Annotated in this window: 114 protein-coding genes and 2 riboswitches (2 of these 116 running past the window's edge); of the genes, 64 read left to right on the top strand and 50 right to left on the bottom strand. The window is 73.0% G+C overall.

Features of this window, described 5'->3' with window-relative positions; translation table 11 throughout:
• Positions 1–212 carry the 5' portion of a FadR/GntR family transcriptional regulator gene (locus tag AB0F89_RS05010; protein ID WP_367133013.1) on the bottom strand. The gene continues 463 nt to the left of window position 1, outside the view, so only the first 212 of its 675 coding nucleotides appear in the window; it begins with the start codon at positions 210–212; its stop codon lies off the left edge, out of view.
• Between the two features lie 193 nt (positions 213–405).
• On the opposite strand from AB0F89_RS05010, the gene nagA reads away from it, so the two are divergent.
• On the top strand, positions 406–1641 hold the full coding sequence (gene nagA, locus AB0F89_RS05005) for an N-acetylglucosamine-6-phosphate deacetylase (RefSeq protein WP_367133011.1): 1236 nt from the start codon (positions 406–408) through the stop codon (positions 1639–1641).
• A gap of 145 nt (positions 1642–1786) precedes the next feature.
• On the opposite strand, the gene AB0F89_RS05000 is transcribed toward nagA, so the two are convergent.
• From AB0F89_RS05000 to AB0F89_RS04980, 5 genes are read right to left on the bottom strand one after another with little or no spacing between them, the layout of a single operon-like run.
• On the bottom strand, positions 1787–2830 hold the full coding sequence (locus tag AB0F89_RS05000) for an SIS domain-containing protein (RefSeq protein WP_367129505.1): 1044 nt from the start codon (positions 2828–2830) through the stop codon (positions 1787–1789).
• A 17-nt stretch (positions 2831–2847) separates the two neighbouring features.
• On the bottom strand, positions 2848–4272 hold the full coding sequence (locus AB0F89_RS04995) for a glycoside hydrolase family 3 protein (RefSeq protein ID WP_367133009.1): 1425 nt from the start codon (positions 4270–4272) through the stop codon (positions 2848–2850).
• A gap of 6 nt (positions 4273–4278) precedes the next feature.
• On the bottom strand, positions 4279–5100 hold the full coding sequence (locus AB0F89_RS04990) for a carbohydrate ABC transporter permease (protein ID WP_367133007.1): 822 nt from the start codon (positions 5098–5100) through the stop codon (positions 4279–4281).
• Complete coding sequence (locus tag AB0F89_RS04985) at positions 5097–6086, bottom strand: carbohydrate ABC transporter permease (RefSeq protein ID WP_367133005.1); 990 nt, start codon at positions 6084–6086, stop codon at positions 5097–5099. The genes AB0F89_RS04990 and AB0F89_RS04985 overlap by 4 nt, the downstream gene beginning before the upstream one ends.
• A gap of 7 nt (positions 6087–6093) precedes the next feature.
• On the bottom strand, positions 6094–7380 hold the full coding sequence (locus AB0F89_RS04980) for a sugar ABC transporter substrate-binding protein (protein ID WP_367133003.1): 1287 nt from the start codon (positions 7378–7380) through the stop codon (positions 6094–6096).
• Between the two features lie 240 nt (positions 7381–7620).
• Here AB0F89_RS04980 and AB0F89_RS04975 point away from each other — a divergent pair, with 240 nt between their 5' ends.
• Both AB0F89_RS04975 and AB0F89_RS04970 read left to right on the top strand, forming a co-directional pair.
• Positions 7621–8379 carry a GntR family transcriptional regulator gene (locus AB0F89_RS04975; protein WP_230569723.1) on the top strand — a complete coding sequence of 253 codons (759 nt, stop codon included), beginning with the start codon at positions 7621–7623 and terminating at the stop codon, positions 8377–8379.
• Positions 8380–8495: 116 nt separating this feature from the next.
• Entirely contained in the window at positions 8496–9953 is a 1458-nt protein-coding gene (locus AB0F89_RS04970; protein WP_367133001.1) for an MFS transporter, read from the top strand.
• Here AB0F89_RS04970 and AB0F89_RS04965 read toward each other — a convergent pair whose 3' ends face one another.
• Positions 9954–10874 carry a threonine/serine dehydratase gene (locus tag AB0F89_RS04965; protein WP_367132999.1) on the bottom strand — a complete coding sequence of 307 codons (921 nt, stop codon included), beginning with the start codon at positions 10872–10874 and terminating at the stop codon, positions 9954–9956. It lies immediately after the preceding gene.
• A 530-nt stretch (positions 10875–11404) separates the two neighbouring features.
• Here AB0F89_RS04965 and AB0F89_RS04960 point away from each other — a divergent pair.
• Positions 11405–12568 (top strand): S1 family peptidase, encoded by a 1164-nt coding sequence (locus AB0F89_RS04960; protein WP_367132997.1) that lies wholly within the window; start codon positions 11405–11407, stop codon positions 12566–12568.
• Positions 12569–12658: 90 nt separating this feature from the next.
• On the opposite strand, the gene AB0F89_RS04955 is transcribed toward AB0F89_RS04960, so the two are convergent.
• Positions 12659–13414, bottom strand: a complete 756-nt coding sequence (locus AB0F89_RS04955) for a dioxygenase (RefSeq protein ID WP_367138713.1) — start codon at positions 13412–13414, stop codon at positions 12659–12661.
• Positions 13414–14073, bottom strand: coding sequence for a thiamine phosphate synthase (gene thiE, locus AB0F89_RS04950; RefSeq protein WP_367132995.1), 660 nt, complete (start codon positions 14071–14073; stop codon positions 13414–13416). Before thiE ends, AB0F89_RS04955 begins: the two co-directional genes overlap by 1 nt.
• 44 nt (positions 14074–14117) lie before the next feature.
• Positions 14118–14229, top strand: a riboswitch (TPP riboswitch).
• Here thiE and thiO point away from each other — a divergent pair.
• The 4 genes from thiO to AB0F89_RS04930 are packed head-to-tail and all read left to right on the top strand — an operon-like array spanning position 14230 to position 16668.
• Positions 14230–15225 (top strand): glycine oxidase ThiO, encoded by a 996-nt coding sequence (gene thiO, locus AB0F89_RS04945; RefSeq protein ID WP_367138711.1) that lies wholly within the window; start codon positions 14230–14232, stop codon positions 15223–15225.
• Positions 15222–15422 carry a sulfur carrier protein ThiS gene (gene thiS, locus AB0F89_RS04940; RefSeq protein WP_367132993.1) on the top strand — a complete coding sequence of 67 codons (201 nt, stop codon included), beginning with the start codon at positions 15222–15224 and terminating at the stop codon, positions 15420–15422. The genes thiO and thiS overlap by 4 nt, the downstream gene beginning before the upstream one ends.
• A gap of 1 nt (position 15423) precedes the next feature.
• Complete coding sequence (locus tag AB0F89_RS04935; protein WP_367132991.1) at positions 15424–16179, top strand: thiazole synthase; 756 nt, start codon at positions 15424–15426, stop codon at positions 16177–16179.
• A gap of 57 nt (positions 16180–16236) precedes the next feature.
• Positions 16237–16668 carry a MarR family winged helix-turn-helix transcriptional regulator gene (locus AB0F89_RS04930; protein ID WP_367132988.1) on the top strand — a complete coding sequence of 144 codons (432 nt, stop codon included), beginning with the start codon at positions 16237–16239 and terminating at the stop codon, positions 16666–16668.
• A gap of 15 nt (positions 16669–16683) precedes the next feature.
• Here AB0F89_RS04930 and thiD read toward each other — a convergent pair whose 3' ends face one another.
• Both thiD and thiC read right to left on the bottom strand, forming a co-directional pair.
• Positions 16684–17487, bottom strand: a complete 804-nt coding sequence (thiD, locus tag AB0F89_RS04925) for a bifunctional hydroxymethylpyrimidine kinase/phosphomethylpyrimidine kinase (protein WP_367132986.1) — start codon at positions 17485–17487, stop codon at positions 16684–16686.
• Complete coding sequence (gene thiC / locus AB0F89_RS04920) at positions 17487–19136, bottom strand: phosphomethylpyrimidine synthase ThiC (RefSeq protein ID WP_367132984.1); 1650 nt, start codon at positions 19134–19136, stop codon at positions 17487–17489. The genes thiD and thiC overlap by 1 nt, the downstream gene beginning before the upstream one ends.
• Positions 19127–19255, bottom strand: a riboswitch (TPP riboswitch). (Overlaps the previous gene by 10 nt.)
• A gap of 102 nt (positions 19256–19357) precedes the next feature.
• Between thiC and AB0F89_RS04915 the strand changes: the two genes are divergently transcribed.
• Positions 19358–20107, top strand: coding sequence for a hypothetical protein (locus AB0F89_RS04915; protein WP_367132982.1), 750 nt, complete (start codon positions 19358–19360; stop codon positions 20105–20107).
• Positions 20108–20179: 72 nt separating this feature from the next.
• Here AB0F89_RS04915 and AB0F89_RS04910 read toward each other — a convergent pair whose 3' ends face one another.
• Positions 20180–20764, bottom strand: a complete 585-nt coding sequence (locus AB0F89_RS04910; RefSeq protein WP_367132980.1) for a peptide deformylase — start codon at positions 20762–20764, stop codon at positions 20180–20182.
• A 110-nt stretch (positions 20765–20874) separates the two neighbouring features.
• Between AB0F89_RS04910 and AB0F89_RS04905 the strand changes: the two genes are divergently transcribed.
• Entirely contained in the window at positions 20875–21171 is a 297-nt protein-coding gene (locus AB0F89_RS04905; protein WP_367132978.1) for a DUF3263 domain-containing protein, read from the top strand.
• Entirely contained in the window at positions 21168–21839 is a 672-nt protein-coding gene (locus tag AB0F89_RS04900; protein WP_367132976.1) for a LytR C-terminal domain-containing protein, read from the top strand. Before AB0F89_RS04905 ends, AB0F89_RS04900 begins: the two co-directional genes overlap by 4 nt.
• 132 nt (positions 21840–21971) lie before the next feature.
• On the opposite strand, the gene AB0F89_RS04895 is transcribed toward AB0F89_RS04900, so the two are convergent.
• The 4 genes from AB0F89_RS04895 to glp form a co-directional block, all read right to left on the bottom strand.
• Complete coding sequence (locus AB0F89_RS04895) at positions 21972–24269, bottom strand: AAA family ATPase (protein ID WP_367132974.1); 2298 nt, start codon at positions 24267–24269, stop codon at positions 21972–21974.
• A 306-nt stretch (positions 24270–24575) separates the two neighbouring features.
• On the bottom strand, positions 24576–25550 hold the full coding sequence (pssA, locus tag AB0F89_RS04890) for a CDP-diacylglycerol--serine O-phosphatidyltransferase (protein ID WP_367132972.1): 975 nt from the start codon (positions 25548–25550) through the stop codon (positions 24576–24578).
• 4 nt (positions 25551–25554) lie between these two features.
• Complete coding sequence (locus tag AB0F89_RS04885) at positions 25555–26268, bottom strand: phosphatidylserine decarboxylase (RefSeq protein ID WP_367132970.1); 714 nt, start codon at positions 26266–26268, stop codon at positions 25555–25557.
• Positions 26269–26455: 187 nt separating this feature from the next.
• Positions 26456–27670, bottom strand: coding sequence for a gephyrin-like molybdotransferase Glp (gene glp / locus AB0F89_RS04880; RefSeq protein ID WP_367132968.1), 1215 nt, complete (start codon positions 27668–27670; stop codon positions 26456–26458).
• 55 nt (positions 27671–27725) lie between these two features.
• Here glp and AB0F89_RS04875 point away from each other — a divergent pair, with 55 nt between their 5' ends.
• The 6 genes from AB0F89_RS04875 (at position 27726) to AB0F89_RS04850 (ending at position 33397) form a co-directional block, all read left to right on the top strand.
• Positions 27726–28370 carry an AIM24 family protein gene (locus AB0F89_RS04875; protein ID WP_367132966.1) on the top strand — a complete coding sequence of 215 codons (645 nt, stop codon included), beginning with the start codon at positions 27726–27728 and terminating at the stop codon, positions 28368–28370.
• Between the two features lie 80 nt (positions 28371–28450).
• The gene (locus tag AB0F89_RS04870) at positions 28451–28657 is read left to right on the top strand and encodes a cold-shock protein (protein ID WP_033432301.1); all 207 of its coding nucleotides are present in this window, start codon (positions 28451–28453) and stop codon (positions 28655–28657) included.
• Positions 28658–28760: 103 nt separating this feature from the next.
• The gene (locus AB0F89_RS04865) at positions 28761–29993 is read left to right on the top strand and encodes a serine/threonine-protein kinase (protein ID WP_367132964.1); all 1233 of its coding nucleotides are present in this window, start codon (positions 28761–28763) and stop codon (positions 29991–29993) included.
• Between the two features lie 216 nt (positions 29994–30209).
• Entirely contained in the window at positions 30210–31832 is a 1623-nt protein-coding gene (gene groL, locus AB0F89_RS04860) for a chaperonin GroEL (RefSeq protein WP_367132962.1), read from the top strand.
• Positions 31833–32135: 303 nt separating this feature from the next.
• Positions 32136–32915, top strand: coding sequence for a phosphodiesterase (locus tag AB0F89_RS04855; protein WP_367132960.1), 780 nt, complete (start codon positions 32136–32138; stop codon positions 32913–32915).
• A 44-nt stretch (positions 32916–32959) separates the two neighbouring features.
• Positions 32960–33397 carry an NUDIX domain-containing protein gene (locus AB0F89_RS04850; RefSeq protein ID WP_367132958.1) on the top strand — a complete coding sequence of 146 codons (438 nt, stop codon included), beginning with the start codon at positions 32960–32962 and terminating at the stop codon, positions 33395–33397.
• Positions 33398–33578: 181 nt separating this feature from the next.
• Here AB0F89_RS04850 and AB0F89_RS04845 read toward each other — a convergent pair whose 3' ends face one another.
• Together AB0F89_RS04845 and AB0F89_RS04840 are read right to left on the bottom strand one after the other, a co-directional pair.
• Positions 33579–34064 carry a carboxypeptidase regulatory-like domain-containing protein gene (locus AB0F89_RS04845; RefSeq protein ID WP_367132956.1) on the bottom strand — a complete coding sequence of 162 codons (486 nt, stop codon included), beginning with the start codon at positions 34062–34064 and terminating at the stop codon, positions 33579–33581.
• Positions 34061–34651 (bottom strand): RNA polymerase sigma factor, encoded by a 591-nt coding sequence (locus AB0F89_RS04840; protein WP_367138709.1) that lies wholly within the window; start codon positions 34649–34651, stop codon positions 34061–34063. Before AB0F89_RS04840 ends, AB0F89_RS04845 begins: the two co-directional genes overlap by 4 nt.
• Positions 34652–34955: 304 nt before the next feature.
• On the opposite strand from AB0F89_RS04840, the gene AB0F89_RS04835 reads away from it, so the two are divergent.
• The 5 genes from AB0F89_RS04835 to AB0F89_RS04815 all read left to right on the top strand — a co-directional run bounded on the left by AB0F89_RS04835 (position 34956) and on the right by AB0F89_RS04815 (position 40066).
• Positions 34956–35609, top strand: coding sequence for a copper homeostasis protein CutC (locus AB0F89_RS04835; protein WP_367132954.1), 654 nt, complete (start codon positions 34956–34958; stop codon positions 35607–35609).
• A 104-nt stretch (positions 35610–35713) separates the two neighbouring features.
• Entirely contained in the window at positions 35714–36988 is a 1275-nt protein-coding gene (locus AB0F89_RS04830) for an extracellular solute-binding protein (protein ID WP_367132952.1), read from the top strand.
• Positions 36985–37878, top strand: coding sequence for a carbohydrate ABC transporter permease (locus AB0F89_RS04825; RefSeq protein WP_367132950.1), 894 nt, complete (start codon positions 36985–36987; stop codon positions 37876–37878). Before AB0F89_RS04830 ends, AB0F89_RS04825 begins: the two co-directional genes overlap by 4 nt.
• Positions 37875–38720 (top strand): carbohydrate ABC transporter permease, encoded by an 846-nt coding sequence (locus tag AB0F89_RS04820; RefSeq protein ID WP_367132948.1) that lies wholly within the window; start codon positions 37875–37877, stop codon positions 38718–38720. Before AB0F89_RS04825 ends, AB0F89_RS04820 begins: the two co-directional genes overlap by 4 nt.
• Before the next feature lie 41 nt (positions 38721–38761).
• Positions 38762–40066: a beta-N-acetylhexosaminidase gene (locus tag AB0F89_RS04815; RefSeq protein ID WP_367138707.1), complete on the top strand. Its 1305-nt coding sequence runs from the start codon at positions 38762–38764 to the stop codon at positions 40064–40066.
• A gap of 25 nt (positions 40067–40091) precedes the next feature.
• On the opposite strand, the gene AB0F89_RS04810 is transcribed toward AB0F89_RS04815, so the two are convergent.
• The gene (locus tag AB0F89_RS04810) at positions 40092–40313 is read right to left on the bottom strand and encodes a PspC domain-containing protein (RefSeq protein WP_367132946.1); all 222 of its coding nucleotides are present in this window, start codon (positions 40311–40313) and stop codon (positions 40092–40094) included.
• Between the two features lie 137 nt (positions 40314–40450).
• Between AB0F89_RS04810 and AB0F89_RS04805 the strand changes: the two genes are divergently transcribed.
• Complete coding sequence (locus AB0F89_RS04805; protein WP_367132944.1) at positions 40451–41302, top strand: AAA family ATPase; 852 nt, start codon at positions 40451–40453, stop codon at positions 41300–41302.
• On the opposite strand, the gene AB0F89_RS04800 is transcribed toward AB0F89_RS04805, so the two are convergent.
• Genes AB0F89_RS04800 through AB0F89_RS04790 form a run of 3 tightly spaced genes read right to left on the bottom strand, consistent with a single transcriptional unit; the run spans position 41282 to position 43726 of the window.
• Entirely contained in the window at positions 41282–41719 is a 438-nt protein-coding gene (locus AB0F89_RS04800) for a very short patch repair endonuclease (protein ID WP_367132942.1), read from the bottom strand. The two genes, AB0F89_RS04805 and AB0F89_RS04800, sit on opposite strands and share 21 nt — an antisense overlap.
• A 20-nt stretch (positions 41720–41739) precedes the next feature.
• Positions 41740–42528 carry a GIY-YIG nuclease family protein gene (locus AB0F89_RS04795; protein WP_367132940.1) on the bottom strand — a complete coding sequence of 263 codons (789 nt, stop codon included), beginning with the start codon at positions 42526–42528 and terminating at the stop codon, positions 41740–41742.
• 4 nt (positions 42529–42532) lie between these two features.
• Entirely contained in the window at positions 42533–43726 is a 1194-nt protein-coding gene (locus tag AB0F89_RS04790) for a DNA cytosine methyltransferase (RefSeq protein ID WP_367132938.1), read from the bottom strand.
• 148 nt (positions 43727–43874) lie between these two features.
• On the opposite strand from AB0F89_RS04790, the gene AB0F89_RS04785 reads away from it, so the two are divergent.
• From AB0F89_RS04785 to AB0F89_RS04755, 7 genes are all read left to right on the top strand, one after another.
• A complete protein-coding gene (locus AB0F89_RS04785; RefSeq protein WP_367132936.1) occupies positions 43875–44960 on the top strand; it encodes a VWA domain-containing protein in 1086 nt (361 codons plus the stop codon).
• On the top strand, positions 44953–46059 hold the full coding sequence (locus tag AB0F89_RS04780; protein ID WP_367132934.1) for an XdhC family protein: 1107 nt from the start codon (positions 44953–44955) through the stop codon (positions 46057–46059). The genes AB0F89_RS04785 and AB0F89_RS04780 overlap by 8 nt, the downstream gene beginning before the upstream one ends.
• A gap of 70 nt (positions 46060–46129) precedes the next feature.
• Positions 46130–46606, top strand: coding sequence for a (2Fe-2S)-binding protein (locus AB0F89_RS04775; RefSeq protein WP_367132932.1), 477 nt, complete (start codon positions 46130–46132; stop codon positions 46604–46606).
• Positions 46603–49035: a xanthine dehydrogenase family protein molybdopterin-binding subunit gene (locus AB0F89_RS04770; RefSeq protein WP_367132930.1), complete on the top strand. Its 2433-nt coding sequence runs from the start codon at positions 46603–46605 to the stop codon at positions 49033–49035. Before AB0F89_RS04775 ends, AB0F89_RS04770 begins: the two co-directional genes overlap by 4 nt.
• Positions 49032–49886, top strand: coding sequence for a xanthine dehydrogenase family protein subunit M (locus tag AB0F89_RS04765; RefSeq protein WP_367132928.1), 855 nt, complete (start codon positions 49032–49034; stop codon positions 49884–49886). Before AB0F89_RS04770 ends, AB0F89_RS04765 begins: the two co-directional genes overlap by 4 nt.
• The gene (locus tag AB0F89_RS04760) at positions 49883–50509 is read left to right on the top strand and encodes an SRPBCC family protein (RefSeq protein WP_367132926.1); all 627 of its coding nucleotides are present in this window, start codon (positions 49883–49885) and stop codon (positions 50507–50509) included. Before AB0F89_RS04765 ends, AB0F89_RS04760 begins: the two co-directional genes overlap by 4 nt.
• Before the next feature lie 74 nt (positions 50510–50583).
• Complete coding sequence (locus AB0F89_RS04755) at positions 50584–51606, top strand: CapA family protein (RefSeq protein ID WP_367132924.1); 1023 nt, start codon at positions 50584–50586, stop codon at positions 51604–51606.
• 60 nt (positions 51607–51666) lie between these two features.
• Here AB0F89_RS04755 and AB0F89_RS04750 read toward each other — a convergent pair whose 3' ends face one another.
• Together AB0F89_RS04750 and AB0F89_RS04745 are read right to left on the bottom strand one after the other, a co-directional pair.
• Positions 51667–52617, bottom strand: a complete 951-nt coding sequence (locus AB0F89_RS04750; protein WP_367132922.1) for an o-succinylbenzoate synthase — start codon at positions 52615–52617, stop codon at positions 51667–51669.
• Positions 52618–52653: 36 nt separating this feature from the next.
• Positions 52654–54315: a DNA repair helicase XPB gene (locus AB0F89_RS04745; RefSeq protein ID WP_367132920.1), complete on the bottom strand. Its 1662-nt coding sequence runs from the start codon at positions 54313–54315 to the stop codon at positions 52654–52656.
• A gap of 211 nt (positions 54316–54526) precedes the next feature.
• On the opposite strand from AB0F89_RS04745, the gene AB0F89_RS04740 reads away from it, so the two are divergent.
• From AB0F89_RS04740 to AB0F89_RS04725, 4 genes are all read left to right on the top strand, one after another.
• A complete protein-coding gene (locus AB0F89_RS04740) occupies positions 54527–55147 on the top strand; it encodes a hypothetical protein (RefSeq protein WP_367132918.1) in 621 nt (206 codons plus the stop codon).
• A 67-nt stretch (positions 55148–55214) separates the two neighbouring features.
• Complete coding sequence (locus AB0F89_RS04735; RefSeq protein WP_367132916.1) at positions 55215–56393, top strand: hypothetical protein; 1179 nt, start codon at positions 55215–55217, stop codon at positions 56391–56393.
• A gap of 56 nt (positions 56394–56449) precedes the next feature.
• Complete coding sequence (locus tag AB0F89_RS04730; RefSeq protein WP_367132914.1) at positions 56450–56917, top strand: hypothetical protein; 468 nt, start codon at positions 56450–56452, stop codon at positions 56915–56917.
• 67 nt (positions 56918–56984) lie between these two features.
• Positions 56985–57818: a collagen-like protein gene (locus tag AB0F89_RS04725; RefSeq protein WP_367132912.1), complete on the top strand. Its 834-nt coding sequence runs from the start codon at positions 56985–56987 to the stop codon at positions 57816–57818.
• Between the two features lie 117 nt (positions 57819–57935).
• On the opposite strand, the gene AB0F89_RS04720 is transcribed toward AB0F89_RS04725, so the two are convergent.
• The gene (locus AB0F89_RS04720) at positions 57936–58802 is read right to left on the bottom strand and encodes an ABC transporter substrate-binding protein (RefSeq protein ID WP_367132910.1); all 867 of its coding nucleotides are present in this window, start codon (positions 58800–58802) and stop codon (positions 57936–57938) included.
• 556 nt (positions 58803–59358) lie between these two features.
• Between AB0F89_RS04720 and AB0F89_RS04715 the strand changes: the two genes are divergently transcribed.
• Genes AB0F89_RS04715 through AB0F89_RS04700 form a run of 4 tightly spaced genes read left to right on the top strand, consistent with a single transcriptional unit; the run spans position 59359 to position 64542 of the window.
• Positions 59359–62751 carry a nitrate- and nitrite sensing domain-containing protein gene (locus tag AB0F89_RS04715; RefSeq protein ID WP_367132908.1) on the top strand — a complete coding sequence of 1131 codons (3393 nt, stop codon included), beginning with the start codon at positions 59359–59361 and terminating at the stop codon, positions 62749–62751.
• Entirely contained in the window at positions 62748–63167 is a 420-nt protein-coding gene (locus AB0F89_RS04710; protein ID WP_033442969.1) for a roadblock/LC7 domain-containing protein, read from the top strand. The genes AB0F89_RS04715 and AB0F89_RS04710 overlap by 4 nt, the downstream gene beginning before the upstream one ends.
• Before the next feature lie 30 nt (positions 63168–63197).
• Positions 63198–63956 carry a DUF742 domain-containing protein gene (locus tag AB0F89_RS04705; protein WP_367132906.1) on the top strand — a complete coding sequence of 253 codons (759 nt, stop codon included), beginning with the start codon at positions 63198–63200 and terminating at the stop codon, positions 63954–63956.
• Positions 63937–64542 (top strand): ATP/GTP-binding protein, encoded by a 606-nt coding sequence (locus AB0F89_RS04700; RefSeq protein ID WP_073887831.1) that lies wholly within the window; start codon positions 63937–63939, stop codon positions 64540–64542. The genes AB0F89_RS04705 and AB0F89_RS04700 overlap by 20 nt, the downstream gene beginning before the upstream one ends.
• A 60-nt stretch (positions 64543–64602) precedes the next feature.
• Here the strand turns inward: AB0F89_RS04700 and AB0F89_RS04695 are convergent, their stop codons facing one another.
• Together AB0F89_RS04695 and AB0F89_RS04690 are read right to left on the bottom strand one after the other, a co-directional pair.
• On the bottom strand, positions 64603–66849 hold the full coding sequence (locus AB0F89_RS04695; protein ID WP_367132904.1) for a helicase-associated domain-containing protein: 2247 nt from the start codon (positions 66847–66849) through the stop codon (positions 64603–64605).
• Between the two features lie 73 nt (positions 66850–66922).
• Entirely contained in the window at positions 66923–67414 is a 492-nt protein-coding gene (locus tag AB0F89_RS04690; protein WP_367132902.1) for an RICIN domain-containing protein, read from the bottom strand.
• A 300-nt stretch (positions 67415–67714) separates the two neighbouring features.
• Between AB0F89_RS04690 and AB0F89_RS04685 the strand changes: the two genes are divergently transcribed.
• The 5 genes from AB0F89_RS04685 (at position 67715) to AB0F89_RS04665 (ending at position 70861) form a co-directional block, all read left to right on the top strand.
• Entirely contained in the window at positions 67715–67900 is a 186-nt protein-coding gene (locus AB0F89_RS04685; protein ID WP_367132900.1) for a hypothetical protein, read from the top strand.
• A 95-nt stretch (positions 67901–67995) separates the two neighbouring features.
• Positions 67996–69384 carry an NAD-dependent malic enzyme gene (locus tag AB0F89_RS04680; RefSeq protein ID WP_367132898.1) on the top strand — a complete coding sequence of 463 codons (1389 nt, stop codon included), beginning with the start codon at positions 67996–67998 and terminating at the stop codon, positions 69382–69384.
• A 24-nt stretch (positions 69385–69408) separates the two neighbouring features.
• On the top strand, positions 69409–69882 hold the full coding sequence (gene moaC, locus AB0F89_RS04675; protein ID WP_367132896.1) for a cyclic pyranopterin monophosphate synthase MoaC: 474 nt from the start codon (positions 69409–69411) through the stop codon (positions 69880–69882).
• Complete coding sequence (locus AB0F89_RS04670) at positions 69879–70439, top strand: molybdenum cofactor biosynthesis protein B (protein ID WP_367132894.1); 561 nt, start codon at positions 69879–69881, stop codon at positions 70437–70439. The genes moaC and AB0F89_RS04670 overlap by 4 nt, the downstream gene beginning before the upstream one ends.
• Positions 70436–70861 (top strand): molybdenum cofactor biosynthesis protein MoaE, encoded by a 426-nt coding sequence (locus AB0F89_RS04665; protein WP_367132892.1) that lies wholly within the window; start codon positions 70436–70438, stop codon positions 70859–70861. Before AB0F89_RS04670 ends, AB0F89_RS04665 begins: the two co-directional genes overlap by 4 nt.
• Positions 70862–70954: 93 nt before the next feature.
• Here AB0F89_RS04665 and AB0F89_RS04660 read toward each other — a convergent pair whose 3' ends face one another.
• From AB0F89_RS04660 to moaA, 3 genes are all read right to left on the bottom strand, one after another.
• A complete protein-coding gene (locus AB0F89_RS04660; protein WP_367132890.1) occupies positions 70955–71620 on the bottom strand; it encodes a transglycosylase family protein in 666 nt (221 codons plus the stop codon).
• Positions 71621–72001: 381 nt separating this feature from the next.
• Entirely contained in the window at positions 72002–72253 is a 252-nt protein-coding gene (locus AB0F89_RS04655; RefSeq protein ID WP_367132888.1) for a MoaD/ThiS family protein, read from the bottom strand.
• 1 nt (position 72254) lies between these two features.
• Entirely contained in the window at positions 72255–73313 is a 1059-nt protein-coding gene (gene moaA / locus AB0F89_RS04650; protein ID WP_367132886.1) for a GTP 3',8-cyclase MoaA, read from the bottom strand.
• 116 nt (positions 73314–73429) lie between these two features.
• Between moaA and AB0F89_RS04645 the strand changes: the two genes are divergently transcribed.
• From AB0F89_RS04645 to AB0F89_RS04630, 4 genes are all read left to right on the top strand, one after another.
• Positions 73430–73894, top strand: coding sequence for a MarR family winged helix-turn-helix transcriptional regulator (locus tag AB0F89_RS04645; RefSeq protein WP_367132884.1), 465 nt, complete (start codon positions 73430–73432; stop codon positions 73892–73894).
• Between the two features lie 18 nt (positions 73895–73912).
• Positions 73913–74719, top strand: coding sequence for an HAD-IIA family hydrolase (locus tag AB0F89_RS04640; RefSeq protein WP_367132882.1), 807 nt, complete (start codon positions 73913–73915; stop codon positions 74717–74719).
• 49 nt (positions 74720–74768) lie between these two features.
• Positions 74769–75521, top strand: a complete 753-nt coding sequence (locus tag AB0F89_RS04635) for a maleylpyruvate isomerase family mycothiol-dependent enzyme (protein WP_367132880.1) — start codon at positions 74769–74771, stop codon at positions 75519–75521.
• 503 nt (positions 75522–76024) lie between these two features.
• Positions 76025–76882 carry a metallophosphoesterase gene (locus tag AB0F89_RS04630; RefSeq protein WP_367132878.1) on the top strand — a complete coding sequence of 286 codons (858 nt, stop codon included), beginning with the start codon at positions 76025–76027 and terminating at the stop codon, positions 76880–76882.
• Position 76883: 1 nt separating this feature from the next.
• On the opposite strand, the gene AB0F89_RS04625 is transcribed toward AB0F89_RS04630, so the two are convergent.
• Positions 76884–77258: a YccF domain-containing protein gene (locus AB0F89_RS04625; RefSeq protein ID WP_367132876.1), complete on the bottom strand. Its 375-nt coding sequence runs from the start codon at positions 77256–77258 to the stop codon at positions 76884–76886.
• Between the two features lie 32 nt (positions 77259–77290).
• On the opposite strand from AB0F89_RS04625, the gene AB0F89_RS04620 reads away from it, so the two are divergent.
• Positions 77291–78262, top strand: coding sequence for a Gfo/Idh/MocA family protein (locus AB0F89_RS04620; protein ID WP_367132874.1), 972 nt, complete (start codon positions 77291–77293; stop codon positions 78260–78262).
• Positions 78263–78283: 21 nt separating this feature from the next.
• On the opposite strand, the gene AB0F89_RS04615 is transcribed toward AB0F89_RS04620, so the two are convergent.
• Positions 78284–78844 (bottom strand): TetR family transcriptional regulator, encoded by a 561-nt coding sequence (locus AB0F89_RS04615; protein WP_367132872.1) that lies wholly within the window; start codon positions 78842–78844, stop codon positions 78284–78286.
• 36 nt (positions 78845–78880) lie between these two features.
• Here AB0F89_RS04615 and AB0F89_RS04610 point away from each other — a divergent pair, with 36 nt between their 5' ends.
• Positions 78881–79525 (top strand): HAD family hydrolase, encoded by a 645-nt coding sequence (locus AB0F89_RS04610; RefSeq protein ID WP_367132869.1) that lies wholly within the window; start codon positions 78881–78883, stop codon positions 79523–79525.
• Here the strand turns inward: AB0F89_RS04610 and AB0F89_RS04605 are convergent.
• Complete coding sequence (locus AB0F89_RS04605; RefSeq protein ID WP_367132866.1) at positions 79491–79682, bottom strand: hypothetical protein; 192 nt, start codon at positions 79680–79682, stop codon at positions 79491–79493. The genes AB0F89_RS04610 and AB0F89_RS04605 overlap by 35 nt on opposite strands.
• A 125-nt stretch (positions 79683–79807) precedes the next feature.
• On the opposite strand from AB0F89_RS04605, the gene AB0F89_RS04600 reads away from it, so the two are divergent.
• A complete protein-coding gene (locus AB0F89_RS04600; RefSeq protein WP_184691535.1) occupies positions 79808–80194 on the top strand; it encodes a cold-shock protein in 387 nt (128 codons plus the stop codon).
• Between the two features lie 18 nt (positions 80195–80212).
• On the opposite strand, the gene AB0F89_RS04595 is transcribed toward AB0F89_RS04600, so the two are convergent.
• From AB0F89_RS04595 to AB0F89_RS04575, 5 genes are read right to left on the bottom strand one after another with little or no spacing between them, the layout of a single operon-like run.
• Positions 80213–82042 carry a TIR domain-containing protein gene (locus tag AB0F89_RS04595; protein ID WP_367132864.1) on the bottom strand — a complete coding sequence of 610 codons (1830 nt, stop codon included), beginning with the start codon at positions 82040–82042 and terminating at the stop codon, positions 80213–80215.
• A gap of 4 nt (positions 82043–82046) precedes the next feature.
• Positions 82047–82532 (bottom strand): DUF2771 family protein, encoded by a 486-nt coding sequence (locus AB0F89_RS04590; RefSeq protein WP_367132862.1) that lies wholly within the window; start codon positions 82530–82532, stop codon positions 82047–82049.
• A gap of 11 nt (positions 82533–82543) precedes the next feature.
• The gene (locus AB0F89_RS04585; RefSeq protein WP_367132860.1) at positions 82544–84280 is read right to left on the bottom strand and encodes an MFS transporter; all 1737 of its coding nucleotides are present in this window, start codon (positions 84278–84280) and stop codon (positions 82544–82546) included.
• Positions 84281–84314: 34 nt separating this feature from the next.
• Complete coding sequence (locus tag AB0F89_RS04580; RefSeq protein WP_367132858.1) at positions 84315–85220, bottom strand: threonine/serine dehydratase; 906 nt, start codon at positions 85218–85220, stop codon at positions 84315–84317.
• Positions 85221–85235: 15 nt separating this feature from the next.
• The gene (locus tag AB0F89_RS04575; protein WP_367132856.1) at positions 85236–86009 is read right to left on the bottom strand and encodes a glutaminyl-peptide cyclotransferase; all 774 of its coding nucleotides are present in this window, start codon (positions 86007–86009) and stop codon (positions 85236–85238) included.
• Between the two features lie 58 nt (positions 86010–86067).
• Between AB0F89_RS04575 and AB0F89_RS04570 the strand changes: the two genes are divergently transcribed.
• Positions 86068–86847 (top strand): DUF3027 domain-containing protein, encoded by a 780-nt coding sequence (locus tag AB0F89_RS04570; RefSeq protein WP_367132854.1) that lies wholly within the window; start codon positions 86068–86070, stop codon positions 86845–86847.
• Positions 86844–89681, top strand: coding sequence for a hypothetical protein (locus tag AB0F89_RS04565; protein WP_367132852.1), 2838 nt, complete (start codon positions 86844–86846; stop codon positions 89679–89681). The genes AB0F89_RS04570 and AB0F89_RS04565 overlap by 4 nt, the downstream gene beginning before the upstream one ends.
• 596 nt (positions 89682–90277) lie before the next feature.
• Here the strand turns inward: AB0F89_RS04565 and AB0F89_RS04560 are convergent.
• On the bottom strand, positions 90278–90541 hold the full coding sequence (locus AB0F89_RS04560) for a DUF2530 domain-containing protein (RefSeq protein WP_367132850.1): 264 nt from the start codon (positions 90539–90541) through the stop codon (positions 90278–90280).
• 80 nt (positions 90542–90621) lie between these two features.
• Here AB0F89_RS04560 and AB0F89_RS04555 point away from each other — a divergent pair, with 80 nt between their 5' ends.
• The 6 genes from AB0F89_RS04555 (at position 90622) to AB0F89_RS04530 (ending at position 97154) form a co-directional block, all read left to right on the top strand.
• The gene (locus tag AB0F89_RS04555) at positions 90622–92292 is read left to right on the top strand and encodes an NCS2 family permease (protein ID WP_367132848.1); all 1671 of its coding nucleotides are present in this window, start codon (positions 90622–90624) and stop codon (positions 92290–92292) included.
• Positions 92293–92361: 69 nt separating this feature from the next.
• Positions 92362–92790: a MarR family winged helix-turn-helix transcriptional regulator gene (locus AB0F89_RS04550; protein WP_367132846.1), complete on the top strand. Its 429-nt coding sequence runs from the start codon at positions 92362–92364 to the stop codon at positions 92788–92790.
• A 4-nt stretch (positions 92791–92794) separates the two neighbouring features.
• The gene (locus AB0F89_RS04545) at positions 92795–94117 is read left to right on the top strand and encodes an MFS transporter (protein WP_367132844.1); all 1323 of its coding nucleotides are present in this window, start codon (positions 92795–92797) and stop codon (positions 94115–94117) included.
• A gap of 80 nt (positions 94118–94197) precedes the next feature.
• Positions 94198–94962 (top strand): ABC transporter permease, encoded by a 765-nt coding sequence (locus tag AB0F89_RS04540; protein ID WP_367132842.1) that lies wholly within the window; start codon positions 94198–94200, stop codon positions 94960–94962.
• 166 nt (positions 94963–95128) lie between these two features.
• Positions 95129–96739, top strand: a complete 1611-nt coding sequence (locus AB0F89_RS04535) for an ABC-F family ATP-binding cassette domain-containing protein (RefSeq protein ID WP_367132840.1) — start codon at positions 95129–95131, stop codon at positions 96737–96739.
• A gap of 4 nt (positions 96740–96743) precedes the next feature.
• Complete coding sequence (locus AB0F89_RS04530; protein WP_367132838.1) at positions 96744–97154, top strand: hypothetical protein; 411 nt, start codon at positions 96744–96746, stop codon at positions 97152–97154.
• A 485-nt stretch (positions 97155–97639) separates the two neighbouring features.
• On the opposite strand, the gene AB0F89_RS04525 is transcribed toward AB0F89_RS04530, so the two are convergent.
• Positions 97640–99139: a glutamate-cysteine ligase family protein gene (locus tag AB0F89_RS04525; RefSeq protein ID WP_367132836.1), complete on the bottom strand. Its 1500-nt coding sequence runs from the start codon at positions 99137–99139 to the stop codon at positions 97640–97642.
• 206 nt (positions 99140–99345) lie between these two features.
• On the opposite strand from AB0F89_RS04525, the gene AB0F89_RS04520 reads away from it, so the two are divergent.
• On the top strand, positions 99346–100122 hold the full coding sequence (locus AB0F89_RS04520) for a TrmH family RNA methyltransferase (RefSeq protein WP_367132834.1): 777 nt from the start codon (positions 99346–99348) through the stop codon (positions 100120–100122).
• Positions 100123–100158: 36 nt separating this feature from the next.
• On the top strand, positions 100159–100788 hold the full coding sequence (locus tag AB0F89_RS04515; protein ID WP_367132832.1) for a DUF2537 domain-containing protein: 630 nt from the start codon (positions 100159–100161) through the stop codon (positions 100786–100788).
• 4 nt (positions 100789–100792) lie between these two features.
• On the opposite strand, the gene AB0F89_RS04510 is transcribed toward AB0F89_RS04515, so the two are convergent.
• Both AB0F89_RS04510 and AB0F89_RS04505 read right to left on the bottom strand, forming a co-directional pair.
• Positions 100793–102640 carry an ABC transporter ATP-binding protein gene (locus AB0F89_RS04510; protein ID WP_367132830.1) on the bottom strand — a complete coding sequence of 616 codons (1848 nt, stop codon included), beginning with the start codon at positions 102638–102640 and terminating at the stop codon, positions 100793–100795.
• Positions 102637–104313 carry an ABC transporter ATP-binding protein gene (locus AB0F89_RS04505; protein ID WP_367132828.1) on the bottom strand — a complete coding sequence of 559 codons (1677 nt, stop codon included), beginning with the start codon at positions 104311–104313 and terminating at the stop codon, positions 102637–102639. The genes AB0F89_RS04510 and AB0F89_RS04505 overlap by 4 nt, the downstream gene beginning before the upstream one ends.
• A gap of 178 nt (positions 104314–104491) precedes the next feature.
• Here AB0F89_RS04505 and AB0F89_RS04500 point away from each other — a divergent pair, with 178 nt between their 5' ends.
• Positions 104492–104758, top strand: coding sequence for a hypothetical protein (locus AB0F89_RS04500; protein WP_367132826.1), 267 nt, complete (start codon positions 104492–104494; stop codon positions 104756–104758).
• 46 nt (positions 104759–104804) lie between these two features.
• Here AB0F89_RS04500 and AB0F89_RS04495 read toward each other — a convergent pair whose 3' ends face one another.
• The 8 genes from AB0F89_RS04495 to AB0F89_RS04460 form a co-directional block, all read right to left on the bottom strand.
• Positions 104805–105281 (bottom strand): hypothetical protein, encoded by a 477-nt coding sequence (locus AB0F89_RS04495; RefSeq protein WP_367132824.1) that lies wholly within the window; start codon positions 105279–105281, stop codon positions 104805–104807.
• Positions 105274–105648: a hypothetical protein gene (locus AB0F89_RS04490; RefSeq protein WP_367132821.1), complete on the bottom strand. Its 375-nt coding sequence runs from the start codon at positions 105646–105648 to the stop codon at positions 105274–105276. Before AB0F89_RS04490 ends, AB0F89_RS04495 begins: the two co-directional genes overlap by 8 nt.
• Positions 105649–106082: 434 nt before the next feature.
• On the bottom strand, positions 106083–106973 hold the full coding sequence (gene sepH / locus AB0F89_RS04485; RefSeq protein WP_367132819.1) for a septation protein SepH: 891 nt from the start codon (positions 106971–106973) through the stop codon (positions 106083–106085).
• Between the two features lie 251 nt (positions 106974–107224).
• The gene (gene serC / locus AB0F89_RS04480) at positions 107225–108358 is read right to left on the bottom strand and encodes a phosphoserine transaminase (protein ID WP_367132817.1); all 1134 of its coding nucleotides are present in this window, start codon (positions 108356–108358) and stop codon (positions 107225–107227) included.
• A 135-nt stretch (positions 108359–108493) separates the two neighbouring features.
• Entirely contained in the window at positions 108494–109606 is a 1113-nt protein-coding gene (locus AB0F89_RS04475; RefSeq protein WP_367132815.1) for a citrate synthase 2, read from the bottom strand.
• Positions 109607–109742: 136 nt separating this feature from the next.
• The gene (locus tag AB0F89_RS04470; RefSeq protein WP_367132813.1) at positions 109743–110261 is read right to left on the bottom strand and encodes a hypothetical protein; all 519 of its coding nucleotides are present in this window, start codon (positions 110259–110261) and stop codon (positions 109743–109745) included.
• A 36-nt stretch (positions 110262–110297) separates the two neighbouring features.
• Positions 110298–110939 (bottom strand): hypothetical protein, encoded by a 642-nt coding sequence (locus tag AB0F89_RS04465; RefSeq protein WP_367132811.1) that lies wholly within the window; start codon positions 110937–110939, stop codon positions 110298–110300.
• A complete protein-coding gene (locus tag AB0F89_RS04460; protein ID WP_367132809.1) occupies positions 110936–111436 on the bottom strand; it encodes a SigE family RNA polymerase sigma factor in 501 nt (166 codons plus the stop codon). The genes AB0F89_RS04465 and AB0F89_RS04460 overlap by 4 nt, the downstream gene beginning before the upstream one ends.
• 169 nt (positions 111437–111605) lie before the next feature.
• Here AB0F89_RS04460 and AB0F89_RS04455 point away from each other — a divergent pair, with 169 nt between their 5' ends.
• The 3 genes in view from AB0F89_RS04455 to AB0F89_RS04445 are tightly spaced (at most 16 nt apart) and all read left to right on the top strand, a layout consistent with a single transcriptional unit that may run on beyond the window.
• Positions 111606–111908 carry an urease subunit gamma gene (locus AB0F89_RS04455; RefSeq protein WP_367132807.1) on the top strand — a complete coding sequence of 101 codons (303 nt, stop codon included), beginning with the start codon at positions 111606–111608 and terminating at the stop codon, positions 111906–111908.
• Between the two features lie 16 nt (positions 111909–111924).
• On the top strand, positions 111925–112236 hold the full coding sequence (locus tag AB0F89_RS04450; RefSeq protein WP_367132805.1) for an urease subunit beta: 312 nt from the start codon (positions 111925–111927) through the stop codon (positions 112234–112236).
• Positions 112233–113019: the 5' portion of an urease subunit alpha gene (locus AB0F89_RS04445; RefSeq protein WP_367132803.1), read on the top strand. Its footprint extends 911 nt past the window's final position; only the first 787 of its 1698 coding nucleotides appear in the window; its start codon is at positions 112233–112235; the stop codon falls past the right edge of the window. Before AB0F89_RS04450 ends, AB0F89_RS04445 begins: the two co-directional genes overlap by 4 nt.

Here is a 113019-nt window from a genome sequence, read left to right as displayed (position 1 = left end):
GCCCGCAGGCTGGACACGTACGTGCCGTCGCCCTGCCGCACGTCCAGCACCCGGACCAGCGACAACGCCTTGACCGCCTCGCGCAGCGAGTTCCGCGACAGGCCGAGCCGCCCGGCCAGGTCCGCCTCGCGGGGCAGCCGGTCGCCGGGCTTCAGCTCGCCCGAGACGATCATCTCCTTGACGCGCAGGATGGCGTCGTCGGTAACTGCCACGGCGGCCCTCGACTCGTCAGCTAGACCTCGGATGTCTGGCGCCAAGTATGGGCCACGCCGAAGCGCCGTGCGGCCGACCTCGCCGCACGGCGAAACATTCACCCATCATTACTCTATTCGGTTATCTTATAACCACACGTGACGGCGTCCGCCACTTCCGGCCATAATGGTCTGGACCATTTGAGGAGGGACCTTGGACACGGTTGTCGCAGCTCCGCGAGCACTGCTCGGTCGGACCATCACCGGTCCCGTCAGCCTGAGGTTGCGGGCGGGCCGGATCGTCGAGGTCGTCGTGGGCTCACCGCCCGACGACGCCGACGTGCTGACCGACGGCCTGCTCACCCCGGGCCTGGTGGACGTGCAGGTCAACGGGGCGGTCGGGGTCGACTTCGCCGAGGTGGACCCCGAAGGCATGGCCGCGGTGGCGAGAGCGCTCCCGCAGACCGGGGTGACCCGGTTCCTGCCGACCCTGATCACCGCGCCGGTGCCGGTGGCGGTGCGCCAGGCGCACGCCGTGGTGGCGGCGTCGGCGACCCTGCCGGTGCACGCGGGCGCCAAGCCGCTCGGCGTGCACCTGGAGGGGCCGTTCCTGTCGCCGAAGCGGGCGGGCGTGCACGACCCGGCGCTGATGGTGCCGCCGGGCGCGGCCGAGATCGACCTGCTCCTGGGCGACGAGGTGCTGCGCCGGGCGTTGCGGATGGTGACGCTGGCGCCCGAGCAGCCGGGCGGCATGGAGGCCGTGCGCAGGCTGGCGGCGGCGGGCGTGCTGGTCGCCGTCGGGCACAGCGACGCCACGGGCGAGCAGACCAGGGCCGCCGCCGAGGCGGGCGCGCGGATGGTGACGCACCTGTTCAACGCGCAGCGCCCGCTGGGCCACCGCGAGCCGGGCGTGCCGGGCGTGGCGCTGGTGGACGACCGGTTCACGCTGGGGCTGATCGCGGACCTGGCGCACGTCGGCCCGGACGTCTGCCGGCTGGTGTTCAACGCCGCCGGGCACCGGGTCGCGCTGGTCACGGACGCCGTGGCCGCCGCCGGCATGCCGCCCGGCCGCTACCAGCTCGGCGGCGCGGACGTGCTGCTGACCGAGGACGGCGTGCCGCGCTCGCCGGAGGGGACCATCGCGGGCAGCGCGCTGACGCTGGACCGCGCCGTGCGCAACATCGTGTCGGTGGGCGTCGACCCGGCGGCGGCGCTGGCGGCGGCGACCGTCGTCCCGGCCGACGCGATCGGCGAGCCCACGCTGGGCCGGTTGGAGGTCGGCGCGGTGGCCGACCTGGTCTGGTGGGACGACGACCTGCGGCCGCGCAAGGTGTGGGTGGACGGCGAGGTCGTGTTCGACAGCACGGCGGTGTACGAGCCGGCGCCGGTGTACGTGGAAGCGCCGGTGTACGAGAACGCGCCGGTCGGCTTGGCCGCGGCGGGCCAGTAGCCGGTCGCGGGACGAGGCCCGGGGGAGCGGTCCCCCCGGGCCTCGTCGTGTTCCGAGCGTTGAATTCAGGGGTCCTGGACGTAGGACACGGTGGTCGCGAACGTAGGACACGCGGGACGTGGAGGTACGACTCGCGCGGCGGGGGTCAGCGGGTGCGGGTGACTTTGTTGAGGCCGCGGGGGTTGTCGGGGTCGCCGCCGCGGGCGAGGGCGAGGCCGTGGGCCAGGCGTTGGATGGGCAGGATTTCGAGGATGGGGGCGATTTCCTCGGCGGTCTCGGCGACGGGGATGCGCAGGGCGGCGGGGGCTTTGTGGGCGGCGGAGCCGATGGCGAGGACGTCGGCGCCGCGTCCGTGGACGATGTCGAGGACGTCGTGCAGGGCGTCGCCGCCTTTGCCGGTGCTGGTGACGGCGAGGACGGCGGTGTCGCCGTCGACGGCGGCCACGGGGCCGTGCAGCAGGTCGGCGCCGCTGTAGGCGCGGGCGGCGAGGTAGGAGGTCTCGGCCAGTTTGAGGGCGGATTCCAGGGCGGTGGGCAGGGAGTAGCCGCGGCCGGTGGTCAGGACGCGGTCGACGAAGCGGTAGCGCTGGACGGCTTCGGCGACCGGGTCGGCGGAGGTGTCCAGGGTGGTCCGGGCGAGGTCGGCGAGGTTGGCGGCGGCGTGGCCGGCGCCGCCGCGGATGGCGTCGACGAGCAGGTAGAGGGCCAGCAGGGTGGCGGAGTAGGTCTTGGTGGCGGCGACGGCGTGCTCGACGCCGGCGCCGACGTCGACGGAGAGTTCGGCGGCGGCGTGCAGGGGGGAGGAGGCGGTGTTGGTGACGGCGACGGTGAGCGCGCCGCGGGCGCGGGCGGAGGCGGTGACCTCCAGCAGGTCGGGTGAGCCGCCGGATTGCGACACCGAGATCAGCAGCACGTCGCGCAGGTCGGGTTCGGCGCCGTAGAGGGTGGTGGTGGAGGGTGAGACCAGCCCGGCGGGCAGTTGGAGCAGGACCTCGGTGAGGTACTTGGCGTACAGGGCGGCGTGGTCGCTGGAGCCGCGTGCGGCCAGCAGCACGAACCGGGGTCGGCGGGCGGCGATCGCCGAGGCGACCCGGGCGATGGCGTCGCGTCGGGCGTGCAGGTCGGCGAAGATCGCGGGCTGCCGGTCGATCTCGGCCGCCATGTGCCTGCCGGGCTGGTCGTCGGTCATCCGGTTCCCCTGTCGGGTCAGGTGGCGGCGGCGATGCGCTCGGCCGCGGCCAGCAGGCACACCCGTGCGCCGCCGTGGGTGTCCACGCGGGCGGTGGCGCCCAGGTCGGGACCCGGAACGCCCGTCTCGACGTGGACAAGGTCTAGACCAATGGTAACGAGTGAGGTGACCAGGTCGCGAGCCCACGGGTACCGGTGCGCCTCCCGCGTCACCACCACGACCGGCCGCCCGGCCGCCGCCGCCGCGATCTCCCCGGCCGAGGTGGCCGACGTGGTCGGCAGCACCGACGTGCCCGGCACCAGCTCCGCCAGGTACGGCCCCAGGCCCCACGGCACGTCGCCGACCGCGATGGACGGCTCCACCGCCAGGTCGACCACCACGGGCGGCCCGGACAGTGCCAGCGACCCGCGCACCGACACCGCCCGCCGCGCCGCGGCCAGCCCCAGCTCCGGGTCGTGCGCGTCCACCGCGCCGGCGGGCGCGCCGAGCGCCGCCGTCCGCCGGGCCGCCTCCTCCAGCCGCTCCACCGGCAGCGCGCCCGACTCGACCGCCGCCACGATGCTGTCGACCAGCCACCGCAGCCCGTCGTCGTCCAGCGGCTCGCCGCCGAGGCACAACGCGTCCACCCCGGCCGCCAACGACCGCACGGAGCCCTCCGCCAGGTCGCCGCCGACGGCCTTCATGTCCAGCCCGTCGGTGATGACCGCGCCGGTGAACCCCAGCTCCTCCCGCAGCACGCGCACCGCGAGCGGGTTCAGCGTGGCGGGCGCGTCGCCCCACTCCGGCACCACCAGGTGCCCGGTCATGATCGACCGGACCCCGGCCGCGACGGCCGCCCGGAACGGCACGAACTCGACCGCCGCCAGCTCGGCCACCGTCCGCGGCAGCACGGGCAGCGCCGCGTGCGAGTCCACCGTGGACGCGCCGTGGCCGGGGAAGTGCTTGGCGCACGCCGCCACCCCGACCGCCTGCATGCCCTCCACGAACGCCGCCACGTGGCCGCCCGCCGCCACCGGGTCGGACCCGAAGGACCGCACCCCGATCACCGGGTCGTCCAGCGTCAGCACGAGGTCGGCCGACGGCGCCAGGTTCAGGCTCACCCCGCACGCCGCCAGCCGCGCCCCGATCGACGCCGCCACCGACCGGGTCAGCCCCGGGTCGTCCGCCGCGCCCAGCGCGTGGTTGCCCGGCACCTCCGACCCGCGGCCCGCGTCGAGCCGGGTGACGTCGCCACCCTCCTCGTCGATCCCGATGACCACGTCCGCCCGAGCGCCGCGCAACTGCGCGTTCAAGGCCGTGACCTGGGCGTCGTCCACGACGTTGCGCCCGAACAGCACGACGCCGCCGAGCCCGTCGGCCACCCGCTCCAACAGCCAGTCCGGCGCGGTGGTCCCGTGGAACCCCGGCAGCAGCACACCCGACGCGAGCCGGTGCAACGACATGCGGTCCTACCCCTTCACCGCACCGGCGGTGACACCGGTGACCATCTTGCGCTGCACGATCAGGAAGAACACCAGCACCGGCAGGGTGAACAGCGCCGAAGCGGCCATCGCGCCACCCCAGTCGGTGCCGAACTGCGTCTGGAACCCCGACAGCCACACCGGCAGGGTCTCCTTGCTCTGGTCGTTCACCAGCGACAGCGCGTACAGGAACTCGTTCCACGCGGTGACGAACGCGAACACCGACGTGGCGACCAGGCCCGGCCCGAGCAGCGGCAGCGTGACCCGGCGGAATGCGCCCCACCGGCTGCAGCCGTCCACCATCGCCGCCTCCTCCAGCTCCAGCGGGATGCCGTTGACGAACCCGCGCAGCGTCCACGCGCAGAACGGCAGCGTCACCGCGAAGTAGATCAGCGCCAGCGCGGGCAGCCGGTCCAGCAGGTCCAGGTCCCGCATCATCAGGAACATCGGGATCAGCAGCGCCTCGAACGGCGCCATCTGCGCCACCAGCAGCATCATCACGAAGCCCTTGCGGCCGCGGAACCGCATCCGGGACAGCGCCAGCGCCGCCAGCAGACCGATCACGACCGCCGCCAGCACCGCGCTCAACGTCACCAGCAGGCTGTTGCCCAGCGCGTCGAGGAAACCGGGCTTGTTCCACGCGGTGCCGAAGTTCGACCCCGTCACCGAGAACGGGATCAGGTCGTAACCGCTGGTCAGCAGGTCCTTGCGCGGCTTCAGCGCGGTCGCGACCATCCAGTAGGTCGGGAATGCGAACAGCAGGGCCACGACCAGCGCGACGACGTTCGCGGAAAGCCTCTTCGCGGTCACAGGTCGCCCTCCTGGGAACGGACCAGCCTGCGCAGGTACTGGAAGGTCAGCAGGGCCAGCAGCGCGACCATCACCACGGACACCGCCGCGGCCACGCCGAAGTGGCTCTTGGAGATGCCCTCCAGGTACTGGTACACGGGCAACGTGGTGCTGCCGCCGTCCGGGCCGCCCTTGCGCATCGCCCAGATCTGGGCGAACACCTTGAAGTCCCACAGCAGCGACAGGAACGTCACCATCAGCAGCAGCGGCCGCAGCTCCGGCCACGTCACCGTGCGGAACGTCTGCCACGCGGACGCCCCGTCGATGCCCGCCGCCTCGTACTGGTCCTTCGGGATCCCGATGACACCGGCGTACAGCGAGAACGCCAGGAACGGGATCGCCTGCCACACGATCAGCAGCCCGATCACGGCCAGCGTCGACGTGCCGGTGGAGAACCACGAGAACCCGGCGAACGAGTCGAACCCGAGCTGGACCAGGGTCTTGTTCAGGATCCCGTACTGCTGGTCGAAGATCCACTGGTAGACCGTGGTGGCCGCGAGCAGCGGCATCGCCCACGCCAGCAGCATCGCGACCTGCAGCGCGATCCGCACGACCGGGCTGGTCTGCCGCATCAGCAGCGCGATCAGCAGGCCGGCGGACACGGACGCGGCCACCACGACGGCGGTGAACACCACCGTGCGCAGCGCGATCGCCCAGAACCCCGGGTCGCCCAGGATCTCGGCGTAGTTGTCCAGGCCGGTCCACACGACCTCGCCGCGGGTCAGCTCGCGCAGGTTCAGCCGGCGGAAGCTGGTGATCACCACGGAGAGGACGGGCCAGCCGATCAACCAGAGGATGGCCACCAGGGCGGGGGCCAGCAGCAGGTAGGGCAGCGCCCGGTCGAAGGCGCTGCCCCGACGGCGCGGCGCGCCGTCCGGTGCGGCACGCCGCGGCGCCGACGAGTTGTCCGTCGGCACCGCGGCGTCGGTCGTGTGCACGGCCGTCATCCGACCGTCAGCCGCCCAGCGTCTTCGACAGCGCCGCGTTGGCGTCGCCCGTCGCCTGGTCCAGCGGCTTCGCGCCGGTCAGGTACGCGGTCAGCATGTCCTTGAGCGGGTTCTGGCCCGCCTCGACCGCGGCCCAGGCCGGCGTGGTCGGGGTGACCTTGCCGTTCGGGGCGGACTCGGCCAGCGCCTTGCCCAGCGGGTTGGTGGACAGCTTCGAGGTGTCGGTCGAGGTGCCGGGCACCGAGCCGCCCTCGGCCAGCATGTCCTGGTACTTCTTCGAGGACAGCAGCTTCAGGTACTCCTTGGCCAGGTCGCTGTTCTTGCTGCCGGCCGGGATGGCGAGGTTCGAGCCGCCGAGGAACACCGGGGCGGTCTTGCCCGCGGTCTTCGACGGGATCGGGAACGCCGCGGTCTTCTCCTTCAGGTCCGGGTTGGCCTTGACCGCGCCCGCCAGCTCCCACGGCAGACCGATCATCATGCCGACCTTGCCCGTGCCGAAGACCTCCATCTGCTGCGGAGTGGCCTCGTCGGCGTCCTTCGGGGCCTTGGTGCCCGAGGTGTCGACCAGCTTCTTGTAGAACTCCAGGCCGGCCTTCGCCTGCGGGGTGTCCAGCGCGCCCGCCCAGGCGGAGCCCTGCGGCTTGGCCACGTCGCCGCCCTCGTCCCAGATGAACGACAGCAGCACGTACCAGGACTGGCCGGGCAGGTAGAGGGGCTGGAAGTCCGGGTCGGCCGCGTTGGCCGTCTTCAGCTTCTCGATCGCGGCGACCCACTCGTCACGCGACGTCGGCGCGGCGGTGATGCCCGCGGCCTCGAACAGGTCGGTCCGGTAGATGACCGTGCGGTTCGCGGCGTAGAACGGCAGGCCGTACTGCTTGCCGTCCCAGGTCAGCGAGTCCTTGAGGCCGCCGAGCCACTGGTCGCCGTTGAGGTCGGCGGCGTCGGCGCTGAGGTCGAGCAGCGTCTCCTCGGCCGCGAACTTCGCCGTCTGGGTGTTGCCCAGCTCGATGACGTCCGGCGGGTTGTTGCTGGTCAGAGCGGTGGTCAGCTTCTCCTGGATGCCGCCCCACTTCTGGATCTCGTACTTGACGGTGACGCCGGGGTGCGAGTCCTGGAACTCCTTGTTCAGCGCGTCGGTGAGGGTGGTCGGCGCCGAGCCGTCCATCAACCACACCGTCAGCGTCTTGGGTTCTCCGGAGTTGCCGCTGCCGCCGCCGTCGGAGCTCGTGCCACATCCGGCCACGGCCACCGCGAGTGCGGCGGCACCTACGGCCAGTCCTCTCCAGCCCTTCACGTTGTGCGCCCTTTCCCCATGCCCCGATCCCACGACCGGAACGCCAAAGTGGTGTAGACCAATGCGGCCTAGAGTGTGCCTCACCACAGGGCATGTCAAGGCTGTTGCTGGACCGTTGCAAAGTCATCGGATCATTTTTCGGCCGTTGTCGGGGGTTCGGGCGCACGATCCGACGAGGACAGGGCATCCTGTGTCTGGGAGCGCTGGCAAGGTCGGCTGGCAAGGGGCGAGGAGGAAGGCATGCTCGAGACGAGCCCTGCGACTGGCGTGGACGCCAGGACTCGCGCGCAGCGCGAGCCGAAGTACTGGGGACTCAAGCGGCATCTGCTCGACCTCCTGCGCGCGTTGCCGCCCGGATCGCCGATCCCGACGGAACGCTCGCTGGCGGCGGAGTTCGACGTGTCGCGCACGACGGTGCGGCAAGCGCTTGCCGAACTGACCGTGGAGGGTCGGTTGCTGCGCGTGCAGGGGAAGGGGACGTTCGCCGCCGAACCCAAGGTGGCGCAACGGCTCCAGCTGTCGTCGTACACAGAGGACATGAAAGCGCAGGGCAGGCAGCCCTCGTCACGGCTGATCGAGGCGTCGGAGATGCCCGCCGAGGCCGAGCTGGCCAGGCTGCTGGGCGTCCGGGCGGGCGCGAAGGTGCTGCGCCTGCACCGGCTGAGGCTGGCCGACGGCGAGCCGATGGCGATCGAGACGACCCACCTGGCCCTGGGCCGGTTCCGCGGCCTGCGCCGCTACCTCGCGCCGGGCGCGTCGCTGTACCAGGTGCTGCGGGAGCGGTTCGGCGTCGAGATGGGACACGCCGAGGAGACCATCGAGACGGCGCTCGCGTCACCGGAGGAGGCCGAGCTGCTGGGCGCGGACATCGGCCTGCCGATGCTGCTGCTGTCGCGGCACTCGTTCGACACGGAGGGCAACCCGGTGGAGTGGGTGCGCTCGGTGTACCGGGGCGACCGGTACAAGTTCGTGGCCACCCTGAACCGCCCGGCGGGCTAGCTCCGCAGGAGTCCCCCGCCCGAGGGGGACCCCTGTTCTCGATTCTGCCGGCGGCCACCGACAGTTGCGGCTGTGGTGGCGCGGCCTGTGGACAAGTCCGGGGGCAGAATGGGTCGGTGACGGAGACCGTTGTCTGGGGCACCGGACGTGCCAAGGCCGTGCTGGCCACGACCATCCTCGGCTCGGGCATGGCGATGCTCGACAGCACGATCGTCAACGTCGCCCTGCCCCGCATCGGCGCCGAGCTGGCGGCCTCCGTCGCCGGCCTGCAGTGGATCCTCGACGGCTACCTCCTGGCCCTCGCCTCGCTGATCCTGGTCGCGGGCTCCCTGGGCGACCGCTACGGCCGCCGCCGGGTGTTCACGTTCGGCGTGCTCTGGTTCGGCGCGGCCTCGTTGTTGTGCGGGCTCGCGCCGACGACGGAGCTGCTGGTCCTCGCCCGCATCCTGCAGGGCGTCGGCGGGGCGCTGCTCACGCCCGGGTCGCTGGCCATCCTCCAGTCGGTGTTCGCCCGCGCCGACCGCGGCCGGGCCATCGGCGCCTGGTCCGGGCTCGCGGGCGTCGCCACGGCGATCGGCCCGCTGCTGGGCGGCCTGCTGGTGCAGGCGTGGTCGTGGCGGCTCGCGTTCCTGATCAACCTGCCGGTCGCGGCGGTCTGCGTGTGGCTGGCCCGCCGGTACGTGCCCGAGTCCCGCGACGAAGCCCTCACCGGCCACCCGAACATCGGCGAGTCGGTCGTCGGCGCGCTCGGCCTGGCGGGCGTCACCGGCGCGCTGGTCGAAGCGCCGGTGCGCGGCGCGGACGCCCTGGTCGTCACGTCGGCCGCGGTCGGTGTCGCGTGCCTGGTGGCGTTCGTCGTGCTGCAGCGCCGCGGCCGCGACCCGCTCGTGCCGCCCGCGCTGTTCGCCGATCGGACGTTCGTGCTGGCCAACGCCCTGACGTTCCTCGTCTACGCCGCCCTCGGCGGGGTCATGGTGCTGATGGTCCTGCAGCTGCAGGTGTCGCTGGGCTACTCGCCGACCGCGTCCGGCCTGGCGAGCGTCCCGATCACGATCATCATGCTGGTCCTGTCGGCGCGCTCCGGGAACCTCGCCCAGCGGATCGGGCCGCGCGCCCAACTCGTCGGAGGACCGGTCCTGATCGGCGTCGGCATGCTCCTGCTGCGCCGGGTCGAGCCGGGCGCCGGCTACTGGACCGGCGTGCTGCCCGGCCTGCTCGTCTTCGGCCTCGGCCTGGCGGCGGTGGTGGCGCCGGTGACGGCGACCGTGCTGGCCGCCGCGCCCGACCGGTACGCGGGGGTCGCCTCGGGCGTCAACAACGCCGTCGCCCGCACCGGCAGCCTGGTCGCGGTGGCCGTGCTGCCCGCCGTGGCGGGCCTGACCGGCGCCCAGTACGCCGACCCGACCGCGCTCACCGAGGGCTGGCGGACGGCCCTGCTGGTGTGCGCGGTGGCGTCGATCGCCGGCGGCCTGCTGGCCATCGGCACGGACAACGACGTGCTCAAGGCCGCGCCGGAGACCCCCGAGCGCCACAGCTGCGGCGTCGACGGCCCGCCGGCGCGGGTGCCCGACTGATCAGAGGTACCGGGCGAGCACCTCGGGGTCGACGTTCCCGCCGGACAGCACGGCGACGGTCCGCCCGGCGGGCCGGGCGAGGTGCGCGGCGAAGGCGACCGCGCCGCTGGGCTCCACCACCAGCCTGGCCCGGCGGGCGAGCAGCCCGACGGCCGCCCCGATCTGTTCCTCGGACACCGTCACGACGTCGTCCACGTGGGCGGTCATGTGCGCGAACGTCAGCTCGGACGGCTCGGCCCGCAGCCCGTCGGCGACGGTCCGGGCCCGGTCCTCGGCGGGCCACCGGACCAGGGCGCCCGCCCGCAGCGACGCGGCCGCGTCACCGGCCAGCTCCGGCTCCACCCCGACCACCCGCGTCGACGGGCTCAGCGCCTTCACCGCGGCCGCCACGCCGGAGATCAGCCCGCCGCCGCTGACCGGCGCCAGCACCGTCTCCACGTCCGGCAGGTCGGCGATCACCTCCAGCCCGATGGTGCCCTGACCGGCGATGACGTCGGGGTGGTCGAACGGCGGGATGAGCGTCGCGCCGCGCTCGGCCACCAGCTCGGCGGCCCGCGACTCCCGCTCGGCCGTCGGCACCTGGACCACCTCGGCGCCGTGCGAGCGGGTCGCCTCGACCTTCACCCGCGGCGTGTCCTCGGGCACCACGATCACCGCGGGCACGCCGAACAGCTTCGCCGAGTACGCGACGGCCTGCGCGTGGTTGCCGCTGGAGTACGCGACGACGCCGCGCGCCCGCACGGCCTCGGGCAGCCGCGCCAGGGCGTTGTGCGCGCCGCGGATCTTGAACGCGCCGACGGGTTGCAGGCTCTCCGGCTTGAGCCACAGCCGGTCGTCGAACCGCAGCAGCGGTGTGCGGGTCGCCGCGCCCGCGATGCGCTCGGCGGCGGCCCGGATGTCGGAGATCGTGACGAGGTCCATGTCCCGATCCTCACCCCAGCGGCGGCTTCGTGACTACACGCCCCGTCACCGGAACTCCTCCTGCGTCGCCCGCCCGGGGCAACAGCATTCACACGTACGAGCCCTTTGAGGCGGAATCACTTACTTCTGGCAAATCCGCCCGAATCGGTGATCGAATCACTACCTTGAGTGAGAGTTAACTGTCAAACGCTACACAGCGCAGTCAACTCGGCGTGTGCTGTGACACACTTCGCCCTCAGATGGCCTGAACCGTAATAGGTAACAGGGTCATAACGTCGCTCGAACGGGCGAGTACTGGTCGGTAGGTACCGGGAGGAGGGGCCGTGCGAGAGCTGCGAGCGCCGGCTTCGACCCGGGATCTGCGACGTGCGACCACGGTCCCGGAACCCCGAGCGACGACGTGGACGAGGAGTAAAGGGGTGGGGCGACCCCTGCCGCCGCCCCACCACCCGTCCCCCTAGAGCCCCCGAGAGCGGTCCCTGCAACCAGGCTCTCGGGTTCCCTGCACCCGAAGATGAGGGAGACGCCTAATGAACCGCACGAGTGCGGTCCGCCTTGCCACGGCCGTCCTGCTGGCCGCCGGCACGGCTACAGCTCTCAGCGTACCGGCCACCGCGGACACCGCCGCGCCCTATGGGTCAACCCCGGCCGACACGGAGAGCTACCCGGCCGAGTTGCTCCAAGCGGCGCAACGCGACCTGGGCCTGAACGCCGAACAGGTCACCGCCCGTTTGGCGAGCGACACCCGCGCGGGTGAGATCGAGGCCGCGGCGCGGTCCGCGGTCGGCGCCGCCTTCGCAGGTTCGTGGATCAACCCGTCGACCGGCAAGCTGGTCGTCGCGGTGGCCGACTCGGCGAAGGTGGCCGCGGCGCGGTCCGCGGGCGCCGACGCCAAGTACGTGGCCTTCTCGCACCGGCAGCTGTCCGGCGCGAAGTCGGCGATCGACGGCATGACGGCGCCGAAGTCGATCACCGGCTGGCGGGTCGACGAGCAGACCAACTCGGTCGTCGTCGAGGTCAACCGCCTCCAGCGCGACGCGGCGGCGGAGTCGTTCCTGGCCACGGCCAAGACGCTCAGCCCGTCGGTGCGGGTGGTCGAGGTCGACCAGAGCCCGACGACGCTGTACGACACCCGCGGCGGCGACGCCTACTACATCGGCAGCGGCCGGTGCTCGGTGGGCTTCGCGGTCTCCGGCGGCTTCGTGACCGCGGGCCACTGCGGCCGCGTGGGCAACGCGACGACCGGCTTCAACCGCGTCTCGCAGGGCTCCTTCGCGGGCTCGTCCTTCCCAGGCAACGACTACGCCTGGGTGCGGACGAACTCCAACTGGACCTCGCGCCCGTGGGTCAACCGCTACAACGGCTCCAACGTCACCGTGACCGGCTCCACGTCGGCGGCGGTCGGCGCGGCGATCTGCCGCTCCGGCTCCACCACCGGCTGGCGCTGCGGCACCGTCCAGGCGAAGAACTCGACGGTGAACTACCCGCAGGGCACGGTGTCCGGCCTGACCCGCACGAACGCCTGCGCCGAGCCCGGCGACTCCGGCGGCTCGTGGGTGGCGGGCTCGGGCTACAGCCAGGCCCAGGGCGTGACCTCCGGCGGTTCGGGCAACTGCTCCTCCGGCGGCACGACCTACTTCCAGCCGGTCGGCGAGATCCTGAGCGCCTACGGGTTGAGCCTGACCCGCGGCTGATCGGGCGCCACTCCGCGTTCGGCTTGCGGAGCACCCCTCGGGCACTGCCCGGGGGGTGCTCCGCTGTCGGCGGTCAGGACAGCCGCGCGGTCAGGACAGCTGCACGGAGCGCTTGGACAGCCCGTACCAGAAGCCGTCGACCGTCGTGGTGGCCTCCTGCGCCGTGCTCGCGCCCAGGGACACGAACAGCGGCGCGAAGTGCTCGGTGCGCGGGTGCGCGATGCCGGCGGCGGGCGCCTTGCGCTGGAAGTCCAGCAGCGCGTCCACGTCGCCGTCGGCCAGCGCCCGCCCCGCCCAGTCGTCGAACTCGGCGGACCACGACGGCGGCTGGTAGTCCGGGCCGACGGACAGGTCCACGCAGCTCAGGTTGTGCGTCATGAACCCGCTGCCGACGATCAGCACGCCCTGGTCGCGCAACGGCGCCAGCGCGCGCCCGACGTCGAACAGCTCGCGCGGGTCGAGGCTGGGCATGGACACCTGCAGCACCGGGACGTCCGCCTCGGGGAACATCTCCTTCAGCGGCACGTACGCGCCGTGGTCCAGCCCGCGCCGCTCGTCGCGCGCCACCGGTCGGTCGAGCAGCCCGGTGACCGCGCGGGCCAGCTCGGGCGCGCCCGGCGCCTCGTAGGTGACCTCGTAGTACCGCCGGGGGAAGCCCCAGAAGTCGTACGTGAGCGGCACGGAGGTGGTCGCGCCCAGCGTCAGCGGGTCGTTCTCCCAGTGCGCGGACACCACGAGGATCGACTCGGGTCGCGGCAGCGTCGCGGACCACGACCTCAGCTCGCCGGTCCACCGCTCGTCGTCGGCCAGCGGGGGCGCCCCGTGGCCCAGGTACAGCACAGGCATCACGGGGACGACTGTACGCCCTTTAGTTGAATTTTCAACCATGCCGCCGCGGCGCGGGGGTCCTCGGCCTCGGTGACGGCCCGCACGACCACCACGCGCTCCGCGCCCGCCGCCAGCACCTCCGGCAGCCGCTCCCGGTCGATGCCGCCGATGGCGAACCACGGCCGCGCGGTCGCGCCCGCGGTGGCGCGCACCAGGTCCAGGCCGGGCGCGGGACGTCCCGGCTTGGTCGGCGTCGGCCAGCACGGCCCGGTGCAGAAGTAGTCCACGCCGTCCTCGACGGCCGCCGCCCGCGCCTGGGCGACGTCGTGCGTCGACCGGCCGATCACCACCTCGTCGCCGACCACGCGACGCGCCGACGGCACCGGCAGGTCGTCCTGCCCCAGGTGCAGCACGTCGGCGTCCACGGCCAGCGCCACGTCCGCCCGGTCGTTCACCGCGAGCAGCGCGCCGTGCCGCGCGCACGCCTCGGCGAGCACTTCCAGCGCGGCGATCTCCTGCCTGGCTTCCAGGCCCTTGTCCCGCAGCTGCACGACGTCCACGCCGCCCGCGAGCGCGGCGTCCGCGAACTCGGCGAGGTCCGGGCGGGCCGGGGTGCAGAGGTAGAGCCGTGCGTCGGCGAGCCGCCGCCTGATCCGCGTTCCGTCGAGTCCTGGCACGGGCCGCACGGTAACCGCCGGGCCGCCGCGTGCGCTACGGTGGAGACGGTCCGCACGGGAGCCCGGAACAGACCGGGCTGAGAGGGAGCGTGGTTCGCTCCGACCGTCGAACCTGATCCGGGTCATGCCGGCGCAGGGAGCGTGAGTGCCTTGGCAGTGCGAGTGACCGTCCTCGGCGGTGGCGTCATCGGCCTGTCCGCCGCCTGGTACGCGGCCCGCGCCGGTTTCCCCGTCGTGGTGGTGGACCACGGCTCGCCGCACGGCGGCTCGTGGGTGGCGGGCGGGATGCTCGCGCCGATCACCGAGGCGTGGCCGGGCGACGAGGACGTGCTGGCGCTCGGCGTCGAGTCGTTGGCGCTGTGGCCGGAGTTCGCCCGCGAGCTGGGCGTGGAGCTGAGCCCGGCCGGGACGCTGGCGGTCGCGGTCGACCGGGCCGACGTCGAGGTGCTGGACCAGCTGCGCGACTACCTGGGGCGCAGGGGCCGGTCCGCGACGAGGTTGACCGGGCGTGAGCTGCGCGCCCTGGAACCCGGCCTCGGGTCCGTCCGAAGTGGACTGTCGGTGCCCGGTGACGTGGCCGTGGACAACCGGGCGCTGCTGCGCGCGTTGCGGGCCGCCTGCGAGGCCCGCGGCGTGGCGTTCACCGACTCGGCCCCTCCCGAGGCCCCCGGGGTCACGGTGATCGCGGCGGGCGCGTGGAGCCGCGACCTGCACCCGGCGCTGAAGGACGTGATCCGGCCGGTGAAGGGCGAGATCCTGCGGCTGTCGGCACGACCGGGCGCGCTGCCGCCACCCCGGCACACGATCCGCGCGCACGTCTCCGGCCGACCCGTGTACCTGGTGCCGCGCGCGGACGGGTTCGTCCTCGGCGCCACCCAGTACGAAGCCGGGTTCGACGGCGGCGTGACCGTCGGCGGCGTGCGGGACCTGCTGCGCGACGCCGAGGTCGTGTGGCCCGGCATCGCCGAGTACGCGCTGACCGAGGCCGCCGCCGGGTTCCGCGCGGGCAGCCCCGACAACGCGCCGGTCGTCGACTGGCTGGAACCCGGCGTGCTGGCCGCCACCGGCCACCACCGCAACGGTCTGCTGCTCGCGCCCGTCACGGCGCGGCGGGTGCTCACCCTGCTCCGCGAAGGAGGGAACAACCGGTGAAGGCGAAGGTCAACGGCGCCGAGCGGGACCTGGCCGACGGCGCCACGGTCGCCGCCGTGCTCGTGCTGCTCGACGCGCCGCCCAGCGGCGTCGCGGTCGCGGTGGACGGCGAGGTCGTGCCGCGCGCGGCGTGGGCCACGACCACCGTGCCCGACGGCGCCGTGGTCGAGGTGCTGACCGCCGTGCAGGGGGGCTGACGTGGACGACCCCCTGGTGATCGCCGGACGGGAGTTCGGCTCGCGCCTGGTCATGGGCACCGGCGGCGCGGCGAACCTGGCGGTGCTGGAACGCGCGCTGGTGGCGTCCGGCACCGAGCTGACCACCGTCGCCATGCGCCGCCTGGACGCCTCGGGCGGCGGCGTGCTCGACCTGCTCGGCCGGCTCGGCATCTCCGCGCTGCCCAACACCGCCGGCTGCCGCACCGCCGCCGAAGCCGTGCTCACCGCCCGGCTCGCCCGCGAAGCGCTGGGCACGGACTGGGTGAAGCTGGAGGTCGTCGCCGACGACCAGACCCTGCTGCCCGACCCGGTCGAACTCCTGGACGCGGCGGAACGGCTGGTCGACGACGGTTTCGTGGTGCTGCCCTACACGTCCGACGACCCGGTGCTGGCGCTGCGCCTGGAACAGGCGGGCTGCGCCGCCGTGATGCCGCTCGGCTCGCCCATCGGCACCGGGCTGGGCATCCGCAACCCGCACAACATCGAGCTGATCGTGGCGCGCGCCTCGGTGCCGGTGGTGCTGGACGCCGGTGTCGGCACGGCGTCCGACGCGGCGCTGGCGATGGAGCTGGGCTGCTCGGCGGTGCTGCTGGCGACGGCCGTCACCAGGGCGCAGGACCCGGAGCGGATGGCCGCGGCCATGCGGGCCGGCGTGGAAGCGGGCAGGTTGGCCCGGCTGGCGGGCCGCATCCCGAAGCGGTTCTGGGCGCACGCGTCGAGTCCGGCGATGGGGTGATTGCCAAGCACGGCATGATGGACGCTCGTTGTGCCCGTCTGCCCGAGGAGGACCGCCGTGACGGCCGACCAGGTCGAGGACGCCACCGCCCGGCTGTACCTCGCGATCGGCAGGCTCTCCCGGCTGCTGCGCCGCACCGGGTCGCCCGGCCTCGGACCGGGCGCGGTGTCGGCGCTGGCGACGCTGGCGCGCTGCGGCCCCATGCGGCTGGGCGACCTGGCCGCCAAGGAGGGCGTCGCGCCACCGACCCTGTCCCGCATCGTGGCCGCGCTGGTGGAAGCCCGGTACGTGCGCCGCGAACCGGACCCGCAGGACGGCCGCGCCTGGCTGGCCACCCCCACGCCGGAGGGCGTGACGATGGTGTCGGGGGTGCGGTCGGCCCGGGTGCGGGAGCTGCAGCGGCGGATCGAAGAGCTGAGCCCCGAGCACCGCGACGCCCTCGTCAACGCCCTGCCCGCGCTGGAGGTGCTGGTCGGCGAGACGGCCTGACCCCCGAACCGCCGGCTACCCCTCCAACCGCCACAGCGGCGACACCGGGCCGACCCCGGCGCCCAACGGGTACGCCGCCGCCACCGACCGGACGACGAAGTCCTTGCCGAACCGCACCGCCGCCGGCACGTCCGCGCCCCGCGCCAGCTGCGACGCGATCGCCGACGCCAGCGTGTCCCCGCTGCCGTGCGTGTGCTTGACGTCGTAACGCGGCCCCAGCAGCTCCACGAACCGCTCGCCGTCGTACAGCACGTCAAGGCACTCCGGGTCGTCCCACAGGTGCCCGCCCTTCACCAGCACCCACCGCGGCCCCATCGCGTGCAACGCCTCCGCCGCCCTGCGCTGGTCCGCCCGGCTGCGCACCTCGATCCCGGTCAGCAGCCGCACCTCGTCCAGGTTCGGCGTCACCAGCGTCGCCCGCGGGAACAGCAGCACCCGCAGCGCGTCCAGCGCGTCGTCGGCCAGCAGCTGGTGCCCGTGCATCGACGCCGCCACCGGGTCGACCACGAACGGCCCGACGTCGACCCGGTCCAGCGCGCCCGCGACCGCCTCGACGATCGCCGCCGACGCCAGCATCCCGGTCTTCGCCGCGTCCACCCCGATGTCCGTCGCCACCGCCTCCACCTGCGCCGCCACCACCTCCGGCGGCAGCTCGGCGTACCCGGACACGCCCAGCGAGTTCTGCACCGTCACCGCCGTCACCGCCGTCATCCCGTGCACGCCGCACGCGAACAACGTCCGCAGGTCGGCCTGCAGGCCCGCACCACCGCCGGAGTCCGACCCGGCGATGGTGAGGACCCGCGGTGGCGTGACCGCCATCAATCCACCACCGGCAGGTACACCTTGCTGCCGCGGTCGCCGAACTCGTGCGACTTCTCCGACATGCCCGCCTCGATCGCCTCCACAGTGGACAGCCCGCGCTCCTCCGCGTACCGCCGCACGTCCTGGGTGATCTTCATCGAGCAGAACTTCGGCCCGCACATCGAGCAGAAGTGCGCCGTCTTCGCGGGCGCCGCCGGCAACGTCTCGTCGTGGAACGACCGCGCCGTGTCCGGGTCCAGCGACAGGTTGAACTGGTCCTCCCAACGGAACTCGAACCGCGCCTTCGACAGCGCGTCGTCCCAGTCCTGCGCCCCCGGGTGCCCCTTCGCCAGGTCGGCGCTGTGCGCCGCGATCTTGTACGTGATCACGCCCGTCTTCACGTCGTCCCGGTTCGGCAGGCCCAGGTGCTCCTTCGGCGTCACGTAGCACAGCATCGCCGTGCCCAACCAGCCGATCTGCGCCGCCCCGATCGCCGACGTGATGTGGTCGTACGCGGGCGCGATGTCCGTGGCCAGCGGCCCGAGGGTGTAGAACGGCGCCTCACCGCACCACTCCTCCTCCAACCGCACGTTCTCCGCGATCTTGTGCATCGGCACGTGACCCGGACCCTCGATCATCACCTGCACGTCGTGCGACCGCGCCACGTGCGTCAACTCGCCCAACGTGCGCAGCTCCGCGAACTGCGCCTCGTCGTTGGCGTCCGCGATCGAACCCGGCCGCAACCCGTCACCCAGGCTGAACGTCACGTCGTACGCGCGCAGGATCTCGCACAGCTCCTCGAAGTGCGTGTACAGGAAGCTCTCCCGGTGGTGCGCCAGGCACCACGCCGCCATGATCGACCCGCCGCGCGACACGATGCCCGTCACCCGCCGCGCCGTCAGCGGCACGTACCGCAGCAGCACCCCCGCGTGCACCGTCATGTAGTCCACGCCCTGCTCGGCCTGCTCCACCACCGTGTCGCGGTACACCTCCCACGACAACTTCGCCGGATCGCCGTCCACCTTCTCCAGCGCCTGGTAGATCGGCACCGTCCCGATCGGCACCGGCGAGTTCCGCACGATCCACTCGCGCGTCTCGTGGATCCGCTTGCCCGTCGACAGGTCCATGATCGTGTCGGCGCCCCAGCGCGACGCCCACACCATCTTCTCCACCTCCTCCTCGATCGAGGAGGACACCGCCGAGTTCCCGATGTTCGCGTTGACCTTCACCAGGAACTTCTTGCCGATGACCATCGGCTCGGCCTCGGGGTGGTTGCGGTTCAGCGGGATCACCGCCCGGCCGATCGCCACCTCGTCCCGGACGAACTCCGGGCTCATGTTCTCCCTGGCCGCCACGAACCGCATCTCCGGCGTGACGATCCCCGCCTTGGCGTACGCCAACTGGGTCACCGCGCCGTTCACCGGCTCGCGACCCGCGACCCAGCCCTCGCGCAGCTTCGGCAGTCCACTGTGGACGTCGATGGTCGCGCTCTCGTCGGTATACGGACCGGAAGTGTCGTACAGGTCGACGTGCTCGCCGTTGGTCAGCTCCACCCTGCGAAAGGGCACCCGCACACCATCGCCCACCTCTCGGTGGACCTTCCGCGAGCCCGAAACGGGCCCGGTGGTGACACTGGGCTTGACCGAGCGGTCGTCAAGTGCCGTCACGACATTCCTCCCTACGCCGGCATTACCCGGTCAGGTTCAGGCGGTCGGCGGCACCGGGACCCCGCAGGTCCCAGCCACCCTCTCAGCCCGCTGTGGCGCGAGCTCCCGCGTGTGTTGAGTTGTCCAGCCCCTCGGGCTGTCGGCCTGACCATAGCCACGGCCCGCCACCGCTGCCAAGGTGCGGGTGCCAAGCCCCACCCTTTGCGCGTACCTTTCACCGCGTGGCTGATCACCAGCCGTTCCCGCCCGGCGCCCGGCGCGTGGCCCGCCCCGCCGCCGTCTCGCCGTGCCCGTCGTGCGGCGACCTCGCGGGCCGCGGCTACCCCGGGTGCCGGTTCTGCGCCGAACTCGTCGACCAGTACTGGCTGCTCGACTGGCAGGAGCTGCTGGCCGCCGAACAACTCGCCGAAGGCGGCGCCGGCGAACGCGAACTCGCCGAACTCGTCCTCGCCGACGAAGTCGGCCTGCACCCCTGGACCTGCACCGACTGGGCCATGACCCTGCTTGCCTGCTCCCAGTGCGGCGAAGAACTCGCCACCGGACCCGTCGACTGCGTCCGCTGCGCCATGGCCGACAACCTGCGCTGGTCCTGGGACCACACCGGCCACCCCGCGGCGATGACCGCGGGCGAACACGCCCTGCGCGTCGCGCGGGCCACCCTGCGCGCACCCCACCGCGGCCGTGCCGCCATCGTCGGCGCGTGGCGGCTGCTGCTGCCGTTCCTGCTGGTGGGAGAGCTGCCGACGGTCGGCCAGGTGCGGCGGATCAGGGCCGCCGTGCTCGCCGGCGCCTACCCCGAACTGGCCCGCTGCGCGGGCTACGTCGAACTGGCGTCACTGCCCGAACTGCCCTGGCGGCGCCCCGAGCGCCCCACCCGCGCCGACCACCAGCCGAAGGCCCAGCGCCACCACGACACCACCGCCGCCGCGGCGCGCGCCACCCCCGGCGAACCGGCCACCGACCCCGCCTGACCAGCGCCCGTCCCGCCCCTGTCCCGCTTGAGCCCGCCCTGGTTGAGCCCGCCCTGCTTGAGCCCGCCCCGGTCAGTCGTCCTCGTCGTCCGCGAACGGGTCCTCCGACGTCGCCGGGTCCCACGACAGGCCCGGCACACCCCACCCGTTGGCCTTCAACATCCTCTTCGACGCCCGCTTGTGCCGACCCACCAGCCGGTCCAGGTAGATGAGCCCGTCCAGGTGATCGGTCTCGTGCTGCAGGCACCGGGCGAAGAACCCCGTGCCCTCCACCTCCACCGGCTTCCCGTCGCCGTCGGACCCGGTCACCTTCGCCCGCGCCGCCCGACCCGTCGGGTACGACTCGCCCGGCGCCGACAGGCACCCCTCGAAGTCGTCGTCCGGGTCCGGCATCCCCAGCGGCACCTCCGACGTCTCCAACACCGGGTTCACCACCACACCCCGGTGCCGGACGCCCTGGTCGTCCGGGCAGTCGTAGACGAACAACCGCAGGTCGACCCCGATCTGGTTGGCCGCGAGACCGACACCGTTCGCCGCCGCCATCGTCTCGTACATGTCGTCGACCAGCGTGCGCAGCGCCTCGTCGAACACCTCGACCGGGCGGGTCGGGGTGTGGAGCACGGGATCTCCGGCGATCCGGATCGGGTGAACTGCCATGACGCGCAGCCTAACGGCGAGCCGATCGGACGCGCCGACCGATGAGCCGACCCGGACCAAGATCACGTGATGTAATGGCACCCACGCACGGGACACGGCTGAGGAGCCAGATGGACGCCGCAGAGGCACTGGCGCCGGCGGAGGGGCCGGACGACGGGTTGACCGACCGGGAGCGCGAGATCCTGGCCTTCGAGCGCCAGTGGTGGAAGTACGCCGGTGCGAAGGAACAGGCCGTCAAGGAGCTGTTCGACATGTCCTCGACGCGCTACTACCAGCTGCTGAACGCGTTGATCGAGAAGGAAGAGGCGTTGGCCGCCGATCCGATGTTGATCAAGAGACTGCGCAGGTCCCGCTCCGGCAGGCAACGCGCCCGCGCGGCCAAGAGGCTGGGCGTCGAGCGCCGATGACGAACCCGGAACAGCCCGCGGGCCCCGCCCACCCGGCCCGCGCCGCGGGCTACGCGCTGATCGGCGTGGCCGTCGTCGCCCTGGTGATCGGGCTGATCAGCCTGTTCACCGGCGGCCCCGGCGACGACCCGTCCACCGCCCAGTCGACCCCGCCGGCCGACACCTCCACCGCCTCCGCCGGCCCGACCACCGCGGTCCCGCCCGGCGAGACCACCACCCCGGCCCCGTCCTCGGACACGCCCCAGCCCACCACCGGCGCACCCACCACCACCGGCGAAACCCCCGGCGGCACCCCGACCGGCACCCCCGGCGCCACCCCGGGCGGCACCAACGCCGAAGTCCCCCCGCCGCCGGTCGACCCCGCCCCCAAGCCCTCGGTGCGCATCTACAACAACAGCACCACCCAGGGCCTGGCGGGCCGCGCGTCCGACGACGTCCTCCGCGCCGGCTGGCAGGTCGCCGAGAAGGGCAACTACTCGCAGGGCACCATCCCGACCACCACCGTCTACTTCCGGCCCGGCACCGACGAGGAAGCCTCCGCCACCGAACTGGCCAGGATCCTCAAGGCCCGCGTCGAACCCCGCTTCAACGGCATCGAGTCCGCCCAACCCGGCATCATCGTCATCGTCACCAACGACTACCAGGGCCCCTCCGGCAAAGCCTCCTGACCCCCGCGAGTCGAACCCCCACGTCCCGCGAGTCGAACACTCACGTCGGGCGAGTCGAACCTCCGCGTCCCGCGAGTCGAACGTTCAGGCCCCGCGAACTCACCGTTCGCGGGGCCTGAACGCTCGCGGGACTTACCGCTCGCGGGACTTGGCGTAAGCGGCCAGGGTCGCCAGCTGCGCCGGGTCCAACGACGGCCGGACCGCCGCCCGCGCCGCCGCGAGGTGAGCACCCGTCACCTCCGCCGCCGACAACGACTCCCGCATCGCCGTCAACGCCGCCTCCCGGATCAACGCCGCGCAGTCCGCCGCCGAGTACCCGTCCAACTCCTCGGCCAGCGAACCCAGGTCCACGTCCGACCCCAACGGCGTGTTCCGCGACGACGCGCGCAGGATCTCCGCCCGCGCCTCCGCGTCCGGCGGCGGCACGTACACCAACCGCTCCAACCGCCCCGGCCGCAACAACGCCGGGTCCACCAGCTCCGGCCGGTTCGTCGCACCCAGCACGATCACGTCCCGCAACGGCTCGACCCCGTCCAACTCGGTCAACAACGCCGCGACCACCCGGTCCGACACGCCCGAGTCCGACGACTGCCCGCGCCGCGGCGCCAACGCGTCCACCTCGTCCAGGAACACCAGCGCCGGCGCCGCCTCGGCCGCCCGCCGGAACAACTCGCGCACCGCGCGCTCCGACTCGCCGACGAACTTGTCCATCAACTCGGCGCCCTTGACCGACAGCACGTTCAACCGCCCGGTGCCCGCCAACGCCCGGACGAGGAACGTCTTCCCGCACCCCGGCGGACCGTAGAGCAACAACCCACGCGGTGGCGCGACACCCAACCGGGCGAACGAATCCGGGTACTGCAACGGCCACAGCGCGGCCTCCGTCAGGGCCTGCTTCACCTCGGTCATGTCGCCGACGTCGTCCAGCGTCAGCCCACCGGTCCGCAAGGTGTCCGAAGTGGACATCGAGATCGGGCGAACGCTCTCCAGCGCGCCCACCAGGTCCGCCTGCCCGACCCGCGGCTCGTCCACGTCACGCTGCCGCAACGCCGCCCGCAACGCCGCCTCCCGCCGCAACGCCACCAGGTCCGCCGCCACGAACCCGGGAGTCCGGTCCGCGACCGCGCCGAGGTCCACATCGGACTCGACCGGCACGTCGCGCAGCAGGACCCGCAGCAGCTCGGTCCGCACACCGCCGTCGGGCAGCGGCAGGACCAGCTCCCGGTCGACCAGCTCCGGCACCCGCAGCCGCGGGTCGACCGCCTCCGGGTGGGCGCTGGTGACCACCAACGCCACCCCGTCGGGACGACGGCGCAACGCGTCCAGCACCACCGTCGCCACCGGCGGCGGCGAGGCCGCGGGCAACAACGCCTCCACGTCGGTCAGCAACAGCACCGCCGGCGCCTGCTCCTGCGCCCGCGCCAACGCGTCCACCACCCGCTGCGCCGCCGCGTTCGCCTCAAGTACGGCGATGCTCGGCGCCGCCACCTCCACCACCGCCGCCCCGGCCCCTGCCGCCACGGCTCGCACGAACGTCGCCTTGCCGACCCCTTCGGGCCCGTTCACCAGCGCCGCCAACCGCGGCGTGGCCCCCAGGCGGGTCAGCAGCTCGGGGTGGCTGAACGTCAGGTTCAACCACTCCGCCAACCGCTTCGCTGCCTCCTGCTGCCCGACCAGATCCGCAACCGGCACCGCCGGCACCACCACCTCGACCGCCGCGCCCCCCACCCCCGACCCACCCCCGGGCCCGGCCACCACCCCCGCGCTGACCTGCCCACCACCCCACGCCCTCGCCGCCCCCACACCCGAACCCGCCGCTGCCCCTACCGCCGCCCCCGCCCCCGATGGGACCGCCGACGCGTCACCGGTCCGAGCCCCATCGCGCCAGCCGACCACCGTCGACGGCTGCACGGCCACCGGCCCACCGGCGGGGTCGGCAGACGTGATCGTCAGCAACTCGTTCGTCCACGTCATCCCGATGGCGTTGGACAGCTTGCTGCGCGTGGCGCTCACATCCGCACCGGGCGGTGGCGCCAGGTCCTGCGGCAGCAGCGAGACCGCGTCACCGACCGTCAGCACCTTGCCGGTCAGCGCCATGCGCAGCGTCTCGGGCGTGAGCGACGTGCTCGCCAACCGCGACCCGGCCACGATCACCGTGCGGGCGGCGGCGACGTCCACCGGCGCCACCACCACCTCCGCGCCTTCCACCACGCCGAGGTTCGACAGCGTCACGTCGTCCGCCAGCAGCACACCGGGCGGCCCGTCACCGTTGGTGGCGGCGGCCAGGGCGGCGCTCACCCGGGCTCCGGTCAGCCGCACGGCGTCCCACGCGCGCAGCCCGAGCGCGTCCAGCACCTCCGGGTGGAGGCGGACCACGCCGCGACGGGTGTCCAGGGCCGAGGGGGACAGGCGGACGGTCAGGGTGATCACGGGTCGAGCCTAGTTGGGCCTGGCGGCGCCGCGCGGTGTTGGGCGGTGCCGGGCGGCCGGTTCCGGTTGGTGGGTCGTGGTGGCAGGTCGGGTCGGACAGGTCGGGTCGGGCAGGTCGGGTCGGGCACGGGCAGGTCGGGCACGGGCAGGTCGAGCGGAGGTGGGCGGTTGGTCGGCGGCCTCGTTGTTTCAACCGACGTTCGGCGCCTTCAAAAACGGCGTTTCGCTACACTCCCGGTGTCGAGATCACCCGATCGTGTACCGCCGACCACCCGCATAACCCCAGCTCAGAAGCACCCTACCGACCTACGGCCGGTCGTGCCGGCGCAAGCCCATCTGCCGCCACCCCCGCCGCTTGCCCGACCGCCCGACCCGACCGCCGGCCTCCGCCGCCACCTGCGTCGGGTCCACCCCGCGCCGAGGCCGCCGCACGGCGCGCATGGCCGCACCAGCGACCCGACCGCCCAGCGGCTGCCGCAACCCCAACCGCCGCGCCGCCACGCCGTGCGCCCGCTTGATCGCCCGCCGGTCCGCCGCCGCCACCGACCACGCCTCCGGGTGCTTGGCCAGCCACCGGTACCGCCGCACCGAGTACGGCAGGTGCGCGAGGTACACCAGCATCGCCGCGCTCAGCGCCACCAGCGGGAACGTGATGACGGCGGCGGCCAGCAGGCCGACCAGCACCAGCAGCGGCGCGACGAAGCGCGGGGGGACCTTGATCGTCTTCACCGACAGCGTCGGGATGCGGCTGACCAGCAGCATCGCGACCGCCACCGTCCACACCGCGACGACCACCTGGCTGGACCACCACCCGGACCGGCCCAGCTGCTCGTCCAGGATCAGCGGCAGCAGCAGCAGCAACCCGCCGGCCGGCGCGGGCACGCCGACGAAGAACTCCTTCGCGTACGGTGGCTGCTCGACCTCCAGCAGGGTGTTGAACCGCGCCAGCCGCAGCACCATGCACACCGCGAACACGAGCGAGATCACCCAGCCCTGCCGGCTGTCCTCGAACTGCCACACGTAGATGACCAGCGCCGGCGCGACGCCGAACGAGATGGCGTCGGCCAGCGAGTCGAGTTCGGCGCCCATCTTGCTGGTGGCGTCGAGCAGCCGCGCCAGGCGGCCGTCGAGCCCGTCGAACAGCGCCGCCGCCGCGATGGAACCGATGGCGGCGCCCCACATGCCCTGGATGGCGAAGTGCACGGCCGACAGCCCGGCGCTCATCGCCAGCACCGTGATGGCGTTCGGCAGCAGCCTGATCCCCGGCCCGCTCGGAGCCATCGGCTCAGCCCTCCGCGGGGAGCTCGGCCAGCACGGTCTCGCCGCCGATGGTGCGCTGCCCGGCCTCGACCAGCACCCGGCTGCCGACGGGCACGTACAGGTCGACCCGCGAGCCGAACCGGATCAGCCCGTAGGTCTGCCCGGCCGTCACCTTGTCACCCTCGGCGACCTCGCACACGATCCGCCGCGCCACCAGGCCGGCGATCTGCACGACCACCACGTCGTGCCCGGTCGGCGTGGTCAGCCACACCGTGTTGCGCTCGTTGTCGTCGCTGGCCTTGTCCAGGTCCGCGGACAGGAACTTGCCGGGCCGGTACGACACCTGCCGCACCAGGCCGGGCACGGGCACGCGCTGCACGTGCACGTCGAACACGGACAGGAACACGCTGATCCGGGTCATCGGCTCGGCGCCGAGCCCCAGCTCGGCGGGCGGCGTGGCCTCGACCACGTGCGACACCGTGCCGTCCGCGGCCGCGACGGCGAGGTCGGGCCTGGTGGGCGTGGTGCGCTTGGGTTCGCGGAAGAACCACGCGACCCACGCGGTCAGCACCGCGCCGACGACACCCGCGCGCTTGGAGTACCGGCGCAGCAGCAGTGTCGCGACGGCGGCGCCGGCGACGAAGGGGCGGCCCGCGGGGTGCATCGGGGGGACGATCCCCCGGGCGAGCTCGAGGAAGTGGGAGACGGCACCACTGTGCTTGTCGCGATCGACGGTCATGGCTCTTCCGTGTCAGGGCGGTGCTTCCGGCCCGCCACACGCTACGCGGCTCCGCCGGGCTGCGTCCGGCCCGCCCGTGCGTCCCCCGACGAACGCACGGCCGGACCAGGACCGCGACCAGGACTTGGACCACCACCAGTGTAAGTCCGGTCACACCGTTGATCAACGCCGGAGCGTCAACCCAGCACTACTCTCCGTACAGGAGGCGCACCGCGACCTCGGCTCCCGCCGCCAGTTCCGTGACGTCCTCCGGCACCTCGATCAGGCAGTTGCTGATCGCCAACGCCGACAGCAGGTGCGAACCCGGCCCGCCCACCGGCGTCACCACCTGCCCGGACGCCGGGTCGTGCAGCCCGCGCCGGAACTGCGTCCGCCCGGCCGGCGACGTGATCGGGGCGCTCAGCCGCGCCACGGCCGTCGGCCGCTCCACCCCGGCGAACCCCATCGCCGCCCGCAGCGCGGGCCGCACGAACACCTCGAACGACACCTGCGCGCTCACCGGGTTCCCCGGCAGCGTCGCCACCGCCACGCCCCCGTACCGGCCCGCGCCCTGCGGCCCGCCCGGCTGCATCGCGACCTTCGTGAACTCCACCCCGCGCCCGGTGAACGCGTCCTTCACCACCTCGTACGCGCCCGCGCTCACCCCGCCGGACGTGAGCAGCAGGTCCACCGACGCCAACCGCGGCGCGATCGCCTCGTGGAACCGCGCCACGTCGTCCGGCACGAACCGCAGCAGCTCCGCCTCGCCGCCCGCCTCGCGCACCGCCGCGGCCAGCATCACGCCGTTCGACTCGTAGATCTGCCCCGGCTCCAGCGGCTCACCCGGCCCCACCAGCTCCGACCCGGTCGACAGCACCAGCACCCGCGGCCGGCGCCGCACCGGCAGCGCCCCGAAGCCCAGCGCCGCCGCCAACCCCAGCTGCGCCGGACCGAGCACGACCCCCGCGCGCAGCACCGTCGCGCCCGCCGCCACGTCGTCCGCCCTGCGCCGCACGTTCTGGCCCGCCACCACCGACCGGTCCACCCGCACCACCGACGTGCCGCCGTCGGTCCACTCCACCTGCACCACGGCGTCCGCGCCCGCCGGCACCGGCGCGCCCGTCATGATCCGGTGCGCCGTGCCCGCCGCCAGCGGGGCCGACGCCGCCCGCCCGGCCGGGATGTCCTCCACCACCGGCAGCTCCACCGGCGTCGACGCCACGTCCGCCGCGCGCACCGCGTAACCGTCCATCGCCGAGTTGTCGAACGGCGGCAGCGGCACCGCCGCCACCAGGTCGCCCGCCAGCACCAGGCCCAGGCAGTCGGCCACCGGCAGCTCCACCACCGGCATCGGCCCGACGAGCCCGGCGACGCGGGCCTTGTGATCAGCGACTCGGGTCAGCGTGTTCGACACGCGCACCATCCTGCCGCGCCCGTGGCAGACTGCTCCAACCGGCTGATCACGACGAGGGGGAACGTTGCAGGTCCGGACCCGCCACACCCCCACCTTCGGGGTGGCCCGACTCGTCCTGGCGCCCGGTGAGCCGGTGGTGGTCGAGCGCTCCTCGGTGCTCGCCACCAGCTTCGGCGTCGCCGTCGACGGCCGCACCAAGGCGCCCGGCGTCAGCGCCGCGCTGTGCACCGCGGGCCCCGAGGGCGGCTGGGTCGACGTCGCCCCGCCCCTGCCCGGCGACCTGCACGTGCTCGAACTCGACGGCACGACCGGCTGGTGCGTCGGCCGGGACAGCTGGCTCGCCTGCGCCGCCACCGCCCGCCTCGACCCGGCCGCGCCGCCCGTGCGCGCCCTGCACGGCGGCGACAACGGCTTCCTCGCCTACGCCTTCGGCGCCGGGCCCGTCGTGCTGAGCTGCTACGGCACGCTCGACGTGGTCACCCTCGAACCGGGCGAGCTGGTCACCGTCGCGAGCGGCCACGTCGTCGCGTTCGCGGACACCGTCCAGTGCCGGCTGCGCGCCGTTTCCCCGGACGCGCCCCAATCCGTGCGGAATGGCGAAGGACTGGTGCTCGACTTCGCCGGCCCCGGCCTCGTGCTGACCCGGACCCGCAGCCCGCGAGGACTCGTCAGTTGGTTGCGCGACAACGGATTCAGCATCCGCTCATGACTCCATAAGGAGGTATCGGCGAACCCCCTCGTGCCTCTAGCGTGGCGGTTTGCTCAGGGTATTTCTCGAAGGAGGACGTCTTGGCTGTCGGCACGGTCAAGTGGTTCAACTCGGAAAAGGGGTACGGCTTCATCGCGGCCGACGGCGGGCCGGATGTCTTCGTGCACTACTCGGCGATCCAGATGGAGGGCTTCCGGACGCTGGCCGAGGGGGACCGCGTGGAGTTCGAGATCCAGGCGGGGCGCGACGGCCGCAGCCAGGCGTCGGACGTGCGAAAGGCGTCGTGAACCTCCGCCCGGCCCGCTTCGCGGCGGGTCGGGCGCCACGGCCGGCCGGCGTTTGCCGGGAACCCCGCGCGACCCCCTGTACGGGGACGTTAGGCTCGCTCGCGTGTCGGAGGACCTGAGCGGGCGACGGTTGGGCCACTACCGGATCGACGGGGTGCTCGGCCGCGGTGGCATGAGCGTGACCTACAAGGCCACGGACGTCAGGCTCGGTCGCAAGGTCGCCCTGAAGGTCATCGGCGAACACCTCACGGCGGACGCCGAGTTCCGCGAGCGGTTCGTCGACGAGGCGCGCAACACCTCGGCGATCGACCACGCCAACATCGTGCCGCTCTACGACTTCGACGAGGTCGACGGGCTGCTCTACATCGCCATGCGGCTGGTCGACGGCCAGGACCTCGCCAGCCACATCAAGGACGGCCCCCTCTCGCCCGCGCGCACCCTCGCGCTGCTCGGCCAGGTCGCCGAAGCGCTCGACATGCTGCACGGCAAGGGCCTGGTCCACCTCGACGTGAAACCGGCGAACGTGCTGGTCACCGCCAAGGAAGCCGCGGGCGAGCACGTCTACCTCGCCGACTTCGGCCTGACCAGGCGCGGCGCCACCGGGCACCGCACCCGCACCGGCGACTTCCTCGGCTCACCCACCTACGCCGCGCCCGAGCACCTGCGCGGCGAACCCCTCGACGGCCGCACCGACCAGTACGCGCTCGCGTGCATGGTGTTCGCGTGCCTGTCCGGCCGGCCGCCGTTCCAGGGCGGCGTGCAGGACGTCATCCAGGGCCACCTCGGCTCCGAGATCCCGTCGCTGACCTCGGTGGTGTCGCTGCCGCACGCCATCGACGACGTGCTGCGCAAGGGCACCGCCAAAGACCCGTCCCAGCGCTACGGGTCGTGCGTCGAGCTGATCGCCGCGGCGCGCGCCGCGCTGTCCGGGGCGCTCCAGGGGGCCCCGCCGCCGCCCCGCCGCGCCGACTCCGGCCCGCTGGGACCCCAGACCGGCGGCGTGCCCGTCCAGCAGCAGCAGACCCCCTACCGGCCGCCCTACCCGCAGCAACAGCAGCCCGGCTTCCTGCAGGACCCGGTCCGGCTGCGCCCGCCGCCCCAGGTCGGCGCGAGCGCGTTCACCAGCACCGCCAAGTCCCGGCCCGCGTGGCTCGCGCCCGTGCTCGTCGGCGCGGTCGCGATCGTGCTCGTCGTCATCCTCGTGGTGATCCTCACGCCGAAGGATGAACCTCCGCGCGAGACCGGGACGACCGGCACCAGCCAGTCCATCGAGGTGGGGGGCACGACCAGCGGCAGACCGCTGCCCACCAGCGTGCCCGTCCGCACGTCCCGCTGACCAGCTCTTCTTGCACTCTCCTCCGTCGAGTGCTAAACACGGTATTGGCACTCGGAACACCTGAGTGCCAACACGCAGGCTGGGACGGTGAGGCCCGTCCCCTCCAGGGGGCTGGTCGTCCGTCGCGGGCACCGAGCCTGGCCGAAGCACCGTGTTCCGCTGTGGGCGTGCGCCCGCAGTGGCCCCATTCGTAATCAGGCGGAGGAACACACCGCAATGGCCAAGATGATCGCGTTCGACGAGGATGCCCGCCGCGGTCTCGAGCGTGGAATGAACATTCTCGCCGACGCCGTCAAGGTGACGCTCGGCCCCAAGGGTCGCAACGTCGTGCTCGAGAAGAAGTGGGGTGCGCCGACGATCACCAACGACGGCGTCTCCATCGCCAAGGAGATCGAGCTCGAGGACCCGTGGGAGAAGATCGGGGCCGAGCTCGTCAAGGAAGTGGCGAAGAAGACCGACGACGTCGCGGGTGACGGCACCACGACCGCCACCGTGCTCGCCCAGGCCCTGGTCCGCGAGGGCCTGCGCAACGTGGCCGCGGGCGCCAACCCGCTCGGCCTCAAGCGCGGCATCGAGAAGGCCGTCGAGGCCGTGACCGAGCAGCTGCTCAAGACCGCCAAGGAGGTCGAGACCAAGGAGCAGATCGCCGCCACGGCGTCCATCTCCGCGGGCGACTCGACCATCGGCGAGCTCATCGCCGAGGCCATGGACAAGGTCGGCAAGGAAGGCGTCATCACCGTCGAGGAGAGCAACGCTCTCGGGCTCGAGCTCGAGCTCACCGAGGGCATGCGCTTCGACAAGGGCTACATCTCCGGTTACTTCGTGACCGACCCCGAGCGCCAGGAAGCGGTCCTCGAGGACCCGTACATCCTGCTCTACGGCTCGAAGATCGCCTCGGTGAAGGACCTGCTCCCGCTGCTGGAGAAGGTCATGCAGGGCGGCAAGCCGCTGCTGATCATCTCCGAGGACGTCGAGGGCGAGGCCCTGGCCACGCTGGTCGTCAACAAGATCCGCGGCACGTTCAAGTCCGTCGCCGTCAAGGCGCCCGGCTTCGGCGACCGCCGCAAGGCGATCCTGCAGGACATCGCGATCCTCACCGGTGGCCAGGTCATCACCGAGGACGTCGGCCTCAAGCTGGAGAACGCCGACCTGTCGCTGCTGGGCAAGGCCCGCAAGGTCGTCGTGACCAAGGACGAGACCACGGTCGTCGAGGGCGCCGGTGACGCCGAGCAGATCCAGGGCCGCGTCAACCAGATCCGCGCCGAGATCGAGAAGTCGGACTCCGACTACGACCGCGAGAAGCTGCAGGAGCGGCTGGCGAAGCTCGCCGGCGGCGTCGCGGTGATCAAGGCCGGCGCCGCCACCGAGGTGGAGCTCAAGGAGCGCAAGCACCGCATCGAGGACGCGGTGCGCAACGCGAAGGCCGCCGTCGAGGAGGGCATCGTCGCCGGTGGTGGCGTCGCGCTGCTGCAGGCCGCCGAGATCGCGTTCGCGGGCCTGAACCTCGAAGGTGACGAGGCGACCGGCGCCAACATCGTCAAGGTCGCCGTCGAGGCGCCGTTGAAGCAGATCGCCGTCAACGCCGGCCTCGAAGGCGGTGTCGTGGTGGAGAAGGTCAAGGGCCTGCCCGTCGGCCACGGCCTCAACGCCGCGACCGGTGTGTACGAGGACCTGCTCGCGGCCGGCGTGCCGGACCCGACGAAGGTCACCCGCTCGGCGCTGCAGAACGCCGCGTCGATCGCCGCCCTGTTCCTCACCACGGAGGCCGTGGTGGCGGACAAGCCGGAGAAGGCGGGCGCTGCCCCGGCCGTCCCGGACGCCGGCGGCATGGACTTCTGATCCGCCCCCGGTCCTCGTGACCGCGGTCTGATCGGCTGGAGTTCACGAAGGGCCCGGTTCGCCACTGGCGAACCGGGCCCTTCGCCGTCACCGGGGTGGAATGGGGGAGTGGCCACACGATCGGGTGATCATGGCCCGGAAATGTACGGAAACGTCGTTACCGATCCTCGGTTAAAACGAGACCGAACCCCTTGACCACCCGCCTACCCCACCCACCCCGCCTACCCGCCCCGCCTACCCGCCCCGCCTACCCACCCACACCACCACCGCCGCCGCCTCCCGACAACGACCGGAGCTGACCACGTGCTCATCGCGCACCTGAGCGACCCCCACCTGCGCACCGACGCGCTGGCCGCCGAGCCGGCCGCCTCGCTGCGCCGGGCGCTCGGCCGGGTGCTGGCGATCGACCCCCGCCCGGACTGCGTGGTGATCACCGGCGACCTGGCCGAGCACGGGCGCGCCGACGCCTACGCCCAGCTGCGCGAGCTGATCGGCGCCTTCCCCCTGCCGCTGCACCTGACCACCGGCAACCACGACAACCCCACCGCGCTGCTCGACGCCTTCGGCGGCACGCCGTTCCTCGGCGGCGGGGAGTCGACGCGCTACGCCGTCGAGCACCCCGGCTTCACGGTGGTCGCGCTGGACTCGTGGCGGCCGGACAGCCCCGCCGGGCGCCTGGGCGACGAGCAGCTGGCGTGGCTGGACGACGTGCTCGGGCAGCGGCCCGGAACACCCGCCTTCGTCTGCCTGCACCACCCGCCGGTGGCCGTGGGCATCCCGTTCCTCGACGGCATGCGGCTGGACGACGGGCCCGCGCTGGGCGCCGTCCTCGCCCGGCACGGCAACGTCGCCCGCGTGCTGACCGGCCACGTGCACCGCGCGATCACGGCGCCGTTCGCGAACACCGTGGTGGCCGTCGCGCCCAGCACCTACCGCCAGACCTCCCTCACCCTGCGCGCGGACCGGCAGATCGGGCACCTCGCGGAGCCGACCGGGTTCCTGCTGCACGTCGCCACCGACTCCGGCTTCGCCACGCACACCGTGCCGGTCAGCGACGCCGGCGCGTTGATCGGGGCGTTCTGACCGCGCGGGACGCGCCCCGGCACGCACCCCGGCACCTGGTCGACGTGCACGTGCTGCTGGTGCGCGCCGACCGGCTCCTGCTGATCCGCCGCCGCGACCCCGACCCGCGGTTCGACGGCCGGTGGCACCTGCCGGCCGGGAAGGTCGAGGCGGGGGAGTCGGTGCTCGCGGCGGCGGTGCGGGAGGTCGCCGAGGAGGTCGGGGTGGTGGTCCCGGTGGGTGCGCTGCGGCACGTGCACACCACGCACGCCGTCGCGCCCGGCGTCGAGGCGCGGTTCGGGTTCTTCTTCGAGGCGCGTGAGTGGGTCGGCGAGCCGGTGGTCGCGGAACCCGACAAGTGCTCCGGCCTGGCCTGGTTCCGGCTCGACGGCCTGCCCGACGACCTGCTCGACTACGCGGCGCTCGGAATCCGGGCCGAGGGGGCTTTCAGCTCGTTCGGGTGGGACGCCGGTGAGCCGGGGCCGCCTCGTCCGGCGGGTTGAGACCCGCCGCGACCGACGAGGGGGAACGCCTCGCCCGACCGGGGTTGAGCGCAGCTCTTTGCCCGTTCGGGTGGAATCGTGGGCGCAAGCGTTTGGCCACGCGAAGGAACGACCCCGGAAGAGGGCCGTCCGACGGTGTGTTCGAACAGTGCGGGATGTTCGAACAGGGCGGGCGCCGCGGTCAGAGCATGATCGTCGGGGTCACGACCGTCCGGCCGGGTTCGCCGCGGGAGTCGACCAGGTGCACCACGATCTGGGTGGTGCCGGCGGGCACGTCGGACAGCACGAACCGGCCGCCGTCGTCGGCCTTGGTGGTGCTCGACTCGTGCTCGGCGACCCGCACCTCGACGGTGTGCTCGCCGGCGGGCACCAGCCAGCCGTCGATGCGGTGCCGGGCGCCGGTCGACGTGAAGTTCACCATCAAGGTCAGGTTGTCCACGGTGAACGTGATGGTGCCGGGGCTCCCGCCGCGCACGCCCGCGAACGAGCCCGCGCGCTCCCAGCGGGCCACCTCGACGTCCAGGTTCTCCAAAGCCACCGCGAACTGGATGCGTTCGACGAGCCCCCGAGGGGGCGCGTCCAACTCGTACACCAGGCGGTTCAGTTCCGTGAGGACAGCGGTGTCCTCTTGGCCTCTGCGGTCATCGCGCGGGTCGATGTCGTTCACCGCGATCCTCCTTCCGCGTCGAGATGTGTGCGCAGCAGCGTCAGGCACCGACCCCTGGTGGGGCCGATGCTGCCGCGCGGCATGGAAAGTGCTTCGGCGACCGCCCGGTACTCCGCCCGGCCGGCCAGCACGGTCAGTCGCAGCAGTTCCTGGCAGCGCTGCGACAACCGGCCGAACGCCCGCCACAGCCGGTGGTCCCGGTCGTCGACCAGGGCGGCGTCCTCGGGCAGGCCGTACTCGCTCTGCAGTTGTTCCGCCAGCTCGTCGCTCAGCGCCGCCTCCCGGCGAGCGGGCGTCCAGGTCCGCTGGGCCTCGCGGCGGGTCGCGACGACCAGCCACCCGGCCAGCGCGCGCGGTTCGATCAGGCGGTCGAGGTGGCGCAGCAGCGCGAGCCAGACCGTCTGCACCACGTCCTCCGCGGTGCTGCGGTCCAGCCCGTGGCCGCGCGCGATGTGCCACACCAGCGGTGTCAGGTCGGCGACCAGCGCGTCCAGCGCCCGGCGGTCGCCGTCCCTCGCGGCGGCGACGCAGGCGGCGTGCCGGTCGGTCCCATCCAGGCCCTCCCACGGTGGGCGCTCACCGGCCATGCGCAGTTCTCCCACGTCGTCACCTCCTCCTCTGATCCCCCAGCCGGAGCTGATCGTCACACACACCCGTCTCCACCTGCGCGGCGGCGGTCCGCGATGCCCCCCTCGCACCGCGGACCGCCTTCCCCCCTCGCAGGTTCGACGGCGTCCGGTCGACACCCCTCGAAGCCGACCGACCGCCGTCCTCCCGTCCCCCCCAAGCCGTGGCCTTCACTCATCGGATAAGGAGTGAGTAGTTCTACGCTGGATACATCGTCGCGTTTTAACAGTTCACTCCCGAGGCCGCGTGAGTATGGTCCAGACCATGCTTGAGGTCATCGCCCTGGACGCCACCGACGCCGAGGCCGCGCAGGCGGGCGGCGCGCACCGGCTGGAACTCACCGTCGACATGGCCGCGGACGGGCTCACCCCGCCGGTCGCCGTGCTGCGCGACGTGCTCTCCGCGACCGACCTGCCGGTCCGGGTCATGCTGCGCGACGCGCCGGGCTTCGCGCCCGGCGACCTGGACCGGCTGCGGCGCGACGCGGCGGCGCTGCGCGAGGCGGGCGCGTCGGAGTTCGTGCTCGGCTTCCTCGACGCCGACGGCCGGGTGGACGGGGCGGCGTGCGCCGCGCTGGCCGCCGAGCTGGACGGCTGCGCGTGGACGTTCCACCGCGCGCTGGACAACTCGGCCGACCCCGAGGCGGCGTGGGCCGAGGTCGGCGGGCTGGGGTGCGACACGGTGCTCGCGGCGGGCAGCCCGCGCGGCGTGGCGGACGGGTTCGGCGTGCTGGAGCGGTTGGCCGCCCGGCAGGGCGCGGTCCGGCTGCTGGTGGGCGGCGGGCTCAAGGCGGAGCAGGTCGCGCCGCTGAAAGCCGTTGGCGCCACGGCGTTCCACGTCGGCAGCGCCGTCCGCCCAGGCGGGTGGGACGCCCCGGTGTCCGCCGACGCGGTCCGGACCTGGGCGAATCTGGTCTAGACCGCTTGCCGATCCGGACATTAGCATCGCCGTTGCTTCCCTTGAAATAGTCGTTGCAAAATGTGCAACAAGCTGGGGTGCAACACACCTGAAGGGTGGGCGAGATGCGGTTCGCGGTAGCAGCGGTCGTGGGCGCCGTCGTGCTGGCCGGGTGCGCCCCGGTCCAGTCCGGCTCGGCGCCCACCGGCGGCGACGAGCAGTCGGGGCAGCTGCGGGTCTGGCTGTTCGACGAGGTCAACCGGGGCCCGAAGGAGGCGGTCGTCGAGGAGGCGGTCACCGAGTTCGAGCAGGCGCACGAAGGCGTCACGGTCGACGTCCAGTACATCCAGGTGCAGACCCGCGCCGAGCGGTTCAAGGCCGCGTTCAGCGACCCGCAGAGCGCGCCCGACGTGGCCGAGTTCGGCAACACCGACCTGGCGGGGTACGTCGCGGGCGGCGGGTTCGCCGAACTCGACCTCAGCGGGTGGTCCGACGCGAAGGACCTGCTGCCCGAGGTCCTGGACACCGGCGAGGTGGACGGCAAGGTCTACGGCGTGCCCTGGTACGTCGGCGTGCGCGCGCTCTACTACCGCACGGACGTCTTCCAGGAGCTGAACCTCCAGCCGCCGGCCACGTTGGCCGACATCGCGCCGCTCGCCCGGCGGATCCGGGCCGCCAAGCCCGACATGCTCGGCATCTCCGCCGGCGGCAAGTACACCTACGGCGCGATGCCGTTCGTGTGGGCCAACGGCGGCGACATCGCCCGCAAGGACGGCGACGAGTACGTCGCCACCATCGACAGCGCCGAGTCGAAGGCCGGGCTGCGCCAGTACACCGAGCTGATCGCGGACGACATCTGCCCGCCCGCCCAGTGCGCGGGCAACGGCGGCGACGCCAGCGTCGAGGCGTTCCGCGCGGGCAAGGCGGCGATGGTCGTCGGCGGCGACTTCAACCGCAAGTCGGTCGACGCCTCCGCCGCCGCGGGCAAGTACGCGGTCGTGCCGCTGCCCGGCAGGCAGGCGGGCGACATCGCGCCCGCGTTCGCCGGCGGCAACCTGCTCGGCGTGCTGAAGGGCAGCGGGCGCAAGACGCTGGCCAACCAGTTCGTGCAGCTCCTGGGCGGCAAGCAGTACCAGCGCAAGATGTTCGACGCGATGGGCAACCTGCCGACGTTCGGCGACGTGCAGGCGCAGGTCGCCGAGGCCAACCCGGTGCTGGAGCCGTTCATCAGGACCCTGGAGGCGGGCACGAGGTTCGTGCCGGTCACGCCGAACTGGGCCAAGGTCGACGCCCAGGCCGTGCTGCCGACGCTGTTGCAGCAGGTCGCCGCCGGCGGCGAGGACCTGGACAAGGCCGCGAAGGACGCCGCCGACCAGATGAACGCCGCCTTTACCTCATGACGATGCCGACCCGGAGGGGCGACGGGCGGATCGCGTTCGCCTACCTCGCCCCCGCGCTGCTGGTGCTGGTCGGGCTGATGGGCTACCCGATCTACCAGCTCGTGCTGATCTCCCTGTTCGACTACGGCCAGGAGCAGGTCAGCGGCGGCGCGCCGCTGACCTTCCTGGGCCTCGGCAACTACGCGACGCTGCTGGCCGACGAGCGGTTCTGGTCCGTGCTCGGGCAGACGGTCGCGTTCGCCGCGGTGTGCGTGGTGGGGACCCTGCTGGTCGGCGCCGCGCTGGCGGTGCTGGCCACCAGGGTTCGTACCTGGGCCCGGATGGCGTTGTTCCTGGCCGCGCTCGGCGCGTGGGCGACGCCGACGGTGGCCGGGTCGACCATCTGGCTGTTCCTGTTCGACGCCAACTTCGGGTTCGTCAACGAAGTCCTCGGCACCACCGGGTTCTCCTGGACCTACGACAAGTGGGTGGCGTTCGGGCTGGTCGCGGCGCAGGTGGTCTGGTGCTCGTTCCCGTTCGTCATGGTGACCCTGTACGCGGGCATCAAGGCGATCCCGGGCGAAGTGCTCGAAGCCGCCGCGCTGGACGGCGCGGGCACCGCGAGGACCGCGACCAGCGTGATCCTGCCGCTGCTGCGGCCGTTGCTGGTCGTGGTCACCATCCAGTCGATCATCTGGGACTTCAAGGTGTTCACCCAGATCTACATCATGACCAGCGGCGGCGGCATCGCCGGCCGGAACCTGGTGCTCAACGTCTACGCCTACCAGCAGGCGTTCGCCGCCTCCGAGTACGGGCTCGGCGCGAGCATCGGCGTGGTCACGACGGTGCTGCTGCTGATCGTCACCGCCGGCTACCTGCGGGCGTTGCGGCGCAGCGGGGAGGTGCTGTGAACCGGCGCGCGTCGCGGGGTGTCGCGGAGGGCGTGGCGGTCGCCGTCGCGGCCGTGGTGGCGTTCCCGCTGTACTGGATGGTGCTGACGGCGGTCAAGCCGGAGGCGGAGGTGATCTCGGCCGAGCCGCGGCCGTGGACGTTCGCGCCGACGGTCGACAGCTTCGTGCGGGCGCTGACCGTGCAGAACTTCGGCCGCTACCTGCTCAACAGCGTCGTGGTGGCGGTCGCCGTGGTGCTGCTCAGCCTGCTGATCTCGTTCCTCGCGGCCACCGCGCTGACCAGGTTCCGGTTCCGCAGCCGCACGACGTTGCTGGTCATGCTGCTGGTGGTGCAGATGGTGCCGGTCGAGGCGCTGACCATCCCGCTGTTCTTCCTGATGCAGTCGGTGCGCGACGTCGCGCCGGTGTTCGGGCTGAACCACCTGGGCTCGCTGGTGCTGGTGCACCTCGCGTTCAGCCTGCCGTTCGCGATCTGGATGCTGCGCGGGTTCGTCGCGGCGGTGCCGGTGGAGCTGGAGGAGGCGGCGACGCTGGACGGCGCGTCCCGGTTCCGGTTCCTGTGGCAGGTGCTGTTCCCGCTGGTGGCGCCGGGGTTGGTGGCGACCAGCGTGCTGTCGTTCATCCACGCGTGGAACGACTTCCTGTTCGCCAAGACGTTCATCATCTCGGCGGCGGAGAACCAGACCCTGCCGCTGGCGCTGCAGGTGTTCGTCAAACCGGACCAGAACGACTGGGGCGCGATCATGGCAGGATCGACGGTGATGACGATCCCGGTGCTGGTCTTCTTCATCCTGGTGCAGCGACGGCTGGTCGCGGGCCTCGCCGGGGCGGTGAAGTCGTGATCCTCCCCCGCCCGGTGTCCTTCGCCCGCGGCGCCGGCGAAGTGCCCTTCGACGGCGCGTTCGAGGTGGAGCGGGTGGCCGGGCCCGCCGAGGGCTACCGGCTGTCGGTGTCCGACCGGGGTGTCCGGGTGCGGGCGTCCGACGACGCCGGCGAGTTCTACGCGCGGCAGACGCTGCGGCAGCTGAGCGGGCCGGCGGCGTTCCGCGCGGTGCCGCCGGGTCCGGTGGCGCTGCCGGTGTGCGAGGTCGAGGACCACCCGCGGTTCGCGTGGCGCGGCGTGATGCTCGACGTGGCGCGGCACTTCCTGCCCAAGCACGACCTGCTGCGGTACGTCGACCTGCTGGCCGTGCACAAGCTGAACGTGCTGCACCTGCACCTCACCGACGACCAGGGCTGGCGGTTCGAGTCGCGGAAGTTCCCGCGGCTGCACGAGGTCGGCGGGTGGCGGCCCGACTCGCGGTTCGGCGACCGGCGGTCCGGTGGGATGGCGGGCCGGCCGCACGGCGGCTACTACACGCAGGACGACCTGCGGGAGGTCGTCGCGTACGCGGCGCGGCGGCACATCGCGGTGGTGCCGGAGATCGACGTGCCGGGGCACAGCCAGGCGGCCATCGCGGCGTACCCGGAGCTGGGCGCCTCCGGCGGCGGGGTGTGGACGGACTGGGGGGTCAACCCCAACGCGCTGCGGTCCGACGAGGCCGTGGTGGAGGTCTACCGGCAGGTGTTCGACGAGCTGCTGGACGTGTTCCCGGGCGAGGTGGTCGGGCTGGGCGGCGACGAGGCGGCGGGCGGCGACGGCCGGTTCGTCCGGCGCATCGCGCAGCACCTGCACCAGCGCGGGCGGCGGCCGTTCGGGTGGGACGAGGTGCTGGACGTCGGGCCGCTGCCGACGCGCACGATCGTCGCGTCGTGGCGGGGCGAGCGGGGCGGTCTGACCGCGCTGGACCGCGGGCACGACGTGGTGATGTGCCCCGAGGAGCACGTCTACCTGGACTACCGGCAGTCCGACCACCCCGACGAGCCGATCCCCGTCGGCACCGTCACCACGCTCCAGGACGTCTACCGGTACGAGCCCGCGGCGGCGGACCGGGTGCTCGGCGCGCAGGCCAACCTGTGGACCGAACACCTCGACTCGCCGCGCCGGCTGGACTACGCCGCGTTCCCCCGGCTGAGCGCGTTCGCCGAGGTCGTGTGGAGCCCCGCCGGGCGGGACGAGGCGGAGTTCCTGACCCGGCTGGCCGAGCACCACCTGCCGCGGCTCGACGCGCTCGGCGTGGAGTACCGCCCCCTCGACGGCCCCCGGCCGTGGCAGGCGCTGCCGGGCGTGCCCGGCTTCCCGCGCTGAGCCGGTCCTGCTCGGGCGGGCCGGGTCAGTCCTGCTCGGGCATGAGGATCCAGGCCGCGAGGTAGAGGACCGCGCCGGCGCCGACGCCGAACAGGGTGGCGGCGACCAGCAGGATGCGCAGCAGGGCGGCGTCGACGCCGAGCGCTTCGGCGACGCCGCCGCACACGCCCGCGAGCATCTTGTCGGACCGGCTGCGGCGAAACTTCTTGATCTTGGCGGTGGCTTCGCCCATCACGTTGTTCGTCATGGCTCAAGAGTGCTCCGCCGGGGGTTCGCGGACATCGGGGACGCACCCTGACATCCCCCGGAACCGCGTCCTCAGGGTTCGGGGCGCCCCGCTCCGGCACGGCGACGGCGCCCGCCCGGCCGCCTACCCTCGAACCCGTGACGCCAGACGATCTCGCCGAGCAGCTGGACCGCGTCGGCTACCTGCCCGACCGGGGCCTCGCCACGGCCGCCTACCTGGCGCTGCGGATGCACCGGCCGCTGTTCTGCGAGGGCGAGCCGGGCACCGGCAAGACCGCCCTCGCCAAGGCGCTGGCCCAGGCCCTCGACCTGCCGCTGATCCGGCTGCAGTGCCACGAGGGCATCGACGCGAGCCAGGCCCTCTACGACTGGGACTTCCCGCGCCAGCTGCTGCACCTGCGCGCCCTCGAAGCCGCCGGACCGGTCGACGCCGAGCAGGCCGAGGCGTCCCTCTACACCCGGCGCTTCCTGCTGGCCCGCCCGCTGCTGCGGGCCCTCGAAGACGCGCCGTGCGTGCTGCTGGTGGACGAGGTCGACCGGGCCGACGACGAGTTCGAGGCGTTCCTGCTCGAAGTGCTCGGCGAGAACTCGGTGACCATCCCCGAACTGGGCCGCGTCACCGCCCGGACCCCGCCCCTGGTCGTGCTGACCTCCAACCGCACCCGCGAGGTCCACGACGCCCTCAAGCGCCGCTGCCTCTACCACTGGCTGGACCACCCCGACCTGGCCCGCGAGACCGCCATCCTCCGCCGGCGGCTGCCCGACGTCACCGAGCGACTGGCGCACCAGGTCGCGTCGGCCGTGCGGCGGTTGCGGGAACTGGACCTGCTCAAGCCGCCGGGCGTCGCCGAATCGCTGGACTGGGCCGAGGCCCTGCTCACCCTGGGCCGCACCGAACTGGACGCGGAAACGGCGGCAGCCACCCTCGGCGCCGTCCTGAAGTACCGCGAGGACGCCCAACGGGCCCTTTCAGCCGGTGTGCTGAGCTGACCGGCGTTCCTGCACCTGTCGGGCGACGGTTTCGGCCGCGCGGTCCAGGTCCTCGTGCTCCCACACGACGGCGAGCAGCCAGCCCGCTGCCGCGAGCCGTTCGGCGGTGTCCGCGTCCCTGGCGATGTTCCGCTGGACCTTGGCGGACCAGTAGCTGCCGTTGGCGGCCGGGGCGCGGTAGTGGTCGGGACACCCGTGCCAGAAGCACCCGCGGACTTCGACCGCGACCTTGGCGCGGGGGAAGACGATGTCCGCTGTGCGCCGGACCTCGGGCAGTGGACGCGCGCACACCCGGTAGCGCAGGCCCATCGCGTGCAGAGCCCTGCGGAGCCGCAACTCCGGTTTGGTGTCGCGGCTCCGGTTCGCCCGCATCGACTTGCGAGTCGCCTCGCTGGTCGCCCAAGACGCTTCGGCCATGCCGAGCACCTTAGCCGGGATCAACCGAGGTCGAGTTCCGGTTCGCCGTCGCCTTCAGGGGTGTCCGTGTCGCCGGCGTCGAGGGGCTTGCGGACGCTCCCGACGAGCCCTTCCATGTAGATGACGTTGGCCTTGGGTTCGTCCCGACCCTCGGCTTCGGCCAGCCGGGTCGCCGACAGGTAGGCGAGCCTGACGGCCTGGATCACCAGCACACGCCGGAGCCCGGACGAAACCTCACCCCGTTCGTGAGCCACGGCCGCCAGGCGGGAAATGGTTTCCGCTCGACGGGCGATCCGCACATCGGGATGTCCGCGTTCTTCACGGGTTTCATCGCTGATCAGGTTGAACCGCTTGGAAGGCGGCAGTTCGCCGAGTTCGGAGACCGGCGGGATCTTCTCGTTCAGGATCGCCTTGAAGCGGCTGTCTTCGATGGCCTGGGTGTACGCGGTGTACTCGACGCGGTTGAGGTGCTGCTTCGCTTCCCTGTTCGCCGCGGAAATGCCCTCGTAGTCCCACAGGGGCCAGAGTTCCATCTCGGCGACTTCGAACACGTCCAGGATCCGCATCGCCACGGCATCGGTGCGCTGGTTGCTCAAGTGGCGGCGGATGCGCGTCCGGAGCCGTTCGTTGGTCTGGCCGACGTAGATCGGCTCACCGTCGTAGTCGTAGAAGGCGTAGCAGCCCCACTGGGCGTCCGCCCACTTGCGGCCTTGCTCGTCCTGGGTGTCCAGAGCGGTTTCGAGGAGGGCGCGGAATTCCTGGACCGACTTCGCCGGAAGGCTTTTCCTGGTTGGCGGCTTTCGCGACACCGGGTCAGGCTCCCACAGCGGTCAGCCTCGTGTCAGCGCTTTCGCGGTTCCCCAGCGAGAAGGGCATCAGGTAGTTCTTGCCCAGCCAGGCCACGGCCGGGACGCACACCGCGTCGCCGAATCCGAAGATCAGGTGGCCGTCCCGATGCCCGTCGATCATGTAGTCGCCCGCTCCCATCAGGCGCGCGTACTCGATCCCGGTCATCCAGCGGACCCGGAAACGGCCCTTGCCGCCCTCGACGACCGCCTGCTTGGACGATCCGCCGCGGGCCGTGCGCAGGCAGCCCGCGATGTCGTCCGAGCGGATTTCCCACTGGGGCTTGCCCTGCCTGGTCCTGCGATAAGCCGTTCGATGGGTGATTTCACGGCCCGTGCGGAGCTGGTCCAGCCGGTCGCGTTGGATCGGCGACAGCTGTTCTTCGAACGAGGCTTTGCGCATGTCGTCCCACCAGCGCGGATCGTCCGCGCTCAAGCGTTCGACCACCTGCGACAGCGAGATGTCCGGCGACGGGTCGATGTCCGGGAGCAGGTAGCGGTGGGTGCGCAGCGACTTGTCCCGGAAGGGGGCCTGGAGCCATTCCGGGCGCAGGACCGGGTTCGCGTCGGGCGTGTCCACCGGGGGGTTGAGCACCCCGACGACGAACAGGCGCGGGCGCGACTGCGGCACGAACCACCGCGCGTCCAGCGTGAGGACGTCGACGGAGTAGCCGATCCCGTTGAGCTCCCTGATCGCCGCGCGCAGGTCCGCGCCGCCGTGGCTGGTGGCGAGGCCGACCACGTTCTCCAAGGTGACGACCGGGGGGCGCTGGTCCGGCGGCAGTTCGCCGAGGATTCGGGTGAACTGGTAGAACGCGGCGGACCGGGCGCCGCTCAGCCCGAGCCGCGCGCCGGCGAGCGAGACGTCGACGCACGGGGACGACGCCCAGGCGAGCGCCAGCCGGTCGGGGGGCAGGCTGTCGGCGCCGACGTTGGCGACGTCGTCCAGGACGAACTTGTGCGTGTCCTCGGTGTCCTCGGTGAAGTGCCGCGCGTACATGTTGTGCTTCGCCGGCTCGATGTCGTTCGACCACGAGACGCGGAAGCCCGCCTGCTCCAGGCCGAGCCGGGCGAGGCCGATGCCCGCGAAGAACTCCGCGGCAGCCGGCTCGGGCCGTTCGAACGGCAGCATCGGCTCGCTGGCCAGGGCTAGCTTCGACACCGCGCGCACTGTAAGGAACCTACCCTCTCGGCTGTTGACCTTCACTGCAGGTCGCACTCGTGTTCGATCTTATGTCCATCACGCGGCCACGTGCGGTTGCGCCGACACGATCATGCGGAAGTGTCGTGACGAAGCGCACAATCGGGGGATGACGGGAGCCGGGGTGACGACCGGGCTCGTGGGGTTCGCCCGCGCGCTGCGGCACGGTGGGGTCGGGTGCGGGCCGGAGCGGGTGCGGGCGTTCGTGGTGGCGGTCGGGGAGCTCGACGTGGCGCGGCGGGAGGACGTGTACTGGGCGGGGCGGCTCACGTTGTGCGGTGAGCCGGACGACCTGGACCGGTACGACGCGGCGTTCGCGGCCTGGTTCGGGGGTGTGCCGCCGTCGGCGCCGGTGAGCGGGCGGGCGCGGCAGGTCAGCCGCCTGGCGGCGCTCGGGACCGGCACTGCGGGGGGTGGGCGGGCGCCGGGGTTGAACGTGGCGGCCAGTGACGTGGAAGTGCTGCGGCGCCGGGACATCGCCACGTTGGGCCCGGCGGAGAAGCGGCACCTCGACCGGTTGCTGGCCGAGCTGCGGCCGGCGCCGCCGCGACGCCGCGCGCCCCGCCGGACGCCCGCCCGCCGGGGGGAGGTCGACCTGCGCCGGACGCTGCGGGACGCGCTCGCCACCGGCGAGGTCACCCGGCTGCGCCACCGCCGCCGGTCCACCCGGCCGCGCAAGGTCGTGCTGCTGATCGACGTGTCCGGCTCGATGAAGCCCTACGCCGACGCCCTCCTCCGGTTCGCGCACGTCGTCGCCCGCCGGATGCCCGTCGAGGTCTGCACGCTCGGCACCCGGCTGACCCGGATCACCCGCCACCTGCGCCACCGCGACCCGGAACGGGCCCTGACCGCCGCCGCGCGCGCCGTGCCCGACCACGAGGGCGGCACCCGGCTCGGCGAGACGATCAAGGTCTTCCTGGACCGCTGGGGGCAGCGCGGCGCCGCGCGGCGGGCCGTCGTCGTCATCTGCTCGGACGGCTGGGAGCGCGGTGACGCCGCCCTGCTCGCCGAGCAGGCGCGACGGCTCAAGCGCCTCGCGCACAAGGTCGTCTGGGTCAACCCGCACGCCGGCCACGACGGCTACCGGCCCGTCCAGTCCGGCATCGCCGCCGTCCTACCGCACCTGGACCGGCTGCTGGCCGGTCACAGCCTGGAGACCCTGCACGCCCTGCTGGAGGAGGTTCGACTTGCGTGATGTCCTCGACGAACTGGCCCGTCGCGTCGGAGCCGGCGAGACGGTCGGCGTCGGCACGGTGGTCGCCACGTTCAGCTCCGCGCCCCGGCCGCCCGGCGCGGCGATGCTGGTCGGCGCGGACGGCGCGGTGGTCGGCAGCGTCTCCGGCGGCTGCGTCGAGGGCGCGGTCTACGAGCTGGCCCAGGAGGTGGTCGGCGCCGGCACGCCGGTGCTCCAGCGGTACGGGGTGAGCGACGACGACGCGTTCGCGGTCGGCCTGACCTGCGGCGGGATCATCGACGTCTACGTGGAGCCGGTCAGCCGCGACACGTTCCCCGAGCTGCCCGAGGTGCTGGAGACCGTCCGGGCCCAGGAGCCGGTGGCCGTCGCCACGGTCCTGGAGCACCCGGAGTGGGTGGGCAGGCGGGTGGTCGTCTGGCCGGACCGGGTCGCGGGCGACCTGCCGTCGGCCAGGGCCCGGGACGCGATCACCGACGACGCGCGCGGCCTGCTCGCCACCGGCCGCAGCGGCGCCCTGCACTACGGGCCGGACGGCCAGCGGCGCGGCGAGGGGCTGACCGTGTTCGTCAACTCGTTCGAGCCGCCGCCGCGGATGCTGGTGTTCGGCGCGATCGACTTCGCCGCCGCCGTGGCCCGGCTCGGCGCGTTCCTCGGCTACCGCGTCACGGTGTGCGACGCGCGCCCGGTGTTCGCCACCGCGAGTCGGTTTCCCGAAGCCGACGAGGTGGTCGTGGACTGGCCGCACCGCTACCTCGCGGGCCAGGCCGACGCGGGCCGGGTGGACGAGCGGACGGTGGTCGCCGTGCTCACCCACGACCCGAAGTTCGACGTGCCGCTGCTGGAGGTCGCGCTGCGGCTCAAGCTCGGCTACGTCGGCGCGATGGGCTCCCGCCGCACCCACGACGACCGGCTGCGCAGGCTGCGCGAGGCGGGCCTGACCGAGGGCGAGCTGGCCGGCCTGGCGTCCCCGATCGGCCTGGACCTCGGCGCCCGCACGCCCGAGGAGACGGCGGTGTCGATCGCCGCGGAGATCATCGCGCTGCGGTGGGGCGGCGGGGGCGAGCGGCTGACCCGCACGGACGGCTCCATCCACAAGTGAGGGTTGTTTGACGGGGCAACAACGAGCAGGCTCGGCTGTGACCCCCATCACCACCACACCTGGAGGGTTCATGCGGATCACGGTCACCGTCGACGGCGTGGCCTACAGCGACGAGGTGGAGCCGCGCACGCTGCTGGTCCACCACCTGCGCGAACGGCTCGGCAAGACCGGCACGGTCGTCGGCTGCGACACCAGCAACTGCGGCGCGTGCACGGTGCACCTCGACGGGCGGAGCGTGAAGTCGTGCGCCGTGCTCGCGGTGCAGGCCGACGGCCGCGAGGTCACCACCGTCGAGGGACTGGCCCGCGACGGGCAGCTCCACCCCGTGCAGCGGGCGTTCCACGAGAACCACGCCCTGCAGTGCGGTTTCTGCACCCCCGGCATGATCATGCAGGCCATCGACCTGCTGGCCGACGACCCCGACCCGGACGAGGACGCGGTGCGGCACGGCCTGGAGGGCAACCTCTGCCGCTGCACCGGCTACCAGAACATCGTCCGCGCCGTCCAGGACGCCGCCCGGGAGCAGCGGATCGGGGGCGCGGAGTGACCGCCACCGCCGAACCGGAGCTGGGCAAGGCCCGCCGGCGCAAGGAGGACGCCCGGCTGATCACCGGCGCGACCCGGTGGACCGACAACATGCAGCTGACCGGGCTGCTGCACATGGCGCTGCTGCGCAGCCCCGTGGCGCACGCCCGGATCACCTCGGTCGACGTCACCGAGGCCGCGAAGATGCCCGGCGTGCTGCTGGTGCTCACCGGCCGGGACGTCGCCGAGGAGCAGGGCAGCCTGCCGTGCGCGTGGCCGATCACCGAGGACATGCTGGCGCCGCCCGCGCCGTCGCTGGCCGTCGACCGGGTGAACTTCGCCGGCGAGGCGGTCGCCCTGGTGGTGGCCCGCAGCGCGGCCGAGGCGCACGACGCGCTGTCCGCGATCGACGTCGACTACGAGGACCTGCCGGTCGTGCTGGACCTGGAGCGCGCGGTCGAGCCGGACGCCGACCTCGTGCACCCCGACCTGGGCACGAACAAGAGCGCCACCTGGGTCTACGACTCGGCGGAGGCGGGCACGGGCTCGGACGTGGACCGGGTCATCGCCGAGGCGGAGGTGGTGGTCGAGCGCACGTTCCGCCAGCAGCGGCTGATCCCGGCGTTCATGGAGCCGCGCTCGGTCGTGGTCGACCCGTCGCCCGACTCGGTGACCATGTGGTCGTCCACCCAGGTGCCGCACCTGCTGCGCTGGATGCTGTCGGCCGTGCTCGGCATCCCCGAGCAGCGGATCCGGGTCGTCGCGCCGGACGTCGGCGGCGGCTTCGGCGGCAAGCTCCAGGTGACGCCCGAGGAGGTGCTGACCCTGCTGGCCGCGCGCCGGCTCGGCAAGCCGGTCAAGTGGACCGAGACGCGCACCGAGTCGATGCTGTCCGCCCACCACGGCCGCGACCAGCTCCAGCGGCTCACCATCGCGGCCCGCCGGGACGGCACCGTCACCGGCCTCAAGGTCGACCTGCTCGCCGACATGGGCGCCTACCTGCGCCTGGTCACGCCGGGCGTGCCGATCCTGGGCGCGTTCATGTTCAACGCCATCTACAAGTTCCAGGCGTACCGGTTCACCTGCACGAACGTGTTCACCACCAAGACGCCGACCGACGCCTACCGCGGCGCGGGGCGGCCGGAGGCCACGTTCGCCATCGAGCGGATCATGGACGAGCTGGCCGCCGAGCTGGGCGTGGACCCGCTGGAGCTGCGCGAGCGCAACTGGATCAAGCACGACGAGTTCCCGTTCACCACGGTCGCGGGCCTGACCTACGACTCCGGCGACTACGAGGCGGCCACCGCCCGCGCCACGGAGCTGTTCGGGTACGACGAGCTGCGGCGCGAGCAGGCCGAGCGCCGGGCGAGCGGCGACCCGGTGCAGCTCGGCATCGGCATCTCCACCTACACCGAGATGTGCGGGCTCGCGCCGTCCCGCGTGCTCGGCGCCCTGCGGTACGGGGCGGGCGGCTGGGAGCACGCGGCGATCCGGATGCTGCCCACCGGCAAGGTCGAGCTGATCACCGGCACCTCGCCGCACGGCCAGGGCCACGAGACGGCGTGGAGCCAGATCGTCGCCGACCGGCTCGGCGTGCCGTTCGAGGACGTCGAGGTGCTGCACGGCGACACCCGGATCTCGCACCGCGGCCTGGACAGCTACGGGTCGCGGTCGCTGGCGGTCGGCGGCGTGGCCGTGGTGCTGGCCGCGGACAAGGTGCTGGCCAAGGCGCGCACGGTCGCCGCGCACCTGATGGAGGTCGCCGAGGACGACGTCGAGTTCACGTCGGGCGCGTTCTCGGTGCGCGGCACGTCCACCACCATGGGGCTCGGTGACGTCGTGGTCGCCGCGCACGTCGCGCACGACCTGCCCGACGGGATGGAACCCGGGCTGGACGCCGAGGCCACGTTCGACCCGGAGAACTTCTCCTACCCGCACGGCACGCACCTGTGCGCGACCGAGGTCGACACGCAGACCGGCGCCGTCAGGATCCGCTCGTACGTGTGCGTGGACGACGTCGGCAAGGTGGTGAACCCGATGATCGTGGAGGGCCAGGTGCACGGCGGCCTGGCGCAGGGCATCGCGCAGGCCCTGTTCGAGGAGGCGGTGCACGACGAGAGCGGCACGCTCACCACGGCCACCCTCGCCGACTACCTGCTGCCGTCCGCGGTCGACCTGCCGCACTTCACCACCGACCGCACCGAGACGCCCGCGACCAGCAACCCGCTGGGCGTGAAGGGCGTCGGCGAGGCGGGCACGATCGCCTCCACGCCCGCCGTGGTCAACTCGATCGTGGACGCCGTGCGGCACCTGGGCGTCACGGAGGTGGAGATGCCGTGCACGCCGATGCGGGTGTGGAAGGCCATCCACCACCGCGCCGCCGACCTCCCGACGACACCCGGAGCGGGCGGCGGCCTGGGCTCCCTCGACCCCCGCGGAGGTGACCGGTGATCCCGGCCGCGTTCGACTACGTCGCGCCGACCTCGGTGGACGAGGCGGTGCGCGCCCTGGCCGCGGGCGGCGAGGACGCCAAGGTGATGGCGGGCGGCCAGAGCCTCATCCCGGTGCTGCGGATGCGGCTGGCCGTGCCGACCCTGGTGGTCGACCTGTCCCGGCTGACCGAGCTGACCGGCGTGCGCGACGACGGCGACTCGCTGCGCATCGGCGCCATGACCACGCACCACGAGGTGCGCCGCGACCCGCTGGTCCGCGAGCACGCTGGGCTGCTGCGCCTGGCCACCGACACCGTCGCCGACCCGCAGGTGCGGCACCGGGGCACGTTCGGCGGCTCGCTGGCCCACGCCGACCCGGCGGGCGACCTGCTCGCGCCCGCGCTGGCGCTGGACGCGGTGATGGTGTGCGTCGGGCCGGGCGGCACGCGCGAGGTGCCCGCGGCGGAGTTCTTCGTCGACTACTTCACCACCGCGCTGGCCCCCGACGAACTGCTCACCCACGTCAGGGTGCCCAAGCTGACCGGCTGGGGCGCGCGCTACGAGAAGTTCAACCGGGTCGCCCAGGCGTGGTCGATCGTGGCGGTGGCCGCCGCGCTGCGGGTCGCCGACGGCCGGATCGCCGACGCGCGGGTCGGCCTGACCAACATGGGTCCGACGCCGGTGCGCGCCCTCGGCGTGGAGGAGGCGCTGGTCGGGCAGCCCGCGACGGCCGAGGTGATCGCCGCCGCGGCCTCCCGGGCCACCGAGGGCGCCGACCCGCCCTCCGACGCCAACGCCGACCCCGAGTACCGGTCGCACCTGGCCCGCGTGCTCACCGAACGCGCGGTGACGGCCGCGGTGAGCGCATGAAGCTCGAACACCGGTTCACCGTCCCCGCGCCCGTGCCGGACGTGTGGGCGGCGCTGCTCGACCCGGAGAAGGTGGCGCCGTGCATGCCGGGCGCCACCCTCACCGGGGTCGACGGGCGGGCGTTCACCGGCACCGTCAAGGTCAAGCTCGGGCCCGTCACCCTGCTCTACAAGGGGACCGGCGAGTTCACGTCGGTCGACGAGCGGGTGCGCGCGGCCGTGCTCAAGGCGTCCGGCAAGGACACCAGGGGCAACGGCACGGCGTCCGCGACCGTGTCCGTGGCGCTGACGGCCGCGGCCGGCGGCACCGAGGTGTCCGTGGTCACGGACCTGAACGTCACCGGCCGACCGGCCCAGTTCGGCCGGGGGCTGATCAGCGAGGTCAGCGGCCGGCTCATCGGCGAGTTCGCCGAATGCCTGGCGACGCGGCTCGCGCCGGCGGAAGCTGAGGAGGTGACTGCTTCGCCAACCGACGGGCGGCCGCCGCTGCGCGCCGTGCCGGACGAGCCGATCGACCTGATCGGGACCGCGGGCGCGCCCGTGCTCAAGCGGGTGCTGCCGGTCGTGGCCGGGCTGCTGCTGGTCGTGCTGCTGGTGCGCGGGCTCCGCGGGCGGCGGCGCTGAACGGGCGCGGCGGGCGGCCGGTCCTCGGGCTGGTCGCCTGCCTCGGCCTGCTCGTCGGCTGCACCGGGTCGCCGGTGGTGCTCACCTCGGCCCGGCAGCCGACCGCCACCACCACGTCCGCGGCCCCCGAGCCGCCGTCGTTCACGCTGGCCGCGGGCGGCGACATCCTGGTCCACCCGGCGCTGACCGAGCAGGCCGACGCCGACGGCGCGCGCAACTTCGTGCCGCTGCTGGAGGGCCTGCGCGAGGCGATCGACGCCGACGTGTCGATCTGCCACCTGGAGACGCCGCTGTCCGCGCCCGGCGCGCCGACCTACGGCTACCCGGCGTTCAGCGCGCCGCCTGAGGTCGCGTCGGCGTTGAAGGAGATCGGCTACGACAGCTGCTCCACCTCGTCCAACCACACCCTCGACCGCGGTTCGCCCGCGATCAGGACCACCCTCGACGTGCTGGACGCCGCCGGGCTGAAGCACACCGGCTCGTTCCGCTCGCCCGAGGAGTCCGCGACACCGCTGCTGCTGGACGTCGGCGGGGTGAAGGTCGGGCACGTCGCGTTCACCTACGGGTTCAACGGCATCCCGCTGCCGCAGCCGTGGGTGGCCAACCAGCTGTCCACCGAGGGCGTGCTGGCGGCCGCCCGCGCGGCGAAGGCGGCCGGCGCCGAGGTCGTGGTGGCGAGCCTGCACTGGGGCGAGGAGTACCGGCACGAGGCCACGCCGCAGCAGCGCGAGATGGCCCAGGCCCTGCTGGCCGACCCGGCCGTCGACCTGATCATCGGCACGCACGTGCACGCCGTGCAGCCGATCGAGCGGATCGGCGACAAGTGGGTCGTCTACGGCATGGGCAACGAGGTGGCCCGCCACTCCGAGCCGCAGGGGATCACCGAGGAGGGCATCGTCACCCGGTTCAAGTTCGTGAAGGGACCGACCGGGTGGGCCGTGCGGGAGGCGTCCTACGTGCCGACGCTGATCGAGTTCGGCCCGCCGATCCGGGTCGTCGACCTGACCCGCGTCCCCGCCACCCCGCGCCGCACCGAGGCGCTGACCCGCACCGACGGCGTCGTCCGCAGCCTCGGCGCGGCCATCGCCCACCCCTGAGAAGGTCCGGGCGAGTCGAACACCCGCGTCCCGCGTGTCGAACCCCCAGGACCCCCGAGTTCAGCGTTCGAGTCCCGGAACGCGCCCCCGGACCCGGTCCAGCCGGGACAGCCAGCGGGCCGTCGTGGCGTCGTCGGCGGCGAAGTCGGGGAACCGGTCCGGCGTCGGGGGGTGCGCGGGGACCGGGAGCCGGCCGTCCACCGGAAGCAGCGAGTCGGTGGCCACGTCGCCGTCCAGGAGCGCGAGGGTGCCCAGGCCGCAGGCGAAGTCCAGTTCGGGCAGCGCGCCCGCCAGCGCCAGCCCGGCGGCCATCCCGACCGACGTCTCCACCGCCGACGACACCACGCACGGCAGCCCGCACGCCTCCGCCACCGCCAGCGCCCGCCGCACCCCGCCCAGCGGCGCGACCTTGATCACCGCCACGTCCGCCGCGCCGGCCACCGCGACCCGCAACGGGTCCTCGGCCCGCCGGATCGACTCGTCCGCCGCGATCCGCACGTCGACCCGCCGCCGCACGGCCGCCAGCTCCTCGACCGACGGGCACGGCTGCTCGACGTACTCCAGCCCGCCCGCCGCCCGCTCCAGCTCGCGGATCGCCCGGACCGCCGTGTCCACGTCCCACGCCGTGTTCGCGTCCACCCGGATCGCGCCCGACGGACCCAGGGCGTCACGCACCGCCTCGACCCGCGCCAGGTCGTCACCCAACGGCGTGCCGGGGTCGGCGACCTTCACCTTCGCCGTGGCGCAGCCGGACCGGGCGACGATCTCGTGCGCGCGTTCCGGCGACACGACGGGGACCGTGCAGTTGACCGGCACGCTGGAGCGCACCGGCGCGGGCCAGCCGTCGTTCGCGGCCTCCAGCGCGCACGCCAGCCACGGCGCGCACTCCTCGTCCGAGTAGTCGAGGAACGCGCAGAACTCGCCCCACCCGGCGGGCCCCTCCAGCAGCACGCCCTCGCGCACCGCGATGCCGCGGAACCGGTTGCGCATCGGGATCGAGTAGACCAGCACCGGGCCAGCCTAGAGCGCGCCCACCCGGCCGACCGCTCAGCCGACCTCGGGCAGCTCGGGCCCGAGCAGGTCGTCCGCGTCCACGATCCGGTACGCGTACCCCTGCTCCGCCAGGAACCGCTGCCGGTGCGCCGCGTAGTCGGTGTCCAACGTGTCCCGCGACACCACCGAGTAGAAGTGCGCCTGCCGCCCGTCGCCCTTGGGCCGCAACAACCTGCCCAGCCGCTGCGCCTCCTCCTGCCGCGACCCGAACGTGCCCGACACCTGCACCGCCACCGACGCCTCGGGCAGGTCGATCGAGAAGTTCGCCACCTTCGACACCACCAGCGTCCGCAGCTCGCCGCGCCGGAACCGGTCGAACAGGGCCTCGCGCTCCTTGTTCTTCGTCGACCCCTGGATCACCGGCGCGTCCAACGCCTCGCCCAGCGATTCCAGCTGGTCCAGGTACGCCCCGATCACCAGCGCCGGCTCACCGGGGTGCCGGTCCAGGACCGCCCGCACCACCGGCAGCTTCGTCCGCGCCGTCGAGCACAGCTTGTACCGCTCCTCCGGCTCGGCGGTCGCGTACTCCAGCCGCTCGGCGTCGGTCAGCGTCACCCGCACCTCGGTGCACTCGGCGGGCGCGATCCAGCCCTGCGCCTCGATGTCCCGCCACGGGACGTCGTACCGCTTCGGCCCGATCAGCGAGAACACGTCGCCCTCCTGGCCGTCCTCGCGCACCAGGGTCGCGGTGAGGCCGAGCCGGCGCCGCGACTGCAGGTCGGCGGTCATCCGGAACACCGGCGCGGGCAGCAGGTGCACCTCGTCGTAGACGATCAGGCCCCAGTCCCGCGAGTCGAACAGCTCCAGGTGCTTGTACTCGCCCTTCGACTTGCGGGTGATCACCTGGTAGGTGGCGATGGTGACCGGCCGGATCTCCTTGCGCTCACCCGAGTACTCGCCGATCTCGTCCTCGGTCAACGACGTCCGTGCGACCAGCTCGCGCTTCCACTGCCTGCCCGCGACGGTGTTCGTCACCAGGATCAGCGTGGTCGCGCCCGCCTCGGCCATCGCCGCCGCGCCGACCAGCGTCTTGCCCGCGCCGCACGGCAGCACCACCACGCCCGAGCCGCCCGCCCGGAACGCCCGCGCGGCCAGCCGCTGGTAGTCGCGCAGCTGCCAGCCGTCCTCGACCAGGTCGATCGGGTGCGCCTCGCCGTCCACGTACCCGGCCAGGTCCTCGGCGGGCCAGCCGATCTTGAGCAGCAGCTGCTTGAGCCGACCGCGCTCGCTGGGGTGCACGACGACCGTGTCGTCGTCCACCCGCGCGCCCAGCATCGGCTTGACCTTCTTGTGCCGCAGCACCTCCTCCAGCACCGCGCGGTCCAGCGAGTTCAGCACCAGGCCGTGCGCCGGGTGGTTGGCCAGCTGGAGCCGGCCGAACCGGCCCATCGTGTCGACCACGTCCACCAGCAGCGGCTGCGGCACCGGGTAGCGGGAGAACCGGACCAGCGCGTCGACCACCTGCTCGGCGTCGTGGCCCGCGGCCCGCGCGTTCCACAGCGCCAGCGGCGTGATCCGGTAGGTGTGCACGTGCTCGGGGGCGCGTTCCAGCTCGGCGAACGGCGCGATGGAGGTGCGCGCCTCGTCCGACAGCGGGTGCTCGACCTCCAGCAGCAGGGTCTTGTCCGACTGGACGATCAAAGGGCCGTCGGTCACTGGCGCGCACTCCTGTCGCTTGGTGTCCCTCAAGTGTGCATACCGCGTGCAAGTCGGTAGCGGACGGTGCGCGACCGCGCACCCAGCGCTTACGGACTCGGTTCGATAAAGCCGCGTACGCCCGGGTGGCGCAGTCGGTAGCTTCCGTCCGCCCCACCTCGCGACCCTACGCGCGGACGTACAGGGGCTTCCCGGATGAACGAAGGTCATCATGAGCACGGACATGCCCGCGTCCGCACCGCAGTACCAGAACGGCCCCCAGTACCAGGGCGCCCCGCAGTACCAGAACGCGCCGCAGCCCCAGCAGGTTCCCCAGCCGCCGAAGAAGAAGAGCGTCGTCGCGCGCATCCTCACGGCGGTGATCGGTCTCGTGGTGGCGGGCGTCGTGATCTACGGGATCAACTACTTCACCAGTGACGCGGCCCAGTCCAAGGCGGGCGAGTGCGCCAGCCTGACCGGCACCAGCAGCGAGCCCGAGTTCAAGACCGTCGACTGCGGCGCCCCCGAGGCGAACTACACCATCGGCAAGGTGCTCGGCTCGCTGTCCGAGTCGTGCGGCGACAACTACGACCAGTACACCGAGACCGCCCGCCGCGGCCCGGACTCGAAGCTGTGCCTGGTGCCGAACCTGGTCGAGGGCAACTGCTACGACGTGGACACCACCTCGACGCAGATGGGCTACCCGCCCGTCGACTGCGGCCAGTCCGGCGTGTTCAAGCTGGTCAAGCTGGTCAAGGGCAGCGCGGACGAGAGCGCCTGCGTCGACGCCGTGCCGCTGACCTACGCCGAGCCGAAGACGACCTTCTGCTTCGCGCCCGCCGAGGACGCCTGATCCACCTCGCGGGGCGCGTGACGCTACCTTCTGAGGACGTCACGCGCCCCGTCCAGCGAGGATGATCATGAGCAACGAGCCCAGCCGACCAGACGACGACGCGCCGACCGGCGCCGCCGGCGCCCGCCCCGACGTGCCGCCCGCCGACGCGAGGCGCATCGAGGCGTCCCGGGAAGCCGCCGCGTCCGCCGAGGAGCGCGAGCTCTCCAGCCCGACGTCGACCGGCCTCGGCTCCGACTCCGGTGTCGCCGAGCCCGGCGCCACCCCGGAACCGGGCGCCGGCGCGCGTGACCAGCCGGTGGCGGGCAACGAGCCCGTCACGCCCGCCGGTCCGACCGCCGTGCCGGGCGCCCGCCCGGCCCCGTCCGCGGACCCCGTGGCCTCCTCCGCCGCCGAACCGGCCTCCGACGCGCCCGCCGCGGCCGAGCCGACCACCGGCCCCGCGACCACCGGTGCTGCCGGTGCTGCCGCTGCCGGTCCTGCTTCCACCGGCCCCGCGACGACCGGCCCCGCGACGACCGGCCCCGCGACGACCGGCCCCGCGACGACCGGCCCCGCGACGACCGGCCCCGCGACGACCGGCGCCGGCGCTGGCGCCGCCTCCGCTGGCGCTGCCTCTGCCGGTGCTGCCGGTGCTGCGTCCACCGGTGCTCCTGGCGCCGGCGTGCCGGTCTCCGGGTTCGCCGCTCCCGGCGAGCAGTCCGGCGCCGTCCCGGCCGGGGGCGGGTCGAGCGGCAACGGGCGGAAGATCCTCATCGGCGTCCTGGTGGTGCTGCTGATCGCCGTCGTGGTCTACGGCGTGTACCGCCTCACCAGTGGTTCCGCCAAAGCCGAGGCGGGTGACTGCGTGAGCGTTTCCGCCGAGACCGACGACCGGGCCGACGTCGAAACCCTCGACTGCTCCGACGCCAAGGCCGTTTACCAGGTCGGCAAGGTCCTCGACGCGACCGACGCCACCTGCCCCGAAGAGGGCCTGTACACCGAGTTCCCCCCGGTCGGCAGCATCGATGACGGCGATGGCGACGGCTACAAGCTCTGCCTGCTGCCGAACTTGTCCGAGGGTGCCTGCTACAAGCCCGACGACGGCACCACCGAGTTCGTCAAGACCGACTGCGTCGGCCCCGAGACCTTCAAGGTCACCAAGGTCGTCCAGGGCTCGACCGACCTGGAGGCGTGCCCGGACGGCGCCGGCATGGCCTACCCGGAGCCGGCCGTCACGTTCTGCCTCGCGCCCGCCGAGATGTGAACCCTGCCGGGTGAACCGGCTCAACCACGCGCGCGGCCGTGCCGATGCCCTGTTCCATGCGGAAGATCAGGTGGGGTGTCGGCGCGGTCGCCGTGGTGGTCGCGGGCGCGTTCGCGGTCACGCTGGTCGGCGGCGGCCCCGACGGGCCCGAGCCCGGGGTCTGCGCGAGCATCGAGCGGGTGCCCGAGGGCGCCAGGTACCGGGCGCTCGACTGCGCGTCCGAGCAGGCCAACGTGCGGGTGGCCAAGGTCGTGGACGACGCCTCGCAGTGCCCCAGGGGCGGCGCGCCGTACACCGTCTTCACCCGGACGGCCACGCTGTGCCTGATCCCCAACTTCGTCCCGGGCGCGTGCTACCTGGGCGACCGGGGCGCCGGGATGAAGAAGGTCGACTGCGCCGCCGAGCAGGCGATCCGGGTGGTCAGCGCCGCGCCGGAGCCGGGGGAGTGCGAGAACGGCCAGAAGCTGACCTACCCCGAGCCCGTCGTCACGTTCTGCCTGGTCCGCGCCGCTGACGCGCGCTGAATCCGCTGCGCCCGAACGGCGCCCGGGGAGGTACGTTCCGCTCGCCCGATGTCGAGAGGAACGCCAGGTGACCACGCCTCCCGCCCCGCCACCCCACGGCTACCCGCCACCCGGTGACGGCGGCTACCAGCCGCTGCCCGGCTACCAGGGCCAACCGCCCCAGTACCCTCCACCCCAGCACGGGCAGCCCGGTCAGCACTGGCAGCCCGGCCAGCCGGGTCCGTACGGTCAGCCAGGCCAATCGGGCCAGTACGGCGAGCCGGGCCCGTACGGCCAGCCACCGCACTACGGTCAGCCCGGTCAGCCCGGTCAGTTCGGCCCTGGCCAACCCGGCCAGCCCGGCCACTACGGCCAGCCGGGTTACCCGCAGCAGCTCCCACCGCCGCCCAAGCGCACCTCCACCGGCGCGAAAGCCCTGGTCGCCGTCGTCGTGCTGGGCATCGTGGGCGTCGTGGTCGCGGGCGTCCTCGCCGGCATCAACGGCCCGGCGGGCGCCGAACCGGGCGAGTGCATCAAGATCGTTTCCGCCGGCGTGACCGACGCCGACGTCGAGAAGGTCGAGTGCTCCTCCCCGGAAGCCGCCTTCCGGGTGGCCGCCCACCTGGACAGCAGCGCCGACTCCTGCCCCGACGGGGACTACGCCGAGTACTCCGACAGTGGCGGTCGGCGAAGTGACGGCTTCAAGCTGTGCCTGATGCTGAACGCGGCCGAGGGTGACTGCTTCAAGCAGGAGGGCACGATTGTGGCCGCCAAAACGACCAAGGTGACCTGCGATTCGAGCGCCACCTACAAGGTGGGCAAGGTCATCGGGGGAGTGGCGGACGAGAACGAGTGCGAGAGTGGCAACACCGTGTCCGTTTACTCACAGCCTGCGACCACGATCTGCTTGATCGAGGCTTAACCAAGCCGAGATCGAAAAATAGGGGGCCTTCCCGCAATGGGTAAGGCCCCCTATCGCTGACGGTGAGTCAGTTAGTGGTTCCGCTCAGTTGGCGATCCGCTCAGTTGGTGGTTCGGCTCAGTTGGTGGTTCCGGGCGGCAACAACCCGCCGACGTCCAACCGCTCCGGCAGCACCTCTTCGGTGTCCATCATGTCCGCGACGCGCTGCAGCCGGACCGGGTTGAGCGACAGCGGGAACGTGCCGACCGACACCAGGGCGGCGGTCTGCTGGTCCACGTCCATGTACCCGGTCAGCGCGTTCTGCACGGACAGCTTGTCGTTCGACGCGGCCTCCTGCGCGTCCCGCAGGACCTGCCGGAACAGGGCCAGCGTGCGCGGGTTGGTGTCGGCGAACTTCTTGCTCGACGCGTACCCGGACATGGGGAAGTCCTTGGTCGGGCCGACGGCGGTGTCGGTCAGGATGCGCGCGCCGGTGCCGCTCTGCGCCTGGGTGATGTACGGCTCGGTCATCCACGCCGCGTCGACCTGACCGGCCCGCATGGCGTTGACCATCTGCTCGAACGGCATCTCGACCGGCCTGATCCGCTGCTTCTCCACGCCGGCCGTCTTGAGCACGGCCTTCGTGGTCAGCGCGCCGACGTCGCCGGTCGACGGCACGGCGATGCGCGGGTTGGGCAGCTTGCCGGGGCTGTCGTACGCCTCGTCCAGCGTGACGAGCGCCATGGTGTTCGCGCCCGCCTGGTACGCCTCGCCCTGGAGCTGCAGCTGGGTGCCCTCGGCGTAGCTGCGGAACAGCGTGACGTGCGTCGCCCAGGTCAGGTCGAGCGTGGTGTCGAGCTGCTTGATGCCCTCGACCTCGTCGTTCAGCGGCACCAGTTGGACCTGGAGACCCGCCTTGTCGAAGAGCTTGTTGTTGAACGCGAGGCGCAGCGGCGCCACGTCGACCACCGGCAGCACGCCGATGCGCAGTGTGCTGCGTTCCACGTCGGGGGTGCTGTTCCCGTCGGTGCCGGGGAGCAGCCCGCACGCCGTCAAGGTGGCGGCACACGCGAACAACGCTGCCGCACGTCGCAGAACACGCGCTGGGGTAGGCATGGCACCTCTCGCCGGGATGACCTCGAGAGCGGGGTCTATTTGATCAACGAATTTTTCGACGCAGTTGTCGATGCGGGGGATCGTAACCACCCAGAGGTATGAAACGACAGCCCTGCTCCGATACGGTGAGTGCTTCCGGAGTCTTCCCCGGGGCCGGGGTCGAGCACTACGCTCCCCGCCTGGTGGCACAGGTCGTCGCAGACCGTCGTGTCCCTGTGCGGGGGAGGGGTGCCTAGCCGGCACCACCGCTCCTGTGCTGCAATTCGGCCGATTTCGAGTCCATGCTTCGGTCCACGGGGGAGAGGCCGGGGAACACTGCTGCCGGAAGAGGAAGCCCAGGGTGGCCCGTCGAGAGAGAGGTCCCAGCCAGTCAGGCGTGGGGATTCCACCGCGCTCCGAAAGGCCCGGAATGGGTGACGGACTGGCTGCGCTGAGTGATGGAACTGTGACCGAGTCAACGGGCACCGGGCGTCGAACCGGGACGAACGCCGCCGAGCGGGACCAGCAGGCCCGCACGGCCGGGTGGCGGCTGCGCAACTGGCGGCTGCCCACCAAGCTGACCGCCGTCCTGCTCATCCCCACGATCGCCGCGGTCGCCCTCGGCGGCCTGCGGGTGAACTCCGACCTGGCCGACGCGAGCGAGCTGAACCGGCTGGCGAACCAGATCCAGCTGGAGTCCGCCGTCGCCGACCTGGTGCAGCAGCTCCAGCGCGAGCGCGACCTCAGCGCGAGCCACGTCGCCTCCGGCAAGCAGCTCGACCGCGTGGTGCTGGACCGCCAGCTGCGCCGCGTCGAGGACACCGTGCAGGCCCTCAACGGCAAGATCGCCGACCTCAGCGCCGACCTGGACGACGACGTGGTCACCCGGTTCCGCCGGGCGTCCAGCCAGCTCGACCGGCTCAACAGCCTGCGCAACGCGGTCCGCGACACGCAGTACCCCTCCGACGCCGTGATGCGCACCTACTCCGAGTCGGTGGAGAGCCTGCTCGACCTCGGCGAGCAGGCCATCGCGGGCATCAACGAGCCCGAGCTGGTGCGGCTGCACCTGGCCACCAACGCCATCGCCCGGATCAAGGAGCAGGAGTCGCGCAAGCGCGGCGTCATGCTCGACGTCTTCCAGAGCGGCGGCTTCGGCCCCGGCCAGGAGCGCCAGCTGCTGGCCGCGAACGCCGAGCTGGACGCCGCCCGCAACGACTTCCGCAAGTCCGCGACCGCCGACCAGGCCAAGATCTACGACGACACGGTCACCGGCCTGATCGTCGACACCGCGAACGACATGCAGGAGACGGCGCTGAACCTGGCCACGGCCGGGCTGCCGCTGACGTCGCTGCGCCCGGAGAAGTGGGACATCGCGTCCACGCTGACGGTGAACCTCACCCGCGACGTGGAGAACCTGCTGCTGGAGCAGCTGCAGAACCGCACCGACGAGCTGACCGGCGTGGCCCGCAACGCCGCGTTCCGCGACTCCGGCATCGTGCTGGGCGCGCTGCTGCTGGCCATGCTGATGGCGCTGTTCGTGGCCCGCTCGATCCTGAACCCGCTGCGCACCCTGCGCCGCACCGCGCTGGAGGTCGCCGACCACGGCCTGCCGGAGGCGGTCGGCCGGATCCTGGCCGACCCGAACCCGCAGGAGGCGGCGAAGACGGCCATCGCGCCGGTGCCGATCACCACCCGCGAAGAGGTCGGCCAGGTGGCCCGGGCGTTCGACGCGGTGCACGGCGAGGCGGTGCGGCTGGCCGCCGAGCAGGCCCTGCTGCGCGACAACGTCAACTCGATGTTCGTCAACCTGTCCCGCCGCTCGCAGGCCCTGGTCGAGCGCCAGCTGAACCTGATCGACCGGCTGGAGCAGGACGAGCAGGACCCCGACCAGCTGGCCAGCCTGTTCGAGCTGGACCACCTCGCCACCCGGATGCGGCGCAACAGCGAGAACCTGCTGGTCCTGTCCGGCACGGACCTGTCCCGCCGGCTGACCCGCCCGGTCCCGGCCGCCGAAGTGCTCGGCGCCGCGGTGTCCGAGGTCGAGCAGTACGCCAGGGTGCAGGTCGGCCAGACCCCGGAGCTGACCGTCCAGGGCCGCGCGGTCAACGACCTCGTGCACCTGATCGCGGAGCTGCTGGACAACGCCACCGCGTTCTCCGACCCGGTGACGAAGGTCACCGTGCGCACCGCCCGCACCCGCAAGGGCGAGCTGGCGATCGAGATCCAGGACCGCGGCGTCGGCATGGGCGAGCAGGAGATGTCCGACGCCAACACCCGGCTGGCCGACCCGCCGGACGTGGACGTCGCGGTGTCCCGCCGGATGGGCCTGTACGTGGTCGCGCGGTTGGCCAAGCGGCACGACATCAAGGTGCGGCTGCGGTCCAACGAGGACATCGAGGGCGGCACCACCGCGCTCGTGCTGGTGCCCGACACGCTGGTCGCGTCGCCCGGCGTGATGGGCTCCCCGCTGGGCGCCGAGCCCGCCTCCGCGTTCGGCGGCGACCCCGGCTTCGGCGACTCCCCGTTCGGCGGCGACTCCGGCTTCGGCGACGCGGCCTTCGGCGACCCCGCGTTCGGGTCGACGGCGCAGCGCGCGTCCGGCATCGCCGGGGCGTTCGGCACCGGCACCCTGGCCCGCCTGGACGACTCGTCCTACCCGGACGACCGGTCCCGGTCGGACGACAGCTTCCCGAGCATGCCCCGGATCGAGGACGAGCCGGCGTTCCCGGTGAGCTTCGTGCAGGGCGAGGGCGAGCACGACCCGGTCCGCGTGCCGTCGTTCGGCGACGCGCCCGCGTTCGCCGAGACGCCCGCGGAGACGTCGGGCGAGGTGCCGCGGTCCTGGATGGGCTCGGTCGAGGAGCGCGACGTCGAGCGCGAGCCCGAGGGCTCGTTCGGCGAGCCGACGCTGTTCACCGCCTACGAGGACCGCCCCGAGCACGACACCGCCTACGAGCACGGCTTCGAGACGACCCAGTTCGCCGCCGCGGTGGACCCGGGCTTCCTGGTCGACCCGGAGCCCGGGCCACCGCACCGCAACGGCACGTCGCCCGCGCCGCAGGTCGCGCCCGCGGCCAGGGAGGTCGAGCACGACTTGGACGCCCCGACCGAGCGGCTGCCGATCTACGAGGCGGTCCTCTCGCAGTGGTTCCAGTCCGTCGGCAGCGAGACGTCGGCCGCGACCGCTCAGGCGGTGCCGCCCGCGCCCGAGTCGGAGCGCTCCGGCAACGGCCGGGTCGAGCCGAGCCGCGCCGAGTCGCTGCTGCCGACCCGCAAGCCGCGCCCGGTCCCGCCCGTCGCGCCCACCACGTCCGAGGACCCGTTGCCGCAGCGAGGACTGCTCGACTCGGGCCCGAACGCGCTGCCCAGGCGCGAGACGGAGGGTGTCCTTTCCGGCCGCGGTGGGGGCGCGCCTAGTCTGACCGAGGGCGGGCTGCCCAAGCGGCAGCCCGGTTCGCCCACCAACCTGCCCAAGCGCGCCGCGGAGGTGCCCCGCGTGACCGAGCCGGAACCGGTCGCCGAACCCGAGCCGGCCGCGGCCGCCGAGTCGGTGTGGGAGTCCCCCGCCGACGAGGGTTGGCAGGCGGCACAGGCCTTGTTGAACAAGGCGCCAGAGACCACGACACAGGCGGGGTTGCCCAAGCGGGTGCCCAAGGCTCAGCTTGTGCCGGGATCCGCCGCACCGAAGCCGACGGCGACGGAGCGGCAACCGCAGCGGCCCCCGCTGCCACCACGATCGGCTGACGCGATCCGTGGACGCATGTCGAGTCTTCAGCAGGGCGTCCACCGAGGGCGGCACGCTTTGATCGACGCTTACGCTGGTGACATGTCGAGCCGGCAAGACGAGGAGCAGGAGTGACGACCGCAGCTCAGCCAGGCAGCTTTGGTTGGCTTATCACCGACTTCGTGCGCCGGGTTCCCGGTGTGGCACATTCCGTGGTCGTGTCGGCGGACGGGCTACTGCTCGCCGGCTCGCAGGGCCTGCCCCGCGACCGCGCCGAACAGCTGTCCGCCGTGGCATCCGGGCTCGTCAGCCTCACGGCTGGCGCGGCGAGGTGCTTCGAGGCGGGCACGGTGAACCAGACCGTGGTCGAGATGGAACGGGGCTACCTGTTCCTGATGTCGATCAGCGACGGGTCTTGCCTCGCCGTGCTCGCCGCCCCGAACTGTGACATCGGCCTCGTGGCCTACGAGATGACGCTGCTGGTCGAGCGCGTGGGCCAGCAGCTCACCCCGGAGCTGCGCGCGCAGCTCCAGGGCGTGGTTCGGCGGTAGATCCTCATGAGATCGTGGGGGTGAAGGTAAATGGCTGAACGATCTGGCGCCGGCGGCCGACGCTTCGGTAGGAACTTCGACTACCAGGAGTGGGCGGCCGGTGGCTTCCAATTCGCTGAGCCGGATGCCGACCCCGCACAGGACGAGGAAGCCGAGGACGTACCCAACTCGTGGTCGGGCCGCCGGGCGGAGCAGGCGCCGCGGCCACGGGTCGAAGGCACAGGGCAGGGGCAAGGCGATATGTCTCAACGTGAGGTTGACGACTCGTCGTACGACTACGACGGCGTTCCCAACCGGTTCGACATCGACGGGTACGGCAGCGGCCTGTTCGGAGGTCCGGGCGCCGATCTCTTCGGCGCCCACGGCCTGCCCGACAGCGTGCCGGAACAGGTGCCCTACGCGACCGGTCCGCAGCCGGTCGTCCGCCGCGAGGAGAACCCCGCGGCGGAGTCCGGGTCCCTGGTGCGCCCGTACACCCGGACCGGTGGCCGCACCCGGCCCGACTACGACCTCGCGATCGAGGCGCTGATCTCCACCAGCGAGAAGGGCCTCGACCGCGACGCGGCGGTGCTCCCCGAGCACCGGTCGATCTGCGGGTTGTGCACCGACACCAGGTCGGTGGCCGAGGTCGCCGCTCACCTCCGGCTCCCGCTCGGCGTGGCCCGGGTGCTGATCGGCGACATGGCGAGCATGGGTTTGGTCTTGATTCACCAGGGTGGCTTGGTCGTGGGGGACCGGCCATCCATTGATTTCCTTGAGAGGGTGCTCAGTGGGCTTCGCAGGCTCTAGCCCCAACGCGGCCGAAGGCGCCAAGAAGCCGACGACCTCCGCGAAGATCGTGGTGGCCGGTGGCTTCGGCGTTGGCAAGACGACGTTCGTCGGGTCGGTGTCGGAGATCGTTCCGCTGACCACCGAAGCGGTGATGACCGAGGCGAGCGCCGGGGTCGACGACCTCTCGGCGACGCCGAACAAGGTCACCACGACGGTGGCCATGGACTTCGGCCGGGTGTCGCTGGACCAGGACCTGATCCTGTACCTGTTCGGCACACCGGGCCAGCACCGGTTCTGGTTCATGTGGGACGACCTGGTGCGCGGCGCGATCGGCGCGATCGTGCTGGTGGACACCCGCCGGTTGGCGGACGCGTTCGCCTCGATCGACTTCTTCGACGACCGGCAGCTGCCGTACGTCGTGGGGGTCAACTGCTTCGACGGCCTGCTGCACCACCGCATCGAGGACGTCCGCGACGCGCTCACGATCGACCAGTCCGTGCCGATAGTGACTTGCGACGCGCGCAACCGGCAGTCGACCAAGCAGACGTTGATCACGCTGGTCGAGCACGCCATGCGCCAGTGGATGTCGGTCCGCGCGGGCTGACGGGGTTGTCGTGCCGGAGGGCGGTCCCCGTGCCGGGGGCCGCCCTCCGGTGTGCCCGGACTACGCGCCGTCGTCCTCGACCAGGGCGGCGGACGTGATGCGGTGCAGGGGGAACCGGCGCACCTCGCCGTAGCTGACGTCGACGCCCTCCAGCACGCCGCCGCCCACCAGGTGCGGCGTGATGACGCGGCGGGCGGCGGTGCCGTGGCCGTCCACGAAGTCGACCAGGACGCTGCGGCCCTCCTTCGCGGCCCGCTGCAGCAGGGCCAGCGTGGCCGACGGGCCGGCGCCCAGGTGGCCGGGCACCGACACCCGCGCCCCGCCGGTGGTGGTGGCCGCGCGGTCGCCCGCCCGGACCAGGCGCACCAGCTCGCCCAGCTGCTCCTCCGACGGCGTGGTCGGCTGCACCGGCTTGCGGCGGCCCTTGCCGGCGATCCGCCGACCGCCCGCCCGCAGGTCGAGCACGTGCCCGTCCGGGCCCTCGGCGGCCGGCGCGAACCCGGCCGCGCGCAACCCGTCCAGCACCTCGGCCAGCGGCAGCGGGCTGACCAGCACGGTCGGCGCGATCTTGCGCAGCTCCAGCCGCGCCGCCGCCGCGTGCGCCAGCACCTCGGCGATCAGCACCGGGTCGTCGCAGCGCAGGAACGACCCGGCCGCCCCGCCGCGCAACCGGCCGTGCCGGCGGGCCGCGTCGTCGATCAGGTACGTCAACGACTGCGGCACCGGCGTGCGGGACCGGCTGCGGAACAGCTCGTGCAGGTCGGCGGCGCTGCGCCCGGCGTCGAACGCCCGCCGCACGGACTCCTCGCGCACCCGGTAGACGGTGGCGCTGCCCGCCGACTCGACGTCGGCCACCAGGGCGATCTCGTCGGCCAGCTCCGGGTCCAGCCTGCCGGGCGCGACGACGGTCAGGTCGGCCTGCACCAGCACGTGGTCGACCGGCGCGGGCAGCGCGTCGGCGAGCCGCTTCGCGGCCGGGCCGGGGCCCTCGGTGAGCAGGGTGCGGCCCTGCGCGGTGATGGCGTTGTGCGCCAGCACGCCGATCCGCGTGCCCTCCTCGACGGTCCACCGCACCAGCTCGTCGCGCAGCCGCCCGCCGCGCCGGGGCGCCCGCCAGGCCAGCACGGCGGCCAGCTCGTCCGGGTCGGTGACGGCGGTGCCCGGCGGCAGCGCGGCCAGGGCTTCGAGGACGCGCCTGCGGTCGCGGGGCGCGCCGGGCCGGTTCAGCTCCGGGGCGAGCGGGTTGAGCAGCCGGTCCCGCTCATCGCGCCGCCCGATCAGGCCGGGCAGCCGGGGCAGGTCGAGCCACGCCTGGGCGAGCGTCGCCCACCGGTGCTCGGGCGCGGCGACCAGCCAGGCGTCGGTCTGCGTGGTCGGCACCCACTCCGGTTCCAGGCCCTCGGTGTCGGCGACCAGGCCCGCGTTGACGACCAGCTCGACCAGCAGCGCGGCCCGCCGCTCGTCCACGTCCAGGTCCTTGGCGAGCTTGCGCAGCTCCCGCACGCCGACGCCGCCCGACCGCAGCACCGGCGGCGGGTCCTGCGACCAGCTCCGCAGCAGCGCCTCCACGTGCCGGGACAGCTCCAGCGCCTCGCCGCCGCCGGTGTGGTCGACGTCGGAGGTGTCGCGGCGGAACGTGGTCAGCGGCGGCTCGGCGGTCCGGACCGCGCCCAGCGGCCGGTCGCCCCGCACCACCAGGCCGACCTCGCGCGGCAGCTCGACGGTCTGCGAGTCGCGCCGCACCAGCAGGCCCCTGGCCAGCAGCTTCTGGATCGGCGTCCGGGCGTTGGCCGGCGCGACGACGTGCGCGGCGTCCTTGGTCTGGCCGACCGGCGGCCCGGCGGCCAGCGTGCGCAGCACCCGGTGCTCGTCCGGGTCGAGGTCGGTCAGGTCGACGTCGGCCAGGCGCGGCACCGAGCGGCCGAGGCCGCAGGGGAACGGGTTGACCGCGTCCCTGGTCGCGGGCGGGGTGGACAGCGCGTGGTCGCCGCCCCACAGCAGGGCGCGGGCGCGCAGCGCGTCCAGGGCGGGCCCGACGTCGGTCTTGCCGAACAGCCGCTGCACGGCGCCCCGGCCGACCGGCGCCAGGTCGGCGTCCAGCACGAGCAGCGCTTCGAGCACCGTCGACGTCAGCGTGTCGAGGTCTTCGCAGGCCCGCGCCACGGACGCCCGCGACCCGATGCGGGTGGCGAGCACGGTCGTGTCCGCCGGTGGGGGCGTGGCCAGGTCCGGCCGGGCGCGCAGCAGAGCCACGAGCGCGGTGTCGTCCTGCGCCCGCAGCCACTCGGCGAGGGTGGTGCCGGACATCCTCACCACGGTATATGCCGACCGCCGGGCGTCGTCGGACGGCCCGCCGCCCGACGACGCCCCGGGCCGCGCCCTACAGCTGCCACCACTTCCACAGCTCGGCGGCGCTGCCGTTGCAGTAGTAGATCTCGGTGGGGGTGGCCGGCTTGATGTCGAAGTTGTAGACGTTCAGGCACAGGCCGGACTGCTTGTGCACCAGGTTGGCGCCGTTGAAGGACCACTGCGCGACCTTCGCGTTGCAGGCCCAGATTTCCGTTCGGGTGCTCGCCTTGATGTCGTAGTTCACCGTGTTGAGGCACAAACCGGAATTGGCGTTGTACAGCTGCCCCGCGTTGTTCAACTCCCAGCGCTCCACCGGGTTGTCGAGGCAGTTGTAGATCTCGGTTCTGGCGCCGGGGTCGATGCTGCCGTTGACGACGTTGAGGCACAGCCCCGAGTTGGGGTTGAACAGGTGGGCCTTGCCCGCGGGGGCGGCCTCGGCCGAAGCCGTGCCCCCGACCGCGAGGACGCACCAGAGAGCGGCCAGGACAGCGGTGACGCGAATGGTGGAGGAGCGGAGGTTCATGGCGTTGACCTTCCGTTCGCCGATCCGGCACGACGTGTTCCGGGGAACGCGCGTTCTTATTCGGCGGCGGTTCGGCGAACACTACCGGATCGGAAAGGAAATATCCGCCCGCGCAATGGTCGAACCACCGGACGGGCGAAAGGCTCAGCCCGGCGGCGCGTCCGGTCCTGTGGCCGTGCTCACGCCGGGGCGGTGCGGTCGCGTGATGTGCCTCTCGATTTCCGCCGGACGACGCCCGCCGCCGCCACCAGCGCGGATGAGGCACACTTGTCCCGACGCAGGCACCACCGAGGAGGAACCGTGGCCAAGGCCCGCCCCGAGCGCATCGACCCGCACTGGCCGGAGCCGCCGGCCGACGGCAAGTACGCGGTGTCCGAGCTGGCCAGCGACGTGCAGGGCGCGCTCTCCCCGTTCGGCAAGGTGGAGTTCCCGCTGCCCGCCGAGGAGCTGGGCTACCGCCACCCGGTGACGGAGATCAACCGCTAGTCCGGTCGCGCGCGGCAGTCGAGCCGCGCGCGTTCCGCAAACCCGCGCCGTCTACCCTCGACCCTCTCTTGAGCTGTGCCGTTCTGGGAGGTTCGATGCCGGTCCCCGGCCCTGGTTACTCGATCACCGTCCGGCTGGAGGCCCCGCCGTCGGCGTCGGCCGCCGGCGACCTGACCTCGGCCGTGGGCCGGGCGGGTGGCGTGATCACCGCGTTCGACGTGGTCGAGTCGCACACCGACCGGGTGATCATCGACCTCACCTGCAACGCGCTGTCGGCCAACCACGCCAAGGACATCACCGACACCCTGGAGCTGCTGCCCGGGATCGTGGTCCGCAAGGTGTCCGACCGGACGTTCCTGGTCCACCTCGGCGGCAAGATCGAGATCTCGTCCAAGGTGCCGCTGCGCAACCGCGACGACCTCTCCCGCGCCTACACCCCCGGCGTCGCCCGGGTCTGCATGGCCATCGCGGAGAACCCGGACGACGCCCGCCGGCTCACCATCAAGCGCAACACGGTCGCCGTGGTCACCGACGGCTCGGCCGTGCTCGGCCTGGGCAACATCGGCCCCGCCGCCGCGCTGCCGGTGATGGAGGGCAAGGCCGCGCTGTTCAAGAAGTTCGCGGGCGTCGACGCCTGGCCGGTCTGCCTGGACACCCAGGACACCGAGGAGATCATCCGCGCGGTGGAGCTGATCGCCCCCGTCTACGGCGGCATCAACCTGGAGGACATCGCCGCGCCGCGCTGCTTCGAGATCGAGGCGCGGCTGCGGGAGAAGCTGGACATCCCGGTGTTCCACGACGACCAGCACGGCACCGCGATCGTCGTGGTCGGCGCGCTGCGCAACGCCCTGCGCGTGGTCGGCAAGAAGATCTCCGACTGCAAGCTCGTGGTGTGCGGCGTCGGCGCGGCGGGCAGCGCGATCATCCGGCTGCTGCTCAAGCAGGAGCCCGGTGACGTGGTCGCGGTCGACGTGGACGGCATCGTGCACCGCGACCGGCCCGGCCTGGACGACAACCTGAAGTCGATCGCGGCGGCGACGAACAAGGACAACGTCAGCGGCCGGCTGCACGACGCGCTGGTCGGCGCGGACGTGTTCATCGGCGTCTCGGCGCCGAACCTGTTCGGCGCCGAGCAGGTCGCCACGATGAACTCCGACGCGATCGTGTTCGCCCTGGCCAACCCGGACCCGGAGATCGACCCGATGGAGGCGCAGAAGCACGCCGCCGTGGTCGCCACCGGGCGCAGCGACTTCCCCAACCAGATCAACAACGTGCTGGCGTTCCCCGGCGTGTTCCGGGGCCTGCTGGACGCGCACGCCCGCACCATCACCGACTCGATGCTGATCGCCGCCGCGAACGCGATCGCCGACGTGGTGGACGGCGACCGGCTCAACGCGTCGTTCATCGTGCCGAGCGTGTTCGACACCTCCGTCGCGCCCGCGGTGGCGGAGGCGGTCCGGAAGGCCGCCACCGGGTCGGCGTAGGCCGGGTCCGCCTAGCATCGGGTCATGACCAACCAGTTCACCCACCTGGACGCCGCCGGCGCGGCTCGCATGGTCGACGTGTCCGAGAAGGAGCCGACCGCGCGCACGGCGGTGGCGTCCGGCGTGCTGCGCACCACCGACGAGGTGGTGGCGCTGCTGGGCAGCGACGGGCTGCCCAAGGGCGACGCGCTGGCCACCGCCCGGATCGCCGGGATCATGGCCGCCAAGCGGACCTGGGAACTGGTGCCGCTGTGCCACCCGATCGCGCTGTCGGGGGTGAGGGTGGACCTGGAGCTGGGCGGGGCTGAGGTGAGGATCACCGCGACGGTCCGCACGACGGACCGCACGGGGGTGGAGATGGAGGCGCTGACGGCCGTGTCGGTGGCCGGGCTGACGCTGCACGACATGGTGAAGGCGGTCGACCCGGCGGCGTCGCTGGACGCGGTGCGGGTGGAGCGCAAGGAGGGCGGCAAGACCGGCCTGTGGGAGCGCCCGTGACCACCGACACCCCCCAGCCCGCCGCCGCCGAGCCTGCCGAGCCCGCTGCCGCCCGGTCCGCCCCCGCCACCTCGCCACCCGCACCCAGGACGGCCCGCGTGATCACCGCGTCGAACCGGGCGGCGGCGGGCGTGTACGCCGATCGCGGCGGCCCGATCGTGGTCGCCTGGCTCCGCGAGCGCTCCTACGACGTGCCCGACCCGGTCGTGGCGCCGGACGGCGAGCCGGTGGCCGAGGCGCTGCGGGCGGCCGTGGCGGACGGCGTCTCGGTCGTCATCACGACCGGCGGCACCGGGATCAGCCCCACGGACCGCACCCCGGAGGCCACCAGGTCGGTGCTCGACTTCGAGGTGCCCGGCCTGGCCGACGCCATCCGCCTGTCGGGCTGGCCGCGCGTGCCCGGCTCCGTGCTGTCGCGCGGTGTCGCGGGGGTCGCGGGCCGCACGCTCGTGGTGAACCTGCCCGGCTCGACCGGCGGGGTGCGCGACGGGCTGGACGTGCTCGCGACGGTGCTGGAGCACGCCGTCGACCAGGTGTCCGGAGGTGACCACGCATGACCGAGGTCCTGCGCGCGACCGTCAGCGATCAGCCGCTGTCGGTGGACGAGCACGCGAAGCTGGTGGAGCACGCGGCGGCGGGGGCGGTGGTGACGTTCGCCGGGGTGGTGCGCGACCACGACCACGGCCGCTCGGTGCGCGAGCTGGAGTACGTCGGCCACCCGACGGCGGCCCAGGTGGTGGCCGAGGTGGTGGCCGAGGTGGTCGGCCGGTTCGACGGCGTGCGCGCCGTGGCCGTGTCGCACCGGGTCGGCCCGCTGGCGATCGGCGACGTGGCGCTGGCCTGCGCGGTGTCCGCCGAGCACCGGGGCGAGGCGTTCGCGGTGTGCTCGGAGCTCGTGGACGAGGTGAAGCGGCGGCTCCCGGTGTGGAAGCGGCAGGTGTTCACCGACGGCGCCGACGAGTGGGTCAACATGCCCTGAGACGGGCCTGGAACGGGGCTGGACCCCGGACCGCCGAGGGGGGCGGTCCGGGGTCCGGTGCCGTCGTGCGGAGCCGGCGCGAGCCGGCGACCGTCACTTGGTGGCGATCTTCTGACCCGGCAGGATCAGGTCGGCGTTCGGGATGAACTCCTTGTTGAGCTCGTGCAGCTTGGCCCAACCACCCTCGACCTTCAGCTCCTCCGCGATCTTCGACAGGCTGTCGCCCGCCTTGATCTCGTAGTCGCCGTTCGGGTTGCTCGACGGCAGCGCCAGGACGACGGGCGCGGGCGCCTGCTGGACCGGGGCGGCCTGCTGCTGGACCGGGGCCGACTGCTGCCTCGGGGCGGCCTGCTGCACGGGGGCCGGCTTGGCCTGCGCGGGCGCGGGGGCGCCACCCAGGCCCTTGGGGCCGCAGACGGGCCAGGCGCCGATGCCCTGGGTCTGCAGCACGTTCTCGGCCACGCGGATCTGCTCCTCGCGGGAAGCCTGGTGGGGCATTCCAGTGCCACCGTGCGACGTCCACGTGGACGGCAGGAACTGCAGGCCGCCGTAGTAGCCGTTGCCGGTGTTGATGCTCCAGTTGCCGCCACTCTCGCACGCGGCGACCGCGTCCCAGTTGACGCCGGAGCCCTGCGCGTTCGCGGTCCCGGCGGCCATGGCCAGCGGGGCGCCGACGATGACGCCGGCGACGGCGACCTTCGCGATGCTCCGGGCGGTGGCACTGGTGGTCGGGCGGTGCTTGCCTCGGTAAGAAGCCATTTCCCTCTCGTCCACCCGCACCTGCCCAAGCGGCTCGGGTTCGGGTCCCGGTACGCCGCTCGGCTTCGCCCTGTCCGGTGGGTGTCTCTCGCTCGGGGGGTGTTCCGGGCCGCCGTTGGACAGGTTCGGTGCGGGGCGTCCCGGTCGTGCTCTCGGTCGGTCGGGGCCAACCGAGAAGCGACGGTACGTAACCGGGAGCGCCGCGCCAAATGATCTGACGTGTGATGCACGTCACTGTAACGCGGGAGAGTGACACCCCGACCCTTGCGTTTAGCCAGCTCAGGGCACCGTTATCGGTCTGTTTCCGTTCCGAGATTCACCGAGATCAATCACTTTAAGTGAGGTCTAGCTCACGTATTAATCCGCAAGGGTGGAGAAGGCTCATCCGCCGGCGAAGGGTGGCAACACATCGAGTTGTGACCCAGGCAACACGAGCGTGTCGTGGTTCCTGACCGCCACGCCGTCCAACAAGTAGCTGCACGCGGGCAGCACGCGGGCCACCCGGTCGCCGTGCCGCTGCCGGACCGCCTCGATCGCGACACCCACCGTGGCCGCGTCGGCCAGCTCGAAGCTCTCGTCGGCGACGCCCACCGCCGCCCGCGCGCCCGCGAAGTACCGCACCGTCAGCCGCAACTCACCCTCCGATCGCGCTCATGGGCCGGTCGGGCTGGCTGAACCCGGCCGTGTTGATGCCGTGCCCGGCCGCCTTGGCCCACGAGTTGCCGCGCCACACCGCGGCGATCTCCTCGTCCTCGGCGCCACCGCGCAGCAGCGCCCGCAGGTCCGTCTCGGACTGGCTGAACAGGCAGTTCCGCAGCTGGCCGTCGGCGGTGAGCCGGGTCCGGTCGCACGCCGCGCAGAACGGCCGGGTCACCGACGCGATCACGCCGACCACGGCCGGACCGCCGTCCACCAGCCACCGCTCGGCCGGCGCGCCACCCCGCTCACCCGGCTCGGGGGTGAGGGTGAACTCGGCGCGCAGGGCGGCCAGGATCTCCTCGGCGGTCACCATGTCGGCCCGGTTCCACGCGTGCTGCGCGTCCAGCGGCATCTGCTCGATGAACCGCAGCTGGTAGCCGTGCTCCAGGCAGTGGCGCAGCAGCGGCACGGCCTCGTCCTCGTTCACGCCGCGCATCAGCACCGTGTTCACCTTGACCGGCGCCAGCCCGGCCTCCCGGGCCGCCGCCAGGCCCTCGAACACGTCACCCAACCGGTCCCGCCGGGTCAGCTCGTGGAACCGCTTCGGGTCGAGGGTGTCCAGCGAGACGTTCACCCGGTCGAGGCCCGCGGCCACCAACCCGGCCGCCCGCCGCGCCAAGGTCAACCCGTTCGTGGTCATCGAGACGCGCGGCCGGGGCCGCAGCGCGGTGGTCGCCGCGATCACGTCGTCCAGCCCGGGGCGCAGCAGCGGCTCGCCCCCGGTGAACCGGACGTCGGTCACGCCGAGGCGGGTCACCGCGACGCCGATGAGCCGGGTCAGCTCGGCGTCGGTGAGCAGGTCCGGCTTCGGCAGCCAGGCCAGCCCCTCCGCGGGCATGCAGTAGGTGCAGCGCAGGTTGCAGCGGTCGGTCAACGACACGCGCAGGTCGGTGGCGGTCCGGCCGAACCGGTCCACCAGCAGCGGCGAGTCCGGACGCTCGGAGGTGTCCGGGTTGCCGCGCACGACGGGTAGCCCCAACTCGACAGCTGTCACCCCGACCAGGGTAATCGGCCGACACTTGTGGGTGCTCGCGCGAACGTGGGACGTCGGGCTGCGCCGAAACGGACGATGATGCCGATCCCGCCCGTCCGGGCGCTAAGTTGCCTGACATGACGAGTGAGCACGAGGTCCCCGCCGACGTGCTGGAGCGGTTCAGCGCCTACGCACGGGAGAGCAGCGCGCTCACCGTCCTGTTCCACAGCCGGGTGGCGGAGCGGATGGGGCTGTCGCCGACCGACGAGAAGTGCCTGGACCTGGCGATGCGCGCGGAGGGCCCGATCACCGCCGGCCGGATCGCCGAGCTGTCCGGCCTGTCCACCGGCGCGGTGACCGGCGTGATCGACCGCCTCGAACGGGCCGGGTACGTGCGCCGGGTCCGCGACCCGCACGACCGGCGCAAGGTGCTGGTCGAGGTCACAGTGGACGACGAGGGCGCGGTCGCGGACCTGTTCGTCGGCGCGCTGGACACGTTGCGCGAGGTGCTGGCCGGTTTCACGCCCGAGGAGCGCGACGTGCTGGAGCGCTACAACCAGGCGCTCATCGAGACGTTCCGGCGGCGCGTGATCGAGGCCTGAGCCGGCAGCATGTCCGCCATGGCCGCTCAGTGGAACTACCTGATGGACATGGACGGCGTGCTCGTGCACGAGGAGCACCCCATCCCGGGGTCGGGCGAGTTCGTCGCCGAACTGACCGCGAACTCCATCCCGTTCATGGTCCTCACGAACAACTCCATCTACACCCAGCGCGACCTGCGGGCCCGGCTGTCCCGCACCGGGCTGGAGGTGCCGGAGGCGGCGATCTGGACCTCGGCGCTGGCCACCGCGAAGTTCCTCGACTCGCAGCGGCCGGGCGGCTCGGCGTTCGTGATCGGCGAGGCGGGCCTGACCACGGCGCTGCACGAGATCGGCTACGTGCTGACCGACCGCGATCCCGACTACGTGGTGCTCGGCGAGACCCGCACCTACAGCTTCACCGCGATCACCAAGGCCATCCGGCTGGTGGAGGAGGGCGCGCGGTTCATCGCGACCAACCCGGACGCCACCGGCCCGTCCCGCGAGGGCTCGCTGCCCGCCACCGGCTCGATCGCCGCGCTGATCGAGCGCGCCACCGGCCGCGCTCCTTATTACGTGGGCAAGCCGAACCCGTTGATGATGAGGTCCGCGCTGCGCGCCCTGGGCGCCCACTCGGAGAACACGCTGATGATCGGCGACCGGATGGACACCGACGTGCGGTCCGGCCTGGAGGCCGGGCTGCGGACGATCCTGGTGCTCACCGGCATCTCGGCGGAGTCGACGGCCGAGCTGTACCCGTACCGGCCGACCCGGGTGGTCAAGTCGATCGCCGACCTGGTCGGCCACTCGGCCGACCCGTTCCCCGAGGGCGCCGGAGAGCTGAGCTGACCAGCGACGACACCGGAATTGTCGGACCCCCGGGCTAACGTCGCCGGCCATGGGCACCGATCACCTGGCAGTCGTCGAGGAGTACAGCGCGGCCTTCACCGAGGCGGTGGCGGGCAACCTGGCCGCGCCGGTGCCCACCTGTCCGGGGTGGACGGTGGACGACCTGGTGGCGCACCTGGCCGAGGTGCAGGCGTGGTGGACGTCGGTCGTGCTGGCGCGGGGCGCGTACCCGGACGAGGAGGCGGCGCGGCGGGCCGCCGACACCGGGCCGGACCGGGTCGAGGGGTGGCGGGAGATCAGCGCCCGCTACGCCGCCGTGCACCGGGAGCACCTGCGCACCGAGGGGCCGGACGCGCCGGTGTGGGTGTGGTGGAACGACGCGGAGCGGGACACGTCGGCGGCGCTGGCGTCGCGGCAGGCGCACGAGGCGGTCGTGCACTGCTGGGACGCGCAGCGGGCCACCGGCGCGGTGAAGTCGATCCCGGCCGAGCTGGCGGCGGACGGGGTGGACGAGTTCCTGCTGCGGTTCCTGCACGGCCGGGAGTGGGAGGGCGGGCCCGCGGTGCTGGAGCTGGCGGCGACCGACACCGGCGGCCGGTGGCTGCTGGGGACGGACGGCTCGACCAAGCCGCGCCGGCTCGCCGAGGGCGCGGCGGACGTCCGGGTGAGCGGCACGGCGGAGCAGCTGTACCTCTTGTTGTGGCGGCGGCTGGCGTTGGCGGACATGGTGGCCGCGGGGAGTGCGGTGACGGGGGACGCGGCGGTGGCGGAGGCGCTGCTGGCCTGGCCGAACCTGAGCTGACGCGGGCGGTGGTCGGGGCGGTGGTGCTTGGGTCGGTGGTGCTTGAGGTGGCGGTGGGAGCTGTCGACCCGACCGGATCTCGGCCGAGCCGGGTGCGGCGGTGGTGGCCCGGCCGGACCCGGCGCGGCGGTGGCGGTCCGGTTGGGCCCGGGTGCGGCGGTGGCGGTTCGGCCGGGCCTTGGCATGGCGGTGGCAGTCCGGCTGGACCAGGGCCCGGCGGGGTGGCCTGGTCGGACCTGGCGCGGATGCGGCGGGCGGTGGTCGAGGGCGGCGGCGGTCCGGTCGAAGCCTGGGTGCGGCGGTGGCAGTGGTGGTGCCAGTGCCAGTGCCAGTGGCGGTGGCGGTGGCGGTGGCGTCGTGACCGGAGCGGGGGCGGCGTGGCGGCCGGAACACCCCGCTCTCACCCGGCCGGGGTACGCCGGTCGGGTCTCGGCCGAAGCGCCGGAGGTGGACCGCTGATCGACTTTTGCGCACCACACCCCCACGTCGCTTATCGTCGCACTGTGGAACGACCGCTCTTCGTGGTTGGCGACGTGCACGGGCACCTCGCCGAGCTGACCCGCGCCCTGCACGCCTCGGGCCTGGTCGACGCCGACGGCGACTGGTCCGGCGGCGACGCGGAGCTGTGGTTCCTCGGCGACTTCGTCGACCGCGGCCCGGACGGCATCGGCGTGATCGAGTTCGTGATGCGGCTCGCCGAGCAGAGCGGCGGGCAGGTGAACGCCCTCGTCGGCAACCACGAGGTGCTGCTGCTCGGCATGCACCGGTTCGGCGACCGGAACGTCCCCGGCGCGCCCACGCCGCGCAGCTTCGCCCGCAGCTGGCTGCTCAACGGCGGCCTGCGCAGCGACCAGGACCGCCTCACCGACGCCCACATCCACTGGCTGACCACCCGCCCGGTGCTCACCGAGGTCGACGGCCACCTGCTGATGCACTCCGACACCCTCGCCTACCTGGAGTGGGGCGCCACGATCGACCAGGTCAACGGGGCCGTCCGCGACCTGCTGGCGGGCGACGACCTGGAGCAGTGGTGGGAGTGCTGGCGCAAGATGACCACCCGCTACGCGTTCCGCGGCCCGGACGGCGCGGCGGTGGCGGCCGAGCTGCTGGATTTGCTCGGCGGCCACGAGGTGGTGCACGGGCACAGCGTCATCGCCGACCAGCTCGGCGTGCCGCCGGCGGAGATCGACGGCCCGCTGCGGTACGCCGACGGCAGGGTGCTCGCCGTCGACGCGGGCCTGTACAGCGGCGGCCCCTGCCTGGTGGTGCGACTCGACGCGGACCAGCCGGAAGCCGACCAGCCTGAAACCGGCCGGCCCGAGACCGACCAGTCCGAAGCCGACCAGTCCGAAGCGGACTAGCTCAGGGCGCGTCCACGATCTCCTTGCCCAGCGGCATCAGCGACACCGGCACCATCTTGAAGTTCGCCACGCCCAGCGGGATGCCGATGATCGTCACGCACAGCAGCGCGCCGGTGACGAGGTGGCCGATGGCCAGCCAGATCCCGGCCACCAGGACCCACACCACGTTGCCCAGCAGGGACGGCGCGCCCGCTCCCGGCCGGTCCACCACCGTGCGCCCGAACGGCCACAGCGCGTAGTTGGCGATGCGGAACGACGCCAGCCCCCACGGGATGGTGATGATGAGCACGCAGCACACCACGCCGGCGACCGCGTACCCGACGGCCAGCCAGAAGCCGCTCAGGACCAGCCAGATCAGGTTCAGGATGAGCCTCACGTTCCCATCTTGCCCGATTAAGCTCCCGTCCCGTGCCGAACAAACTCCGCTGGGGCGTCGTGGCGACGGGCGGCATCGCCGACGTCGTCACCGGTGACCTCCGCCTGCTGCCCGACGTCGAAGTGCTCGCGGTGTCGTCGCGCTCGCTGCCCAAGGCCGAGACCTTCGCGGCCAAGCACGCGATCCCGCGCGCCTACGGCGACTACGCCGACCTGCTGGCCGACCCGGACGTCGACGTGGTCTACGTGGCGACGCCGCACGTCCAGCACCACGCGGTGACCCGGGCGGCGCTGGAGGCGGGCAAGCACGTGCTGTGCGAGAAGCCCGCCACGCTCACCCTGCCGGACCTCCAGGACGTGGTGGACCTGGCGCGCGAGCGCGGCCTGTTCTTCATGGAGGCCATCTGGACCCGGTTCAACCCGCTGATCGTGCGGATGACCGAGCTGATCGCGGAAGGCGCGATCGGCGAGGTCCGGTCGGTCCGGGCCGACTTCGGCTTCACCCTGGAGCACGACCCGGCGCACCGGCTGTGGAACCGGGCCCTCGGCGGCGGCTCGCTGTTCGACCTGGGCATCTACCCGGTGTCGTTCGCCCACCTGCTGCTCGGCGAGCCGGAGTCGGTCGCCGCGCACGGCCGGCTGGTCGACGGCGTGGACGCCGAGCTGGGCGTGCTCCTCGGCTACCCGGGCGGCGCGCACGCGCTGCTGGGGTCGTCGCTGGTGAGCCCGCTGAAGTCGAACGCGGTCGTGTACGGGACCAGCGGCCTGGTCGAGCTGCCGGAGGCGCTGTACAACCCGAGCCGGATCGTCGTGAACGGCGTGGAGCACACCCACGAGCAGGAGGGCGCCGGTTACGTGCCCCAGCTGCGCGAGGTGGTGGGCCGGGTGCGGGCGGGCGAGACCGAGAGCCCGGCCATGCGGCCCGCCGAGTCGCTGGCGATCCTGCGCACCCTCACCAGGGCCGCCGAGCAGGTCGGCCTGACCTACGACGGCGTCACGGCCTGACCTCTGGGCTGCCGGGCGCGATCAGCCCGGTCGGTCCGGTCGGTCCGGCAGCAGGGCTTCCGTCACGCGCACCACGGCCTCGACGCGGCGGTTGCCCGGCGTGAGCAGGTGGCTCATCGCCACCCGCACGATCGTGTCCGCGATCAGGTGCACGCGCGCGTCGGGCAGCTCGGGCCAGTGCCCGCGGACGTGCTGGGCGAACACCGAGGTGGCCAGCGCCAGCACCGGTTTCCCCCTGGTCGTGAGTAGCGGCAGCATGTCCTCGGCGTTCGCCCCGGTCAGCACCGACTTGGCCAGCGGGTCCCGGGCGGCCAGGTCGAACGCGAACGCGATGCCGCGCCGCAGGCCCTCGACCGGGTCGGGCGAGCCGAGCAGCCGCTCCCGCACGCCGTCCACGAACTCGGCCGTCTTGTACAGCGCCACGGCCTGCACGAGGCGCTCCTTGTTGCCGAACTCGTTGTAGACGGTCTGCCTGCTCACGCCGGCCCTGGCGGCGACCTCCGCCATGCGCAGGCCGCGCGAGCCGTGTGCCGCCACCAGCTCCACGGCCGCTTCGAGCAGGCCCCTGGTGAGTTCCGTCACGGCACAAAGCTTGGCACACGGCATAGGGTGCGAACCGTGCCGCTGACCGTGGGTTTCGACCTGGACATGACGCTGATCGACCCGCGACCGGGCATGGCCGCGGTGATGGACGCGGTGGCGGCGGAGAGCGGCTACCCGCTGGACGGCGCGCACTTCGCGGCGAACCTCGGCCCGCCGCTGGACATGGTCTACCGCGGCTTCGGCGTGCCCGAGGCGGAGATCCCGGACCTGATCACCCGGTTCCGGGCGCTGTACCCGGAGGTCGTCATCCCGGCCACGGTCGCCCTGCCGGGCGCGTCGCAAGCGCTTGCCGCGGTGCGCGAGCTGGGCGGCACGACGCTCGTGGTGACCGGCAAGTACCGGGCCAACGCGGCGCTGCACCTGGCCGCGTTCGGCTGGGAGGTGGACCACCTGTTCGGCGAGCTGTGGTCGACCGGCAAGGCCGAGGCGCTGAAGGCGCACGGCGCGGCGGTCTACGTGGGCGACCACGTGGGCGACGTGCGCGGCGCGAACGCGGCCGGCGCGGTGTCGGTGGCCGTGGTGACCGGGCCGTGCGGCGCCGACGAGCTGGCCGCCGAGGGCGCGGACGTGGTGCTGCCGGACCTGACCGGGTTCCCCGACTGGTTGCGGGCGAACGCGGACCGGCTCACCGCCGGGGTCGGGAACCCCGCACCGCGCTGACCACGCCCAGCGCGAGGCCCGCGGGCGCGAGCAGCCAGCCGGCGGCGAACACCCAGGCGGGCAGGCCGGGTTCGCCCGCGACGAACATCGCGACGATGGCGGCCACGCCGAGGGCGAACACTGCCACTGCCAGCGGCATCAGCTTCCGGGACGACATGGGGCGATCGTAGTCGCGCGATCGGAGGTGCCCCGGCGGTGGTCTTCTCGCTAGTCTGGTGGGACGCGCCCTGGGCACGCCCCGGGCGCGTTCGTCGTGTGATCCCTTAAGGATTGGTGAGAACGGTGCCGACCGGCAAGGTCAAGTGGTACGACTCGGAGAAGGGCTTCGGCTTCGTCACACAGGACGGCGGCGAAGACGTCTACGTGCGGAAGTCCGCGCTGCCTCCGGGGGTCGAGGGCCTGAAAGCCGGTCAGCGGATCGAGTTCGGCATGGCCGAGGGCAGGCGCGGCCCGCAGGCGCTGTCGGTGCGGCTGATCGACCCGGCGCCGTCGGTGGCGGAGGCCCGCCGCCGACCCGCGGAGGAGCTGCACGGCCTGATCGAGGACATGATCAAGCTGCTGGAGGTCAAGGTGCAGCCCGAGCTGCGCCGCGGCCGGTACCCGGAGCGCAAGAACACCAAGCTGATCGCCGACGTGGTGCGCGCGGTCGCGCGGGAGCTCGACCCGTAGGCCGGTGGTCGGCGGGCGTCACCGGGCGAGCAGCGCGCGGGCGGCGTCCGCCCAGGTCCGCTCCCGGGCCAGGTGGTCGCGCAGCCGGGCCGCGTCCTCGAACGCCGCCTCGCGGTTGCGCAGCGTCGCGGTGATGGCGTTCTTCCACACGATCGCGTCGTCCTCGCGGGAACCCGTCACGGGGACGACGTGACGCGCGGCCACCTCGGGTCCGAGGAGTTCGCGCAGCAGCAGCCCCAACCCGCTCTCCGCGCTCACCAGGACGGGCGTGCCCGCGGTGATCGCCTCCACGCCGGTGAGGCCGAAGCCCTCGGCGCGGGACGGCACCAGCACCAGGCTGGCGGTGCGCAGGTCGTTGGCCAGCGCCACGCTGTCGGTCGAGTAGGACCGGACGAGCGGTCGCGCGGTCGGGTCGTCGGCCCACCGGACCAGGTCCGCGCGCAGCCGGGCGGAGGAGTTCTCCGGCGCGCCGCGCACCTTCAGCTCCAGCGCCGCCGCGTTCGGGCCGCGGTCGCGCGCCGCCAGCGCCACCGCGCGCGCGGCGATGTCCAGGCCCTTCAGCTCGGCGTCCTCGGCGCGGCCGAACAGCAGGACCGACCACGGCGCACCCGGCGGCGGGCGGCGGGCGCCCGGCTCGGCCACGTCGAAACCGGGGTCGACCCGGACCACCGGCACGGTGTCGTCGAACGAGAGGTCCCGCGCGTACCGCTCGAACAGCCGCGGCCCGACGGCCGCCACGAGGTGCGCGCCGACACCCAGGTCCAGCTCCTCCTGGTGGCGCTGCTCGGCGACCACGCCGACGTCGTCGCGGTCCGGCTTGAACCACTCGATCTCGTCCGGCGCCATGTGGACGAAGTGCACCCGGCGCGCGCCGGGGAAGTGGTCGAGCAGGGCGTCCGCCGCGTGACCGGTGATCCGGCCGTGGCCGATGACGAGGTCCGGCACGACCCCCGGCGGCAGCTCCGGCTTGCGCGCGACGGCCTCGTGCGCGGGTCCGCGCCACGCCCGCGCCGGCCGGACCAGCGTCACCCCGACCGCCGCCGCCTCCTGCCGCTCCTGCTCCGAGGCGTCCGGCGCGGTGCAGAACACCCTGGCCCCCTCGGCGGCGAGCGCGGTGCAGAGCCTGCGGTTGAACGTGCTCAGGCCGCCGCGGTTGGACGCCCACTCGGTCGCCACGGCGAGCACGGTGACCGGGTCGCCCGACGTCTTCGCCGCGAACCCGCCCGACCCGGCTACCCCGCCCGACCCGGTCACCCCGCCCGACCTCGGCACCCCGCCCGGCCCGGCCGGCTCGCCCGACCCGGCCGGCTCGCTTGATTCGGCCGGCCCGCCCGACCCGCTCGACCCGGCAGCCGGGGAAGTCCGCGCAGGACCTCCCGGGTACCGGCGCTCCTCCCGCGCCGCCCGAGTCCCCGGGAAGCCCGGCGCGGTCGCGGGCTTGCGCCGGCCGCCCCGCGCCGCCGCGAGCAACCGCCCGCGCGCCTCCTCCACCGGCAGGTCGAACAGGTCGTCCGACACCACCGACCCCAGCAGACCCGGCCGCTCGCAGTCCTCCACCCGGAACACCAGCAGCTTGCGCTCGGCGCCCAGCGGGTCGTCACGCCACGCGGCCTGCCACTCCGCCGCCCCGTACACCGACCCCAGGTACGCCGACGACAGCACCGCGACCGTCCGCGCGGCCCCCCGCACGCCGTCCTGCATGGCGGCGACCCAGTTGCTGCCCGGCACGATGTCCCACGCCTGGACCAGCACCCGGTGACCGGCCTCCTCCAGCTCCCACGCGATCCACTCCGCCCACGCCCGGTCGTCCCGCGTGTAGGAGACGAAGAAGTCCCACCCGTCGGCCACCGCGTCACCCCCGGTCGTCGACCGACAGCACCCACGTGCCGCGGGCCACGAAGTCGACCGTGCCCGTGGTGCTCGCCTCGATGCGGGCCCCGTACTGCTGGACCTCGACGCTCTCCAGCTGGTCGTCCGGGTTCGGCAGCACGAGCGTGTAGGCGAACCGCGGCTCGCGCGACGTGAACAGCTTGCTGCGCAGCGGTTCCTGCTGCTCGCCGCGGGCGTTGCGGTAGGTGAACTTGACCGACCAGGCGGTGTCGGCCAGCTCGCCGGGCACCGAGATTTGCACCGGCTTGCCCGGCCGCACCCGCAGCACCCCGACCGCCCCCGGGTCGACGTCGCAGTTCTCCGACTGCAGGTCGCAGTACTGCGACGGCTCGACGTAGACCACCCGACCATCGGCGTAGAACGTCACCTCGGGGTCGACCGGTGCCGCGCACCCGGCCAGGGCCAGCCCGGACACCAGCAAGGACACGGGGAACACGACTCGGCGCACGGCCGTCGAGCCTACGTGCCCGGCCGGGGCGCGACGGGCGCGGCCCGCAGCGGGCGGTCGCCACCGAGGCCGGGGATGAGCGTCGCGCCCCGCCTGGTCTGCACGGTCTGCGCCAGCCCGACCGCGAGCAGCACCGACAGCACGGTGAACCCGATCCAGTACTCGGTGGGCAGCAGCACGCCGAGCGCGCCGCCGAACACCCAGCCCAGCTGCAGGATCGTCTCCGACCGGCCGAACGCCGACGCCCGCGACTCGTCGGGCACGTCGTCCTGGATCACCGCGTCCAGCGACACCTTGGCTAGCGAGCTGGCGGTCGCCCCGACCAACCCGACCGCGGCGGCCGTCGCCAGGCCCGGCAGCACGGCGGCCACCACCGCGCTCGCCAGCGCCGCGACCAGGCAGCCGATGACCACCTGGTCGGGCGCCCCGAACTGCAGGCGCGCGCCGACCGCGTTGCCGAGGAAGCTGCCGACACCGGCGGCGCCGGCGATCACGCCCAGCAGCAGCACCTGCATCAGCGCGTCGCCCTCGGTCTGGGCGCGCACCACGAACGCGGCGAACAGCATCAGGAACCCGGTCAGCATCCGGATCGAGCCGTTGCCCCACAGCGCCACCACGACCGTGCGGCCCAGCGGCTGCCGCTTCGGCTTCTGCGGCCGGTCGTGCGGCCTGGCCCGCAGCGACGCGGGCACCTCGCCCTCGGTGACCTCCACCCACGACGGGATGCGCAGGCAGTAGTAGGCGTTGGCCAGGCACAGCACGGCGGTGAACCACAGCGCGCCCGGCGAGCCGAACAGGTTCGCCAGGCCCGCCGCGACCGCGCCGAACACCCCGCCCGCGGCCAGGCCGAACACCGTCATCCGGGCGTTGGTCTTGGACAGGGTGATCTCGCGGGGCAGCACGCGCGGCGTGATGGCGGCCTTGAGCACCATGAACGACTTGGACAGCACCATGCTGCCCAGCGCCGCCGGGTACAGGCCCCAGTTGTCGAAGTTCAGCGCCATCACGACCGACAGGAACACCCGCAGCACGCACGAGGCCGCCAGCGCGACCCGCCTGCCGTGCTGGATGCGGTCCAGCGCCGGGCCGATGACCGGCGCGACCAGCGCGAACGGCGCGACCGTGATCAGCAGGTAGAGCGCGACCTTGCCGCGGCTCTCGCCGGTCGCGGCCGAGAAGAACAGGGTGTTGGCCAGCGCGACGGCCATCGCGGCGTCGGCGGCGTAGTTCAGCATCACCGCGTAGGTCAGCGACGACAGGCCGGACTGCTTGGCGCCGTCGGCGTGCGCGGCCTTGCGGAACGCGGCCAGCCCCTGGCCGCTGAGCTGCTTGGCGCGGAACCAGGCGACCCGGGTGACGGTGAGCTTCTTCGGCATCGCCGGCTCGGTCGCCCGGTCGTCCGGCGGCGGCTGGAACCGCGCCGACTCCCGCTGCGGGCCGGGCTGCCGGGACCCCGGCTCACGACCGGGTTCCCGGCCGGGCTCCCGACCCGGTTCGCGACCGCGCTCCGGACCGGGCCCGCGACCGCGTTCCCAGCCGGGCTCGCGACCGCGTTCCGGACCGGGCTCGCGACCGCGCCGCCCACCGGGCGGTGGACCGGGCTGCCGACCGGGCGGCGGCCCCGACGACCCGGGCGGGTCCAGCGGCGGCGGCGTGCCCGGAGTCGGGTACGGCCGGGTGCGCGGCTTGTACTCGTCGTCCTCCCACGGGTACTTCCGCGACGGGTCTTCCGGCCGAGGGGGTGTCACCCCTCAATCCTGCCTCACCCGGCGGCAGCGCGTCTCAGACATTGCCGCCGGTGAGCACGGTGGCGATCGACTCGCCCGGCACGTCCGCGACGGCGATCGCCGCCAGCCCGATCGCGCCCGCCGGCTCCAGCACCAGCCCGAGCGCGTCCCGGGCCAGCGCCATCGCCTCGCGGATCGCGTCGTCGGGCACCAGCACCATGTCGTCCACGAGCGCCCGCAACCGCGGCACGGCGGCCGGCACCGGCAGCCGCACGGCCACCCCGTCGGCGATGGTGTCCACGGGCGTGTCGGCCACCGGGCGACCCGCCCACGCGCGGGCGACCGAGGGCGCGCCCTCCGCCGCCACCCCCACGACCCGGGTGCCCGGCGAGTGCTCCTTGAGCCACCGCGCCATCCCGGTGATCAACGCCCCGTCGCCCACCGGCACCACCGCCACGTCGAACCCGACACCGGCCCGCAGCAGCTCCACCGCGATGCTGCCCGCCCCCTCGGTGATCGCCACGTCCCGGCCGTCCTCCACGAAGATCGCCCCGGTCCGCTCGGCGTGCTCCCGCGCCCGCGCCTTGGCCCCGGTGAAGTCACCCGGCACCTCCACCACGGACGCGCCCAGCGACCGCATCCGCCGCACCTTGTCCGGCACCGCGGCCGCCGACACGAACACCTCCACCGGGAAACCGCGGCTGCGGCCCACGTACGCCATCGCCTGCCCGAAGTTGCCCACCGACGCGCACACCACCCGCCGGCCGGGCGGCAGCGACGCGCCCATGAAGTCCGCGCCGCGGCCCTTGAAGCTGCGCAGCGGGTTCACCGTCTCGACCTTCACCAGGACCCGGCGGCCCAGCGCCGCGCACAGCTGCTCGTCCACGTACTGCGGTGTGCCGCGGAACACCGGGTCGACGATCTCGGCGGCGCGGGCGATGTTGTCCAGGTCGATGTCCACGCCCGAGACGTTAAGTCACCCGCCGGTGAACCGGACGCGGAAGATCGTCGGCCAGTTCTTGCCCGTCACCAGGAACTCGTCGGTCCCCGGCACGGCCGCGATCCCGTTGAGCACGTCGCTGCTCGGCACGTCGTCCGGCCGCAGGCCGCTCAGGTCCACGGTCGCGGTCACCCGGCCGTCGCGCGGGTCGACCCGCACCACCTCGTCGGTCTGCCACACGTTCGCCCACACCTGCCCGTCCACGCACTCCAGCTCGTTGAGCCGGGACAGCGGCCGCCCGTCCCGGCGCACCGCCACCACCCCCGTCTCGGCGAACGACCGCGGGTCGCGGAACGTCAGCTCGTCGCTGCCGTCGCTCATCACCAGCCGGTCCCCGTCCCGGCACAAACCCCAGCCCTCACCCTCGTAGGTGACGCGTCTCACTTCTTCGAGCGTGGTCCGGTCCCGCTCGATGGCCACCCCGTCCCGCCACGTGAGCTGCCAGATCCGGTCGCCCACCACCGTGATGCCCTCGCCGAACAGCGGTTCCGGCAGGTCGACGCGCTGCCGGACCTCGCCGGTGCCGGGGTCGACGCGGCGCAGCGACGACCGCCCTTCCAGGCCCGTGCCCTCGTAGAGCACCCCGTCCACCAGCTCCAACCCCTGGGTGAACGCGTCCGGGTCGTGGGGCAGCGTGCCCAGCACCTCCACCCCCGTCGGCCCGCCCGCCGGAGCGCCCGTTGGACCGGTCGGCGGGGTCGAGCACGCCGCCGACAGGACGAAGACCACCGCCACCAGGAGCCACCGCACGTCCGAAAGGGTGGCACGTGTGCGCGGGACCGCGCAGACGTGCGGCACAATCCAACCCGTGACCGCCACGCCGACCCAGCAGCCCGATCCAGCGCTCGCCGACCCCGCGGCAGTCCGGCTCGCCCGAGCCGCCGCACAAGAGGAGGCGGGCGCGGAACGCCTCGGCGACCACGTGGGCACCGTCGCCGAGGACGACGTGTCGGCGACCCACCTGTTCGAGGCCGAGCACGCCGGCTACCGCGGCTGGAACTGGGCCGTCACCGTCGCCTCCGCCGGACCCGGCACGCCGCTCTCGGTCAGCGAGGTCGTGCTGCTGCCCGGCGACGACGCGCTGGTCGCGCCCGAGTGGGTGCCGTGGCACGAGCGGGTCCGCGCGGGCGACCTCGGCGTCGGCGACCTGCTGCCCGCCCCCGAGGACGACCCGCGGCTGGCGCCCGGCTACGTCGGCTCGGACGACCCCGCCGTCGAGGACGTCGCCCTGGAGGTCGGCCTCGGCCGGGTCCGGGTGCTGTCCCGCGAGGGCGTCCTCGACGCCGCCCAGCGCTGGCACTCCGGCGACTTCGGACCGCGCAGCGAGATGGCCCGCAGCGCGCCCGCCCGCTGCGGCACCTGCGGCTTCTACACCCGCGTCGGCGGCTCGCTCGGCGCCGCGTTCGGCGTCTGCGCCAACGAGATGACGCCGGCCGACGGGCACGTCGTGCACGTCGAGTACGGGTGCGGCGCGCACTCCGAGGTCGAGGTCGAGGGCGGCCCCCTCGTCCCGGTCGCCGAGGTCGTCTACGACGACGCCGTGCTGGACGTCGAGGCCAACCCGGCGGCCGACGAGAGCGGGAAGTGACCGCGGACCCGTTCGGCACCGAGGCGCTGCGCGAGTCGGTGCTGGCCGCGTGGCGCGGCTCGCCCACCCGGTTCCGCGAGGACGCCAACGCCGAGGAGGACCTGCGGCTCGGCGGGTACCGCGACCGGCTGCTGGTCGAACTGGCGCAGAACGCCTCCGACGCCGCCGCCGAAGCCGGCGGCGGACCCGGCGTGCTGCGGCTGTCCGTCGTGGACGGGGAACTGCGGGCCGCGAACACCGGCGCGCCGCTGGACGCCGCCGGCGTGGCCGCCCTGGCGTCGCTGCGCGCGTCCGCCAAGACCTCCGACACGGTCGGCCGGTTCGGCGTCGGCTTCGCCGCCGTGCTCGCGGTGACCGACGAGCCGCGAGTCGTGTCCCGGACCGGCTCGGTCGCCTTCTCCGCCACCCGCACCCGCGAAGCGGCGCCGTCCCTGGCGTCCGGCCGCGGCGGCGACGTGCCGGTGCTGCGGCTGGTGTGGCCGTCCGACGAGACCGACCTGCCCGACGGCTTCGACACCGAGGTCCGGCTGCCGCTCAAGGCCGACGCCGAGGGCCTGCTCGCCGAACTGGCCGCCGAAGCCCCCGACCTGCTCCTCGCCCTCCCCGGGCTGCGGCGCGTCGAAGTCGGCGCGCAGGCGTGGGAGCGCTCCGAGACCGACGGCGTCGTCGTGCTGACCGGCCCCACCGGCGAACAGCGGTGGCTCGTGCACCGCACCGCCGGCGAACTGCCCGCCGCCCTGGTCACCGGCGTCGAATCCCGCCCCCAGTGGTCCGTCTGCTGGGCGTGGCCGATGGACGAACCCCTCGCCGGCGACGTCCTGCACGCCCCGACCCCCACCGACGAGAAGCTGTCCCTGCCCGCCCGGCTGATCGCCACCCTGCCGGTCGAGCCGTCCCGGCGCCGGGTGCTCGCCGGCCCGGCCGCCACCCACGTGCTCGACCAGGCCGCGCTGGCCTACCCCGCGCTGGTGGCCGCCCTGCCCGCCGTCGAGCGCACCGCCCTCGTGCCGCTGCCCGGGTTCCCGCTGTCCGAGGTGGACGACCGGCTGCGCGCCGGCGTCCTCGCCGCGCTGCGCACCGCCTCCTGGCTCCCCCTGGCCGACGGCGGGTGGGCCGCCCCCGCCGCCGCGAAGGTCCTCGACCTCGCGTCGTTCGACCTGGTCGAACTGCTGGAAGACGTGATCCCCGGCCTGCTCGACCACGAACTGACCCTGCCACCGCACGCCAAGGCGCTCGCCGCCCTCGAAGTGCCCCGCCTCGGGATCGCCGAAGTGATCACCGCGCTCGCCGGCGTCGGCGGCGACCCCACCTGGTGGCGCCAGGTCTACGACGCCCTGACCCCCGTCGCCGACGTCGACTCCACCGCCCGCGAGGCCATGGGCTCCCTGCCCGTGCCCCTGGTCGACGGGCGGACCGTCAGCAGCCCGCGCGGCGTGCTCGTCGGCACCGACTCCGAGCTGTTCTCCGTCCCCGGCCTGCGCATCGCCCACCCCGAAGCCGCCCACCCCCTGCTCCTGCGCCTCGGCGCGACCGAAGCGGGCCCCGCCGAACTGCTCGACTCCGACGCCGTCCGCGAAGCCGTCCACCGCAGCCTGGACGACCCCGCCCTGGACGGCCCCGACCTGGTCCGGACCGTGCTGCGACTCGTGTCCCGGGCCGGCGGCCGACCCTGGCTGGCCGAACTCGCCCTGCCCGCCGCGGACGGCGAGTGGCGGCGCGCGGACGAACTCGTGCTGCCCGACTCCGCGCTGTCGGCGGTGCTGGAGGACGACGCCCCGTTCGGCGTCCTGGCCGCGTCCGTGGCCGAGGAGTGGCCGCGCGAGGTGCTGACCGGCGTCGGCGTCATCGACGGCTTCACCGTCGTCGAGGACGACTCGCCCACCGAACCCGACCACGACCTGGCCGACGAGGGCTACTGGTGGGACGCGTTCGACGTCCCGCCCACCCGCGTCCTCGGCATCCGCGACCTGGACCTCGTCGCCCACGACCAGTGGCCGCGAGCGCTGGGCATGATGGCCGCCGACCCGGTGGTGTGGCGCGCCGTCACCGAACCGGACGGCTACACCTCCTGGTGGCTGGCCCGCTACGCCACCCTCGACGGCGTGCCGCTCGGCTCGTGGCGCCTGCCCGACGCCGACGGGCTCGAAGGGCTGTACGACGTCGTGCCCGCCATCGGCCTCCCGCCGCACGTGCTCGCCGCCGCCGGCGTGCGCACGTCGTTGAGCGTGGTGGACGAGGACGACGTGGCGGACCTGCTGGGGCGGCTGGGCGACCCGGCGCGCAAGCTGTCCGACGCGCTGGTGCTGCGCGTGCACGCCCTGCTGGCCGAGGTCGCCGACTCGGTGAGCGTCGAACCGCCGGACCGGGTGCGCGTCCTGACCGGCGCCGCCGAGCCCGCCGACGACGTGCTGGTGCCCGACCTGCCGTGGCTGCTCGGCGTCCTCCCGCCGGAACAGGTGCTGGCCTCCGCCGGTTCGGCTTCGGCCCTGGCCGAACTCCTCGCCCTGCCGCTGGCGTCGGAGGAGGTCTCCGGGGCTGTGGTGGGGGATGGTGACGAGGTGGTCTGGTCGGAGCTGGGCGCGGTGCGGCTGGCGTGCGACCTGCTCGGCGTGGACCTGCCGCTCGGTTCGCTGGTCGTGCACGACGACCTGGTGGTGGCGGCGGAGGGCGCGGAGCACTCGGTGTCGTGGTGGGTGGAGGAGGCGGTCGTGCACGCTGCCGACACGCCTGAGGGGTTGGCGCGCGCTCTGGCGTGGACCACGGGCCGGTGGGATGATCGGCACACGTTCGCCGCACTGATCGCCGACCCGACGCCTTCCGTGCTGCTGGGCTGACCGGGTTCGCCTACCGGCAAGATCACCCGATGGGGTAAGCGGCTCCGGGGATGAATGGCAATCCCGGATTTGTTGCCGGTAAAGAATGAGGTCGCGGCGCCCCGGCCCCCAGTGCGCGGTGGGATCGGTGCCACCTGGGCCCGCTCCCCGGTGTCCCCTCCGCCGACCACGTCGTGCCCCGCCGCCGAGCACGACGCGCGTGCCCCGCGCACGCCACCCGCCCGCCACCCGCAGGCACCACCCGGGCGCGGAGAGCGCATCGGGGTGGGCTCGGGAGGCTCGGCGGCCCGGTGCCTGCCGGACGGTGACAACACTCGGCGGCCCGGTGTGCTTGCTGGGCGGTGATGGCACTTGGCGGCCCGGTGTGCTTGCTGGGCGGTGATGGCACTTGGCGGCCCGGTGCCTGCCGGACGGTGACAACACTCGGCGGCCCGGTGTGCTTGCTGGGCGGTGACGGGACTCGGTGGCCCGGTGCTTGCCGGGCGGTGACGGGACTCGGTGGCCCGGTGCCCGCCGGGCGGTGACGCCGGCCGGAGGTGGGCGGTCGGGGGTGCGTGGCCGGGGATGTGGCCGGTCGGGGTCGTGTCGGGGGTTGCTCAGTCCAGCCCCTGCTGGGCGGTCCTGCTGCCTCGACGCGCGGCGGAGCGTTGCCAGGTGAAGATGCCGTAGCCGATGATCCCCAGCACACCGCCGGACAGGCACGTCCACGCCACCACGCCGAAGCCCTGCCCGAACAGCAGCACACCGACGAACGCCAGCCACCACAGCGCCGTCCCGGCCGCGACCACCGGTACGGGGTCGGCCAGGTTTCGCGGCAGCGAGGGCGGAGGGGGGAGGGGTGTTGCGTCCTGTTCGGCCACGTCGGGCAGGCTACCTGCCCGAAACACGGGTGGGGCACGCTCTGCCTGCCGCATCGCACCGCACTGATCGAGGAGATGAGATGGCCGCCGAGACGCCCTCCGCCGACACGCCGCCGGGCACGCCGTCGGGCGCAGCTCCGGGCACGCCCGAAGGGGCGTCGTCGGGCACCCCCGAAGAGGTGTCGTCGGGCACGTCCGAGGGGGCATCGCCGGGCAAGTCCGTGAGCACGTCGCAGAGCACGTCGCAGAGCACGTCGCAGAGCACGTCCCGGGGCGCGGCCTCGGGCGCCGTTCAGGGCGGGTCGGGGCGGTCCGGGCTGGACGGGTTCTTCAAGATCTCCGAGCGCGGCTCCTCGGTCGGCCGGGAGCTGCGCGGCGGGCTCGTCACCTTCGTGACCATGGCCTACATCGTCGTGCTGAACCCGCTGATCCTGGGCAGCTTCGCCGCCGACGCCCCTGGCGCGAAGGTCGACGTGCTCGGCAACATCCTCACCATCCCGCAGGTCGCGGCGGTGACGGCGCTGGTGGCGGGGGTCATGACGATCCTCTTCGGACTCGTCGCCAACTACCCCTTCGCGCTGGCCACGGGCCTGGGCATCAACTCCTTCGTCGCCGTCACGGTCGTGCCGCAGGTGTCCTGGCCCGAGGCGATGGGCCTGGTCGTGGTCAACGGCCTCGTGGTCCTCCTCCTCGTCGTCACCGGCGTCCGCACGGCGGTGTTCAACGCGGTGCCCGCCGAGCTGAAGGCGGCCATCGCGGTCGGCATCGGGTTGTTCATCTGCTTCATCGGCCTGGTCGACGCCGGGTTCGTGCGCCGGTTGCCCGACGCGGCCGGCACCACCGTGCCGGTCGGGCTCGGCATCAACGGGTCCATCGCGTCCTGGCCGACGTTCGTGTTCGTGGTCGGCCTGGTCGTCACCGGCATCCTGGTCGCCCGCAAGGTCAAGGGCGCGATCCTGATCGGCGTGCTGTCGGCGACCGTGCTGTCCATCGTGATCGAGGCCATCGTCCAGGCGGGCCCGTCGCAGGGCACCAACCCGGCCGGCTGGAACCTCGGCTACCCGGCCCTGCCGGAGCAGGTGTTCGGCCTGCCCGACCTGTCCCTGCTCGGCGACGTGTCGTTCGGCGCGTGGACCCGCATCCCCGCCCTGACGGCAGCCCTGCTGGTCTTCACGCTGGTGCTCACCGACTTCTTCGACACCGTCGGCACGATGACCGGCCTCGGCAAGGAGGCCGGGCTCATCGGCAAGGACGGCCAGTTGCCCAACGTGTCCAAGGCGCTGTTCGTGGACGGCGTCGGCGCGGTCGCGGGTGGTGCGGCGTCCTCGTCGTCCAACACGGTCTACATCGAATCGGCGTCCGGTATCGCCGAGGGGGCGCGGACCGGCCTGGCGAACGTCGTCACCGGCCTGCTGTTCCTGGCCGCCATGTTCCTCACCCCGCTGTACGCGGTGGTGCCGATCGAGGCGGCGGCGCCCGCGCTGGTCATCGTCGGCGCGCTGATGATCATGCAGGTGAAGGAGATCGACTTCACCGACTTCTCGATCGGCCTGCCCGCGTTCCTCACCATCGTGGTCATGCCGTTCACCTACTCGATCGCGAACGGCATCGGCGCGGGTTTCGTCAGCTACGTGCTGCTGCGGGCGATGACCGGGCGGGCGCGCAGCGTGCACCCGCTCATGTGGGTCGTCGCGGCGGCGTTCGTCGTCTACTTCGCGATCGGTCCCATCCAGGCCGCGCTGACCGGCTGACGGGCGCCGACGGGCGTCGATGAGCAACTTCACACGATGGGCGCATAGATCGTGAGGTATGCTAACTACGTGGCGGAGACCGAGGAAGCAGGGCTGGCCAGTCAGCTGAGACTGGCCGTCGTCCGGCTCAACCGCAGGCTCCGCGCGCAGCGGGTGAACTCCGCGATCTCGCTCACCCAGGTGTCCGCGCTGTCCACGCTGCACAAGTGCGGACCCCTGACGCCGGGCGAGCTGGCCGCCAGGGAAGGCGTCCAGCCACCGTCGATGACCAGGGTGATAGCCGCTCTGGAGGAGTACGGGTTCGCCACGCGCCGCCCGCACCCCACCGACGGCCGCCAGGCCATCGTGGAGCTGAGCGAGACGGGTCTGAGCTACATCAACGAAGAGGTGTCCGCGCGCGAAGCCTGGCTGGACAAGCGCCTGGCCGAGCTGACACCGGAGGAACGGGGCGTGCTGTCGCGCGCCGCCGGGATCATCGACAGGATGGCGGGGCAGTAACGAAGTGCCGGCGTACGCGGGTGGGGCAGAGACGGACCAGGTCGAGCGCAACCCAGCCGCACCACCGCCGCGAAGCCGCATGTTCGGCTCGCTCCGCACCCGCAACTACCGCCTCTACGCCTCCGGCCAGGTCGTCTCCCTGGTCGGCCTGTGGATGCAGCGCGTCGCCCAGGACTGGCTGGTGCTGGAGCTGTCCGACGGCTCGCCCGTCGCGCTCGGCATCGCCGCCGCCCTCCAGTTCGCGCCGACGCTGCTGCTGTCGCTGTGGGCGGGCGTGCTCGCCGACCGGATGGACAAGCGCAAGCTGCTGCTCGTGCTGGAGACCGGCCTCGGGCTCTGCGCGCTGACCCTCGGCCTGCTCGACGTCACCGGCGTGGTCGAGCTGTGGCACGTCTACCTGCTGTGCCTGCTGCTCGGCGCGGTGTCCGCGGTCGAGACGCCGGTGCGGCAGAGCTTCGTGGTCGAGATGGTCGGCCGCGACCAGCTCACCAACGCCGTCGCGCTGAACTCCATGACGTTCAACCTGGCCCGCATGGTCGGCCCGGCCGCCGCCGGCGTGCTGATCATCGTGGTCGGCACTGGCTGGGTGTTCCTGCTCAACGCGATCAGCTTCCTCGGCGTCATCGCCGGGCTCGTCCTGATGCGCGCGGGCGAGCTGCACCGCGGCGAACCCGTGCCGCGGGAGAAGGGCCAGCTGCGCGAGGGCCTGCGGTACGTGCGCAAGCGCCCCGACCTGGTGATCCTGCTGTGCCTGGTGTTCTTCATCAGCACGTTCGGGCTGAACTTCTACGTCACGCTGGCCGTGCTGGCGCGCAACACGTTCGGCGGCGACGCCTCCGCCTACGGCCTGCTGTCCACGATGCTCGCCGTCGGCACGCTGGCCGGCGCGACCCTGGCGGCCAAGCGCAGCGCCCGCGGCAAGCCCCGGCTGCGGCTGCTGATCCTCGGCGCGCTGGCGTTCGGCGTGCTGGAGGTCGTGGTCGGCGTGATGCCGACGATGTGGCTGTCCGGCGTCGCGCTGATCCCCGTCGGCATCGCCATGATGACGTTCACCACGACCGCCAACGCGACCGTGCAGCTGGGCGTGTCACCCGACATGCGGGGCCGGGTCATGGGCCTGTACATGCTGGTGTTCCTCGGCGGGAACCCGCTGGGCGGACCGGTGATGGGCTGGCTGGCCGAGCACTTCACCGCCCGCGCGCCACTGGTCGTCGGCGGTGTGGTGTCGATCGTGGCGGCGCTGGTCGGCGGGGTCGTGCTGGCCAGGCGTGGCGGGTTGAGCCTGCCCGCGCACCGCCTGAGCCTGCGCCGCCGCGCCCGCGTCTGACCCTGCGACGCTGCGGACGTGTCCGACCCTGCGCCCGCGTCTGATCCTGCGCCGACGCGCCCGCGTCCGACAATGGTCCGGTGGTCATCGCGACGGACTGGGTCCGGCTGCTCGTCGTCTGCCTGATCTTCACCGCGGCCGCGGGCGCCGTCGTGCGGTGGGCGGGGCTGGCGTCGCCCCGGCCGGTGGTCCGGGCGGCGCTGCGGGCCGCCGCGCAGCTGGCCGCGGTGTCGCTGGTGATCACGGCGGTGCTGGCGTCGTTGCCGCTGACGGCGGCGTTCCTGGTGCTGATGGCCGGGGTCGCGACCGGGACGTCGGCCGCGCGCACGAAGACCGGCCGTCGCGGGGTGTGGGTGGCGGTGGCCATCCTCGGCGGGACGGCGCCCGCCATCGCGGCGCTGGTGGCGAGCGGCCTGGTGCCGGTGCGGGGCATCGCGCTGGTGCCGGTCGGCGGAATCCTGATCGGCGGCGCGATGACCGCCACCACGCTGTCCGTGCGCCGGGCGCTCGACGCGCTGCGGGACCGGCACGGCGAGTTCGAGGCGGCGCTGGCGCTGGGGTTCACCGAGCCGGTCGCGGTGCGCGAGCTGGTGCGCAGGCCGGCGGCCGAGGCGCTGGTGCCCGCGTTGGACCAGACCCGGACGGTCGGGCTGGTGACGTTGCCCGGCGCGTTCGTCGGGATGCTCCTGGGCGGCGCGCCGGTGTGGCAGGCGGGTGCGCTGCAACTGGTCGTGCTGCTCGGGCTGCTGGCGGTCGAGGCGGTGGCGATCGCGGTGGTCGTGGAACTCGTCGCCCGCGGACTTGTGCGCCGGGCTGGTGCGGTCGGCGAGCTTAGGCTAACCTAAGTCTCGTCGCTTCGTGGTGGGAGCGGCAGTCAGTTCGGGAACGGACGAGGCCCCGCACCCCGGTCGTACCACCGGGGAGCGGGGCCTCGTCGTGCCCAGGTCTTGTCCGGGTCCTACCCCGGGAAACCCGCGTGCCCGCCGGCGGCGCACGTGTCACGATCGGGGCGTGTTGACAGCCAGGAAGGTCACGCTGTCGTTCGGTCCGCGGACCGTGCTCTCGGAGGTGGACCTCGATGTTCCCGCAGGTGAGCGCGTAGGGCTGATCGCGCCGAACGGCGTCGGCAAGTCGACGCTGCTGCGCGTGCTCGCCGGCGAGCTGAAGCCCGACTCCGGCGTCGTCACCGCCGGCGGGGTGGTCGCCCACCTCACCCAGGAGACGGAGATCCGCGACGACGAGTCGCTGCGCGACCACCTGGCCCGCCGCACCGGCGTGGCGGCGGCCGAGCGCTCGTTCGAAGCCGCCACCCGAGCGCTGAGCGAAGGCGTCGCGGGGGCCGAAGACGCCTACGCGCGGGCGTTCGACGCCTGGACCGCCTCCGGCGCCGCCGACTTCGCCGAACGCGCCGACGAGGTGTGCCAACGGCTCGGCCTGCCCGCGACGCTGCTGGACGAGCGCGGGTCCGGGGAGCTGTCCGGCGGGCAGTCGGCCCGGCTGCGGCTGGCGGCCGTGCTGCTCACCACCGCCGACGTGCTGCTGCTGGACGAGCCGACCAACGACCTCGACCTGGCCGGGCTGGAGGTCCTGGAGAACCACGTCCTGCGCAGCCGGGCCGGCATGGTCCTGGTCAGCCACGACCGCGAGTTCCTGGCCCGCACCACCACCGCCATCGCCGAGCTGGACGAGTTCAGCCACGGCGTCACCGCCTTCAGCGGCGGGTGGGACGCGTACGTGCAGGAGCAGGGCCGGGCCCGGCAGCGCGCGCGGGAGGAGTACGAGGCTTACGCGGCGCGGCGTGACGCGTTGACGCAGCGGTCGCGGCAGACGCGGGAGTGGTCGCGGCAGGGCGTGCGGCGCAACGCGAAGTCCGACGAGAGCGACAAGTTCGTCAAGTTCTTCGCCAAGCAGGGCGCCGAGAACCTGACCGCCAAGGCCTCCACAGTGGACCGCGCGCTGGAACGGCTGGAGGAGGTCGAGGAGCCGCGCGAGCCGTGGGAGCTGCGGTTGACGCTGCCCAGCGCGGGGCGGGGCAGCTCGGTCGCGTTCACCCTGCGCGGCGCTGTCGTCAGCCGCGGCGACGTCACCCTCGGGCCGATCGACCTGACCGTCGGCGCGGGGGAGCGCTGGCGCATCGCCGGGCCCAACGGCTCGGGCAAGTCCACGCTGCTCGGGGCGCTGCTCGGCAGGCTGCCGCTGGACGCCGGCGAGCGCGGTCAGGGGCCGGCGGTCGTGGTCGGCGAGGTCGACCAGGTGCGGGCCGACTTCGCGGTGGACGCGCCGGTGCTGGAGGTCGTCACCGGGCTGACCGGGCTGGCCGACGTCGAGGCACGGACGTTGCTGGCGAAGTTCCGGGTGGGCGCGGACGCCGTGCTGCGACCGGCCCGTTCGCTGTCGCCGGGCGAGCGGACCCGCGCCGGGCTGGCGGTGCTGCAGGCGCGCGGGACGACGTGCCTGGTGCTGGACGAGCCGACCAACCACCTGGACGTCGCCGCCATCGAACAGCTCGAACAGGCGCTGGAGGGTTACGGGGGCACGCTGCTGCTGGTGACCCACGACCGGCGGTTGGCGTCGGCGGTGGGGGTTGACCACACCTTGGACGTCCGGACCCTGGCAAGATAGGCGCATGGGCACCGAGGAGGACTGGCCGGTCGAGCAGACTTGGTCGCTGCGCAACACGCACTGGCACGCGTACGTGGAGCACACGTCCCTCGACCACGCCTCTCCGCGCGCTGATCGGTTGGAGCGCACGCCGGAGGAGGTGCTGACCACGCCGACCGAGGTCGCGGCGTGGTTGGAGGTCAACCTGCGCAGCGCGACGAAGCCCGAGGAGGCCGGGAAGAAGCGCACGAAGGACGAGCGCGACTTCTCCGACTCGAACCGGGTGCACACGTCGCTGGCGTCGGCGGGCGAGAGCATCTACACCGGCGTGAAGGGGATGCTGACGCTGGCGGTGGAGGCGGTGACCCCGGACGAGTGCCGCAGCTCGCACGACGGCGCCGATGTGGCACCATTGAAATCGGGCCGCCGTCGCTGACCAGGGCTTTTGGTTGGTGAGGATCACCCGAACGTGCGAAAGCGGCGAGTTCGGGGATCAATGGTAAGCCGGATTTCGTTGCCGTAAATAGGAAGGTCGCGGCGCTCGGCCAGGACTGTGTCACGAGACCCCGGGTGTGGCCCGGACCGTGCCGTGCCGTGTTGTCCCTTGTCGTGTCGTGCGGTGTTGTCTCGGCCGTGCCACCGGGGCCGGGCTGTGCCTCGTCGGTGCCGCGCCTCGTCGGCGGCGCCCGCGCGTACTGCCCCCGCGCGTACCGCGCCCGTGCCCACGGCTGGGGGTCGGGCTTCCTGCTGGGCACGTGAGCCTGCCGTGCCACCAGCCCACCGGTCCGGACCGCCCCGCCGCGATCGTGGGGGCGGCGGGACGGTGGGAGGCGGGACGGCGGGACGGTGGGGCGGTCGGCTGGTGATGCGGCGGAACGGTGGGGCGGTCGGCTGGTGATGCGGTGGGTTGGGGTGCGGTGGTCAGAGGCCCACGGGCCAGGTGTGGACCGGTTCGCCCTCGTGCGACAGTTCCACGTACCGCCCGAGCATCGCGCTCAGCGCGGTGTCGCGGTCGGCGCCCCGTTCCTCCAGCAGCGCCACCGTCTCGCGCTGCCACTGCGAGCCCGTCCGCCGCGCCAGGCACCGGGCCTCGATCACGCCGAGGTAGCGCTCGCGCGCCTCGTCCGACACGCCGCACGCGCGCAGCCCCTCGTGGGCCAGTGGCAGCAGGCGGCGCAGGACCAGTTCGTCCGGGGGGATCCAGCCGATGCCGGGCCAGTACAGCTGCGAGCCCATCCCGTGCCGCGACCCGGCGTACAGGTTCTCCTCCGCCGCGTCGAACGACATCTGACTCCACAGTGGACGCTCCAAAGTGGTCAGCGCCCGCTGCGCGCCGTAGAAGAAAGCGGCGTTGGCCATGGTGTCCAGCACGGTCGGGCCGGCCGGTAGCACGCGGTTCTCCACGCGCAGGTGCGGGACGCCGTCCACGACGTCGTACACCGGCCGGTTCCACCGCCACACGGTCCCGTTGTGCAGCCGCAGCTCCGTCAACGACGGCGTCCCGCCCGACCCGAGCACGTCCAACGGGTCCTCGTCACCGGTCTCCGGCAGCAGCGCCGGGAAGTACCGCACGTTCTCCTCGAACAGGTCGAAGATCGACGTGATCCACCGCTCCCCGAACCACACCCGCGGCCGGACGCCCTGGTTCTTCAGCTCCTGCGAACGGGTGTCCGTCGCCTGCAGGAACAGCGGTATCCGGGTCTCGTGCCACAGCGCCCGCCCGAGCAGGAACGGCGAGTTCGCCGCGATCGCCACCTGCACCCCGGCCAACGCCTGCGCCGCGTTCCAGTGCGCCGCGAAGTCGTCCGGCGCGACCTGCAGGTGCAGCTGCACGGACGTGCAAGCCGCCTCCGGCATGATGGACTCGGCGTAGCTGGACAGCTTCTCCCCGACCCGCCCCGGCAGCGGAGAACCCTCCATCGACAGCACGACCTCCTCGCCGCGCGCCGCGAGGATCGTGTCGTTCAACGTCGTGTACCGCGGCTGGTTGGACAGCCACCGCCGGTCGAAGTGCTCGTGCCGCAACGTCGGCAGCACGCCGATCATCACGATCGACGTCCCGGCGTCGTGCGCCTTGTCGTCGGCCGACGCCAGCGTGGAGACCAGTTCCCGCTCCAGGTCCAGCGTCTCGTCACCGGCCAGCTCGCGCGGCGGGACGTTGACCTCCAGGTTGTGCTGACCCAGTTCCAGCGTGAACGACGGGTCGTCGATCTTCTCCAGCACCTCGGAGTTGGCCATCGCGGGCCGGCACGCCCGGTCGACCAGGTTCAGCTCGATCTCCAGCCCCATCTGCTGCCGCGGGAAGGAGAAGCTGTCCTCCACGAGCATGGTCCCCAGCGCGTCCATGCACCGTTGCATGCGCTCGCGGTAGCGCCGGCGGTCCTCCCTGGTGAACGTCCGACTGGACACATCCGTACCCATGCCGCCTCCCAATCGCTCCGGGGTGCTCCGGCGGGCTTAGCGGAGGCCAACCGTGACACAGCGGGCACTGGCCCGCCAGCGCCCAAATCGGTGCTCTCTGTCACATGGGGGTAACAATCAGCGAGAACATGCTGGTTGTGAGCTTGCGAATCCGGCCTTCGATCTACGAGGGGTGTTCACCTGTCGGGGGGTGGGACACTGCTCGCGTGATCGAGATCGACGACCCGGCGGACCCCCGGCTGGACGACTTCCGGGACCTGTCGACGGCCGACCGCCGCCCGGACCGCCCCGGCGGTCGCGGCCTGGTGATCGCCGAGGGCGTGGTGGTCGTGGAACGGCTCCTCGCCTCGCCCTACCCGGTGCGCGCGCTGCTCGGCGTGCGCCGCCGGGTCGAAGCCCTGGGCGACCTCCCGGCGCCCGCCTACGTGACCTCCGCCGAGGTGATGGCCGAGGTGGTCGGATTCCACCTCAACCGGGGCGTGCTGGCCGCCGCCGACCGCGCGCCGCGACCGGACCCGGCCGACCTGGTCGCGCGCTCGCGGCGGCTCGCCGTGCTCGAAGGCGTCGGCGACCACGAGAACCTGGGTTCGTTGTTCCGCAACGCCGCCGCGCTCGGCATCGACGGCGTGCTGCTCGGCCCTGGGTGCAGCGACCCGCTGTACCGGCGCAGCGTCCGCGTCTCGATGGGCCACGTGCTGCGCGTGCCGTTCGCGTCGCTGCCGGACCTGGCGGAAGGCTTCGAACTGCTGCGCCGCAACGGTTTCGTGGTGGCGGCGTTGACGCCGAGGGCGGGCTCGACCGGTCTCGCGGACGCCGGGCTGCGCGGGCGGAAGGCCGCCGTGGTGCTCGGGTCGGAGGGCCCGGGGCTGACCGAGGAGGCCATCGCGGCGGCCGACGTGGCCGTGCGCATCCCCATGGCGGAAGGTGTCGACTCCCTGAACGTGGCGACGGCAGCCGCGATCGCCTTCTACGCGATCGCCTGAACGCGCTACGTTCTCACCGACCAGAGGAGGACGTAGGTGGAACTGCGGGTCCAGGACGGCCGGGCCGTGCTCGCGGGCCGCGACGACGCGGGCGAGCGGGAAGTCGACCCGCACACCCTCCCGCTCGGCGCCGGGCTCGCCGAGGCGTTGCACGAGTGGGCGAAGGTGGCCGACGCGGTGACGCGGTCCGACGCGTCCCCCGAAGGGGTCGCGAGCGCCCTCGTGACCAGGCGGGGACGCCAGTTGGCCGGTCGGGTGGCCGCCGACATGGGCACGCCCGTCGAGTACACCGATCCGGTGAGCGGGGAGTTGGTGGTCGTGGACGTCCCGGACGCGCCGGTGGACGAGGTCGAGGACGAGGCGGAAGCCGAGGCTGAGGCCGTCGAGCCGACGCCCCAGGAGGAGACCCCCTGGGGCACCGGGCTGACGGTCAGCTTCATCGTCGCGGCCGTGGTGACGTTCACCGTCTACACGCTGTCGGTCGGGCTGGGCGAGACCAGCCAGTGGCTCGCCCTGCTGGCGAACGCGCTGGTGGTCGGCGGCATCGCCCCGTCGGTGTGGCTGGCGCGGAAGGTGCCGGTGTGGCGGTGGGTGGCGTACGGCGTGGTGGCGGGGGTGCTGGCGGCGTGGTTGTCGCTGCTGCTGACCACCGTCCTGGCCCCGTGAACCCCTAGGCCAAGGAGTCCCGCCACGCGGTGTGCAGCGCGGCGAACCGGCCCCGCCCGCCGATCAGCTCCTCCGGCGTGCCGTCCTCGACCACCCGGCCGCCGTCCAGCACCAGCACCCGGTCGGCGATCAGCACGGTCGACAGCCGGTGCGCGATGATGAACGCCGTCCGCTCGGCCAGCACGGTCTCCAGCGCCCGCTGCACCGCGCGCTCGGTCGGCACGTCCAGGCTCGACGTGGCCTCGTCCAGCACCAGCACCGCCGGGTCGGCCAGGAACGCCCGCGCGAACGCCACCACCTGCCGCTGCCCGGCCGAGAGCCGCCCGCCGCGCTTGCGCACGTCGGTGTCGTAGCCCTGGGGCAGCGCCCGGATGAACTCGTCCGCGCCGACCGCGCGGGATGCCGCCTCGATCTCCTCCCTGGTCGCGGACGGCCGGCCCAGCGCGATGTTGTCCAGCACGGACCCGTCGAACAGGAAGTTCTCCTGCGTCACCATGACCACCGCGCGGCGCAGCTCGGCGTCGGCCACCGACCGCAGGTCGACCCCATCCAGCCGGACCGCGCCCGCGCTCGGGTCGTAGAACCGGGCCACCAGCTTGGCCAGCGTCGACTTGCCCGCGCCGGTCGCGCCGACCAGCGCCACGGTCTGCCCGGCGGGCACGGTCAGGTCGAACGGCGGCAGCACGACGGGCGTGGCGTCGGAGTAGCGGAACTCGACGCCGTCGAACCGCACCGCGCCCCGCACGTCGCCCAGCGGCGTCGGCTCCTCGGGCTCGCGGACCTGCGGCTCCTCTTCGAGCAGGCCGGAGATCTTCTCCAGCGCGGCGGTCGCGGACGCGTAGGCGTTGGCGAACATGGCCAGCTGGTCGAACGGGTCGTAGAACCGCCGCACGTACAGCGTGAACGCGGCCAGCACGCCCAGTTCGAGCTGCCCGTCCGCGACCCGCAGCGCGCCCCACGCCAGGATGATCGCCAGCGACAGGTTGCCGATCACCCGGACGAGCGAGGTGAACGCCGCCATCACGCCCATCGCGTCGGTGTTGGCGTCCCGGAACCGGCCGTTCAGCTCGGCCATGATCTTCTCGTTGCGCCGCTCGCGCCGGAACGCCTGCACCGCGCGGATGCCGTTCATGGTCTCCACGAACTGCACGATGATCTTGGCGATCGCGCCGCGGGTGTGCCGGTACGCGCGCCCGGAGCGGCGGCGGAACCAGCGGGTCAGCAGGATCAGCGGCAGGAACCCGGCCAGCACGACGAGGGCCAGTGGCACGTCCAGGTAGAGCAGGACGATCGAGATGCCGAGCAGGGACAGCATCGAGGTGAAGAAGCCGTCCAGGCCCTCCTCGACCAGGTCCTGGAGCGAGTCGACGTCGCTGGTCAGGCGGGAGATGACCTTGCCGGACGTGTACTTCTCGTGGAACGAGACGGACAGGCGCTGGGCGTGCCGGAAGACGCGTTCGCGCAGGACGAGCAGCACGTCCTGGCCGATCCGGCCGGTGAGGCGGACGAACGACCAGCGCAGCAGGGTCGCCGAGACGGCCGCGACCGCGTAGCCGCCGACGCACCAGGCCAGGGCGGTCGGCCGACCGTCCAGGGCGGCCGGGACGCCGGTGTCGATGGCGGCGGCGATGAGGAGCGGGCCGGCCAGGTTGACCAGGTTCTCGGTGACGACGATGACCAGGGCGAGGACGGCGGCCCTGGTGTGGGGGCGCAGCAGTTCGCCCAGGAGGCGGCGGGAGCGGGCCTGGAGCTTGACGCCGGTGGCGTAGTCGACGTCGTCGACGTCCTCCGCGGCGACGCCGCGCCAGGCTTCCTCGTCGTCGACCGGTGGTTGTGCTTCTGCCGTGCTCACGCCGCCACCCCTTCGTCCTCCATCGTGGACAGGAGGTTGCGGTACTCCTCGTTGTCCGCCAGCAGTTGCGCGTGCGTGCCGGTGGCCGCGATCCGGCCGTCGACCAGCATCGCCACCCGGTCGGCGAGCTGCACGGTGCTCGGGCGGTGCGCGACGACCAGCGCCGTCACGCCCTTGAGCACGCGGCGCAGCGCGGCCTCCACCTCGGCCTCGGTGTGCACGTCCAGCGCGGACAGCGGGTCGTCCAGGACCAGGACGGCCGGGTGCCCGGCCACCGCGCGGGCCAGCGCCAGGCGTTGCCGCTGACCGCCGGACAGCGACAGGCCCTGCTCGCCGATCCGGGTGTCCAGGCCCCACGGCAGCGCCTCGGTGAACCCCTCGGCCCGCGCCACCCCCAGCGCCTCGCGGACCCGGTCCTCGCTCACGTCCTTCGCGCCCAGCGCCACGTTCTCGGTGACGCTCGCGGAGAACAGGATCGGCTCCTCGAACGCCGTGCCGACGACCCGGCGCAGCTCGCCCAGGTCGAGTTCGCGCACGTCGACGCCGTCGAGCGTGACCCGGCCCGCGGTGACGTCCGCCAGCCGCGGCACGAGCGCGGTGACGGTCGTCTTGCCCGAGCCGGTCGCGCCGACGAGGGCCACCGTCTCACCCGGTCTGAGGTCGAGGTCGACGCCGCGCAGCACCTCGTGCTCGGCGCCGGGGTGCCGGTAGCGGACGCCCTCGAACCGCACGTGCCCCCTGGTCGGCGAGGGCAGCGGCGTCGGGTCGGCCGGGTTGGTGACGGTGACCTCGGTGTCGATCACCTCGAAGTACCGCTCCAACGCCGACGCGGTCGAGTTCGTCTCCGCCAACAACCACCCGATCGAGTCGACCGGCCAGCGCAGGTAGGCGCTCACCGTGATGGCGGCGACGAGCGTGCCGACGGTGATCGTGCCGTTGGCGATGCCGACCGAGCCGAACGCCAGCTGCCCGGCGATGCCCAGCTCGGGCAGCACGATCAGGACGGCCCAGAGCGCGGCGAAGATCCGCACCTTGGCGATCTCGGTGTCCCGCAGCTCCCTGGCCTGCCGGATGAAGCGCCTGGTCAGGTGCGGTCCGCGGCCGAACGCCTTGAGCACCCGGATGCCCAGGACCGACTCCTCGACCACGGTGGTCAGGTCGCCGGACTGGTCCTGCGCGCGGCGCGCCACGACCTTGAACTTCGACTCGAAGAGGTAGGAGAGCGCCACCAGGGGCAGCGTGCAGGCCAGCACGATCACGCCCAGCGCGGGCGCGAGCCAGAACAGCACGCCGAGGCCGGCCACCACGACCAGGCTGTTGACCACCAGGAAGATGACGGCGAAGCCGACGAACCGGCGCACCTGGGTCAGGTCCGTGGTGGCGCGGGACAGGAGCTGGCCCGACTGGTAGCGGTCGTGGAAGGAGACCTGGAGGTCCTGGAGGTGGTGGTACAGCTCGGCCCGCATCCGGGCCTCGACGTCGGAGGCTGGTCCGGCGATCAGCTTGCGACGCAGGTAGAACAGCGCGGCCTCGGCGCAGCCGAGCACCACGATCAGGCCGATGAGCAGCGGCAACGCGCCCAGGTCGCGGTTCGCGATCGGGCCGTCGACGATCTGTTGGGTGATGAGCGGGATGCCCAGCCCGCACATCATCGCGAGCATGGTGGCGGCCATCGCCACCGCCACAGGTGTGCGAACAGGTTTCAGGTACGGCCACAGCCTGCGCAGTGTCGCGGCTGTGGAAGTACGGTCTTCCGACACGAGTCCCCCTCCGGTCCACCCTGACGGTACGAAGGTGGACCGACAGTCGGCATCCGGTTTTCCCGCCGTTGAGCGTGCAAGCTGGAGCTGGGTGGAGGTCAAGCTCCGAGAGGTGGTGGTTGGGGTGGACGTCCGGTTCCTGAGGGCCGAGCCGACAATGGCGTTCCCGCGCGGGAGGTTGTTGGCGGTGCGCGGGGGGCGATTGCACGTGCTCGCGGTGGACGGGTGGGACGTGGTCGGCGGCGTCCGGCCCGAGGGGGCCAGGCCCATCAGCAGGGAGGACGCGGTGGAGTGGTGTCGGTTCGAGGGGTTCGGGGAGGGGGAGTTGGACGCGGTGCCGGCGCCGGCTGAAGGGTGAGGGGTGAGGCGTGAGGGTGGGTTGTTGGGGGGTGTTGGAGGGGTGGTTACCGCTTGCGGCGGAGGATGGTCGGCGCGGTGATCAGGCCGGCCAGGCCGTAGCTCGCGCCCGCCAGCAGGACGAGGACGGTCCACTGGTCACCCAGTGAGGTGAACCTGTCGGGGAGTTTGAAGTAGTGGGCGAGGCCCAGCAGGATCGGGCCGGTCAGCACGATCGGCCAGACCGGGCGGACCTTCAGCAGCCACAGCAGCGGGCCCGCGAGCAGGGCGCTGAGCAGCAGCGCGATCGGCAGGCCGACCACGATCAAGAGGATGAACTCGCCCAGGGTGGTCTCGTTGACGACCCGGTCGAGGACGCCGGTGCGGTAGGCCCAGATCCAGGCGATGAGCAGCGCGGAACCGACGACGGCGGACACCACGACGCGCAGCAGCACCTTGAGCGCGAAGCCGCCCGCGGTGAGGCGGGAGGGGTGCGGGGTGCGCGGGGTGTGCTGGTTGCGCGGGGTGTGCTGGGCGTCAGTCACGGGCAGCAGTGTGGCTGACCGGGTGGCGCGCTGTCACCGGGGCGGCCAGCACGAAGCCGAGGAGGCCGGCGGCGACGGAACCGGCCGGGATCGAGACCCAGACGGTGAGGAGGGTCAGGGCGGCGGTGAAGGTGACGCCGACGATGGCGTAGCCCAGGGGGCGGGACTGGTGGGCGGCCTTGATGACCAGCCAGGCGATGAGGACGCCGATGATGAGGCTGATCGGCATGGCGAACAGGCCCATGGCCAGGCAGTCCCAGTCGTCGGTCGAGCAGATGGTTCCGGAGGCGATGAACTCGCGCAGGCCCCACCAGGCGGCCCCCAGAGCGGAGCCCAGCACGGCTCCGACGACCAGTCGTCCCAGCATGACGCGTGGCTACCCACCTGCTCACCGTCCGTAAACACCCGCGTGAGTCGAACCCTCACGTCCCGCGTGTCGAACGCTCACGTCCCGCGTGTCCTACGTTCCGAGCGCGAGAGTCCTACGTTGGGAGTGCGAGAGTCCTACGTTCAGGGTGCGAGAGTCCTACGTTCAGGAGTGCTGAGTTCAGCGTTCAGGAGTCGGGGAGAGTCCGGTTCGATTTGACATGGGGCCCTTACGGGCACCCTATGCAGGCCAAAGCCGGCAGGCCCGGCGGGGAAGAGCGTCCCGCCAGGCCTGCCGGCTTCGACCAGCCTATGGCACCCGAACCCATGTCAAATCGAACCTCTGCGGGGGCGTTGCGGGTCCGATGTGGTGGGGATTGGTGGTGGAGTGATGTAGAAGGGCCCCGCTGGTGGCGGGGCCCTTCTGGTGGTGTCTCAGCCTCGGGTGGAGCGGACGCCCAGGAGGACGTCTTCCCACGAGGGGACGATGGGGTGGTTCTTCTTGCCCCGCTTCGGCGGTTCCTTGCCCCGGGGTGGCTGCTTGGCGGCTGGTGGCTGCTGGGCGGCCGGTTGGTCCTCGGTGACGGGGATCGGGTCCGGTTCGGCGGTTGGTTGGGGGTCCTGGGCCGGTGGGGGCGGGGGAGCGGGTTCCTCGCGGGCGAGGATTTCCGGTTCCTGTTGCTTTTCCAGGTCCAGGGCCTGGCGGGCCAGTTGGGTGACCGGGCGGACGGTGCGCAGGGTGCGGTTGGGGTTCGGGTCCATGAGTTCCATGGCTCCGTCGTCCAGGGCGGTCACCGTGCCGCCTTGCGCGCCGGGGTGGAACGCCCAGTGGGCGAGGTTGTCGGACCTGCCCGCCGTCCAGTGGAGCTGGACGACCCAGCGGCCGTCCTCGCCGCGCCACGAGTCCCAGCTGACGTCGGCGTACTCCTGGCCGCGCAGGCCGAAGGAGTGCGCGACGACCTCGCCCAGGGTCTGCACGTCCGGGCCGTCCTCGCGGACGGGGTGGGCGCGCTGGGCCAGGTCGGCGGTCCGGGAGCGTTCGAGGAGGACCGGGTAGGCGTAGCGCTCTATGCGGTGCGCCGGCAGGCCGGCGGCGGCCGCGACCTGGGCGACGGACTCGCCCGCGCGGATGCGCGCCTGGATCTCGCGGGGGCGCATCTGGCTCTCGACCTCGATCTCGATCTGGCCGAGACGGGTCAGGTCGCCGCGGGCGGCCGCGCGCAGGCGTTCGTCGGCGGGGAGCACGAAGCGCTCGCCGCGATCCGGGTCCTCGAGGATGACGGACTTGCCGTCGTCTTCGAGCCCGATGACTCGCAACGCTCGCATCATGGCCTCCCGGATGGCTCACCTCGCCGAGTACTCACGTTAATGCGGCGTGCCGCCTTGACGGGGGAGACTCGCCGTGGTCACCGATATCTTCGTGTGATCTTGCCGTATGTCGGCGGTGTCCGCACCTCCGTTACCGCGAGTTTCACTCGGCTGTCACGTCCGACAGGTCGGTGCGGGTTCCCGAAGCGCCGGGACGCGAACGGGGGCCGTCCCGGTGCTGGGACGGCCCCCGTTCGCGTGTGCGGTGGTCAGAGCTGGGAGACGACCCAGTCGACGGCCTTGGTCAGGGTGCTCACGTCGGTCGGCTCGACAGCCGGGAACATGGCCACCCGGAGCTGGTTGCGGCCCAGCTTGCGGTACGGCTCGACGTCGACGATGCCGTTCGCGCGCAGCGCCCGGGCGACGGCGGAGGCGTCCACCGAGTCGGCGAAGTCGATGGTGCCGACGACCTGCGAGCGGTGGGCCGGGTCGGCCACGTACGGGGTCGTGTACTCGGTGGCCTCGGCCCAGTCGTACAGCCGCGACGACGAGTCGGCGGTGCGGTCGACGGCCCACTTCAGGCCGCCGTTGCCGAGGATCCACTCGACCTGGTTGTTCAGCAGGAACAGCGTCGCCAGGGACGGGGTGTTGTAGGTCTGGTCCTTGGTGGAGTTGTCCAGCGCGGTGGTCAGCGACAGGAACTCCGGCACCCAGCGGCCCGACTTGCCGATCTCGGCGACGCGCTCCAGCGCGGCGGGCGACATGAGGGCGATCCACAGGCCGCCGTCGGAGGCGAAGCACTTCTGCGGCGCGAAGTAGTAGACGTCGTAGTCGGCCGCGTCGACCGGGAGGCCGCCGGCGCCGGAGGTGGCGTCGATGGCGACCAGGGCGTCGCCGCTGTTCGCGGGCCGGGAGACGGGGACGGAGACGCCGGTGGACGTCTCGTTGTGCGCCCAGCCGACCAGGTCGGCGCCCTCGGCGTAGGTGATCCCGGGCGCGCTGCCCGGGTCGGCCTTGACCACGATCGAGTCACCGAGGAACGGCGCGTCGGAGGTGACCTTGGCGAACTTCGACGAGAACTCGCCGTAGGTGAAGTGCTGCGCGCGCTCGCGGACCAGGCCGAACGCGGCGGCGTCCCAGAACGCGGTGGTGCCGCCGTTGCCCAGGACGACCTCGTAGCCCTCGGGCAGCGAGAACAGCTCGCGCAGACCGGCGCGCACGGAGCCGACCAGGGACTTCACCGGCTTCTGGCGGTGGGAGGTGCCCATCAGCGCGGCGCCCTCGGCCGCGAGGGCCGCCAGGGCCTCGGGACGGACCTTGGAGGGCCCGCACCCGAACCTGCCGTCGGACGGCAGCAGTTCGGGGGGCAGGACCAGCGAGGTCGGGTCGGCGGTCTGGGTCATCGCGAAGCCTCCGGTTGCGGGGAGGGGGTCGGCACGACCGGCGCCGTTGCCGGGGGCCCAAGTGTTGCAGCCACGTGGCCGGTGGGTGACAGCCGGGTGTCCCGCGTCACGCCGGGTGGGGTGGAATGGCCCTCTTCAGGCGATTTCGCCCCAGCCCTCCACCTCGGACGGCTTGCGCGGGCCGGGGCCGACGTACTTCGCGGACGGGCGGACCAGGCGGCCGGTGCGCTTCTGCTCCAGGATGTGCGCCGACCAGCCGGCGGTGCGGGCGCAGGTGAACATCGCGGGCATCATGTGCGGCGGCACCTGGGCGAAGTCCAGGATCACGGCGGCCCAGAACTCGACGTTGGTCTCGATGGCGCGGTCGGGGCGGCGTTCGCGGAGTTCGGCCAGGGCGGCCTGTTCGAGGGCGTTGGCGGCTTCGTAGCGGGTGGCGCCGAGTTCCCGGCACGTCCGCCGCAGCACGCGGGCGCGGGGGTCCTCCGCGCGGTACACGCGGTGGCCGAAGCCCATCAGGCGCTCGCCGCGGTCGAGGACGCCCTTGACGTAGGCCTGCGCGTCGCCGGTCCGCTCGACCTCCTCGATCATCGGCAGGACGCGGGCGGGCGCGCCGCCGTGCAGCGGGCCGGACATGGCGCCGATCGCGCCGGACATGGACGCCGCCACGTCCGCGCCGGTGGAGGCGATCACCCTGGCGGTGAACGTGGACGCGTTCAGCCCGTGCTCTGCGGCCGACACCCAGTACGCGTCCAGCGCCTTGACGTGCGCCGGGTCGGGTTCGCCGCGCCAGCGGGTGAGGAAGCGCTCGGTGATGGTCCGGCACTCGTCGATGCGGTGCTGCGGCACGGCGGGCCTGCCGATGCCGCGCGCGGACTGCGCCGCGTAGGACAGGGCCATGACGGAGGCGCGGGCCAGCTGCTCGCGCGCCTGCTCGTCGGTGATGTCCAGCAGCGGCTGGTAGCCCCAGATCGGGGCGACCATGGCCAGCGCGGCCTGCACGTCGACCCGGACGTCGCCGGTGTGCACCGGGATGGGGAACGGCTCGGCGGGCGGCAGGCCGGGGCCGAAGCGGCCGTCGACGAGCAACGCCCACACGTTGCCGAACGTGACGTGGCCCGCCAGGTCCTCGATGTCGACGCCGCGGTAGCGCAGCGCGCCACCGTCGCGGTCGGGCTCGGCGATCTCGGTGCGGAAGGCGACCACGCCTTCGAGACCCGGCCGGAAACCGTCGTCCTCGGTCTGCACCACGCTGTGCGCTCCTTCTCGGCGGGAGTGAAGAGTTGGGTGCACCTTGCTCCCGTTCCGACGTGCAGGCAATCGCGGCCACGCGTGTCGTCGGTCACGATCAAGGAACCGATTCAGCGCGAACAGGTGATCACGCCGGTCACCCGTGGCAGGGCTGCCCGGCCCGGCGCAGGTCCACCGAGGTGATCGCGGTGCTGTCGATCGAGTAGAAGCCGTAGGAGTTGCCGGAGTCGAGCGCGACCAGGTAGCCGTACTCGTTGCGCGCGGCGGACGGGTAGACCTCCGGCACCCGGGGCAGGGGCTCGCCGACGCCCACCCCCTCGGTGGTGTCGGTGTTCAGGACGATGATCGAGGAGACCTCCCGGTCCTGGTCGAAGACCACCGAACCGCGCAGCGGCATCGTGAAGTCGTGGTAGGCGCAGGGGTGGTCGACGGGGTTGGTCCGGCCGCCGATCAGGCCGGTGGCCTCGACCTCGGCGAACGACGAGCCGATCCGGATCGGTCCGAAGCCGCCGTGGTCGAGTTCGGTCGGCGGCCCGGCGACCACCGTCTCGGTGACGGTGCTGACCGCCGCCACCTCGTCGGCGGTGATCGGCGGTGCGGTCGCCACGCAGCCCGTCAGGGTGGCGAGCAGGGCGGTGAGGGTGGTGAAGCGCATGGTGGGGCTCCGTTCGTCGGTAGGTGTGGCGGGTGGTCACCCGCAGGGGGTGTCCTCCACCTCGACGCGCACGGCGGTGACCCGGCCCGCTTCGGCGGAGAACGAGTAGCGCCAGGGCGGTTGCCCCGGCATCGGGACGACCAGGCCCTCGGCGTCGGGCCGGGCGGAGGTCCCGTACGCGGCTTCCACGTCGGTGGTGGGTGAGCCGATCCGGATGCCCGCGACGGTTTCCCCGGATCGGGGGAGCGTGAGGCGCACGACGCCGCGCCCCGGTGCGACGACAGCCACCGCGCCGTCTCCCGCCGGGTACTGCCGGCAGCCGCCGGGCAGGTCGGTCGGCGAGCCGAGCAGGCCGGTGGCCAGCGCCTCGCGCTCACCCGTGCCCAGTCGCAGCTCACCGAAGCCGGGCGGCGGGGCGACGGTGACCGTGACGGTTCCCACGACGCCGGACGCGGCGGGTCCGGCCCCCGGGCCGCGCAGGACCACCGCGGTGACACCGCCGGCGGCGGCGAGCACCACCGCCGCGGCGGCGCCCGCGGACGCCATCGCCCGTCGTCGCGCTCGTCGGGCGCCCCGGGCGGCGAGCGCTTCGACCGCGCCCGGCCGCACCGGCAGCGCCAGCCGGTCGTCCGCCAGGAACGCGCGCAGCTCCCCGTCGAAGTCGTCCTCGCCGTTCAAGCCCACTCACCCGCCCGCGCTCGTAGTGCGGCCATCGCCTTGCTGCTCTGGCTCTTGACGGTGCCCCGCGAGATGCCGAGGGTGCGGGCGATCTCCTCTTCGGAGAGGTTTTCGTAGTACCGCAGCACCACCACCGCGCGCTGGCGCGGTGGCAGGGCGCGCAACGCCCGCCACAGGGGTTCGTGCTCCAAGCGGTCCGCGCCCTCGGCGGCGGGCACCTCGGGCAGGTCGGCGACCAGGTTCTCCCGCCGGTGCCGCCGCCACCGGCTGACGTGCGCGTTCGCCATCGCCCGCCGCGCGTACGCCAACGGGTCGGAGGCCTTGCGCAGGAGCGCCGACCAGCGCGAAGCGACCTTCTCCAGCACGGTCTGCACCAGGTCCGCGGCGTCGTGGGGGTTGCCCGTCAGGACGTGCCCGTACCGCAGCAGGCCCGGCATCGACGTGCGCGCGAACTCGGCGAAGTCGCGCACGCCCACCTGGTCCTTGGGGCGCTCCACGGGCAGAACCACGGTCACACGGCCCTCTCTTCTCGTTGTGCAGTGCACGCTTGAGAGGTCCGATCGGTTGCCCTGGGAGCAGCGGAAAAATCCGGAGACGGCCGGCGGGCAGGTTAAGCCCTTGTTTCCACCCCGCGTTCGCGTCGTGTCCCGTGGTAGACCACCAGTCATGCACCTGACACCGCACGAGCGGGACAAGCTGCTGGTCCACGTGGCGGCGGACGTCGCGCGCAGGCGGTTGGAGCGCGGGGTGGTGCTGAACTACCCGGAGGCGGTCGCCCTGATCACCGCCCACGTGCTCGAAGGCGCCCGGGACGGCCGGACGGTCAGCGAGCTGATGGAGAGCGGCCGGCACGTCCTCACCCGCGACCAGGTGCTGGACGGCGTGCCGTCGATGATCGAGTCCGTGCAGGTCGAGGCGACCTTCCCGGACGGCACGAAGCTCGTGACCGTGCACGACCCGATCGTGTGAACCCGAGGAGCGGTTGATGCGCCCAGGCGAGATCATCACCGGCGACGAGCCGGTCGAGCTGAACCCCGGACGGCCGCGCACGACGCTGGTCGTGGTCAACGCGGCGGACCGCCCGGTGCAGGTCGGGTCGCACTACCACTTCGCGGCGGTCAACCCCGGGCTGGAGTTCGACCGCGAGGCCGCGTGGGGCAAGCGGTTGGACGTCCCGGCGGGCACGGCGGTGCGGTTCGAGCCCGGCGTGGAGCGGGAGGTCGTCCTGGTGCCGATCGCGGGGGCGCGGCGGGTGCCCGGCCTGCGGCCGGAGTGGGCGGGGGAGCTGGACCGGTGAGCGGGGTCAGCCGCCGCCGGTACGCGGAACTGCTGGGGCCGACGGTCGGCGACCGGATCCGGCTCGCCGACACCGACCTGCTGATCGAGGTGACCGAGGACCGCAGCCGCGGCGCGGGCGCGGGCGACGAGGTGATCTTCGGCGGCGGCAAGGTGGTCCGCGAGTCGATGGGCCAGGGCGTGGCCACCCGGGCGGAGGGCGCGCCGGACCTCGTCATCACGGGCGCGGTCGTGCTGGACCACTGGGGCGTGGTGAAGGCGGACGTCGGCGTGCGCGACGGCCGGATCGCGGCCATCGGCAAGGCGGGCAACCCCGACACCATGGACGGCGTCGACCCGGCGCTGGTCATCGGCCCGTCCACCGAGGTGCTGTCGGGCAACGGGAAGGTGCTGACGGCGGGCGGCATCGACTGCCACGTGCACTTCATCACCCCCGGCATCGTGGACACCGCCGTCGCGTCCGGCCTGACCACGCTGATCGGCGGCGGCACGGGTCCCGCCGAGGGCACGAAGGCCACCACGGTGACGCCCGGCGCGTGGAACCTGGGCCGGATGCTGGCCTCGCTGGACCACCTGCCGGTGAACGTGCTGCTGCTGGGCAAGGGCAACACGACCCGCGAGGACGCGCTGCGCGAGCAGCTGGCCGGTGGCGCGGGCGGGTTCAAGCTGCACGAGGACTGGGGCACCACGCCCGCGGCGATCGACGCGTGCCTGCGGGTGGCCGACGAGTCGGGCGTGCAGGTCGCGATCCACACCGACACGCTGAACGAGGCCGGTTTCCTGG

It is taken from the genome of Saccharothrix sp. HUAS TT1, from assembly GCF_040744945.1.
In the GTDB taxonomy this organism is placed as follows: Bacteria; Actinomycetota; Actinomycetes; order Mycobacteriales; family Pseudonocardiaceae; genus Actinosynnema.
Note: the sequence above shows the minus strand (reverse complement) of the source record. Positions and strands in the feature narration are given on the sequence as shown.

Bases quoted from the DNA above. Each gene is read 5' to 3' on its own strand.
- AB0F89_RS04635 (WP_367132880.1), top strand. From the start codon at position 74,769: ATGGGCACCGATCACCTGGCAGTCGTCGAGGAGTACAGCGCGGCCTTC.
- AB0F89_RS04975 (WP_230569723.1), top strand. From the start codon at position 7,621: ATGCTCGAGACGAGCCCTGCGACTGGCGTGGACGCCAGGACTCGCGCG.
- AB0F89_RS04695 (WP_367132904.1), bottom strand. From the start codon at position 66,849: ATGTCCGGCACCACCCTCGCCGAGTGGCTGCGGGCGCAGGACGACACC.
- AB0F89_RS04680 (WP_367132898.1), top strand. From the start codon at position 67,996: ATGCCGGTCCCCGGCCCTGGTTACTCGATCACCGTCCGGCTGGAGGCC.
- AB0F89_RS04735 (WP_367132916.1), top strand. From the start codon at position 55,215: ATGAGCAACGAGCCCAGCCGACCAGACGACGACGCGCCGACCGGCGCC.
- AB0F89_RS04645 (WP_367132884.1), top strand. From the start codon at position 73,430: ATGACGAGTGAGCACGAGGTCCCCGCCGACGTGCTGGAGCGGTTCAGC.
- AB0F89_RS04965 (WP_367132999.1), bottom strand. From the start codon at position 10,874: ATGGACCTCGTCACGATCTCCGACATCCGGGCCGCCGCCGAGCGCATC.
- AB0F89_RS04690 (WP_367132902.1), bottom strand. From the start codon at position 67,414: ATGAACCTCCGCTCCTCCACCATTCGCGTCACCGCTGTCCTGGCCGCT.
- AB0F89_RS04530 (WP_367132838.1), top strand. From the start codon at position 96,744: ATGGGCACCGAGGAGGACTGGCCGGTCGAGCAGACTTGGTCGCTGCGC.
- AB0F89_RS04885 (WP_367132970.1), bottom strand. From the start codon at position 26,268: ATGACCGTCGATCGCGACAAGCACAGTGGTGCCGTCTCCCACTTCCTC.
- AB0F89_RS04825 (WP_367132950.1), top strand. From the start codon at position 36,985: ATGACGATGCCGACCCGGAGGGGCGACGGGCGGATCGCGTTCGCCTAC.
- AB0F89_RS04810 (WP_367132946.1), bottom strand. From the start codon at position 40,313: ATGACGAACAACGTGATGGGCGAAGCCACCGCCAAGATCAAGAAGTTT.
- AB0F89_RS04660 (WP_367132890.1), bottom strand. From the start codon at position 71,620: ATGGCTTCTTACCGAGGCAAGCACCGCCCGACCACCAGTGCCACCGCC.
- AB0F89_RS04900 (WP_367132976.1), top strand. From the start codon at position 21,168: ATGACGAACCCGGAACAGCCCGCGGGCCCCGCCCACCCGGCCCGCGCC.
- AB0F89_RS05000 (WP_367129505.1), bottom strand. From the start codon at position 2,830: ATGACCGACGACCAGCCCGGCAGGCACATGGCGGCCGAGATCGACCGG.
- AB0F89_RS04740 (WP_367132918.1), top strand. From the start codon at position 54,527: ATGAGCACGGACATGCCCGCGTCCGCACCGCAGTACCAGAACGGCCCC.
- AB0F89_RS04525 (WP_367132836.1), bottom strand. From the start codon at position 99,139: ATGGGTACGGATGTGTCCAGTCGGACGTTCACCAGGGAGGACCGCCGG.
- AB0F89_RS04840 (WP_367138709.1), bottom strand. From the start codon at position 34,651: ATGGCCGGTGAGCGCCCACCGTGGGAGGGCCTGGATGGGACCGACCGG.
- AB0F89_RS04955 (WP_367138713.1), bottom strand. From the start codon at position 13,414: ATGCCTGTGCTGTACCTGGGCCACGGGGCGCCCCCGCTGGCCGACGAC.
- AB0F89_RS04605 (WP_367132866.1), bottom strand. From the start codon at position 79,682: ATGTCGTCCCGGAAGCTGATGCCGCTGGCAGTGGCAGTGTTCGCCCTC.
- thiD (WP_367132986.1), bottom strand. From the start codon at position 17,487: ATGGCGGTCACGCCACCGCGGGTCCTCACCATCGCCGGGTCGGACTCC.
- pssA (WP_367132972.1), bottom strand. From the start codon at position 25,550: ATGGCTCCGAGCGGGCCGGGGATCAGGCTGCTGCCGAACGCCATCACG.
- sepH (WP_367132819.1), bottom strand. From the start codon at position 106,973: ATGCGAGCGTTGCGAGTCATCGGGCTCGAAGACGACGGCAAGTCCGTC.
- moaC (WP_367132896.1), top strand. From the start codon at position 69,409: ATGACCAACCAGTTCACCCACCTGGACGCCGCCGGCGCGGCTCGCATG.
- serC (WP_367132817.1), bottom strand. From the start codon at position 108,358: ATGACCCAGACCGCCGACCCGACCTCGCTGGTCCTGCCCCCCGAACTG.
- AB0F89_RS04830 (WP_367132952.1), top strand. From the start codon at position 35,714: ATGCGGTTCGCGGTAGCAGCGGTCGTGGGCGCCGTCGTGCTGGCCGGG.
- AB0F89_RS04490 (WP_367132821.1), bottom strand. From the start codon at position 105,648: ATGCTGGGACGACTGGTCGTCGGAGCCGTGCTGGGCTCCGCTCTGGGG.
- AB0F89_RS04785 (WP_367132936.1), top strand. From the start codon at position 43,875: ATGACGGGAGCCGGGGTGACGACCGGGCTCGTGGGGTTCGCCCGCGCG.
- AB0F89_RS04800 (WP_367132942.1), bottom strand. From the start codon at position 41,719: ATGGCCGAAGCGTCTTGGGCGACCAGCGAGGCGACTCGCAAGTCGATG.
- AB0F89_RS04995 (WP_367133009.1), bottom strand. From the start codon at position 4,272: ATGTCGTTGCACCGGCTCGCGTCGGGTGTGCTGCTGCCGGGGTTCCAC.
- AB0F89_RS04960 (WP_367132997.1), top strand. From the start codon at position 11,405: ATGAACCGCACGAGTGCGGTCCGCCTTGCCACGGCCGTCCTGCTGGCC.
- groL (WP_367132962.1), top strand. From the start codon at position 30,210: ATGGCCAAGATGATCGCGTTCGACGAGGATGCCCGCCGCGGTCTCGAG.
- AB0F89_RS04910 (WP_367132980.1), bottom strand. From the start codon at position 20,764: ATGGCAGTTCACCCGATCCGGATCGCCGGAGATCCCGTGCTCCACACC.
- AB0F89_RS04705 (WP_367132906.1), top strand. From the start codon at position 63,198: ATGGCTGAACGATCTGGCGCCGGCGGCCGACGCTTCGGTAGGAACTTC.
- AB0F89_RS04760 (WP_367132926.1), top strand. From the start codon at position 49,883: ATGAAGCTCGAACACCGGTTCACCGTCCCCGCGCCCGTGCCGGACGTG.
- AB0F89_RS04505 (WP_367132828.1), bottom strand. From the start codon at position 104,313: ATGGCCGCCACCATGCTCGCGATGATGTGCGGGCTGGGCATCCCGCTC.
- AB0F89_RS04730 (WP_367132914.1), top strand. From the start codon at position 56,450: ATGCGGAAGATCAGGTGGGGTGTCGGCGCGGTCGCCGTGGTGGTCGCG.
- AB0F89_RS04470 (WP_367132813.1), bottom strand. From the start codon at position 110,261: ATGCGCTTCACCACCCTCACCGCCCTGCTCGCCACCCTGACGGGCTGC.
- AB0F89_RS04905 (WP_367132978.1), top strand. From the start codon at position 20,875: ATGGACGCCGCAGAGGCACTGGCGCCGGCGGAGGGGCCGGACGACGGG.
- AB0F89_RS04835 (WP_367132954.1), top strand. From the start codon at position 34,956: ATGCTTGAGGTCATCGCCCTGGACGCCACCGACGCCGAGGCCGCGCAG.
- AB0F89_RS04455 (WP_367132807.1), top strand. From the start codon at position 111,606: ATGCACCTGACACCGCACGAGCGGGACAAGCTGCTGGTCCACGTGGCG.
- glp (WP_367132968.1), bottom strand. From the start codon at position 27,670: ATGGTGCGCGTGTCGAACACGCTGACCCGAGTCGCTGATCACAAGGCC.
- AB0F89_RS04985 (WP_367133005.1), bottom strand. From the start codon at position 6,086: ATGACGGCCGTGCACACGACCGACGCCGCGGTGCCGACGGACAACTCG.
- AB0F89_RS04775 (WP_367132932.1), top strand. From the start codon at position 46,130: ATGCGGATCACGGTCACCGTCGACGGCGTGGCCTACAGCGACGAGGTG.
- AB0F89_RS04665 (WP_367132892.1), top strand. From the start codon at position 70,436: ATGACCGAGGTCCTGCGCGCGACCGTCAGCGATCAGCCGCTGTCGGTG.
- AB0F89_RS04450 (WP_367132805.1), top strand. From the start codon at position 111,925: ATGCGCCCAGGCGAGATCATCACCGGCGACGAGCCGGTCGAGCTGAAC.
- AB0F89_RS04640 (WP_367132882.1), top strand. From the start codon at position 73,913: ATGGCCGCTCAGTGGAACTACCTGATGGACATGGACGGCGTGCTCGTG.
- AB0F89_RS04555 (WP_367132848.1), top strand. From the start codon at position 90,622: ATGGCCGCCGAGACGCCCTCCGCCGACACGCCGCCGGGCACGCCGTCG.